An 84,167-nucleotide genomic window follows, 5' to 3' on the forward strand; every position below is an offset into this window, starting at 1 on the left:
GGACGAAGCGGTCCCCAGGGCGCCGATCGCGGGTCGGCCGGCCGCCGCCGCCGCGGGAGTCGTCGGGGCGATCGGCGCCGGGGCGGCCCTCAAAGGGTCGACGGCCATAGGGGCTGCCGCCGGCTCGATCGGGGCCACCTGAGCGCTCGCCACCCCGCTCACCGCCCCTCTCAACGCCACGATCCCGATCGAAGGGGGGCCTGTCACGGCTGTAGCCCTCTCCGGGGCGGCGGGGGCGGGCGGAGCCGGAACCGCGGCTGACGGGGCGCCCGCCGGCACCGGAGCCGAGACGCCGGGGGGTCCGGTCAGCGCCGGGGTCGGAGCGGCGGTCAGGACGACGGTCGGGGCGACGGTCGCCGCGGCGGTCAGGGGAGGGACTCATGGGCTGGCGGATGGGGAACGGGGTTCGGTCTTCTCGAGATGGTCCAGCAGCTCAGCCAGCCGTCTGGGGTCCTGCAGAAAAAGCCATCCCAGCATCGTCTCAAATCCCGTGGCCTGCCCATAGGCCTGGGGCGCGCCGCGGCGGGGACCCCGCCCGGCCTGGTTGCGGCCGCGCAGGACCAGGCGGCGTTCCGCTTCGCTGAGCAGGGGATCCAGTCGCCGCAAGGCCTCGGCCTGGGCTTCGGCCTGCACTTCCGCCACCACCGCTCGGTGCAGATCGGCGGCCCGGGCCGGCTGGCGGCAGTGGCGCAGCCGCTGGTGCAGTTCCCAGACCGCATCCCCCAGCCAGGCCAGCTGGGCCGTGGCGAGTTCCGTTGATGGTGCCTGGGGGGGCACGGAGGCCATCCAGTGGCCGGGCCCCTCAGGCGGGGGCGAGGCTGCCAAGGGCGGACTCCAGATCGGGTTGCAGGTGCAGGAAGGCTTCCAGGCGCACCAGCTTGACCGTCTGGACGACCCGGGCGTTGCCGACGACGATGAACTGGCGGGAGCTGTCGTTGAACAGTTTGGCCAGCTGCACCAGGGCGCCGAGTCCGGAGGAGTCGATGAAATCGATCCGGCTCAGGTCGATGACCACCGGGAGGGTCTCTCCCTTGTGGCGGTCCGTGATGAATTCGGTGAACTGCTTGTCGGAATAGGCGTCCAGCTGCCCCGTGAAACTGAACAGCAGGCACGCATCCCGCCGTTCGCTGCCCCCTCTCAGGGAGACGGTCAGTCGCTGCAGGTCGGTGATGGCCCCAGTCCTCAAGGAGTTGAACGCGCCGAACTGTAGAGACCCCGATCCAGAATGCGGGAACCGCAACGAAACGTGCCGATTCAGCGACGTTCCGCCATCAACGCCACGAACCGGGCGAAGTGGTGGTCGGCGTCGTGGGGACCGGGGCTGGCCTCCGGGTGGTACTGGACACCGAAGACAGGCTGGTGACGCAGGGCCAGGGCCGCCACGGTGCGGTCGTTGAGGTTGAGGTGGGTGATCCGCACCCGCTCGGCCGGCAGGGAGGCCGCATCGAGGGCGAAGCCGTGGTTCTGGCTGGTGATCTCCACCGAACCGGGCGAGCCGCAGGGGTGGTTGAGGCCGCGGTGGCCGTAGCCGAGCTTGAAGCTGCGGCCCCCCAGGGCCAGGCCGAGGATCTGGTGGCCCAGGCAGATGCCGAAGACAGGCAGCTGGGGCTGCAGAAGCAGGTCCCTGGCCAGGGCGATCCCTTCGGCCACGGCGGCCGGGTCGCCGGGGCCGTTGGAGAGGAACACCCCCTCCGGCTCCAGGGCCAGCACCTGCTCCAGGGTGGCGTCCGCCGGCAGCACGGTGACCGCACAGCCATGGGCCACCAGGCGCTCGAGGATGGCGCGCTTGATGCCGAAATCGATCGCCACCACCCGGTAGGGACGGTCGGGAGAGGCCTGGAGCCTGGCGTCGAAGGCGGCCGCGCAGCTGCGGTCCCAGGTGTAGGGCTCCCGGGTGCTCACCTGGGCGGCCAGGTTGAGTCCGTCCATCGAGGGGGCGGCCCGCACCCGCTGCAGCAGCGCGGCTGGGTCGGTGCCGTCGCTGGCGATGGCGCCGTTGAGGGCGCCGCCTTCCCGCAGGTGGCGCACCAGGGCCCGGGTGTCGACGCCACGGATGCCCACCACCCCCTGGCGGACAAGCCAGTGGTCGAGGGTCTCCTGGCAGCGCCAGCTGCTGGGCCGGGGGGCGAGCTGGCGCAGGATGCAGCCGCGGGCGTGGGCGTGGTCGGCCTCCAGGTCCTCGCCGTTGACGCCGGTGTTGCCGAGTTCCGGGTAGGTGAAGGTGATCAGCTGGCCGGCGTAGCTCGGATCGGTGAGCACCTCCTGGTAGCCGGTCATGCCGGTGTTGAACACCACCTCGCCGCAGACGCTGCCGCGGGCGCCGCAGGCCAGCCCCCGCAGCACGGTGCCATCGGCCAGAACGAGCACGGCCGGCGTGTCGCCGTCGCTGCGGGGGGTCTCGGGGGCCGCCTGTGGGGTGTCCAGGGGGGCGTCGGCAGGAATCCCGATCATCCTTCAGAACCCGCCAGGGCGCCGCGCAGCGCCTCCAGCCTGGCCCAGGCGCTGCCGTCGCCCAGGGCCTGGCGGGCCCGTTCCAGACCCGCGGCGATGGACGGCTCCAGCCCGGCGGCCCAGAGCACCAGGGCGGCGTTCAGGGCCACCACATCGGCCTGGGCCCGGGTGCCGCCGCCCTGCAGGACCGCCTCGAGGATGGCGCGGTTGGCGGCCACATCCCCGCCCCTGAGGGCCTCCAGATCCGCCGGGGCCAGCCCCAGCGCCGCGGGGTCGAGCCAGTCGCTGCGCACCTCACCGTCCTCCAGCAGCCGCAGCTCGCTGGGACCCGAGAGGGTGGCCTCATCGAGGCCGCCGTGGCCGTGGACGACGACGGCGCGCCGCTGGCCGAGCCGGCGCAGGGCGTCGGCCATCGGATCGAGCAGGTCGGGGCGGGCCACCCCGAGCACCTGGGCCTCGGGCGTCAGTGGATTGACCAGCGGTCCGAGCAGATTGAACACGGTGCGCACGCCGAGGGTGCGGCGCAGGGGGGCCATGCCCACCAGGGCGGGATGCCAGCCCGGGGCGAACAGGAAGGTGACGCCGGTGCGCGGCAGGGCCTCCACCACCGTGGCCAGGGGAGCCCGCAGGTCCAGGCCGAGGGCCTCGAGCACGTCGGCCGACCCGACCCGGCCGCTGGCGCTGCGGTTGCCGTGCTTGGCCACATGGGCACCGCAGGCGGCGGCCGTGAAGGCCACGGCGGTGGAGATGTTGAAGCTGTCGGCGCCGGCCCCGCCCGTGCCGCAGGTGTCGATCAGCTCCAGCGGCGGCCGCTCGCCCGGCAGGGGACAGGCCTGCCGCAGGACGGCGGCCATCGCCGCCAGTTCCTCGCCGCTGGTGCCCTTGGCCCGCAGGGCGGCCAGCAGGCCTCCGGTGAGCACCGGATCGATGCTCCCGTCCAGCCAGCCCCGCATCAGGGCGGCGGCCTGCTCGGCCTGGAGATCCCGGCCGTTGAGGAGCTGCTCCAGCAGCTGGGGCCAGGTGGGGGAGGCGGACATCACCGAACGCTGAAGCATCAGCGGCAACTTACGGGAGTCCGGCCAGCGACAGGAACGGGGGACAGGAGCGCAAGAAAAAAGCCCGGGTGCAGAGCACGCCGGGCCGGGTGATGGGGACGCCACCACTATCGCCCGAAGTGGGCCGTTCTGACCAACGGGGTCCAACCGTCCCGCCGCCGCCCCTCAGCCGGCGTCGTCGGAGGAGGTGTCGAAGCCCGAGCCCACCGCTTCGGCCACCGGTGCGGCACCGGGCCGGAAGCCTGCCGCCCAGATGGCCCGGGTGCGGGCGTGGAGCGTGCCGACTTCCAGACCCCAGAGCCGCAGGACCCGCTCGAGGTCGTCGCGGATGTCGGCGGCTCCGGGGAAGCCCGCGTAGCGCATCTGCAGCCGGGCCGCATCCACCAGGTGGCCGTCCTCAGGCCGCTCCACCGCCAGCAGCCGGTCGACCGTCTCCCGGTCGATGGCATGGAGGGGATGGTTCTGGTCGTCCATGGCCCGGGCGGCCCGGGGGCCAGGGGAGTGATGCCTAGGTTAGGGACCCCCTTGCCCCGCCTTCCTGCATGGCTGCCCTGCGGCTGGATCTGATCGGGCGGTACCTCCGGCCCCACAGACGCACGGTGCTGGTGGGGGCCGCCGCCCTGGTGGTGGTGAACCTGCTGGGGGTGGCGATTCCGCTGGTGGTGCGGCAGTCGATCAACGAGCTCAAGCCCGGCTTCGTGCTGGCGGACGTGCTCGGCGTGGCCGGACTGATCATCGTGATGGCCACGGTGATGGGGGCCACCCGGCTCTATTCCCGGATGCTGGTGTTCGGCGTGGGCCGCCAGGTGGAGGCGAGCCTCAAGGAGCGGATCTTCGACCACGTGCTCACCCAGGACCCGGGCTGGGTGCAGACCACCGGCAGCGGCGAGGTGATCAGCCGGGCCACCAGTGATGTGGAGAACATCCGGCGGCTGCTGGGCTTCGCCCTGCTCAGCCTCACCAACACGGTGCTGGCCTATGCCCTCACCCTGCCGGCGATGCTGGCGATCGACCCGCTGCTGAGCCTGGCGGCGGTCTCCCTCTATCCCGGCATGCTGATGGTGGTGCGCCTGTTCGGCGGCCGCATGATGAAGCAGCAGCGGCGCCAGCAGGAGGTGCTGGCCAACCTCAGCGACCTGGTCCAGGAGGACCTCAGCGGCATCGGCGCCATCAAGATCTACGGCCAGGAGGCCACCGAGGAGAAGGCCTTCGCCGACCTCAACAAGGTCTACCTGGACGCCCAGCTCTCCCTGGCGCGCACCCGCAGCACCCTGTTTCCGATGCTCGAGGGGATCGCCTCCCTGAGCCTGCTGCTGCTGCTGGCCCTGGGCAGCGGCCAGCTGGAGAGCGGTCGGCTCAGCATCGGCGATCTGGTGGCCCTGATCCTGTTCGTGGAGCGCCTGGTCTTCCCGACGGCCCTGCTGGGATTCACCCTCAACACCTTCCAGACCGGTCAGGTGAGCCTGGAGCGGGTGGAGTCCCTGCTCAGCCATCCCCCCGCCATCGTCTCCCCCGCCGATCCCCTGCCCCCGGCCCGGCCGGCGCTCGGGGCCGTCGTGGCCCGGGGGCTCACGGTTCGCTACCCGGGGGCCGGGCAACCGTCCCTCGAGAACCTCAGCTTCACGATCCACCCGGGGGAGCTGGTGGCGGTGGTGGGTCCGGTGGGCTGCGGCAAGACCACCCTGGCCCGGGCCCTGGGGCGGATGGTGGAGGTGCCGCCCGACCAGCTGTTCCTCGACGGCGTCGACGTGACGCGGCTGCGGCTGAGCGACCTGCGCCGGCAGGTGGCCCTGGTGCCCCAGGAGGGTTACCTGTTCACCGCGAGCCTGGCCGACAACCTGCGCTACGGCGACCCGGAGGCCGGCATGGACCGGGTCGAGGAGGCCGCCCGCCAGGCACGCCTGGAGGGGGACATCAAGGGCTTCCCCGACGGCTACCGCACCCTGGTGGGGGAGCGGGGTATCACCCTCAGCGGCGGCCAGCGCCAGCGCACCGCCCTGGGGCGGGCCCTGCTGGTGGACGCCCCCCTGCTGGTGCTCGACGACGCCCTGGCCAGCGTCGACAACACCACCGCCGCGGGCATCCTGCGCTCGGTGCGCGAGGAGCAGCGGCGCACGGTGGTGATGATCAGCCACCAGCTCTCGGCGGCGGCGGCCTGCGACCGGATCCTGGTGCTGGAGGCGGGCCACCTGGTGCAGGAAGGCCACCACAACGACCTGCTGCAGCAGGAGGGCACCTACCGCCGGCTCTGGGACCGGGAGGAGGCCGTCCGCCAGCTCCAGGCCGCCTGAGGCGGTTTCTAACAGTTGTTGAGCAGCCCGCATCCAGGGCGCCGGCTGGGCTTATCTGGAAACGCCGTGGTTTCCCCAACGCCTGCCACGCCGTCCCCATGGCCCCCACCCCGTCGTTCCTCAGCCAGCAGCCGTACAACATCCGCTGCACCCTGACCTTCGGTGACATCTACGGCCAGGTGCTGGTCTGGATGGCGGTGATCTTCGTGAGCCTGGCGGCGGGTCTGGCCCTGATGGGGGCGAGCAGGCCCCTGTTCGCCCTGGTGGGGGTGGGGCTGATCCTGGTGCTGTCGCTGCCCTTCCTGCTGTTCGCCTTCATCACCACCCTGCTGAACCACATCGCCCTGGTGCCGCAGCAGGACCAGCAGGGCGCTGCCTAGGCTGGTTTCCCCGCAAAAACCCCCTTGTTCGGCCTCTTCAGCAGCCCTGCGAGCGACACCAGCCCAGCCGGCAGCGGCAGCCTGCATGCGGTTCTCGGCACCCCCCTGACGGCCCCGCCGGCGGCGGGCCAGGCGGAGGCCCAGTTCGGCTGCGGCTGTTTCTGGGGGGCGGAAAAGGGCTTCTGGCGGCTTCCCGGGGTGGTCAGCACCGCCGTGGGATACGCGGGCGGCCAGCTCGCCTCCCCCACCTACGAGCAGGTCTGCAGCGGCCGCAGCGGCCATGCCGAAGTGGTGCGGGTGGTCTGGGACACCGCCCGGGTCTCCTTCGCCGACCTGCTCAAGCTGTTCTGGGAGTGCCACGACCCCACCCAGGGCAACCGCCAGGGCAACGACCGGGGCAGCCAGTACCGCTCGGCCATCTACGTCGACGACCCGGCACTGCTCGCCCTGGCCGAAGCCAGCCGCGGTGCTTACCAGGCCGCCCTCGCGGCCGCCGGCGGAGGCACCATCACCACGGAGATCGCCAGCGGCCAGCGCTTCCACTTCGCCGAGCCTTACCACCAGCAATACCTGGCCAAGCCCGGCAGCCGGCCCTACTGCTCCGCCCAGCCCACCGGGATTCCCCTGGGCGACTTCCCCGGTGCCACCTACCTCCTTCCCGCCCGCGTGTGGGAAAGCTATGACTGGGCCATCCCCCATTGCGTCCTTCGCGGCGACAATGCGCCGATCGCCCTCGCCTGACCGGTTCCGCCATGGCCGCCCCCCCGCTGCTCGCGCTCGGACTCCTGCCGCTGCTGGCGATGCAGTCCCCGTGGTGGGAGAACTACGACATCCGCGAACGGTTCCTCTGCGGTGACCGTTTCTCGGTGGTCCTGGAGCGCAACGCGTCCCAGGCGTCCCTGATCGCCGGCCGCACCCGCGCCACCCTGTTCCGGGAGGCGTCCGACGCGCCGGGCCTGCGCTATCAGAACGAGTCCCTGCGGGTGATCCTGCGGGGCGATGAACTCACCCTCGAGCAGCTGCCCACCAAACGGGTCTGCGTGCGCAGCGAACAGGTATGAAGCCCCTCTCCGATCGGGTCGTGATCGTGGCCCTGATCGCCGCGGTGGGGATCTGTTTCGCCCTGGCCTTCTGGACCGTGCGCCTGAACCCCTCCGGCGAGCCTCCGCTGCAGTGGCGCCAGGGGGGCCCCAGTGCCCTGCTGCCGGGAGCCCCGGCGCCGGCCTTCCTTTCGTGAGAGACCCCGCCGAGGAGCAGGAGCAGCCGAAGCGCCAGTTGCATCCGCTGCCCAGGGGCCTGGTGGAGCTCTACGGGCTGCTGGCGGTGCTGTTCGTCCTGGTGCCCGAATGGATGGCCGGTGGGGCCCTGAAGGGCTTCCCGGAGGGGCGTGAAGGCTCCGAGCTGCCCCTGCCGTCGATGGCCTGGCAGCGGCTGCCGGAACTGCAGCTGGCCTCGATGGGGCTGGCGGAACTGCGGCTGCTGGCCCGTCGCGAGCGGCTGCGGGGGTACACCACCATGGGTCGCCAGCGGCTCACGAACCGCCTGATGCGACGGCTCTCCAGGCGGCGCGGGACCCCCAGGACGCTGTGATAGCTTCATTCCGCCGGGGCGTAGCGCAGCTTGGTAGCGCACCACTTTGGGGTAGTGGGGGTCGTGGGTTCAAATCCCGCCGCTCCGATTCAGCCGGTCCTCCGAACGTTCGCCTCCCGCGAACACCGGTGGTTTTCCTTCCCGTCAGCTGATCCTGTCAGCTGATTTTTTTTGCCCATCTCCAGTGTCCCGGGGCCTCGCCGGGCCTCAGCGCAGGCGGGTGAGCACGTTGAAGCGCACCAGCCAGAGGTTGACCCGGCGCCGCAGCCGGGGGGGCACCTCCTGGACCAGCTGGAACAGCTCCTGGGAGGCCAGCCGACGCAGGGCCCGCACATCGACCCGCCAGAGGGCTTCCGCCTCCCGGATCAGCCGGGCCCAGGTGCGGGCCGTCTGCCAGCGGCGCACACTCTGCTGGGCGGGGTCAACGCCATCCACGGAGCCGATCGGCGGCCGGGTGACCATGACTCCGACGCCGAAGAACACTCCAAGGGTGGGGAGGCTGGGCTGGAGCGCCCAGGATCCCCGGTTCTGCTTAAAGCATCGAAACAAAAACGGAAGATTCCCGGCCCAACGGCCGCCGGCCTCAGGCGCTGTGGGCCAGCCCCTCGGCGGCGATCGGATCCGCCACGAGCTGGACGGGGAAGGGCAGCGCCTCCGCTTCACGCCGGCTCAACCGGCGGCTCCAGGCCCGCGGCACCGCCTCGTTCCAGCGGAAACCGGCCTCCCTGGCCCGGTGGCGCTCGGCGTAGGGAAGGTCCGCCCGGTAAAGGCTGCGGGGCTCCAGGGCGGTCAGCAGCAGCGCCTCCAGATCGACGCAGCGCTCGAACACCTGGGCCAGGTAGATGCAGTCGGTGAGGGCCCGGTGGGCGGCCCACACCGGCACCCCGTAGGCCAGGGCCAGATCACGGACCGAGGGGGCACTGCGCAGCTGGCGCTCGGCCGGCCAGCGGATGTCCTCCATCGAGCAGATCCAGGGGCGATCCAGGGACGGCAGGGGCCCCAGACCGAACCACTGGCGATCGAAGGCGGCGTTGTGGGCCACCAGGGCGTCACAGGCGGCAACCATCGCCAGGAAACAGTCCAGGGCCTCCTGCCGGGGCTGCTCCAGCCGGGTCACGGCGGCGGGAATGCCATTGATGGCCTCGGCGGCGTTGGCCGGGCAGGGCAGCAGGAAGGACACCTGGGAAAGCACCGCCCTGTGGGGCACGTGGAACAGGATCGCCCCCACTTCGATGCACTGCCCCTGGAGGGTGGAGAGGCCGGTGGTCTCCGTGTCCAGGATCAGCAGGGTCTCGGGCCCCCGCGGCAGGGCCCGCTGGGGACGCCCTGCGCAGGCGGGAAGGGAGATGGGCACCGGGCGAGGCGGTTCGATGGGGGTCTGGAGGGCCGATGGGGCCGATCGCTCTGACGGTGGCGCGGGGGGCGGCACCGGGGCAGCCGCAGGCGCTGAGGCAGCCGCGGGCTCCGGGGCGGCCAGGCCCAGCAGGTCGTTCTGCTGCCAGAGACCGGGTTGCTCCTGCATCGGCGTCATGCGCTCGCTGATCCATGGTCGCAAGTCGGGCAAGGTCCCATCGCCCCCATCCCCCCGACCCGGTGCCCGTCCTCGCCGGTGCCGGCTTCCTAGGGTTGGCGGATCCTGCCTGCGTCCCCCGCTCCGTGGCCCCAGCCCTCGCCCCCGGCGACACCGCCCCCCTGATCGCCCTCCCCGACCAGGACGGCAGCGAACGCCGCAGCGACCGGCTGGAGGGCAAGGCCCTGGTGCTGTTCTTCTATCCCAAGGACGAGACCCCCGGCTGCACCATGGAGGCCTGCGCCTTCCGGGACAGCTACGCCGACCTGCAGGCGCTCGGGGCCGAGGTGTGGGGCGTGAGCGGCGACGATGCCGCCAGCCACCGGCGCTTCGCCAACCGCCACCGGCTTCCCTTCCCGCTGCTGGTGGATGGGGGCAACCGGCTGCGCAAGGCCTTCGGTGTGCCCAGCGTGCTGGGGCTGCTGCCCGGCCGGGTCACCTACGTCATCGACGGCACGGGGGTGATCCGCCACGTGTTCAACAACCTGCTGGACGGGCCGGCTCACCGGCGCGAGGCCCTCGACGCCCTGCGCGGCCTCCAGGCCTCCTGAGGCCGCTCGCGATCCAGCACGGGGGGAGAGGACGATGACGGCGTGGCGACAGCAGGGAGAGCTCTGGCGGCTGGAGCCCACGGGCCGGCCCCGGGGGCTGATCGAGTTCATCGGCGGCAGCTACCTGGCGGCCTCCCCCCAGCTGAGCTATCGCCGCTGTCTCGAGGCCCTGGCGGCCCGGGGCTGGCGCATCCACGCCTGGAGCTACGTGCCCGGCTTCGACCACCAGGCCCAGGCCAACGCCGCCTGGCGGCTGTTCCGCCAGCAGCGGGAACGGGAGCTGGAGCCGCTGGCCCCCGGCGGGCCCGCTTCCCCCCTGATCCGGCTGGGCCACAGCCTCGGCTGCAAGCTGCATCTGCTCGCCCCCGACGGCGGCCGCCGCTGCGATGGCCTGGTGGCGCTCAGCTTCAACAACTTCTCGGCCGAGCGCTCGATCCCCTTCCTGGCGGAGCTGGGCCAGCAGTTCCGCTTCCGCAGCGAGTTCAGCCCCTCCCCGGAGGACACCCTGCGGCAGATCGGCAGCAGCTACAGCCAGCCCCGCAACCTGGTGGTGCGCTTCAGCCGCGACACCATCGACCAGAGCGGCCGGCTGATCGGCGTGCTGCAGGCCAGGGCCGGCGATGCCTCCAGCCTGCTGGAGCTGCCGGGGGACCACCTCACCCCGGCCAGCGGCGGCCTGCGCAAGCAGTTCCTGGGGGAGTGGGCCGATGATCCGGCCCGCCAGCGGTCCATGGAGCGGCTGGCCGAGCAGATCAGTGCCTGGTCCGGGACGGCCTGAGGCCACCCGGCCAGGCCTGCGCCCTCACACCCTCAGGGCATCGAGCACGGAACGGTCCTCCAGGGTGGAGGTGTCGCCGCTGACGTCCTCCCCCGCCGCCAGGGAGCGCAGGATGCGCCGCATGATCTTGCCGCTGCGGGTCTTGGGCAGGGCATCGGTGAAGCGGATCACGTCCGGCCGGGCGATCGGGCCGATCTCCAGCCCCACGTGGCGGCGCAGCTCGGCCTCCAGGGCCGCATCGCCATCCACACCCACATCGAGGGTGACGAAGGCGACGATCCCCTCCCCCTTGAGCTCGTCGGGCCGGCCCACCACCGCCGCCTCCGCCACCGAGGGGTGGCTCACCAGGGCCGATTCGATCTCCATCGTGCCCAGCCGGTGGCCGGAGACGTTGATCACGTCATCAACCCGGCCCATCACCCAGAAGTAGCCGTCGGCGTCGCGGCGGGCGCCGTCGCCCGCGAAGTAGAGCCAGCTGCCGTCGGCGGGGCGGATGTGCTCCCAGTAGCTGCGCCGGAAACGCTCCGGGTCGCCGTGGACGGTGCGCATCATGCCCGGCCAGGGCCGCCGCACCGCCAGATAGCCCCCCTGCCCCGTCGGCACGCTGTTGCCCTCAAGATCCACCACGTCGGCGGCGATGCCCGGCAGGGGCAGAGTGGCGGAGCCGGGCTTGGTGGGGGTGGCCCCGGGCAGGGGGCTGATCATCACCCCACCGGTCTCCGTCTGCCACCAGGTGTCCACCACGGGGCAACGGTCGCCGCCGATGACATCCCGGTACCACATCCAGGCCTCCGGATTGATCGGCTCACCGACGGTGCCGAGGATCCGCAGGCTGCCCATGTCGTACTGGTCGGGCACCGAACGGCCGCTCTTCATGAAGGCCCGGATCGCGGTGGGGGCGGTGTAGAAGATCGTCACCCTGTGTTTCTGGATCACCTCCCAGAAGGCCCCGGGCTTGGAGGGGCGCGGCGCCCCCTCGTACATCAGCGTGGTGGCGCCGTTGGAGAGGGGCCCGTAGACGATGTAGCTGTGGCCCGTGATCCAGCCCACATCGGCGGTGCACCAGTGGATGTCGTCCTCACGGATGTCGAAGATCCACTGGAAGGTGAGGTGGGCCCAGAGGTTGTAGCCGGCGGTGGTGTGCACCACCCCCTTGGGCTTGCCGGTGGAGCCGGAGGTGTAGAGCACGAACAGCCGGTCCTCGCTGGCCATGGGCTCGGCCGGGCAGTCGGCGCTCTGGCCGTCCACCAGCTCGTGCCACCAGACATCGCGGCCGGCCTCGAAGCCGGTGGCCTCGCCGGTGCGCCGCACCACCAGCACATGCTCGACGCTGGGGCACCCCTCCGCCAGGGCCTGGTCCACGGCGGGCTTGAGCGCCACGGCCTTGTCCTTGCGGAAGCCACCGTCAGCGGTGATCACCAGCTTCACCTGGCCATCGATCAGGCGGTCGCGCAGGGCCTCGGCCGAGAAGCCACCGAACACCACCGAGTGGGGGGCACCGATGCGGGCGCAGGCGAGCATGGCGATGGCCGCCTCCGGCACCATCGGCATGTAGAGGGCCACCAGATCGCCCTTGCCGACGCCGAGGGCCTTGAGGGCGTTGGCAGCGCGGCAGACCTCGGCGTGCAGCTCGCGGTAGGTGAAGGAGCGGCCGTCGCCCGGCTCCCCCTCCCAGATCAGGGCCGTCTTGTCGGCGCGGGGGCCGTCGAGATGGCGATCCAGGCAGTTGTAGGAAAGATTCGTTGTGCCCCCCTCGAACCAGCGGGCGAACGGGGGGTTGCTCCAGTCCAGCACCGTGTCGAAGGGCTCGAACCAGTGCAGCTCCCGGCGGGCCGCCTCGCCCCAGAAGCCGTCCGGATCGGCCGCGGCTTGGGCCGCCAGGGCGTCGTAGGCCGCCATCGAGCCGATGCGGGCCTCGGCGGCCAGCGCCGGCGGCGGGGCGAACTGCCGCTCTTCCTGGAGCACCGACTCGATGGTGGGCGAGGAGTCCTGGGTCATGGCAAGGCCTGCCGGGCAGGCTGGGGCATGGTGCATTCAACCGCAGCCGGGCCACGCTGGAGGACTCCGCCCCCCTCCCATGCCCGCCTGGCTGACGATCCTGCTGGTGATGGGGCTGGTGATCGCCGTCCTCACCCCGAGCCGCCAGCAGTTCGCCTGGTTCCTGCGGCTGCGGCGCCCCCGCTGGCTCACCTTCGAGCGCTGGATCCCGCTGATCTGGTCGCTGATCTACCTCTGCTTCTACGCCTCGGCCCTGCTGCGCTGGGGAGCCGGGGGGGCGGCGGCGCCGCTGGCCATGGCCGCCTACCTGGTGCTGCTCGTCCTGGTGCAGAGCTACACGCTGCTGATCTGCCGCACGCGCCGAGTGGCCTGGGGAACGGCGGCGGGCCTGGCCGGCTGGATCTGGGGGCTGGCCCTGACCCTGGCGACGCTGACCATTTCCCCGACAGCCGCTCTGCTGCTGGTTCCGTTCCTGCTCTGGAGCCCGATCGGCACGTTCGTCACCTGGCGGATGCAGCGGCTGAACCGCTGAACACGTCGCGCCCAGGAGCGCCTGGCCGGGCGATCAGGGCTGCTCATCCCTGCTTGGCAAGATCGGCCGGCGGCGTTAGCCAGGGAACGACCCCACGGGACTGGAGCGGAAGGCCATGGAGGAGCAGCCGATCACGCCCCATGCCGGCCCGACGCTCGACGCCGACGGCAACCTCACCTACGTGGGGGACGACGGTCGCCGCTACGTGGTGGGTCTGCCGCCGGACATCGATGAGGACAACGTCGAGAAGGTGATGACCCTGCTGCGGGGCGGCACGGCCCTGTTCCAGCAGATCGAGGGGCTCTGCCAGCGCTGGATCAGCGAGGTGAGCGGCAGCGAACTCGATGAGCGGGCCGCCCTGGTGCTGCTGCTCACCACCCTGGAGACCGCCCTGGAGGATCGCTACCCCGAGACCGATCCGTCCTGATGCAGGCTGGTGGGATGCCCCAGCGACCCGCCGCCTGCCTGTTCGATCTCGACGGTCTGCTGCTGGACACCGAGCCCGCCCATGCCCAGGCCTGGCAGGCGGCGCCCAGCCGCTTCGGTCGCCCCCTCGATGACGCCGAACTGCTCAGCCTGCGCGGCCGCCGACGCCTGGACTGCGCCGGCCAGGTGCTCCAGTGGATCGCCGCCGCGGGCGGGCCCCGCCTGAGCGAGGAGGAGCTGCTGGCGGTGCGCCAGCCCATCGCCGAGGCCCTGCTGGCCTCCGCCCCGGCCATGCCCGGTGCCGAGGCCCTGGTGCGGCGCTGCCGGGCCCTGGACATCCCGATGGCGCTGGCCACCAGCAGTGCCCGCCCGGCGGTGGCGATCAAGGTGGCCCCCCACCCCTGGATGGCCCTGATCGACGTCAGGGTCCATGGCGACGATCCGGAGCTGGGGGACGGCAAGCCCGCCCCGGATGCCTTCCTGCTGGCGGCCCGGCGCCTCGGTGTGGCAGCGACCGCCTGCTGGGCGTTCGAGGACTCCAGCGCCGGTGTGGCCGCCGCCCTGGGGGCCGGCTGCCGGGTGCACGTGCTGCCGCCGCCGGGGGTGAGCTGCCGGGCCTATCCCGAGGGGGTCATCTGCCTGAACTCGCTGGAGGAGGTCCGGCTGGATCCCTAGGGCCGGATCAGTAGAGGCGGCTGAGGACGAATTCCGGCAGGGCCCGCAGGGCGCTGCGGGGCTCGGAGGGGGGCAGCCAATCAATCGCCTCGTGGGCCTCGCGGGCGAAGCCTTCGGCCAGGGCCCGGGAACGGCCGATGGCCTCGCAGCCGCGCACCATCGCCAGGGCCTGGTCGAGGTCGCCGGCCTCGCAGAATTCGCGCTCGATCAGCCCCGCCAGGGCGGGCCGCTCCTCGAGCGCATAGAGCACCGGAGCGGTGAGGTAGCCGGAGGCCAGGTCGCTGGCGGCGGGCTTGCCGAGCTGCTGGTCGCTGGCGGTGAAATCGAGGATGTCGTCGACCACCTGGAAGGCCAGGCCCAGCTGGCGCCCGAAGCGGTAGAGGGCATCCAGGCGCGGCTCGCTCAGGCCGGTGAGCACCCCGGCCGCCCGGGCGCTGTTGGCGATCAGGGAGGCGGTCTTGCAGTAGCTCTTCTCGAGGTAGGTCTCGAAGCTCTGGCCCGTGTCGTAACGGAACAGGCCCTGGCGCACCTCGCCATCGGCGAGGTCCATGATCACGCGCGAGAGCAGCTTGACGACATCGAGGTCGTCGAGGTTGGCGAGGTGCCAGCTGGCCTGGGCGAAGAGGAAATCACCGGCCAGCACCGCCACGCGGTGGTTGAAGCGGCTGTGCACCGTGGCCACCCCCCGGCGGGTGGCGGCCCCGTCGACCACGTCGTCGTGGACGAGGGAGGCGGTGTGGATCATCTCGGTGATCTCCGCCAGCCGCCGGTGGCGGGGGCTGAGCCCACCGTCGGGAGCGATGGCCCGCGACAGCAGCAGCACGATGCCCGGCCGCAGCCGCTTGCCGCCGGCCGCGAACAGGTGCTCGGCGGCCGCCTGCAGAATCGGATGGCCGGCGCCGATCAGGCTGCGCAGGTCGGCCAGCAGGGCATCGAGGTCGGACTCCACCGGCTGGAGCAACTCTGCAACCGTCGCCACGTCACCTCCACGATGAAAGGATCCTAGGGGCCGTGCCTCAATAGGCGCGGGTGGGCGACTGGAGGCTGACGCTGCGCACCGCCGGCCGGCTGCCAAGCCAGGCGGCGGCCGCGCTGGCAAAGGCGTCGGCGGGGCCGGTGACACAGAAGCGGGTGCGCTGCAGGGGCGGCCGCACCGACTCCCCCGCCTGGTCCACCTCGGGGGAATCCCCCAGGCTGGCCAGCAGCGGTCCGAGGCGCTGGGCGGCCGCCAGGGCCGGGTCCACCAGCTGCACGTCGGGGGGCAGCAGCTCGGCCAGCAGCGCCCGCAGCAGCGGGTAGTGGGTGCAGCCGAGCACGATCGTGTCCACGTTCGCCGCCAGCAGCGGGGCCAGGTAGCCGGTGGCGGCGGCACGCAGCTCCGGAGCCTGCAGGTCGCCCGCCTCGATCAGGGGCACGAAGGCGGGGCAGCCCACCTCCAGCACCCGGGCCGAGGGGCGGCAGGCCTGGATCGAGCGCCGGTAGGCACCGCTGGCGGCGGTGGCCGGGGTGGCCAGAACCCCGACGTGATCGCTGGTCAGCTCGCTGGCCAGGCTGTCGATCAGCCCCACCACCGGCACGCCCGCTTCCGCCACCGCCACGTCGAGGGCCAGAGCGTTGGAGGTGTTGCAGGCCATCACCAGCACCCCCACCCCCTGGAGCCGCAGCCAGTGCACCACCTCCGAGGCGATCGCACGGATCTCCTCCTTCGAGCGCTGGCCGTAGGGGACCCGGGCCGTGTCGCCCAGGTAGAGGCAGGGGGAGTGGGGGTAGAGGGCATGGACCTGGCGCAGCACCGTGAGGCCCCCCAGGCCGCTGTCGAACAGGCCGACGAGGAGGCTCAAGAGGCCCCCTGGAGAAAGTCGAGGATGCCGGCGCTGATCGCCACGGCCATCCGGCGCCGGAACCCGGGATCGGCCAGGCGCGGGGCGTCGATGCGTCCGGTGACGAAGCCCATCTCCGCGAGGGCCGCCGGCATCACCGTGCGGCGGATCACGAAGAACCGCCCCGGTCGGGCGCCGCGGTCGGGCGTGCCCGGCGAGATCGCCATGATCCGGGACTGGATCGCCTGGGCCAGCCGCTGGGAGCTGCCCGACTGGAAATAGAACGTCTCGACGCCGTTCACATCGGGGCGGGCCATGCTCAGGGCGTTGGCGTGGATGCTGACGAACACGTCGGCATTGCTGCTGTTGGCCAGCGACACCCGCGGCGGCAGGTCGACGTCCACTTCCGAGGTGCGGGTCAGGAGCACCTGCACCCCCCGGGCCTGGAGCAGCTGGGCCACCTGCAGGCTCACGTCCAGCACCACATCGGTCTCCCGCAGTCCGCCAATCCCCACGGCCCCCGGATCGGGGCCGCCGTGGCCAGGGTCGATCACCACCCGGAAGCGGCCCCGGGGCACCACCGGCAGCCCGTCAGGGGAGATGGGGCGGCCGGAGGTGGCCCGGCCGCTGCTGCCGAAGCCTGAGGGGCGGGAGGCGGTCCAGCTGGAGGTGGGCGCCTCCATGTCGCCCTCGCCGACGTTGCGGGTGAAGCCGCTCAGGGGCAGGCCGGTGAGGGAGAGGCGCCAGCGGTCGCGGGATGTGCCCACCAGGCGCAGCTGACGGGGATCGAGGCGGGTGCCGGGCCTGAATTCCAGCACCAGCCGCGTGGTGCCGGGATCGGGCCGGCCGATGCGCACCTCCCGCACCAGGCCGCCGACGGGGACCGAGCGGCTGCGCTGGGGGGCACCCGGCAGATCCACCCACACCCGGGGCCCGGTGACACCGGAGCCCTCCTCGTAGAAGGCCTGCAGCCGCACCCCCGGGGAGGTGCGCAGCTCCAGCACCCCCTCCCGGCTCAGGCGCCAGGCGGACAGGGCACTCGCCGCCCTGGCCGGAAGGGCCCCAAGCACCAGGGGCAGGGTCAGCAACCAGGCGAATCGCGCCGCACGCACTCCCATCACCACTCAGAACAACGCCGGATGGCGGTGCTGGAGGCTCGGCATCTGGGCACGGACCCTGGCCTCGTGGGCCATGTCGACCGGGGCCATCGCCAGGCCCGGCTCCACGCCGGCATCCGCCATCACGGTGCCCCAGGGGTCGATCACCAGGGCATGGCCGTGGGTCTGGCGGCGGCCGTAGTGGAGGCCCGTCTGGGCGGGGGCGAGCACGTAGGCGGTGTTCTCGATGGCCCGGGCCTGGAGCAGCACCTGCCAGTGGTCCTTGCCGGTGTAGGCGGTGAAGGCCGCCGGGATCATCAGCAGCTGGGCCCCGGAACCGGCCAGCTGGCGGTAGAGCTCGGGGAAGCGCACGTCGTAACAGATCGAGAGGCCGACCCGGCACAGGCCCGGCACGTCGACCACCGGCGGCGGCTCGTGGCCGGGCTGCACCGTGGCCGACTCCCGGTAGGTGATGCCGTCCGGCAGGTCCACATCGAAGAGGTGGATCTTGTCGTAGCGGGCCAGGAGCTGGCCCTCCCGGCCCACCAGCTCGGCGCGGTTGAAGGTCTGGCCCTCGCCGGCCGGCACCGGGAAGCCGCCCCCCAGCAGGGTGACCTGGTAGCGGCGCGCCATCGTGACCAGGAAGCGGCTGCAGCGCTCGGCCAGGATCGGTGCCAGCTCCAGCCGGCGGGCGTCATCGCCCATGAAGGCGAAGTTCTCCGGCAGGCCGACCAGGTCGGCGCCGCGGCGGGCGGCCAGCTCGATCAGCTCCTCGGCCGCCGAGAAATTGGCGTCCGGGTCCGGCGTGCTGGTGAGTTGCAGGGCCGCCGCCAGAAAACTGCTCACCGCCGGACCGCTCCAAGACCGGCGAATCGTAAGGGACCCGCCAAGGGGGGCAAGGAGAGCTTCAGCTGGCCCTCAGCACCCCGGGTTCGGCCTGGATCGGCACGATCTCCAGGCTGTCGACGGCGGCGCAGCAGGCGAAGTCGGCGTCGTGGTTGCCCAGCCCGATCAGGCGCTGGCCATGGCTGGCGCTGCGCAGGCAGGTCTCGGTGTCATGGCGCCACTGCTGCCAGAGGGCGAGGGCGGCCAGCATCTCGTCGTTGGCGCAGCGGACCCCCATGTGGGGCGCCACCGCCTGCTCGATGGCCGCCGAGGCCACCGCCCCCGCCGCCAGGCTGTCCTCGAGGGAATAGTCCCCCTCCCAGCCGCTGCCCACGATCCAGACCCGCAGGGCCTGGCGTTCGATCAGCCGCCGGGCCACGGCGGTGCGGTTGGGCAGGCAGGCGGTGAGCAGCAGGGGCACGTCCCGGACCCGGTCGAGGGAACGGGTGCCATTGGTGGTGCTGAGGAAGATGCGCTTGCTCTCCACCCGCTCCCGGGTCACCGCCAGGGGGGAGTTGCCCAGGTCGTAGCCCTCCACGCGCTTACCGCCGCGTTCACCGGCCCGCAGCCGCCGGGCGGCCGGCCAGTCGGCGGCGGCGGCTTCGAGGCTGCCGAGGTCGGCGAAGGCCTGGATCGCCTCGGCCCCGTTCTCCAGGGCCCAGGCGATCGTGGTGGTGGCCCGCAGCACGTCGATGACCACGGCGGCGTCCGGGCCGTCCTCTTCGGGGGGCAGCAGGGGGGGAACCGCTTCGGAGGTGTGGAAATAGGAGAGCAGCACGGAACGCGATCGTCACGGGGGTGCGTCACAGTAGGCAGCAGCTCGACGGCGCAGGACGACGTGGCGGGGGTGGTGGCAGACGGGATCGGCAAAGCCCTGGGCCGGCAGCGCAATCTGCGCGATTTCATGGGCCTGCTGGAAAGGCGCGGCCAGCTGCGGCGCATCACGGCGCCGGTGGATCCGGACCTGGAACTGGCGGCGATCGCCGACCGGGTGCTGGCCATGGGCGGCCCGGCCCTGCTGTTCGAGAACGTCATCGGCTCCCCCATGCCGGTGGCGGTGAACCTGATGGGCACCGTGGAACGGGTGCTCTGGAGCATGGGCATGGAGCGGCCCGAGGAGCTCGAGGCCCTCGGCGAGAAGCTGGCCCTGCTGCAGCAGCCCCGGCCCCCCAAGGGCCTCAAGGAGGTGATGAAGTTCGGCGGGGTGTTCTGGGACCTGGTGCGGGCCCGGCCCGACCTCGACCTCACCCCCCCCTGCCACCAGCAGGTGCTGAAGGGCGAGCAGGTGAACCTCGATCAGCTGCCCCTGCTGCGCCCCTGGCCGGGGGACGCGGGCGGGGTGATCACCCTCGGGCTGGTGATCACCAAGGACCCGGAGACCGGGGTCCCGAACGTCGGCGTCTACCGGCTGCAGCGCCAGTCGATCAACACGGCCACCGTCCACTGGCTGAGCGTGCGGGGCGGGGCCCGGCACCTGCGCAAGGCGGCGGCCCTGGGCCGCAAGCTCGAGGTGGCGGTGGCGATCGGCGTCCATCCGCTGCTGGTGATGGCGGCGGCCACGCCGATTCCGGTGCAGCTGAGCGAATGGCTGTTCGCCGGCCTCTACGCCGGCGAGGGGGTGCGGCTGGCCCGCTGCAAGACCCTCGATCTGGAGGTGCCCTCCCACAGCGAGGTGGTGCTGGAGGGCACGATCACGCCCGGGGAGGTGCTCCCGGACGGCCCCTGCGGCGACCACATGGGCTTCTACGGCGGCGAGGAGGACTCGCCCCTGGTGCGCTTCCACTGCGTCACGCAGCGCCGTGACCCCATCTTCCTGACCACCTTCAGCGGCCGCCCGCCGAAGGAGGAGGCGATGCTGGCGATCGCCCTGAACCGCATCTACACGCCGATCCTGCGCCAGCAGATCCCGGAGATCGTCGATTTCTTCCTGCCGATGGAGGGCCTCAGCTACAAGCTGGCGGTGATCGCCATCGACAAGGCCTATCCGGGCCAGGCCAAGCGGGCGGCCATGGCCTTCTGGAGCGCCCTGCCCCAGTTCACCTACACCAAGTTCGTGGTGGTGGTCGACAAGTCGATCGCGATCCGCGACCCGCGCCAGGTGATCTGGGCGATCAGCGCCCAGGTGGATCCCCAGCGGGACTTGTTCGTGCTGGAGGACACCCCCTTCGACTCGCTCGACTTCGCCAGCGAGCGGCTGGGGCTGGGCGGCCGGCTCGCCATCGACGCCACCACCAAGATCGGCCCGGAGAAACGGCACGACTGGGGCCAGGCCCTGGGCCGGGATGCCGCCCTGGAGGCCCGGGTGGATCGCCGCTGGAGCGAGCTGGGCCTCGACGATCTGGGCCGGGGCGAGCCCGATCCCGCCCTGTTCGGCTACACCCTGGAGCACGTGCTGGAGCGCCTCGCGGCCGGCCGCTGATGCTGCGCCGCAGCGGCATCTACGCCCTCAAGGCCCTGCTGGAGCTGGCCCTGGATCCGCCGCGCTGGCAGTCGGTGAGCGCCCTGGCCGAGGCCCAGGACCTGCCCGGCCCGATGCTGGAGCAGCTGATGCTCAAACTGCGCCGGGCCGCCCTGGTGGAGGCCCGCCGGGGCCGGCAGGGGGGCTACCGGCTGCGGCGTCCGCCCGCGGAGGTGCCCCTGGCGGCGATCCTGGCGGCAGTGGAGGCCCCGGCCGGCAGCCTGATCGCCCTGGGTGAAGGGGAGGAGGACCCCCGCCCCAGCGACCGGGTGACCCGGGTGCTCAACCGCCGGCTGGTGCAGGCCCTGGAGCGGGAACTGGACCAGCTCACCCTGGAGGACCTGCTCTTCGACCTGCGCAGTGCCAGGGCCGCCTTCAGCGAGTCGGGTGGCCTGCTGCTGGGCTGAGGCCGGCCACACCGATGAACATGACGGCCAGGTCCTGGTCGAAGCCCACCTGGAAACCGCCGGTGCGGCGGTAGTGGATCAGCCGGCCGAGGGTGCGCAGCGGACCGCGGCCGAACAGGTCCATGCCCCGCATCGTGATGGCGCTGAAGCCGCTGGCCTCCAGCCAGCGCCGCAGCTCCGCCGGGGGCACGAACCGCCGCCAGTCGTGGACGCCGGCAGGGATCAGCCGCAACAGCGTCTCCAGCAGCCAGATCATGGTGAGCCTGGAGCGGAAGGTGCGGTTGATGGTGTCGAAGCAGACCGTTCCTCCGGGGGTGAGCACCCTGGCGATCTCGGCGATCACCGCCTCGGGCCAATCCACATGCTCCAGCACATCGACGCAGACCACCACATCGAAGCTGCCGGCGGCGAAGGGAAGCTCTTCGGCGATACCCACCTGATAGGCGATCTCCAGACCCGAGGTGGCCGCATGGCTGCGGGCCGCCGCGATGCAGGGGGCGGAGCGGTCGATGCCCGTGACAAGGGCGCCCCGACGGGCCAGGAATTCGCAGGTGTAGCCACCGCCGCAACCCACATCCAGAACCCGCAGATTCCGCCAGTCGGAAACGAACTGATCGAAGAAGAGAAAGCGAAGCGGATTGAGTTGGCTGAGGGGAAAGATCGTCGCCGACTCTTCCCACCAGCAGGCCGCCTGCTGATCGTAGAATGCAAGATTGTTGCGCAGCAAGGTGACGGCAAGGTCGGTCTCGATCATTATCCCGACCCTCAACGAAGCCGGCCATCTTGGGCGCACCCTGCAGCAGCTGGAGGTCCTCGATCCGGCGGCCGCCGAAGTGATCGTGGTGGATGGCGGCAGCACCGACGCCACCCTGGCCAGGGCCCACGTGCACGGCTGCCGCGTGATCCGTTCGCGACGGCCGGGGCGGGCGGTGCAGATGAACCAAGGGGCGGCGGCGGCCCGCGGCGAGATCCTCTGCTTCCTCCATGCCGACACCCTGGTCCCCTCGGATCTGGTGCAGCTGGTGAGGGCCACCCTGGCCGACCCGACCATCAGCGGCGGCGGCTTCCTGGCCCTGATGCGGGGCGGTGACCGCACCCGCTGGGGCGTGAGCCTGCACAACGCCCTCAAGACCCACTACGCGGCCCTGCTGTTCCGGCCCCACCGCTATCTGCTGAACGGCTTCCGGGTCCTGTTCGGCGACCAGGCGATGTTCTGCCGCCGCAGCGACTTCGTGCGCTGCGGCGGCTTCGACGAGCGCCTGCCGATCATGGAGGACGCCGATCTCTGCACCCGGCTGGGCCGGCTGGGCCGCATCCGGCAGCTCAACCGGGTGGTGGAGACCTCCGACCGCCGGGTGGCGCGCTGGGGCTCCTGGAAAGCCACCGGCATTTACCTGGCGATCGGCCTGCTCTGGGGCCTGGGGGTGCCGGCAGCGCGGCTGAAGCGCATGTACGGCGAGATCCGGGATTGAGGCTCAGCGTCTGGCGGCCGGTGACTGACGCTCAGCCGTTGAGGGCCCAGTCGTAGGGGAGCCAGGCGATGCGGACGTCGGCCGGCAGATCCAGGTCCGGCCGGTGGCGGCCCACGTAGGCGGCGATCGAGGGGGCCTCCGCCAGGAAGTCCCGGCGATACCACTGGAAGATCCGGCTGCAGTGCAGGGTGCGGCGGGCCGGTTCGAAGCGCAGCTTCAGCGGGTTTCCCAGGAACCGGCGGGCGTCCTCTTCCAGCTGCGCCGCGATCCGCTCGGGGCGATAGGCCTCCGGCCGCAGCAGGGGGCAGCCCCTGGCGGCGCAGACCAGGGCGAAATGGAGGCGGGGGTCAGCGAAGCGGGGCCGCAGCAGGCCGTGCTCGATCCGATCGAGGCTGAGGGACTGCCCCTGCAGGGTGATCACCGGCCGGGAGAAGAAGGCCAGGAACGCCGGCCAGTTGGGCACCCCGGCGACGCTGGGGCGGATCGAGGCCAGCGGCAAGCGGGCCAGCACCTGGCGGATCACCAGGGCGTTGTAGAGGTTGATCCAGAGGGCGAACGCCTCGGGCCCGGCGCCGGGATCCGGATCGAAGGGGCGCTGCGCCGCCAGCCAGCCCTCCAGCTCCTCCGCGCCCTGCCGTTGCCAGGCGGCGTAATCCACCCGGCCCTCCCCATCGACATGGCGGCGCAGCAGGCCATCCCAGACGGCGACGTCGATCATGGGGCGACCCGTTCGGGCCCCATCGTTCCACGGCCTTGCCCGGGGGCTGGTGATCCGCACCCGAACGGTCGGGGAGGGGATTCCTAGGCTGAAGCGATGGCTCCCGCCCCCTCCCTCCCTGATCCCACCGGCCCCCTGCTGGAGGAGATCCTGGTGCCGCTGCTGCAGGACTACGCCGAGTCCTTCGATCGCGGCCTTCTGCTGCTCGACCACTGCCCGGAGACGGTGCTGTCCCTGGCCGACCAGCACCAGCTGCGGGTGCGGCTCGACGAAGCGCGCCGGTCCCTGGCGGCGGCGCGGGCCCTGCGGGCCGCCGCCCCCAGCCCCATGGGCCTGGCCATGGAGACGATCACCCCCTGGCACCGGCTGGTGGTGGAGGTCTGGAGCCTGTCGGCCAGGCTGCGGGCCGTCGGCATCCGCCCCTGACTGAGGGCCCTGGCTGAGGACCCTGGCCGTGGGCCCTGAACCGGCCGCTCCATAGGATCGCTCCAGTTGGCGCCTCCGCTGTTGTCCTCCTCCGTGAGCGTCGATGTCAGCGCAGCCGCGTTGCCGGAGCAACTGCTTCTGAGCGCCGGCGGCAGCCTGCGGGGCCACGTGACGGTGCCCGGCGACAAATCGATCTCCCACCGCTCGCTCCTGTTCGGGGCCATCGCCGAGGGCACCACCCGCATCGAGGGGCTGCTGCCCGCCGAGGACCCCCTGAGCACCGCCGCCTGCCTGCGGGCCATGGGCGTCACGGTCTCGCCCATCGCTGACGGCCAGGTGGTGACCGTCGAGGGGGTGGGCCTGGACGGGCTGCGGGAGCCCGCCGACGTGCTCGACTGCGGCAATTCCGGCACCACCATGCGGCTGATGCTGGGGTTGCTGGCCGGCCGGGCGGGGCGCCACTTCGTGCTCACAGGCGATGCCTCCCTACGCTCGAGGCCGATGCGCCGGGTGGGAGCCCCCCTGGCCCAGATGGGCGCCCGGATCCAGGGACGCGAGGACGGCAACCTGGCCCCCCTGGCGGTGCTGGGGCAGACCCTGCACGGCAGCGTCATCGGCACGCCGGTGGCCTCGGCCCAGGTCAAGAGCGCCCTGCTCCTGGCCGCCCTGACGGCGAACGGGCCCACCACCGTGATCGAGCCGGCCCCCACCCGCGACCACAGCGAGCGGATGCTTCGGGCCTTCGGCGCCGACCTGGAGGTGGATGGCGACGGGGGACGGTTCATCACCGTGCGACCCGGACCCGCCCTGCAAGGCCAGACCGTGGTGGTGCCCGGCGACATCAGCTCCGCCGCGTTCTGGCTGGTGGCGGCGGCGATCACCCCGGGGGCCGAGCTCACGGTCGAGAACGTGGGGCTCAACCCCAGCCGCACCGGCATTCTCGATGTGCTGGCCGAAATGGGCGCCCGGATCACGGTGCTCAACAGCCGTGACGTGGCCGGCGAGCCGGTGGGGGATCTGCACGTCCAGCACGGTCCGCTGCGGGCCTTCCGCATCGAAGAGCCGATGATCCCCCGCCTGGTGGATGAGATCCCCGTGCTGGCGGTGGCGGCCTGCTGTGCCGAAGGGGTGAGCCGCATCAGCGGCGCGGCGGAACTGCGGGTGAAGGAGACCGACCGCCTGGCGGTGATGGCCCGCCAGCTGACGGCGATGGGGGCCCGGCTCGAGGAGCACGCCGATGGCCTCAGCATCGAAGGCCCCACGCCGCTGCACGGGGCGGAGGTGGACAGCGAGACGGATCACCGGGTGGCGATGAGCCTGGCGGTGGCCTCCCTGGTGGCCCGGGGCGACACCCGCCTGGGGCGGGCGGAGGCGGCCGCCGTCTCCTACCCCGGCTTCTGGGATGACCTGGCCCGCCTGCGGCACTGAGTCGGCAGAGCCGGAACCGGGTCCCGAGCTGCTGCCCCGGCGGGGGCGCGACGGCAGCTTCAGTCTCTACAGCCGCGGCTGCGACGAGGGCTTCCACAGTGCCGCCGGCGCCCTGCGCGAGGCCAACGAGAAGTTCGTGGTCCCGGCGGCGCTGGAGCGCTTCGCCCCGGGCCGGGAGCTGGTGGTGGCGGAGGTGGCCGTCGGCACCGGCACCAACACCGCCGCCCTGCTCGCCGCCGCCACCGCCGCCGGCCTGGAACTGGACTGGTGGGGCCTGGACCTGGACCAGCGGCCCCTGGCCCTGGCCCTGGCGGACGCCGGCTTCCGGGGCCAGTGGCCCGCCGCGGTGATCGGCCGGCTGGAGGAGCTCAGCGGCGGCGACCGCCTGCGGCTTGGCGATGCCCGCCACCGGCTGCCGGAGCTGCTGGACACGCTGGCGGGTCGCTGCGACCTGGTGCTGCTGGATGCCTTCTCCCCGCTGCGCTGCCCCCAGCTCTGGAGCGTGGAGTTCCTGGGGCGGCTGGTGCGACTGCTGCGGCCCGACGGCCGGCTGCTCACCTACAGCTCCGCAGCGGCGGTGCGCCGCACTCTGCAGGATCTGGGCCTGCAGCTGGGAGCGATCCGGCCGCCCGCCGACGAGCCGGAACGCTGGAGCGCCGGGACGGCGGCCAGCTTCACGCCCGTGCCCGCCCATCCATCCCTGCGCCCCCTGGAGCCGTTCGAACGGGAGCACCTGGCCAGCCGCGCCGGCGTGCCCTACCGGGACCCCACCACCACCGACACCGCCGCCGCGATCCTGGAGCGGCGCCGCCGGGAGCAGGAGCGGAGCGACGCCCCTCCGGCCCGGCTGCCGCGACGCCAGGGCCCCGGCGGACTGGGCCACGCCGAAGGGCACCGGTAGATTCCGGCGCAGTCACCCCGCCGCCGCCGATGCTCGCCGTTGCCGTTCTGGCCGCCGGGAAAGGGACCCGCATGAAGAGTGCCCTGCCGAAGGTGCTCCAGCCCCTGGCCGGCGCCACCCTGGTGGAGCGGGTGCTGGGCAGCTGCCACCGGCTCGCCCCCGACCGCCAGCTGCTGGTGGTGGGGCACCAGGCCGATCGGGTGGAGCGCACCCTCGCCGGCATCGAGGGCCTGGAGTTCGTGCTGCAACAGCCCCAGAACGGCACAGGCCATGCGGTGCAGCAGCTGCTCGGGCCACTGGAAGGCTTCGAGGGCGAGCTGCTGGTGCTCAACGGCGACGTGCCGCTGCTGCGGCCGGAGACCCTGGAATCCCTGCTCTCCACCCACCGGACCAGTGGCGCCGCCGTGACCCTGCTCACCGCCCGGCTGGCGGACCCCAGCGGCTACGGCCGGGTCTTCGCCGACGCGGCGGGCCAGGTGAGCGGCATCGTGGAGCATCGCGACTGCAATGCCGAGCAGCTCGCCAACACCCTCACCAATGCGGGGATCTACTGCTTCGACTGGGCCCGGCTGGCCACCGTGCTGCCCAGCCTGAGCACCGACAACGACCAGGGCGAGCTCTATCTCACGGACACCGTGGCCCTGCTGCGGCCAGCCATGCACATGGAGGTGGGTGACCCGGACGAGGTGGCCGGCATCAACGACCGCCAGCAGCTGGCCCACTGCGAGGCGGCGCTGCAGGACCGGCTGCGCCGCCACTGGATGGCGGAGGGGGTGAGCTTCACCGATCCCGCCAGCTGCACCCTGTCCGAGCACACCCGCTTCGGCCGCGACGTGCTGGTGGAGCCCCAGTGCCACTTCCGTGGGGCCAGCAGCATCGGCGACGGCTGCCGCATCGGCCCCGGCTGCCTGATCGAGAACAGCCAGCTGGGCTCCGGGGTGGAGGTGATCCATTCGGTGCTGCGCGACAGCCACGTGGAACCCGGCTGCGCGATCGGCCCCTTCGCCCAGCTGCGGGCCGGCAGCCACCTGGGCGCCGACTGCCGCATCGGCAACTTCGTGGAGGTGAAGAACAGCCGGCTGGGGGAGGGCTGCAAGGCCAACCACCTCAGCTACCTGGGCGATGCCGACCTGGGCACCGAAGTGAATATCGGGGCCGGCACGATCACCGCCAACTTCGACGGGGTGCGCAAGCACCGCACCGTGATCGGCAGCGGCAGCAAGACCGGGGCCAATTCGGTGCTGGTGGCGCCGATCACCCTCGGGGCGGGGGTGACGGTGGGGGCCGGCTCCACCCTCACCAAGGACGTGCCCGCCGGGGCCCTGGCCCTGGGCCGGGCCCGCCAGCTGGTGAAGGAGAACTGGACCCCGCTGGCGCCGCGCCAGCAGCAGGGCGTGGCGGGCTGAATCGAAAATTTCAGGCCTAATCTTGGCCCCAGAATCACCTCGCAGCCATGGCCGTCAACCCCGTCATCTGGTTCGAGCTCTACGTCGACGACATGGCCCGGGCCCGGGCCTTCTACGAAGCCGTGTTCGAGGTCACCCTGGAATCCATGGGTGATACGGGCATGGAGTACTACGCCTTCCCGATGCAGGACGACAAGGTGGGGGCCGGCGGGGCCCTGGCCAAGATGGAGGGCATGGCCCCGGGCGGTGGTGGTGGCACCTTGATCTATTTCCACTGCGACGACTGCGCCGTGGAGGAGAGCCGGGTGGCGGGCGCCGGCGGCACCGTGATCAAGCCGAAGATGTCGATCGGCGCCTACGGCTTCATGAGCCTGGTGCTCGACACCGAAGGCAACACGATCGGGCTCCACTCCCAGGCGTGAGCGCCTCGGCCCCGGCACCACGCTTCCGCTGGTGGCACGGCGCCGCGATCCTGTTGGCCGCCAATGCCGTCAGTTTCTGGCCAGCGGGCGTGCTGGGTGACGCCGCCTTCTACACCAGCTTCCGCCTGCCCCCCTACGCCCCGCCCGACTGGCTGTTCGCGCCCCTGTGGCTGGTGCTGAACATCACCTCCCTGGTGGCCCTGGCGCGGGTGGCCAACCTCCATCCGGAGGACGGTGCCGGCCGGCTCCAGGGGGACACGGCCGGCCGGCGCCGGGGGCTGGTGCTGGTCTCGGAAGCGGTGGGCTGGCTGCTGTTCGCCGTGTTCACCACGTTCTTCTTCTGGCTGCACAGCCCGGTGCTGGCGGCCGCGGACACGGTGGCGGGCCTGCTGGTGGCGGTGGTGAGCGTGGCGGCGGCGGCCAGCCTGGATCGCCCCGCCGCCGGACTGATCGGCCTGCGGCTGCTGTGGCTGCTGCTGGCCAGTGCCGTGGCGGTGAGCGTGGCCCTGCACAACCCCGACCCGTTCCTGTCAGCCGCCCCGGCGCCAGGTGTGGAAGCGCTCCAGTAGGGCCAGGGTGCGCTGGGGGGCGTGGGCCTTCTTCCAGCTCCCGGCGACGTACTTGTTGGCTTCGGCCAGGGTGGGATAGGCGTGCATCGTGCCCAGCACCTTGCCCAGGCCGAGGTTCCAGCGCATCGCCAGCACGAATTCGGCCAGCAGCTCCCCGGCCTGCTCCGCCACGATCGTCACCCCCAGGATCCGGTCCCTGCCGGGCACGGTGAGCACTTTCACGAAGCCGGTCTCGGCCGATTCGACGATGGCCCGATCCAGCTCGGCCAGGGGGAATCGGGTGACCTCGAAGGCCACCCCCCGGGCTGTGGCCTCGGTTTCGTTGAGCCCCACCCGGGCCACCTCCGGGTCGGTGAAGGTGGTGCGCGGGATGACGCGGCCGTCGACGGCGAAGCGCACCGGATCGAACAACCCGTTCACGGCCGCATACCAGGCCTGATGGGCCGCCGTGTGGGTGAACTGCCAGGGACCGGCGGCGTCGCCGGCGGCATGGATGTTGGGGTAGAGGGTCTGGAGATAGGCGTCGGTGTCGATGGTGCGGCCAGTGGGGATGCCCAGGGCCTCGAGGCCGTGGCCCTCCAGCCGGGCCTGGCGGCCCACGGCGCAGAGCAGCTCGTCCGCCTCGAGCAGCAGGGAGGCGCCGCCCACTGCCACCTGCACCTGCACGCCACCGGAGGCGCCGGGCCCCACCCGCTCCACCCGGCAACCGGTGTGGACCCGCACGCCGTGTCGCTCCAGCACCTCGCGCAGCAGCGCCCCAACCTCGGGATCCTCCCGGGGCAGCAGGCGGTCGTTGCGCTGCAGCAAGGTCACCGGCAGCCCCAGCTGGGCCAGGGCCTGGGCCAGTTCGCAGCCCACCGGGCCGCCCCCCAGCACCACCAGGCTGGGTTTCTGGGAGGGGTGCCCGGCCAGGGCGTCCCAGAGGGTCTCGCTGGTGAGCACCCGCACGGTGTCGATGCCGGGCAGGGCCGGGATCACCGGCGCGGCGCCGGTGGCCAGCACGATGGCGCGGGCCGTGAGCACGGTCTCGCTGCCATCGGCGGCGGTGATCGCCACCGCCCAGGGGCTGATCAGGCGGGCCTGGCCAAGGCGCACGTCCACCCCGAGGGCGGTGTAGCGCTCGACGCTGTCGTGGGGGGCAACGGCCGCCACCTTCTGGCGCACCCGCTCCAGCACCCGGCGCAGCTCCACCCGGGGCTCCTGGGGGGTCAGGCCATAGCGGTCGGCGTGGCGCAAGCGGGCGGCGAGGCGGGCGGAGCTGATCAGGGCCTTACTGGGCACGCAACCGGTGTTGAGGCAGTCCCCGCCCATGCGGTCCCGCTCCACCAGGGTCACCTTCGCCCGCACGGTGGCGGCGATGTAGGCGGTGACCAGGCCCGCCGCACCGGCACCGATCACGATCAGGTTGCGGTCGAAGTGGCGGGGGCGGGGCCAGGGGCGGTAGAGGCGCCAGAGACGCCAGCGACCCAGCAGCAGCTTCACGATCCAGGGCAGCAGTCCCAGCAGGGCGAAGGAGGCCAGCAGGGCCGGCGAGAGGAGGCCGCCCAGGCTGGTGAGCTGGCCCAGCTGGGTGCCGGCATTCACGTACACGAGGGTGGCCGGCAGCATGCCCAGCTGGGAGACGAGCGCGAAGGGCAGCAGGGGCATGGGGGTGAGGCCCATCAGCAGATTGACGAGCACAAAGGGAACCACCGGCACCAGCCGCAGGCTGAGCAGATAGGCGGTGCCGTCGCGGCGGACGCCCTCCTCGATCGGCCCCAGGCGCTGGCCGAACCGGCGCCGCACCGGCTCCCGCAGCAGGGTGCGGGCCAGCAGGCAGGCCGCCGTGGCCCCCAGGGTGGAGCCGATCGACACCAGCACCGTGCCCTGGAGCAGGCCGAAGATGGCGCCCCCCGCCAGGGTGAGCACGGTGGCGCCGGGCAGGGACAGCCCCGTCACCAGCACGTAGACGGCCACGAAGGCGACGGCGCTGGCCAGCGGAGCGGCCTGACGCCAGGCCAGCAGCTGCTCGCGGGAGGCCTGCAGCGCGGCGAGATCCAGCCGGTGCTGCCAGCCCTGGCTGAAGAAGAAGCCCACCCCAGCCAGCAACAGGGCGATCGCCAGGAGGCGCCCTATGGGTGCGCCGGTGGGCTTCTCCTTGGCTGGGGAGCTCATGGCTGGCCCTCTTGGGGCTCTAACGGTGGTGGGCGCTGGATCACCGGCGCCGCGGCGGCCAGGATCGCGGCCCGGTCGCCGTTCAGGGGGGGATAGATGCGCTGGCCGTTGATCAGCCGCTTGGTGCGCTTGGCCGCCTCCCCTGTCGCGACGACCCGGCGCTCCCAGCCTTCGGTGTAGAGGGCCCCCCAGGGACCCAGATCGAGGATGGTGGTGTACCAGTCGATCCGCAGCGGCAACAGCGGCAGCCCCAGCAGATCGCAGACCGCGTTGTGGCCGGCGAACCGGCCCATGGGACGGCCGTGCTGACAGGACATGACCGTGGTGTGGCCGTCCTCCAGGGCGAGGCGTGCGCTGTCGCCGGCGGCGAACACGCCGCTCAGCCCCTCGACCCGCAGATCGGCATTGACCGGCAGCCGGCCAAGGGCATCGGTGGGCACACCACAGACGGCGGTGAGCGGACTGGCGCGCATGCCGGCACACCAGACCACCGTCCGGGTGGCGATGACCTCGCCGGAATCGAAGCGGATCTCCGACCCATCGAGGCCGTCCACCCGCACACCGAGGCGGCACTCCACCCCCAGGGCCGCCAGGGCCTCCTCGATCACGGGCCGCGCCCCATCCCCCATGTCGGAGCCCACCCGGGGGTTGTGGTCCACCAGCACCACCCGCCCCGGCCCCGCCAGGCCGGCACGCTCCCGGACGGCCTGGAGCCGGGCCGGCAGCTCGCAGGCGGTCTCGATCCCCGTCAGACCCGCGCCCACCACCACGGCCGTGAACCGACCGGGGCCGTCGGAGTGCTCCGCCAGGGCCTCCAGGTGCCCCGCCAGCCGGGAAGCGCCGCCGTAGGTGTCGACATCGAAGCCATGGGTGGCCAGGCCGGGGACCTGGGGCCGGCGCAGCTCACTGCCGAGGGCGAAGACCAGCCGGTCGTAGGCCAGCACCTGCGGACCGGCCGCGGTGTGCACGGCCACCGTCCGGCCCGTCGGATCGATGTCGCCGACCTCCCCCTCCAGCCAGCGGACGCCGGCGGGCGCGAGCACCGTCTCCAGGGGCACCCTCAGGGGCGCCAGATCGGGCTCGTAGTTGCGCACGCGGATGGCGTGGAAGGCGTCGCGGTTGACGAGCAGCACCTCAACGGCGGCGGGGCCGAGGCCGAGCCGATCGAGCTGGCGGGCGGCGGCCAGGGCACTCCAGAGCCCGGCAAAGCCACCTCCGAGCACCAGGATCCTCTGGGCTCCCATCAGGTCGTTCCGGCAAGGGGCGCAGGCGTCACCGGGAGCGGATCAACCGGAGCTCAGGCTATCGAGGGCCCGGGCCTGAAGGCGGGCGGCAAGAGACGTCTCCCGGGCGACCTGCCTCTGGTTTTGGCCCAGGCCGGAGGGTTGCCGCCCGGGTGCCGGGACGGTCGGGGGCTGCCGCTCCGTGGAGCCGGGGTAATGAGGGACTGGAAAGAGATGGAAATGAGTCGCGAAATAATGAGGAGAGAAGGTAGCGCTCCTGCTGGAGATGTCAGGGGATGGTTTCCGTCTTCACCGGATCATTTAAGGTGCATAGGTTGAACAGGCTCAAACGAGAAGGACAGGAAATTGAAGACACACTTTATCGTCACGATGCAGAATTTACGTCGACATCTGCATCGCTTTTTCAGTATCGGAACGGCATGGATCGTTGCGGCCGGGCTTCTTTTTCTCGCCCCCGTCTTCAACCCAGCTTCCGCCCTTGCCGATGACACGGGCAACTGGTATCTGGATGACGGCTCGGGGCACCAGCTGGGGGCCGTCCTGTTCGAGCGCTCGGACATCAACGCACCCTCCGGTCTGCGGCTGCGGCTGAACGCGGAAACGGCCGGGCTGAAGCTGGATCACGTCCGTCCCATGGTGATGAGCGACGGCGGCCAACAGGCCTGGAGCCTCGACAACCGCAGCCAGGAACTTCTGGGCGCCGCCAACGGGGCCATCCCGGTGGGCTCCTCCCAGTACGACGCCGGCTGCCTCGATCCGATCCCTGCCGACGGCATGGCGATGCGGATCACCGTGCCCAGCTCCGCCGGTGACCTGACCTTCGCCCTGGCCCCCGGCCAGGTCCAGACCATCCACTCCCTGTCGCAAGCCTGCGCCAACTAGGACCCCGGCGGTCCCACGGCTCTCTGCCCCGGTTCCCCTGCGAAGGGGGCCCGGGGTACGGCCTGTTCAGGACTTGAGGGCGGCGCGGCAGATGCGGTGCGCCGCTTCCCGCCCCCCGAACAGGTTGCGGGCCGCGGGTCCCAGCTGCAGCGCGGAGAGTCCCCCCATCACGTGCACCCGGGTACCGGGCCAGCGCAGGTCGCCGCTGAGCACGGGCCAGTCCTCGACCAGCGCCAGGGGACGCTGTTGCTGCAGCTGGCGCAGCAACGGGTGGTGGCTCACCCCCAGGCTGTGGCCGGTGGCCAGCCAGAGGCGGTCGGCCCGGTGCTGGCTGCCATCGCGGCAGTGCAGTTGCCACTGGCCCTGGCGCCAACGGGCCGAGGCGATCTGACAGCCCTCGTTCAGCTGCAGCGCTCCGGCGGCCTGCGCCTGTTGCAGCCGGCAGGCCAGCTCGGGGGTGATCGAGCCGCCGTCGCGGGCCGCCAGAACCTGCTGACGGCGGCGGTGCCAGCAGGGTTCCGCCCGGAAGTCCTTGAGATACCGGGGCCCCAGCCAGCCCGGGTCGGCATCGAAGGGCTTGCGGCGCAGCATCCTCCGGCAGAACAGGCTGACCCGGGCGTCCCGCCGGATGGCCCCCAGGGCCAGATGGGCGCTGGTCAGGCCGCCGCCGACGATCACCAGATGCTGGCCCGCCAGACCCCGGCAGGCGCCGAGGTCGAGGCTCTGGCTGTGCTGCAGGGCGTCGGCCGGGTAGGGGCCCTCGATGGCCCTGACCCAGTCCGGCAGCACCGGCGCCTCGGCCCCTGTGGCGATGACCAGCCGCTGGGGGGCCAGAACCGAACCATCGCTCAGATCCAGCTCCAGGGCGTCGTCCCCGCCGGGAGCGAGCCGGATCCGCTCGACCGCCACGGCCTGCACCCGGTCAGCCAGCTGGAAGTCGGCCACGACGCTGCGGCAGAAATCGGCGAACAGCTCCGTGTGGGGAAGGCCGTAGGGACCCTCAAGCTCAGCCCCGCGCTGGCGCTCCTGGGCGAAACGGCGCAGGGCGTGGGGATTGGGATGGGGATGGTGGGGGGAGGGGGAGCGCAGCCATGGAATCTCGTAGCGGCGCATCTGGGTGTTCCAGCGCTCCAGCCAGGTGCCACTGGGGTCGAGCACCCGCAGCCGTCGGCGCCACTGGGGCCGCTTCTGCAGCAGCAGACAGCAGAGGGTGAGGGCCTGGGGACCGGACCCGGCGACCACCAGCTCAGCCACGGCGGTCGCGGGCGGCCCGCGCCAGCGGAGACAGGGGCCCCGGCGGGGAGGTCAGGCGGTGACGGGGAATGGTGGGATGGCACGGAATGACAACCATTCTCACACCCTTGCTCCCCGTGACGCCCCGCCCGGCGCGTCAGGCAGGGGCACAGGCGCGAATTCGGTGGCCGAGGCGACAGCTTCGGTGCGTAAGCGGCCTCAAGAATGAGAATGACTTTCATTCTTGACTTCATGGGCAGCACCGGCAGCGTCAGCGCCTGGGAAGAGGCTCTCCTCGTGGCGATGATCCAGTACCCCGTCCCCGTGATCAAAAGCCCCGCGGACATCCAGACCCAGGTGGATCAGATCTGCAAGGCGGTCGCCACCACCAAGGCCGGCTACCCCGATCTCGACCTGGTCGTGTTCCCTGAGTACTCCACCCAGGGACTGAACACCGCCATCTGGACCTACGACGAGATGCTGCTGCGCATCGACTCCCCCGAAATCGACCGCTTCCGCGAGGCCTGCCGGAACAACGACGTCTGGGGGGTCTTCTCGCTGATGGAGCAGAACGACGACCCCAGCCTGCCGCCCTTCAACACGGGCATCATCATCAATTCCCAGGGTGAGATTGCCCTGCACTACCGCAAACTGCAGCCCTGGGTGCCGATCGAACCCTGGTCGCCGGGCAACTACGGCATGCCGGTCTGCGAGGGCCCCAAGGGTTCCAGGCTGGCGGTCTGCATCTGCCATGACGGCATGTTCCCCGAACTGGCGCGGGAGGCCGCCTACAAGGGGGCCAATGTCTACATCCGCATCTCCGGCTATTCCACCCAGGTCAACGACCAGTGGATCTGGACCAACCGCACCAACGCCTGGCAGAACCTGATGTACACCATCTCGGTCAATCTGGCCGGGTATGACGGCGTCTTTTACTACTTCGGGGAAGGCACCGTCTGCAATTACGACGGCAACGTGCTGCAACAGGGCCACAGAAACCCGTGGGAGATCGTCACCGCCGAGCTGTTCCCCCGCCTGGTGGACAAGGCACGGGAGAACTGGGCTCTGGAGAACAACATCTTCAACCTGGGCTGCCGCGCCTATGTGGGCAAACCCGGTGGGGAGAAGGAGAACTACCTCACCTGGGTCAGGGATCTGGCCAACGGCTGCTACAAGCTCCCCTGGGACGAGAAGATCAGGATCCGGGACGGCTGGAAGTACTACCCGGAGGGCGTCAAGCTGGGGCCCATCAGCCAGGCCGGTCTGCCCGGCTGACGCGGCCCCGGTCGGCCATGGCGGAGGAGCCTCAGCCCCCTGCCGCCACCAGCCCCGAGTGCCGGATCAGGGCCTCCGGGCTGGGGGGCCGGCCCCGGAAGGTCTCGAACACCTCGCCGGGGTGGCGGCTGCCGCCGAGGCTGAGCACCGTCTCGCGGAAGCGGCGGCCGGTGGCCTGGATCGCCGCCTCGTTCTCCAGCCCCACCTCCTCGAAGGCGCTGAAGGCATCGGCGCTGAGCACCTCGGCCCACTTGTAGGAGTAGTAGCCGGCGGAATAGCCGCCGGCGAAGATGTGGCCGAAGGAGCAGAGGAAGGCGTCCTCCTCGATCGGCTCCAGCACCGTGGTGGTGACGGCGATCTCCCGGCGCAGCTGCTCCGGGGTCCGGCCGCACTCCGGCGTCCACTGGCTGTGGAGCCGCAGGTCGGTGAGGGCGAAGTGCACCTGGCGCAGGGTGGCGGCACCGCCCATGAAGGTGCGGGCGGCCTGGAGCTTGGCGAACTCCGCCTCCGGCAGCGGTTCGCCGCTCTGCCAGTGGCGGGCCATGCCCATCAGGGTGGCGTGGTCGTAGCACCAGTTCTCCATGAACTGGCTGGGCAGTTCCACCGCATCCCATTCCACGTTGTTGATGCCGGCCGCCTGGGGGCGCTCCACCGTCGTGAGCATGTGCTGGAGGCCATGGCCGAACTCGTGGAATAGGGTCTCCACCTCCTCGAAGGTCATCAGGCTGGGGGTCTCACCCACCGGCGGGCTCTGGTTGCAGACCAGATAGGCCACGGGCAGCACGGGCGCACCGGCGGCGTCCACCGAGCGCACCAGGCATTCATCCATCCAGGCGCCGCCGCGCTTGCTGCCGGGGCGGCTGTAGGGATCCAGGTAGAAGGCCGCTAGGGGCTCGCCGCTGCCGGCGTCATCGACGCGGAAGAAGCGCACGTCCGGATGCCAGACGGGCGCCTCCCCATCGGCGGGGTGGATGCGGATGCCGAACAGGCGGTCGCAGAGCCCGAACAGCCCATCGAGCACCCGGGGCAGGGGGAACCAGGGCCGCAGGGCCTCGCTGTCGAGATCGAAGGCCTCCTGGCGCCGCACCTCCGCCCAGAAACTGACATCCCAGGGCTTGAGATCCGCCGCCTCGGCCGCCCCCTCGCGGGCCGCACAGGCGCGCAACGCCTCCAGTTCCTGGAGGGCCACCGGATAGGCGGCGGTGCGCAGGTCCTCCAGCAGGGCCTCCACGTCCGCCACCGAACCCGCCATCTTCGCGGCCAGGCTCACTTCGGCCCAGGACCCGTAGCCCAGGCGCTGGGCCTGCTCCCGCCGCAGGGTGAGGATCCGCTCGATCGCCGGCCAGTTGCCGTCGGTCTTGCCCGAAGCCCGGCTCACGTGGGCCTTGTAGGCGATCTCCCGCAGGTCGCGGCGACGGCTGTACTTCAGGAACGGGCCGAAGCGGGGCATGTCGAGCCCCAGCAGCCAGGGGCCCTCGGCCGCCGTGGCCTCGCCATCGCCGGCGTCGCGGGCGGCCTGGGCCAGCTGCTCCTTGAGGCTCTCGGGCAACCCCTCCACCTCGGCCGGATCGCTGAGCCGCAGGGTCCAGGCGTTGGTGGCATCGAGCACCCGGTTGCCGAACGCGGTGGCCAGCTCCGCCAGCTCCTGGCTGGCGGCGTTGAAGGCCTCCTGGGCCTCGCCCTCCAGGCCCACGCCCCGCAGCTCCATGTCGCGCAGTTCCGCCGTCAGGATGCGCTCCTGGGTGGGATCGAGTCCGCCCTGGGCCTGGAGGCTGCGCAGCGCCTCGAACAGCACCCGGCTCTGGCCGGCCCGGTTGCCGAAGGCCACCACCGCCGCCTGCTGGCTGGCATGGGCCTCCCGCAGTTCCGGGCTGTTGCAGACGCCGTTGAGGTGGCTGACCACCCCCCAGCTCCAGCGCAGCCGCTCCCCGAGCCGGTGCAGGGGATCCATCACCTCCGCCCAGGCCAGGTTCCGGCCCGCCGCCGCCGCCGCCAGATCCGCCTCCAGCCGATCGAGCTCCGCCTGGAGCGTGCTCAGCAGCGCCGGGATGTGGGCCACCACCTGGTCGGGGGTGATGGCCTCGAAGCGGGGCAGGCCCTCGCCGGCCAGCAGGGCGGGGGGGCTCTGGAGGGTGGTGGTCATCGCCGGGCTGCCGCTTCGATGGAAGACCCCATTTCAGCCCACCCGGGCGCCGGACGGCGGCTCAGCCCAGGGCGGCCATCCGTCCCATGGCCACGGCGCCATGGCTGGCCAATTCGGCCGCCAGGCCGTTGGTGCTGGCTTCGTAGAGATCGATCGCCACCCGCGGCCAGAAGCCGATCACCAGGGTGGGCACCAGCAGGGTGAGACCGATCAGCAGCTCCCGGGGCTTCATGTCACCCACCACCGCCAGGGCCGGGATCCTTGGACCGAAGAACACCCGGCGGCAGAGGGACAGCAGATAGACCGGGGTGAGCACCAGGCCGATGGCGGCCAGCACGATGGTGATCACCCGGAAGCCGACCGTGAAGCCGTCGTAGGAGGTGACCCCGAGGAACACGGTGATCTCACTGATGAAGCCGCTCATCCCGGGCAGGGCCAGGGAGGCCATGGAGCTGGCCAGGAAGAAGGCGAAGGTGATCGGCAGCACCTTGGCCAGACCGCCCATGTTGGGGATCGAGAGGGTCTCGGTGCGCTCGTAGAAGACGCCGGTGACGAAGAACATCGCCGCGGCGATGAGCCCGTGGCTGATCATCTGCAGCATGGCGCCGCTCATCCCCAGGGCATCGACGGCGCCGATGCCCAGCAGCACGAAGCCCATGTGGCTGACGGAACTGCAGGCGATGCGGCGCTTGACGTTGTCCTGGGCGAAGGCGTTGAGGGCCCCGTAGATGATGTTGATGATCCCCAGAACGATCAGGGCCGGGGCCAGCCGCAGGTGCACCTCCGGCAGCATCTGGACGTTGAAACGCAGCAGGGCGTAGCCCCCCATCTTGAGCAGCACCCCCGCCAGCAGCATCGACACCGGCGCATTCGCCTCGCCGTGGGCATCGGGCAGCCAGGTGTGCAGCGGGAACATCGGCAGCTTGACCCCGAAACCGACCAGGAAGCCCAGGTAACAGAGCAGGCCGAAGGTTCCGCCGGGGGAACGGGCCGCCAGTTCGCTGAGGTTGAGGGTGAAGGTGTCGCCGGAGAGGGCCAGCGCCAGGCCGCTGATCAGGATCAGCAGGGAGGCGGTGGCCGTGTAGAGGATGAACTTGGTGGCGGCGTACTGGCGCTGCTTGCCGCCCCAGATGGCGATCAGCAGGTAGACGGGCACCAGCTCCAGTTCCCAGGCCAGGAAGAACAGCAGGAAGTCCTGGGAGAGGAACACCAGGCTCTGGGCCGTGGCCTGCACGAGAAGCAGGGCGAAGTAGAGGCGGGTCTTGAGGCGGATGTTCCAGCTGGCCGCCACCGAGAGCAGGGTGACCAGGCCGCTGAGCACCACCAGGGGGGCGGAGAGACCATCGGCGGCGAGGGACCATTCCAGGCCGAGGGCCGGCACCCAGGCCACGCGCTCCACCAGCTGCAGGCCGCCGAGGCTGGCGTCGTAATGGCGGGCGAAGACCCAGAGAATCAGGGCCAGATCCACGCCGAGCACCCCCAGGGCCAGGGTGCGGGGAAGGCGGGGGTCGCTGCCGTCACCGGGCAGCAGGGGCATCACCAGGGCGGCGGTGGCGGGCAGCAGCACGATCAGGCTGAGCCACGGAAAACCCGCCTCGGTGAGTCCGGAAGGTAGGGAAGAGGACGCGAGCGAAAGAGGCAGGCTGGCGTCCATCACTGTGGGGTGCTCCAGGCAGGAAGTATGACGGCAGACGCTGCCGCTTCGGGACGATGTCCCCGGGCGGCAGAGCCTATCAACTGGGTAGTTCTACTCACCGAGAACGGTCTGTGGGTGGCTCCCCTCCGGCAGGGTGGCCCAGGTGCTGCCGCCCTCCTGGAGTCCCAGCACGGCGCTGTGGCTGCTCACCCCTTCCCCCAGCCAGGCGTGGGTCATGGCCTCCCCCACCGCCGCCGCCCGCTCCTCCGGGGCCAGGGCCAGCAGACTGGGCCCGGCGCCGCTGATCACGCAGCCCCAGGCCCCGGCCTCCATGGCGGCCTCCCGCACGGCCCTCCCCCCCTGGATCAGTCCCCAGCGGTAGGGCTCGTGGATGCGGTCGTGCATGCCATCGGCGATCAGATCGCCGTTGCCCGTGCGCAGCCCCTGCAGCAGCAGGGTGAGGGCCCCCAGGTTCATCACGGCGTCGCTGATCGGGATGCTGCGCGGCATGGCGCGGCGCGCCTCGCTCGTGCTCAGCCGGATGGTGGGGATGGCCACCACGGCCTTCACGGCCGGGTTCCACTCGCAGCGCACCACCCGCCAGCGGTGGGAGGCGGCCCGCGCCGTCAGGCACAGCCCGCCGAGCAGGGAGGGAACCACGTTGTCGGGATGGCCCTCGATGTCGATGGCCAGTTCCAGCAGCTTCTCGCGGCTGAGGGGCTCCCCCACCAGGGCATTGGCGCCGATCAGGCCCGCCACGATGGCGGTGGCGCTGCTGCCCAGACCCCGGGCGGGGGGCACCGCCAGCTGCACCCGCGCCTCCAGGGCCACCGCCTCCACCCCCACCTCGCGCCAGACCCGCTGGGCCGAGCGGTAGACGAGGTTGTCGGGGCCGCCGCGCAGGTGGGCCCCCTCGGGACCCTCAATGATCAGCTCGAACCGCTCACCACCCCCCTCGATCACCCGCAGCTCGAAGCGGTTGCCGAGATCCAGGGCGGCGCCGAGGCAATCGAAACCCGGGCCGATGTTGGCGGTGGTGGCGGGTACCGCCACCACCACCCCCTGGCCGATCTGGGGCCGGACCATAAACAACCTGTCGTTGGGCTCAGTGTTGCAGCCGACTCAGCCCAGCAGCATCCGGGCCCGGCAGGCGGCGCTGAAGGTGCCGACCCCAGGATCCACCACGGCGGTGATGGGCATCGGCTCCAGGGTGGAGCGCAGCCGGCCCTTGTTCAGAAACGGGCCCTGGAAGGCTTCGGAGCGCAAGCCGTCCAGCAGCTTGGCGGCCGTGCCCCCCGCCAGCCAGAGTCCGCCGCGGCTCAGACAGGCCAGGGCGAGATCGCCGCAGACACTGCCATAGGCACCCAGCCAGAGCTCCAGGGCCCGAGCCGCCAGGGGATCCCTGGCGGCGGCGGCGAGGGCCACCGCCGCCGGCAGGTCGGCCCGGTCCGGCCCATCGCCGGCCTCGCTCCAGAGCCGGGCAGGGCCGCTGAGGGGGTGGTCGCCGCCGGGGTGGTGCCGGTCGAGCAGCCAGCGGGCCACGTGCCCCAGACCGGTGCCGCTCACCACCCGCTCGATCGAGATCCGCTCCAGGGCCAGATCGGCCCTGAGCCACTGCTTCAGGTCCCATTCCGCCGCGGAACGGGGGGCGAACTCCCCGTGGGCCGCTTCGCTGGGGATGGCCCGCAGGCCCGCGGCGGTGGGCAGGCCCATGGCCACCCCCAGGCCGGTGCCGGCCCCCAGCACCAGCAGAGGCGCCTGGGGATCCCGCTGGCCCTCGCGCACGGGAGCCGTCTGGGCCGCATCGAGATGGGGCAGGCCGTAGATCAGCACGGCGAAATCGTTGACCAGCTCCACCAGCGGCAGCCCGCAGCTGCGGGCCAGGCCGGCGCTGTCGAGCACCCAGGGAAGGTTGGTGAGCCGGGCCCGCCCCCCCTCCACCGGACCGGCCACCGCGAAGCAGGCGGCGGCCGGAACACCGCCGGCCACCGGCCCGGCGACGGCCAGGAAGTGGCGCACCATCGGGGCCAGGTCCTGCCAGTCCGCCGAGGCGAACCGCTCCTCCAGCACCAGCTCGGGCCGCTCCCCACCTGGCCGCCAGAGGCTGAGCAGGGTCTTGGTGCCACCGATGTCGCCCGCCAGCAGGAGGCTCATGCCAGGGCCAGGGTGGCCAGCCGGCCAGCGTTGGCCGTGGCGGCGGCGGCCACCAGGGCGTCCGCGGCCACGCTGCCCAGATCCCCCTGGCGGCGGCTGCGCAGGCTGACCGTGCGGGTTTCGGCTTCCCGGGCACCGATCACCCCCAGCACCGGGATCTTCATCTGCTCGCCGTTGCGGATCAGCTTGCCGAGCCGATCCCCGCTGTGGTCGATGCCGGCGCGGATGCCGGAGGCCGCCAGCAGGCCCCGGAGTTCTTCGGCCCAGGGGAGGGCCTCATCGGTGACGGGCAGCAGCCGCACCTGCTCGGGGGCGAGCCAGAAGGGGAAATCGCCGGCGTAGTTCTCCACCATCACGCCGAAGAAGCGCTCCAGGGAGCCGAAGATGGCGCGGTGGATCATGATCGGCCGGCAGCGGCTGCCGTCGGCGGCCACGTAGTTCAGATCGAAGCGTTCCGGCAGGTTGAAATCGAGCTGGATCGTGGAGCACTGCCACAGCCGGCCGATCGCATCCTCGATCTTGAGGTCGATCTTCGGCCCGTAGAAGGCGCCGCCCCCCTCGTCCACCTTGTAGGCCCAGCCCTTGCGCTCCAGGGCCTCCACCAGGCCGGCGGTGGCGAGCTCCCACACCGCGTCCTCGCCGATCGACTTCTCGGGGCGGGTGGAGAGATGGATCTCGTAACTGCGGAAATCGAAGGTGGAGAGGATGCGCTCGGTGAGGTTGAGCACCCGCAGGATCTCATCGGAGATCTGCTCCGGCAGGCAGAAGACGTGGGCGTCGTCCTGGGTGAAGCCGCGCACCCGCATCAGCCCGTGCATCACCCCGGGCCGCTCGTAGCGGTAGACGGTGCCGAGCTCGGCCCAGCGGATCGGCAGCTCCCGGTAGGAGCGCAGCCGGCTGGCGAAGGTGAGCACGTGGAACGGGCAGTTCATCGGCTTGAGCTGGTACTGCCGCTCGTCCACCGCCATGGGCCCGAACATGCTCTCGCTGTAGAAGTCGAGGTGGCCCGAGGTCTTCCAGAGGCTCAGGTCGGCCACGTGGGGGGTGTAGAGGAGCTCGTAGCCGTCCTCGAAGTGGGCCGCGCGCCAGAAGTCCTCGATCAGCAGCCGCATGCGGGCACCGCGGGGGTGCCAGAACACCAGACCGGCGCCGGCCTCCTCCTCGATCGAGAACAGGTCCAGGTCGGTGCCCAGCCGTCGGTGGTCACGGCGCAGGGCCTCCTCCTTGCGCCGCTTGTGCTCCGCCAGCTGCTCGGGCGTTTCCCAGGCGGTGCCGTAGATGCGCTGCAGCTGGGCGCGCTTCTCATCACCCCGCCAGTAGGCCCCGGCCACGCTTTCGAGGGCGAAGGCCTTGGGGTTGAGCTCGCCGGTGTTGGCCACATGGGGACCGGCGCAGAGGTCCCACCACTGGTCGCCCAGGGTGTAGAGGGTGATCGGCTCGCTGAGCCCCTCCAGGATCTCCAGCTTGTAGGGCTCGTTCTGGGCCCGGATCCGCCGCTCCGCCTCCTCGCGGCTGACTTCGATGCGCTCCAGGGGAAGCTTGCGGGCAATGATCTTGCCCATCTCCTTCTGGATGGCCTTGAGATCAGCCTCGGTGAAGGGGTCCGGGTTGTCGAAGTCGTAGTAGAAGCCGCTCTCGGTCCAGGGACCGATGGTGACCTGGGCCCCTGGGAAGAGCTTCTGCACCGCCATGGCGAGCACGTGGCTCATCGAATGGCGGATGCGCAGCAGCTGGGGGCTTTCGCTCGTCTTCGGCAGCACGATGGCGGCAGCCTCGGTGGCGACACCACTGGAGGCGGCGGGGCTGGAGGCCGGTGGCACCGGTGAAGGGGGCGCGGACGTCATGGAGGCAACCTGTTGAAGGCATGGTATCCAGGCCCACCGATGGCCCCCCGGCCAGCGCCGGTACCGGGGGTCGGTACCGGGGGCCGGTGCGACCGTCGATCGGCCCTAAGTTGGAGGGGCTGAGCACTCTGATGGCCGCCCGACCCACGCCAGGACCCGTCCAGAGCGCAGTGCAGCGGCCAGCTCCCGTTGTCCCGGAGGGATCGGGGCTGAACCGGGCGGCCGAACGGCGCAGCGTCGCCCTCAGCTACCTGCTGTGGTGCACCTGCCTGGTGGGGCTGTGCGGCCTGCCGCGCTTCTACAACCGCAAGCCCCTGAGCGGCACCCTCTGGCTGCTCACCTTCGGCCTCTGCGGCATCGGCCAGCTGCTGGATCTGGTGCTGCTGCCCGACATGGTGCGCCAGGCCAACCAGTCGCTGCTGCTGGAGGAGGCCCTGGCGGGCCGCGAGACGGCGTCCTACCCGCCGATCGAACGCCAGCTGCTCCAGCTCGCCCGCCGCACCGGCAAGGCCGGCTTCACCCTCAACGACGCCCTGCTGGAGCTCCAGCTGCCCCCCCAGGCCAACAGCAGTGTGGTCAGCGCCGAGATCGAGCGGCTGCTGCTCAACCACCTGCTGGACGTGGGCAACGACGAACGGGGCCGGGTGGTCTACCGGGAACCGTGAGGCCGATCAGGCACTGGTGAGGCGCCGCTGCCGCTCCAGTTCCCGGTCGTAGAAGCGTTGCAGCTCGGTGCGGCACTTCACCGGCTGGCCGTAGTGGCTGTCGCCCGCCAGGTTCGGCAGGGAGGCCCATTCCGGTGCCAGCCGTGCCAGCATCTCGGGCGTCAGGCCCTGGCGGTCGAAGCTCCCCAGGGCACCGCGCTGCTGGATCAGATGCAGGGCGGCCTGGTCCTGGCTGGCGGGGCCGAAGTCCCGGAGTCCGAGGCGTTCAGCCGCCCGATCCCAGGTGGTGGGCAGGAACTGGTAGGCACCGGCGGCGGCACTGGCATAGCCGCGCCGCACCACGGTGTCGGGGTGACGGCTGAGGTCGCCGAAGCGGTCCCCGCCGAAGAGCACCCGGTAGCCGTCGTCGCTGCCGCCCAGCCAGGTGCCTTCGGCGTAGCGGATCGTGTTGAGCAGGGCGCGCCGCTCGGGGGTGATCCCGTAGGGGCCGGGGGCGCTCGCCACCACCGGCCGGGCGGCGGGCTGGGGGGCGGGACGGACCACCTGTGGGGGGACGGGGGCGGCCGGGCGTTGCACCATCGGCAGCATCAGGAGCAGCACCAGGGTGAGGGGGCCACGCTGGAGCGGCTTCGGCGGCGACGGGAGGGGGCGACGCAAGGGCAAGCGGTCGTCAGGGATCCATGACCCTGCTCAGGCCCGGGCCCTGGACGCGAGACCCCGTCGCCCGTACTGGACAGACCGGGGCCCGGTGTGCTTGCGAACCCCCTCCAGAAGGCGGGCTTTCAGGAAATATTCAGTCGGGAGCAGGGGGGCGCGGGAAACCGGCGGCCGCTGACCGCCCCCACCGGGCAACAGGCAGGTGCCGGTACACCCACAGCAAACGATCAGCTGTCGTGATCAATACATAACGATTGATTCACGCTTTTACCGGGCCCCTTGCCGCCAGAACCGCCCCCCGGTTCAATCCTGAGCCAGGAAACCGAGGGCGCTGCGGACCCGCTGCAGGGTCGCAGCGGCCACGCCCGAAGCCCGCTCCCGCCCGTCCCTGAGCACCGACTCGAGGTGGCCAGGGTCGCTGCGCAACTCCGTGTAGCGCTGCTGCAGGGGCCGCAGGGCCTCCACCGCGGCATCCGCCAGCAGGGGTTTGAAGGCCCCCCAGCCCATGGCGGCGCAGTCCGCCGCCGCCCGCTCGCGGCCCACGCCGGAGAGCAGGGCATAGAGGCTGAGCAGGTTGTCGGCCTCCGGCCGCTCCGGGTTGCCGAACTCCAGGCCCATGACCGGGTCGGTCTTGGCCCGCTTGATCTTGCGGGTGATGAGCTCGGGCGGGTCCAGCAGGGTGATGCGGGAGCCCTCGTTGGGGTCGCTCTTGCTCATCTTGCTGCTGCCGTCGGTGAGGCTCATCACCCGGGCCCCCTCCTTCAGGATCAGGGGCTCGGGCACCTTGAGGACGGGGTGCTCAGGATCCGGGGCGTAGCGGGCGTTGATGCGCTGCTGGGCGATGTCGCGGGCCAGCTCCAGGTGCTGCTTCTGGTCTTCCCCCACCGGCACCCGATCGGCGTCATAGAGAAGGATGTCCGCGGCCATCAGCACCGGGTAATCCAGCAGGCCAGCCGAGACGTTGTCGCCCTGCTTGAGCGCCTTCTCCTTGAACTGGATCATGCGCTCCAGCCAGTTGAGCGGCGTGACGCAGTTGAGCAGCCAGCAGAGCTCGCTGTGCTGGCTGACGTGGCTCTGAACGAACACCGTCGAACGCTGCGGATCGATGCCGCAGGCCAGGTACAGGGCCGCCGTGGTGAGGGTGTCCTCGGCCAGGCGCTTCGGATCGTGGGGCACGGTGATCGCGTGCAGGTCGACCACGCAGAAGAAGGTCTCGTGGCTGTCCTGCAGGGCCACCCAGTTGCGGATCGCCCCCAGCCAGTTGCCCAGGTGCAGGGCCCCGGTGGGCTGCACGCCGGACAGCACCCGGGGCCGCGCCGTCCTGGCGCCGGTGTCGCTCACGCTTCCGGAGTGGCGTCGCCCTCGGTGTCGGCGGAGGCCGTCGCCCCCTCAGCCGCCTCAGGGGCGGCCTCCGCGGCCTCGGCGGAATCAACGTCCTGGGCTTCAGCCTCGGCCTCGGCCTCCGGCGCTTCAGCCGGGGCTTCGGCTTCGATCACCGCCACCGGGGCAGCGGGCCGGCTGGGCCGGGCGAAGGGGTCGATCCGGGCACCGCCGTGGCCGCCACGGCCCACCTGGCGGGGCTGGCCATCGCCACCGCCCCGTCGGGGCTCACCCCCCCGGGGAGCGGGGACGCGGGATCCCGCCTGGGCCCGGTGCTCGGCCACCAGGGCCTCGAGCTGTCCCTTCTCCAGCTGGTCGGCGAGGGTGCGGAGGGCAAAACCCAGCACCGCGACGGTGGAGCGCAGGCCGAAGGCCTCCTGCAGGGCGCGGGCGGCCTGCATCTCGTTGTCGCTGAGGCGGATGCGGAAGCCGCCGGGCTCCCGGTTCGGCCCCGAACGGCCGCCCCGCTCGGGGGCATCCCCGCGGCCGGAGCCCACGGGATGAGGGGTGTTGGTGTCGTCCGCCATGGCCGCAGCCCGCAATCAGGGGCAAGTGTCGCGCATCGACGTCCGGCCGGCGGCGACGTCAGGACCCAGCCACAGCAGCCGGTGCCTGCCCAGGCGGGCGCTGCCGTCCCGCCGGGCCAGCACCAGCAGCGGCACGGGCCGGGGCCCGCCGGCGGCGAAGCGCAGCCGGTACTGCTGGAGCAGGTCCAGGTAGGTCTCGAGCGTCCAGCCCTGGGTGCCCCGCTCCTGGGCGGCCCAGAACTTCCGCAGCGCCTCCCGGCAGGCCTCCGCCCCGAAGTCCTCCCAGCAGAGCCGCTCGGCCTCCCAGGCCGGACGACCGGCGGCCACCAGCTCCCGGTAGCGCCGCAGCTCGGGGGCCTCCTGGCTGCAGTCCGGCGGCAGGCGGCTGGCCAGGTGTTCCACCGGGACCCGGCTCAGGCGCAGCCAGCAGCGCTCCAGCAGCAGCACCGGCAGGCCGCCGTGCCAGTGGTCGCTGCCCTCCAGTTCCTCCAGGGCGCGACGCAGCTCCTCCAGGTGGGGGTCCAGCAGGAACAGGCCGTCCAGCGTCGCAGCCGGGCCGGACGTCACAGCCTTGCCGTAACGGGCATCGGAAGACGGCACGGAGGGGACCCGGACGACAGAACGAATAATGCTGGGTCCAGCAGGGATCTGCAGGGACGGTGTCTTAAGGGAGGTGGACGCGGGGGTGTGAGCCCCGTCACTTCTGAGCTAGAGAGGCATCGCCGCCGGTACCCACCCGTGACGCCACCGGACCCCCTGCGCCCCGCCGCCCTGGCCTCCCTGCTGCCCGCCGGCTGGGGCAGGCAGGCCCTGTTGCTGGCCGGGGGGGTGATCGGGGGCGAACTGCTGCTGCGGGCGTTGCCCGGCGAAGGACTGGGTCTGGTGGGGATCGCCGGGGTGGCGGCGGGCTGGTGGTGGCTGGGCCGGCGGCCCGCCCGCCTGGCACCGCCCCGCTTGCCCGCCAGCTTCGACGCCTGGGTGCGGCGCTGCGAGGAGCTGCTGCTCCAGTTCGAGCATCTGAAGGGGGAGACGGCCGAGGGAGAGCCGGGCGAAGGCCAGATCCAGCGCCGCGCCGGCCTTGCCGCCCTGAGGGAGGAGGGGGCCCGGCCCGGTCTCCAGCTCGCCCTGGTGGGCTCCGTCGCTCCCGACGCCTCCTGGGCCCCTGCGCTGCAGCAGGCCCTGCGCGGCCGGCTGGCCCTGAGCCTGCGGTGGGGTGAGGCCCTGCCGGCGGTGAGCCGGGAGCGCCAGTGGCCGGAGGGCTTCGCCGCCGCCGATGTGGTGCTGTTCCACCTGGTGACCCCCCTGCGGGCCGCCGATCTGCGCTGGCTGGAGGCGGTGCCCAAGGTCCAGCCCCTGTGGCTGCTGGTGCAACCGGAGGCCCCCTGCGATCCGGCCGACCTGGCGGCCGAACTGGCCTCCCAGTGGCCCGGCGCCGCCGCTGACCGGCTGCTGCCGTGGGACGGCTGCCCCGAAGCCCTGACCGCCAGCCTGCAGCCCCTGGCCCGCTGGCTGGCGGCCGAGGGAGCGTCCCTGCGCCGGGCCACGCCCCTGCGGCGCATCGAGGCCCTGCACCGGTGCTGGCAGGCCGATCTGGAACGGCTGCGGCGGCAACGGCTGGTCCAGCTGCAGCAGCGCACCCAGTGGATCGTGGCGGCCGGCGTGTTCGCCGCGCCCCTGCCCTCCCTCGATCTGCTGGTGCTGGCGGCGGCCAACGGCCTGATGCTGCAGGAGATGGCCCGTCTCTGGGGCTGCCCCTGGAGCACCGAACAGCTCAAGGCCGCCGCGGTGGAACTGGGCAAGGCCTCCCTGCTGCTGGGGGTGGTGGAGTGGAGCAGCCAGGCCCTGATCGCCGCCGCGCGCCTCCACGGCGCCACCTGGCTGGTGGGCGGGGCGGTCCAGGCCCTGAGCGCGGCCTACCTGACCCGGGTGGTGAGCCATGCCATGGCCGATGTGCTGGCCCTCTCCGTCGGCGTCGAGGCTCCGGACCTCGAGCGGATCAAGCGGGAAGCCCCCCTGCTGGTGGCGCGGGCGGCCGAGGCGGAGAAGCTCGACTGGTCCGGTTTCCTGCAGCAGGCTCGGACCTGGATCAGCCAGCAGCTGACAACACCATCCCCGTCATCACTGGCCGCGCCATCCCTGCCGCCCGCGGTGTGACGCTGTTTTCATGACGTGCTTTCATGAAGTCTCTTCATGAATATTCATTGCGTATCGACCCGATTGCCTGAAGGATCGTTGCGCTCAGGTTCGGGATCCCAGGAGATTTCTTAGTGTGAACGCACCTCCCTTGTGGAGGTATCACTGCGTCTTCCTACCGTCTTACTTCCATGACCACTGCCATTCGCAGCGGCCGCTCGGAAAGCTGGGAAAGCTTCTGCGCCTGGGTCACCTCCACCAACAACCGCATCTACGTCGGTTGGTTCGGTGTGCTGATGATTCCCTGCCTCCTGGCCGCCGCCATCTGCTTCATCGTCGCCTTCATCGCGGCCCCCTCCGTCGACATCGACGGCATCCGTGAGCCCGTCGCCGGCTCCCTGATCCAGGGCAACAACATCATCTCCGGCGCCGTTGTTCCCTCCAGCAACGCCATCGGTCTGCACCTCTACCCGATCTGGGAAGCCGCCAGCCTTGACGAGTGGCTGTACAACGGTGGCCCCTACCAGCTGGTGGTCTTCCACTTCCTGATCGGCATCTCGGCCTACATGGGCCGCCAGTGGGAGCTCTCCTACCGGCTCGGCATGCGCCCCTGGATCTGCGTCGCCTACTCCGCCCCCCTCTCGGCGGCCTTCGCGGTGTTCCTGATCTACCCCTTTGGTCAGGGTTCCTTCTCCGACGGCATGCCCCTCGGCATCAGCGGCACCTTCAACTTCATGCTGGTGTTCCAGGCTGAGCACAACATCCTGATGCACCCCTTCCACATGCTGGGTGTGGCGGGTGTGTTCGGTGGCTCCCTGTTCTCCGCCATGCATGGTTCGCTCGTCACCAGCTCCCTGGTGCGTGAGACCACCGAGACCGAGTCCCAGAACTACGGCTACAAGTTCGGCCAGGAGGAAGAGACCTACAACATCGTGGCTGCCCACGGTTACTTCGGTCGCCTGATCTTCCAGTACGCCTCGTTCAACAACAGCCGCAGCCTCCACTTCTTCCTGGCCGCCTGGCCCGTGGTCGGCATCTGGTTCACCGCCCTGGGCGTGAGCACGATGGCCTTCAACCTGAACGGCTTCAACTTCAACCAGTCCATCCTTGATGGCCAGGGCCGGGTGATCAACACCTGGGCCGACGTGCTCAACCGTGCCGGCCTCGGCATGGAAGTGATGCACGAGCGCAACGCCCACAACTTCCCCCTCGATCTGGCCACCGTGCAGTCCGTTCCCGTGGCCCTGCAGGCCCCGGCGATCGGCTGATTCCCTCGGCACCCGCGATCGGCTGCGTCCCGCGGGGCGCTCGCCGATCCACCCCTGCCCCCCCCAGCCCCCTCTGTCCCCTGCGGACGCCGAGGGGGCTTTTCCTTGGCGGCCATCCGGCCGTGGCTGGGCCGCGGCGGCGGCCAGAATGTACACTCCAAGCTTTCTGTTCGCCAGCGGCCGCCATGCCCCAGCACCGCCGTGACGGCCAGGGCCACCCCGAAGGCCCCCGGTTCCGCCTGAAGCAGGCCCTGGTGGCCGCCGCCCTGGTGGTTCCGCTGCTGGCCGGCGGCTGCGCCCCCGGGCCCGAGGCCGGCGGCAAGGCCCCCGGCACCGGAGACACCGCCGGGGCCAGCGGCAGCGCAGGGGCGAAGGACGGGCGCCCCCTGGTGCTCACCACCTTCACGATCCTGGCGGACATGGCCCGCCAGGTGGCCGGCGAGCGGGTGCGGGTGGAATCGATCACCCGGCTGGGGGCCGAGATCCACGGCTACGAGCCCACCCCCAGCGATCTCAAGCGGGCCTCGGGGGCCCAGATGGTGCTGGAGAACGGCTTCGGGCTGGAACGCTGGGCCCAGCGCTTCTACGCCGGTCTCCCCGAGGTGCCCCACGTGACCCTCACCGAGGGCATCACGCCCCTGCCGATCGCCGGCGACGCCTACCAGGGCAAGCCCAACCCCCACGCCTGGATGTCCCCCCGGCTGGCCAAGGTCTATGTGGAAAACATCCGCCGCGCCCTGACCCGGCTCGACCCCGCCGGGGCCGCCACCTTCCAGCGCAATGCCAAGCGCTACAGCGCCGAGCTGGACGCCCTCGACCGGGAGCTGCGGACCTCCCTGGCCCGGATCCCCCCCGGCCAGCGGGTGCTGGCCACCTGTGAGGGGGCCTTCTCCTACCTCGCCCGCGACTACGGCCTCACCGAGGCCTACCTGTGGCCGGTGAACGCCGAATCCCAGGTCACCCCCCAGCGGATGGCCCGCCTGATCGCCCTGGTGAAGGAGCGCCGGGTGCCGGCGGTGTTCTGCGAGAGCACGGTCAGCGCCGAGCCCCAGAAGCAGGTGGCGAAGCAGTCGGGGGCCCGCTTCGGCGGCGTGTTCCACGTGGATTCGCTCTCCCTGCCGGACGGCCCGGCCCCCAATCTCCTGGAGCTGCAGCGTCATAACGTGGAGACCCTGCAAGCGGGTCTGGCGGGGAGCTGAACCGATGCCCTCTCGCCCCACCCCCTTCCCCGGCAGCGAGCGGATCGCCGTCCGCAACCTCTGCGTCGATTACCACGGGGTGGTGGCCGTCCATGAGGCCTCCCTGCATCTCGATGCCGGCACCATCTGCGCCCTGGTGGGGATGAACGGGGCCGGCAAATCCACCCTGTTCAAGGCCCTGATGGGCTTCGTGCGCCCCTCGGCCGGCAGCATCGCCATCAATGGCCTGCCCCTGCGGCAGGCGCGCCGGGCCCGGGCGGTGGCCTACGTCCCCCAGACCGAGAGCGTCGACTGGAACTTCCCGGTCAACGTCCATGAGGTGGTGATGATGGGCCGCTACGGGGCCATGAATCTGCTGCGCATCCCCCGTCCGATCGACCGGCAGGCGGTGAAGGAGGCGCTGGAGCGGGTGGACCTGTGGCCGCTGCGCCACCGCCAGATCGGAGCCCTCTCCGGCGGCCAGCGCAAGCGGGCCTTCCTGGCGCGGGCCCTGGCCCAGGGCGCCTCGGTGATGCTGCTGGATGAGCCCTTCAACGGCGTCGACATCCGCACCGAGAAACTGATGATCGAGCTGTTCGAGCAGTTCCGCCGCGAGGGGCGCACCCTGATGATCTCCACCCACGACCTGGCCCACGTCACCAGCTTCTGCGACCAGGTGGTGCTGATCAACAAGACCGTGCTCGCCTACGGCGAGACCTCCTCGGTGTTCACCAGCGAGAACCTGGCCCTCACCTTCGGCGGCCTGCGGCTGGAGGGCGACCCGACCACCGCCGTCGAGCCCGAGCCGCCGCAGGCGCCATGACGGCCGTGCTCACCTGGCTGATCGAACCGCTCCAGCAGGAGTTCATGGTGCGGGCCCTGCTGGTCAGCATGCTCGTCTCCTGTGTCTGCGGCCTGCTCTCCTGCTACATGACGCTCAAGGGCTGGGCCCTGATGGGGGATGCGGTGTCCCATGCGGTGATGCCGGGCGTGGTGATCGCCTACGCCCTGAACCTGCCCTTCGCGGTGGGGGCCTTCGTCTTCGGGGTCGGCTCGGTGGCCCTGATCGGCTACATCAAGCAGATGACCCGGATCAAGGAGGACACGGTGATCGGGCTGGTGTTCACCGGCTTCTTCGCCCTCGGCCTGACGCTGATCTCCAAGGTGCGAAGCAGCATCGACCTCTCCCACATCCTGTTCGGCAACGTGCTGGGCATCAGCTCCTCCGACATCCTCCAGACGGTGGTGATCAGCGTGCTGGTGCTCTCGGTGCTGCTGGTGCTGCGCAAGGACTTTCTGCTGTTCTGCTTCGATCCCACCCACGCCCGCTCCATCGGCCTTCACACCGGCGTGCTGCACTACCTGCTGCTGTCGATGCTGTCCCTGGCGGCCGTGGCGGGCCTGCAGACGGTGGGCATCATCCTCGTGGTGGCGATGCTGGTCACACCGGGCGCCACCGCCTACCTGCTCACCGACCGCTTCGACCGCATGGTGTGGCTCTCGATCCTCTCGGCGGTGATCTCCAGCGTGGCCGGCATCTACTGGAGCTACTGGATGGATGCCTCCACCGCCGGCTGCATCGTGCTGGTGCAGACGCTGCTGTTCCTGGTGTGCTTCCTGCTGGCGCCGCGCCATGGCCTGCTGGCCCAGCGGCGCCGCTCGCCGCGGGCCTCCCGCTTCCCATCCGCGTGAGCGCGTCCGCCAGCGGCGCCGCCCCGGTCTCGCCCGCGGACCAGCGCTGGCCCTGGTGGCCGCTGCTGCCCCTCTACCCCTACGGCCGCCGCCGCACCCTGGTGCGGGAGCTGGTGGCCGGACGGCTCTGGAGCTTCGAGCAGCTGCAGGGGGTCTGGTATGTGGCGGTGCCGATCCGCATGCTGGTGCTCCGGGTGCGGGAGGGGCTGCTGCTCTATGCCCCGGTGGCCCCCACCGCCGAGGTGCGCTCCCATCTGCGGGACCTGGAGGAGCGCCACGGCCCGGTGTGCACCATCGTCCTGCCCACCGCTTCAGGGCTGGAGCACAAGCTGCCGGTGCCGGCCATGGCCCGGGCTTTCCCTCGAGCCCAGGTATGGGTCACGCCGCGGCAGTGGAGTTTCCCCCTGGCGCTGCCGCCCGCCTGGCTGGGGTTCCCCGCCGCCCGCACCCGGGTGCTGCTCAGCGACGGGGTACCCCATGGCGACCAGCTCGACTGGCTGCCCCTGGGCCCCCTGGACCTGGGGCTGGGCACCTTCCTGGAGATCGCCTGCTTCGATCGGGCCAGCGGCAGCCTGCTGCTCACCGATGCCCTGGTGGCGATTCCGCCGGAGCCGCCGGCGGTGTTCGATCTCGATCCCACGCCACTGCTGTTCCATGCCCGCGAGCGGGGGGATGAGCCGCTGCAGGACGATCCCGAGCGACGCCTCCGGGGCTGGTGGCGGCTGGTGCTGTTCGCCACCTACCTGCGCCCCCGTCCCCTGGAGGTGCCGCCCCTGGGCGAGGTGCTGCGCCGCTGCCTGGCACCGGGGTGTCGCGACGCCCGGGCCCACTTCGGCTTCTACCCGTTCCGGTGGCTGCCCGGCTGGCAGGCCGACTTCCAGGCCCTGGCGCCGGGGGGCCGCAGCACCCTGCAGGTGGCGGCCGTGCTGGAGCGGCTGGTGTTCCCGCGCCAGCGGGCCGCCCTGGTGGCCTGGATCCGGCTTCTGGCGGGCCTGAAGGACCTGCGCTGGGTGGTTCCGGCCCACCATGACGCCCCCGTGGCCAGTTCGCCCCAGGAGCTGGCGGCCCTGGCCGATCGGATCGAAGCGGACGACTGGGCCCCCGATCAGGGAGCCTGGGAAACCCTCGCCGGAATCGACAACACCCTGGTGCGGCTGGGGCTGGTGCCGGGGGAAGGGGAGCGCTGAGGCCTGGAGGGGGCGCTGAGGGCTAGAGCTCGAGTTCGCCGGGGTCTGCGTCGAGGCCCCCCTCGAAGCCACCGCTGCCGAGCATGGCCGACTCCAGCTCCATGCGCTGCTCCATCTGGCGCAGGAAGTAACCGGTCATCATGGCCGAGGCCAGCAGGCCCGCGAGGTTGTCGCGGCTGGCCTGGATCTTCACCTCGAACTGCTCACCGGGAAGCATGCCCAGCAGGCCCTGGACGTTGTGGCGGATGATGTCCTGGATGTCGCCGGTGGCCGAGCGCGCCACCCTCTGGAGCACATCCGGGGACTGTTCCTGCAGGTACTGAATCAGCGAATTGTCGCTGATCGCCTCGTTGTCGGCGGTCAGGAACTCCGGGTTGAACATGTGCCCTCCGGTGTGCGCTGTAACACGACGTGCACCCTAACGCAGTCTTTCAAGCGGCTTCCCCAGCGTCGGGAGTGGAGAACCCAACCGGACCGAACCGGGCCAGGGGCCAGTAGCGCCAGATGGCGGTGCCGATCAGGTCGCTCTCCGGCAGGGGGCCCCAGAGGTGGGAATCCAGGCTGGCATTGCGGTTGTCCCCCAGCACCAGCACCTGCCCAGGCGGAACCACGAAGGGCTCCAGGGCGTAGTCCATCGGCTCCCGGGCCCAGTCCGGCTCGGCGGGGAGGCCGTTGCGCCAGAGGCGGCCTCCCTTGACCTCCACCCGATCGCCGGCCACCGCCACCACCCGCTTGATCAGGGCCGCGCCGGGGTCGTAGCCCGCCTGCTGCAGGGCGGCCGGCGGATGGAAGACGACGATGCGGCCCGTCCGCACCCCCGACCCGAAGCGGGGGCTCAGCTTCTCCACCAGGACCCGGTCCTGGAGCTGCAGGGTGGGCAGCATCGAGCCCGACGGGATCCAGCGTGGCTCCACCACCGTCCAGCGCAGCAGCAGGGCCACCAGCACCCACAGCAGCAGCCGGAACAGCTGCTGCAGCAGGCCCCTTGCCGCACCCTGGGGGGCGGAAGGCGGCGTGGGCGGGGCGATGGCGGGGCCGCTGCCCATGGGGAAACCGTCCGTGAGGATGATTCCCCCATCCTGAACACCGGAGCGTCCCCCTTGGCCGGGTCCGCCACATCACTGGCCAATGTGCAGGCGGCTGTGGCGCTCCTCAACGCGCTGCGCCGGGGCGGCCTGGCCCACGGGGTGCTCTGCCCCGGCAGCCGTTCGGCCCCCCTGGCGGTGGCGGCCGCCCTGCTGGAGCCCGGGGGCCTGCAACTGCACACCGCCATCGACGAGCGTTCCGCCGCCTTCTTCGCCCTCGGCCTGGGCAGGGCCAGCGGCCAGCCAGCGGCCGTGATCACGACCTCGGGCAGCGCCGTGGCCAACCTGCTGCCCGCCGCCGTGGAGGCCGACTTCGGCTCGATCCCCCTGCTGCTGCTCACGGCCGACCGACCGGCGCGGCTCAAGGGCTGCGGCGCCAACCAGAGCGTCAACCAGGAGGTGTTCCTGGTGGGCAGCTGCCGCTGGCTGGGCGAGGGCGACCCGGAGGGGCTGGCCGCCATGGCCCCCGCGGAACTGGACGCCCTGGCCCGCCAGGCCTTGGCCGCCGCCCGGGGCGATGGGGCCGGCCGCTGCGCCGGCCCGGTGCACCTCAACCTGCCCTTCGACGAACCCCTGCATGCGGACGGCACGGATCTGACCCGGCTGGCCGCCGCACTGGCCGAAGCGCTGCCGCCGCCCCCGTCGGCTGGCCCCGCAGCCACCACGACCCCCCCGGCGCCCGCCGTGCCCCAGGCCTCTCCCGACACCGGCCTGGACCCGGACCGCCCCGGTGTCGTGGTGGCCGGCCCCTGGCGCGGGGCCCCGGCGGCCTGGCCGGCCCACGTGGAAGCCCTGCGGCGCTGGCAGCGGCGCAGCGGCTGGCCGGTGCTGGCCGATGCCCTCTCGGGCCTGCGGGGCCTGCCGGATCTGGAGACGGTGACGGCCTACGACCTGATCCTCTCGGAGGGCGCCGGCGGCGAGGTGGCGGCGCCGGCGGGTGCGCTGCAGGTGCTGCGCCTGGGCCCCCTGCCGGCCAGCCGGCGTCTGCAGCGCTGGCTGGCGGCCCAGGGGGGGCCCCAGGTGCTGGTGAGCGAAGGGGACGGGCGCCGGCTCGATCCCCTCGGGGTGGTGCGGGGTCAGGCGAGCGCCGGGCTGACGGCCTGGGTGGCGGGGCAGACGCCGCCGACCGGGGCGGGCGATCCATCGGAAGCATCACTGGCGCTGGCGGGCCGCTGGCGGCGGGCGGAGGCGGCGGTGCAGGCCCTGCTGGAGCGCGAGCTGGCCGGGGAGCAGGGGGAGCCGGCCCTGGCCCGGCGGTTGAGCCGGCTGCTGCCGGCGGGGCTGCCCGTGCTGCTGGCCAACAGCAGTCCGGTGCGGGACTGGGAGAGCTTCGCCGACCCGGCCGCCCCAGCCCGGCCGATGCATGGTTTCCGGGGGGCCTCCGGCATCGACGGCACCCTCTCGAGCGCCTGCGGCCTGGCCGAAGCCCTCGGCGCCCTGGTGCTGGTGAGCGGCGATCTGGCCCTGCTGCACGATGCCAACGGCTGGCTGTGGCGCCCGCAGCTGCGGGGGCGGCTCACCATCGTGCTGATCGACAACGGCGGCGGCGGCATCTTCGAGCAGCTGCCCATCCGCACCCAGCCGGCGGCGGCGATGGATTTCGAGCGCCTGTTCGCCATGCCCCAGCCGGTGGACCCGCTGGCGCTGGCGGCGGTGCACGGGGTCCCCGGCCGGCGGCTGGAGTGCCTGGATGCCCTGGAGGACGCCCTGGCCTGGGCCCTGGCCCAGCCTTTGGCCCTGCTGGTGCTGACCACCGACCGACGCCGGGATGCGGCCCTGCGGCAGCGGCTGCGCACAATGGCCGCAGATCTGGCCGACCCCCTGGCCACCGGGCCGATCCCCTCCCCATGACCCCCGTTCCCCCCGCCCCGCCGCACTGGACCAGCGCCGGCACCTACAGCGATATCCGCTTCGAGACCAGCGGCGACGGGATCGCCCGGATCAGCATCAACCGGCCCGAGAAGCGCAACGCCTTCCGCCCCCTCACCGTGCAGGAGCTCTGCGATGCCTTCAACCGGGTGCGGGACGACCCCTCCATCGGTGTGGTGCTGTTCACCGGCGAGGGGCCGGCCGCCGACGGCGTCTGGGCCTTCTGCGCCGGCGGTGACCAGAGCGTGCGCGGCGACGGCGGCTATCTCGACGATTCGGGCCTGCCGCGGCTCAATGTGCTCGATCTGCAGCGGATCATCCGCAGCCTGCCCAAGGTGGTGATCGCCCTGGTGGCGGGTTACGCCATCGGCGGCGGCCAGGTGCTGCACCTGCTCTGCGACCTGAGCCTGGCGGCCGAGAACGCCGTCTTCGGCCAGACCGGGCCGCGGGTGGGAAGTTTCGACGGTGGCTTCGGCGCCGGCTACCTGGCCCGGGTGGTGGGCCAGCGCAAGGCCCGGGAGATCTGGTTCCTCTGCCGCCGCTACGACGCCCACGAGGCCCTGGCCATGGGGCTGGTGAACGCGGTGGTGCCCCTGGAGGAGCTGGAGCGCCAGGGGGTGGCCTGGGCGCGGGAGGTGCTGCAGCACAGCCCCACGGCGATCCGCTGCCTGAAGGCCGCCTTCAACGCCGAGACCGACGGGCTGGCGGGCATCCAGGAGCTGGCGGGCCAGGCCACCCACCTCTTCTATCGGACCAGCGAAGGCCAGGAGGGGCGCAATGCCTTCCTGGAGAAACGGGACCCGGACTTTTCCGAGGCGCCCTGGCTGCCCTGAGGGCCCTGGCTGCCCTGATGGGGCCCCGGTCCATACTGCCTTCCCTGGCAGCGACGACCGGTGTCCTCCTATCCGATCCCGGACAACGAAGCCGAACGGCAGGCGGCGCTGGACGACCAGTACATCCTCGATACGGAACCCGGGGAGGATTTCAACCGCATCACCCGCCTGGCCAGCCAGATGCTGGGGGTTCCGATCGCCCTGATCTCCCTGGTGGATCGCCAGCGGCAGTGGTTTCTCTCCCGGGTGGGCCTGGAGCCGAGTGAAACGCCGCGGGAGCTGGCCTTCTGTGCGCACACCATCTGCTCCGATGACGTCATGGTCGTCAGTGATGCGACCGCCGATGACCGCTTCAGGGACAATCCCCTCGTGACGGGGGACCCCCATATCCGCTTCTATGCGGGCGTCCCGCTGCAGACCCGCTCCGGCTTCAATGTGGGGACCCTGTGCGTGATCAGCCCCCAACCGAGGCAGCTTGCCGGCACGGAGCAACAGCTGCTGCAGGATCTGGCCGGCATGGTGACGCAGTATCTGGAATCGCGGCGCAACAGCTATCTCTGTCCGCTTACGGGGCTCCAGAACCGACGCCCCTTCCAGGAGGCGGGGCAGAGGGAGTGCCAGCGGGCTCGCCAGAGCGGCGATGCGCTCACCCTGCTGATCTTCGGACTCGATGATTTCCCTGGCTTCTGCGCCCGGTTCGGAGCTCCGCAGGGGGATCGGCTGCTCCAGGAGATGGCCGCCCGGCTGCTGAACCAGGTGGGGGAGAGCGCCCTTCTGGGCCGGGTGACCGCCGACGAATTCGCCATGCTGCGCCCAGGCCTCGACGGCCAGGAGGGGGTGGCCCTGGCGGAGCAGATCCGGGCCGCCCTGGCCCTCGATGGCTGGCTGGTGGAGGGCGTCCGCCATCCGCTGGCCATTAGCTGCGGTGTCGCCTCGCTGGGCGATGACGACAGCGGCTTCAAGGACCTGTTCCGGCGGGCCGAGGCGGCCCTGAGCCAGGCCAGGTTGTCGGGAACGACGCCGGCCTAGGGCGGGCCTCCCCGATCAGCGGGCCTGGACGGCCGCATAGGCCCGTGAGAGGGCGCCCTGCAGCGTTTCCACCCGGATCGGCTTGCCGATGAAGTCATCCATGCCACTGGCCAGCGCCTGGGCGCGGTCGCTCTCGCGGATGTTGGCGGTGACCGCCACGATCCAGGGACGGGCCCCACGGTCGCCCTGCTCCCGGATCCGTCGCGTGGCGTCGAATCCATCGAGTTTCGGCATTCGCAGATCCATCAGGATGATGTCCGGGTCGAGGCTGCGCTGCTGCTCCAGGGCCTCCTCCCCATCGCAGGCCACACTGACGCCGTAGCCGAGCCGTTGCAGCATCAGCTCGCAGACGCGGGCGTTGACGCGATTGTCCTCGGCCAGGAGGATCCGCAGCGGATGGCTGTCGGCGAAGCTCGCCTCTGCCGGCTCCGGCTCCGCGGGAACCGTCACCGGCAGGCTGACCGTGAACAGGCAACCCTGGCCCGGTTCGCTCTCCACCTCAATCACGCCCCCCATGGCGACCACCAGGTGGTGGCAGATGGCCAGGCCCAGGCCGGTGCCGCCATGGGGACGGGTGCTGGAGCCATCCGCCTGGGTGAAGGGCTGGAAGAGCGTCTCCCGGGAGGAGAGGCTGATCCCGGGCCCGGTATCCCGGACACGGAAGAGAACGGGCCGCCGGCCATCGGGCTGGAGGTCCTCCACGCCAACGGCCACGGCCACCTGGCCGTGCACCGTGAACCTGACCGCATTGCCCACCAGATTCACGAGGATCTGCCGCAGGTGCAGGGGATCGGAGGTCACGACATCGGGAACGTGGGCATCGAAGCTGAGCGTGATGGCCAGCCCCTTCGACTGGGCCTGCTGGCGGAACAGGTGCACGACCTCCTCCACCAGGGGACGGAGCCGGCAAGGGGCTGCATCGATCACCAGCGCACCACTGTCGATGGCGGAGAAATCGAGCAGCTGGTTGAGCAGGAGCAGCAGCGACTCGCCGGAGTTGCGAACCGTCTGCAGGCACTCTTTCTGGTGGGGTGTGAGGCCGGTGCTCAGCAGGATGTCGGTGAGTCCGATCACACCATTGAGCGGCGTGCGCAGCTCGTGGCCCATGGTGGCCAGGAAGGTGCTCTTGGCCAGGTTGGCCTGCTCCGATTCCTGGGCCGCACGGCGGGCCAGATCGCGGGCCTCCAGGCTCACCTCCAGGGCCCGCTCCGAGGAGCGCAGCGAACGCCAGTGAAGCAAACCCGCCAGGGCGGACAGGAGGGCACTGCCGGTGAGCGAAAGGGCCAGGCTGAGGCGCAGGGGGAACAGCTGCTGGTTGAGGGTGGCCATCGACAGATCGACACCCACCAGACCCACTGTCCTGCCGGCCCCGTCACGGAAGGGAGCGAAGCTGCTCAGGAACGTGCCCCACTGATCGGTGTAGGGAACGGCACTCACCTTGGCCTTGCCGTAGCGGGCGGCCGCACGGGCGGCCGGGGGAGCATCGCCGTACCGCTCTCCGATCACCAAGGGGCTCACATCGTCCCCCTGATTCTTGATGTAGAAGGTGCTGTCGAGAACGAAGCGGAGATCCTGTGGTTGCCCCCTGAGGGTGTAGGCGTAAAAGACATCCGGCACCGACCGCCTGAGGCGGAGCAGGGGCCCGGTGGCCTGGCGATAGGCAGCGCTGCCGATCTGATCCGGGCGGGTGATCCGCTCATGCAGATCGCCATCCATCTCCGACGCCGTGACCACGGCCAGATCCCGTAATCGCTCCTGAATGTTCGCCTGGAGGCTGCCTTCGGCGGCCCGGTAGGTGACGACCAGGGCCGTGCTGGAGATGGCCATGATTCCCAGGCTCAGCAGGCAGGAATCGCGGACCATTCGGCGCCTTGGCGCGGGAATGCCCTCCGGTAGCGTCACGCCCAAGGCCTCCACACTCTCCACCCTACGGCTTCGCAACCCGGCGCCACTCCTGGAAACGATCCAGGGCGGCGCAGAGATCCACGAAACGCAGGGGCTTGGAGAGGAAGTCGTTCATTCCGGCGGCTTCACACTCCTGGCGATGGGAGCTGAAGGAATAGGCCGTCAAGGCGATGATGTACACATCCGCATAACCCTCGCTACGTAGTTGTCGGGCCGCAGAGATGCCATCCAGACGGGGCATCTCCACATCCATGACCAGCAGATCGAAGGGCTCACTTCGGAGGCTCTGGAGTACGGCGTCGCCGTCACCCACCAGCTGGGCCGACAGGTTCAGCCGGGCCAGCATCAGCTCCAGCACGCGCTGGTTGACGCGGTTGTCGTCGGCCACCAGGATCCTCAGCCCAGGATCAAAACCCTGAGGAGAGCCGCTCTGGACAGGCTTCTGCTGGCTCTTCGAGGCCACCGCGAAGGGCAGGCGGACCGAGAAACAGCTGCCCTTGCCGAGGCTGGATTCCACCGAGATCTCACCGCCCATCAGTTGGCAGAGCCGGGAACAGATGGCCAGGCCGAGCCCGGCACTCTGGCGGGTCTGCTCCGGATCGGCGTGCCCGACGAACTCCTCGAAGATGAACGGCAGGGCGGCGGCGGAAATGCCGATGCCGGTGTCGGAGACACGCAACAACAGGCCGACCGCATCCGCCGCCGTCCGGGTCGCCTCGACGAAAAGCCGGATCTCCCCATGGTTGGTGTATTTGCAGGCATTTCCCAGCAGGTTGAAGAGGATCTGACGCAGCTTGAGATCATCACCGATCAACCATTGAGGCACTTCCGTCGACAGGCTGAGCCGCAGATCAAGCTGCCGAATGGAAGCCTGATGCTGAAAAAGGTTCAGCACGTCATCGAGCAGATGATGGAGATCAAAGGTTCTGGGGTTCAACGCCAGACGACCGGTCTCGATCTGGGAGATATCGAGAATGTCGTTGACCAGATTCAACAGATAGTCGCCGCTCTCATGGATGGTCTGGATCATCTCCCTGTGGCGTCCCTCCATCGGGCTGGCCAGCAGCAGGTCGCTCATCCCGATCACGGCGTTGAGCGGGGTACGGATCTCATGGCTCATCGTGGCCAGAAACCGTGTCTTCGACTGACTGGCCGCGAGGGCTTCATCCCGGGCCTGGCGCAGCTCAAGGGTTCGCTGGGCCACCTGCTGCTCCAGCTGATCGCGCGCGTCAATCAGCCTGTCCTGGGCCTGGACGATCGCACTCTGATCCCGGAACGTGAAGACAAGCGAGGGCTTGCTCGGGACGTTGACGGTGGCCCACGACACCTCGATGACCCGCCGGGGTGGGGCGCTGGTGAGCTCCCAGGTGGTGGTGCCCTCGGGAGCCTGCGTCCAGAAGGGCTGGCAGGCCTGGGGCTCGGCCGTGGCCTGGGGTTGGCTGTCGGGAAGGATCCCGCTCAGGGAGCGGCCCAGGCACTGCAGGCGTGGGAGACCCACGAAGCGATCGAAGGAGGCATTGGTCCACTCGACGATTCCATCGAGATCGGTGAAGGCGAGAGCTTCTTCGACCGCCCCGAGAGCCGCCTCCAGCCGGCCGAGGGTGGTGCGCAATTGGGCGACGAGCTCCAGATCGGCCATCCCGGACTCAGCTCAGCGGGCGCAGGGTCGCCGCAAAGACCCAGCCATCCCCGCGCCGTTCGGCGACGATGAAGTGCTCTGAATTGATGGCGCGCTGGTCCTTGCAGATCGTCATCAACTCCAGGGGATGGTTGAGGATCTGGGATTCACCAACGATCTGAAAGCGTGAGAATCCCAGGTGGTGGGCGTCGCGGAAAGAGTCGGGAAGAATCATGGAGAGGGACTGTCCCTCCAGATCCTTCAAGGTCCATCCATAGGTGGATTCAAACAGGTCGTTGATCTCCACGATGCACCCGTCACGGTCGGCGGCAACGAAGGGCAGGGACTTCTGGCGGAGCTCTTCAATCGTGACCATGGCCAGCGCCGCACACATCACCGGGTGATTCACAAACCTTAGCGCCGCATCCCGGAAGCCGCTCCGGCTCGATCAGGACCTGGACATGGCCACCCCCAGGCTGGACAAACCAGGAAGCCAGCCAGCCGCAACTCGCCCCGGGCCGGGCCGTCCGATGGCGGAAGCCCCAATCCTGCGGGAATGGTAAGATCAACGAGATTTGAGATTCCATGTGTGGATGATCTCTCCATCCTGAACCCTTCAGGTTTGCTTGATGCCCAGAGTGGCGCCGAACTGCGATCATCCATCGGCTCTCTTCTGAACGAAAAGACAGGAGACATCCTGATTGACTTTCAGGGCATCGACTTCATGGACAGCAGTGGCTTCGGAGCCCTGGTTTCTGTGCTCAAACGGGTCAGGGAGCACGGAAAGCAGCTGTATCTGTGCAGTCTCACCAGCCAGGTGCGGATCGTTCTGGAGCTCACCGGCACCGAGAAGGTCTTCACCATCTTCCCGGATCGGGAGGCCTGCGTCTCGGCCCTGTCACAGAAGCCGATCGCCTGACGTTCTCAGGAAAGAATCGCTCGGATCGCCGAATAATCATCGGTGAACGGGGCGTTGGCCGTGATGTCGTGGATCTGGGAGAGCAGCCGCTCGAGCCCATCGTCGTCCGACAGCAGCCCCCGGCACTGCTCCGCCAGCTGCATGAATTCCTGCAGGGTTCCCATCACCCCATCGGGCCTCGGGACTTCGTAGAGCCCATCGCTGTAGACGAGCAGACAGCCCCCATCTCCAACCTCCAGACTCTCGTTGGCATAGGTGGACTCCTCGAACAGACCCACCGCCATGCCCTGGCCCCTGAGCCACAGGCTGGGAAAAGCGCCAGTGCGGCTCCAGAGCAGGGCAGGGGGGTGACCGGCGCTGGCGTAGCGCAGGGTCCTGCTGGAGAGCTGATACACCCCGTACCAGATGGTGAGGTAGCGGCCCTGATGGCGCTCCATCTGGAAACCGCTGTTGAGGGACTGCAGCACCGCGGCCGGATCCCGCAGATCGACGGGCAGGGAGCGCGAGCGCAGCTGGTTGTGGACGGAAATGGAGGGGAACGCCGCCGCCAGCCCGTGGCCGGAGGCATCGGCGAGATACAGGACGAAATGATCCGCATCCAGCCAGAAGAAGTCGAAGGAATCCCCACCCAGCTCATGGGAGGGCTCGAAGCGTGCCTCCACCCTGACGGCACCGGTCATGGCCTCGGGAAACAGGGAGCGCACGTAACTGGCCGCCTCTTCCAGCTCCTGATCGAGCCGGGCCTTCTGCTGCCGCAGCTCCTCGGCCAGATCCTTGAGGCGCTCGTTGGCCTGGTGCAGGCGGATGCCGGAACGGACCCGCGCCAGCAGCTCCTCGGGGTCCACCGGCTTGCTGAGGAAGTCATCGGCGCCGCAGTCAAGCCCGAGGACGCGGTCCTCCACCCGGGAACGGGACGTGAGCAGGATGAAATGGGCCGACTGCAGGGAAGGGTCGGCCTTGCAGGCCCGGCAGACCTCCAGGCCATCCATGCCGTCCATCAGCCAGTCGCAGAGGATCAGCGTGGGCGGACAGAGGCGTGCCTGCTCGAGGGCGGCTTCGCCGGAGTCCACCATCACGACCCGGTAGCCCTTGGCGCTCAGCCGGGCCTGGAGCAGGCGGGAATGGATGCGATCGTCATCGACGAGCAGGATCGTGGTCAGGGCACCGCTGCTGTCCATCGGGGGAGGATCAGGGGGCCGTGGGGCGTCGCTGCCGCAACGCCTCGGTGACCCGGCCAGCCTCGACGAGCAGCTGGTCGATTCTGAGCTGGGGCCACGCCTCCGGATCGGAACGCAGGGACTCCTCGACCGCTCCGCACAGGCCGGCCAGGCCCAGCGCGCCAAGGCTGGCACTGGGGGAGCGCAGGGAGTGGGCGGCAGCGATCATGGCCGGCGGGTCGTGGTACTGGTGGGCCATCACGACGGCCGACACCAGGCTTGTCGCGTCTTCGAGATACAGATCGATGAGTTCCTGGAGCAGCGGCTCGGCCCCATCACCGAGTGACTGCTCAAGCTCCCCCCAGGCGCCGGCGTCGATCGGGTCATCCCCGGCCGCCCCTGGCGGGGCTTCAGGTTGGTCGGGGGGGGTGTAGTGCTCCAAGGCGTAGGTGAGCTGGGCTGGCACGATCGGCTTGGCCAGGAAGTCGTCCATGCCGGCCTCGAAGCAGGCCTGACGATCCTCCGGACGGCCATGGGCTGTCATCGCGATGATCCAGGGTTGCACAAACGGAGCCGGCAGCCGCCGGATGGCCCTGGTGGTGGCATAGCCGTCCAGCTCCGGCATCTGCACATCCATGAAGACGACGTCAAAGGGGGTTGCCTGCAGGGCCGCGAGGGCCTCCGGGCCGGAAGCCACGGCATCGGCCCGGTAACCAAGGCGCTGCAGTAACAGCAGGGCCAGCTGCCGGTTCACGGGGACGTCATCGACGACGAGCAACCGCAGCGGCAGCCGATCGGCGAGCCGATGGGGGCCACCTTCCGGGGCGGGTTGGTGGGATGGCGTTGGGGGAACGGACAGCCGCCGCTCCGCTGGGCTCTGCAGTTGCTGCAGCAGGGCCCGGCGAAGCTGGCCGAGGCGCACGGGCTTGGTGAGCAGCACGGGCGGGGTCACTGGGAGAGACGCCAGCTCCGTGACCTTGCACCGGTCGGCCAGGACGATCCAGGGACGCATCCGCAGCAGGGGATCCTGCAGGAAGGACGGAGGCGATGGGTCCCCGTCGCAGGCGAGCAGACGCCCATCGATCACCACGGCAGCATGGCCGGCATCAGCGATCACGGCGGGGGCGACCCGCATGGGGATCTGACAGAGATCGGGAGCGATCACCGACAGGCCCATCCAGCCCAGCTGCTTCTGGAGAAGGGCACGGAGGGCGGGATTGGCGATCAGCAGCAGAACCGAAGCCGCGTGCGGGGCTGGAATCGGCAGGAGCTCCGGGGTGATGCTCGCTGTGGAGGTCGGGTCGAGCGTCAACAGCACGGTGAAGGTGAACACACTGCCGACCCCTTCCTCGCTGGCCAGGCCGATCGCTCCCCCCATCAACTCGCACAGACGGCGGGTGATCGCCAGCCCAAGGCCCGTGCCGCCGTAGCGCCGGGCCGTGGAGGGATCGGCCTGGCGAAAGGGTTCGAACAACTGGGGAATAAGGTCGGGCGACACGCCGATGCCGGTGTCACGGATCTGACAGGTGAACAGGCAGGGAGTTGGCTCGCCGGCCACAGCCGCCTGGGGCTCCGCCGTCAGGGTGACGACGATCTCACCCTGGGAGGTGAATTTGACGGCATTGCTCAGGAGATTCCAGAGGATCTGGCGGAGGCGGGTGAGATCACCGATGACGGCCGTGGGCAAGCTGGGGTCGATGTCCAGGATCAGTTCCACCTCCCTGTCCTGCAGACGCGACACACTCAGGTCCAGGGCCTCTTCGATGCAGATGCGCAGGTCGAAGCGCTGCTCATCCAGCTGCATGGCACCGGATTCGATCTTCGAGAAATCAAGGATGTCGTTGATGATCGTGAGCAGGGAATCGGTGCTGCTGTTGATGATCTCGACATATTCCCGATCCACGGCGTCAAGCTGCGAGTCCTGAAGCAGCCCTGCCATGCCGATGATGGCGTTCATCGGCGTTCTGATCTCATGGCTCATCGTGGCCAGGAACGTGTCCTTGGCGGCATTGGCGGCTTCAGCGGCCTGCCGGGCGGCTTCCAGCTCCGTATTGAGGGCTGAGAGGCGCTGTGTTGACTCCCGCAACTCCGCCCGCTGCGTCGTCAGAATGTCGTTGAGCTGCTGGCTTTCCGTGAGCGCCACATTCCTGGCCTGGAGCAGGAACAGGAAGTCAACCAGGGAATCATGCAGGGGAAAATCATTGATCTTCAGCCCGAGGGACTTCAAGTCCTCCAGTTGCAGCAAGCAGGGGGTACCGACGAACAGCAGCTGCTCCGTCTGATCAAGACAACAGATCTGGCCCTTCAGCTGCAACGGAATCCGGTCGGACTTGAGGATCACATGCCGATCGGTACACTCACTCAGACTGGGGAAATCCATCGGCACATCCGGCCTCATCAGCTGGAAGTGATCGTCGAGGGACTGCCCCAACAGATCCGGTTCAGGAAGGATGCGACGAAGGACGGAGCCAGCCGAACGGATGGTCAGGGCACGGTCAACGACGAGATGAAAGGGGAACAGGGGATCAAACAGATGGTCTGGCAACGGCACGGACGTCACCATCAGAAACGACACGTCGTCATTCGTGCCTCATGCCGCCTTCGGGAAGCACAGGGTCTGTTGGCGAAGCAAGGCGAACCTGGAAGAGGTCTGTGGCATCACCCTGGTCACGGGAGGCGATCTGGTCGACCGCCAGAGGTGTGCGGAAACGCTTGCCGAGGCCATGCAGCAGGCCAGTCACCATGGGGGCCAGGCCTCTCCGCTTGGAGCGGTACTCCAGTTGCATGGATGCGTCGGCGTGGTGCTCGCAACGGAAGGAGGGCGGTTGCAGCTCAGGGAAGGCCAGGGCGGCCCGGGCGTGGAGATTGTCGAGGTGATCCAGGAATTCCGGCAGGGTTTCACCCGTGCTCTCTAGAAGCTGCTCATAACCTTCCGTGGCGGTGTAGGTGATCCAGTACTCACCAAATGCCTGCATGATCTGATCACCCGAGAGGCCAAGTTCCTCGGTGGCCGCCGCCACCAGTCGATGGGTCACGTCGTCGGGATAGGCCTGGTAGGTGGAGAAGAAATCCAGATCCAGGAGATCAGCCGGCTCCTTGATGCGCTGCCAGGTGTCCTCCCCATGGTGGGTGGTGACCATCTGCTGGATGGCCCGGTTGACCAGCCCGTACATCGTTGAACAGCCAGATGAAGTGAATCTAGCCCGGTGGGGCTGGCGGTATCCCTTCAGGTGTTGCCAGGTAACTGATCAAGGCACCACTGGAAATCGCGGCGAACCTGCTCGCGGACAGGCTCGTGGGCGAACAGGCGCCCACGGGTGGCAAGGATGGCCGGCAAGGTCGACGGGGGATCGAGGCTGGCCAGGTCACAACCAGGCAGATCAAGCCGCCGGCAGAGGTCCCTGCCCTTGTTGGAGTAGTGGAGATGGTACGGAACCCGTCCAGCAGCCAGTGACAGAACCGCGGTGTGAAAGCGCACGGCGATCACGATGTCCACCAGGGAAAACAGGGCCATGGCAAGCTGCCAACTCGGCACTTCCGGCTGTTCGACAAACGGATTGAGGACGGCTGTGCCGGGGGCTCGGGCCTGGATGGCGGCGGCCACCTCAAGGTCATTGTCAGAGCCGTAGGCACCGGATTGGATCAGGATGACGGGCCTGAGTCCAGCAGCGTAGAGTTCAACACTGAGCTGGGCCATCCTGGCGACGAAAGCATCATTGTCGTGGCCGTACATGCTGTCAAAACCACGCACAGAGAGCACGGCGGCCTGGGCAGGATCAATCGCCAGACGTTCAAGAGATTGCCGCGCCGCTGTCTCCGCAAGGGGAGAACTCTCCAGGACGAAGGCGATGTCGAAAGACAACCTGGCGGGCACCCCAGCAGCACAGAGCCGCTGGTGACTTTCCGCATCCCTCACACAGACAGCCGCCAGACGCTTGAAGTAGCGCTGCAGCAGGAAGAAGCTGAGGCCGTGGCAGGAGCGAGGAATCGACTGGCCGAACAGAAACGTGTGCCGGGCGCTATGCCTCAGTTCGGCAAGGTTCATGAGGAACGCCTTGGTGACGAACCATTCACGAGAATTGTTGAAGATATCGCCGCCAACGCTGATGTAGGCCTCACAATTCCTGGGCCGTTCAGGCAGGAAAGTGACGCCCAGGGTGGGATCAGGCCGCTCATCCTGAACGCAGCCCACCAGATCCACACCGGGCAGGAGCTTTCGAAACGCGCTGTAGATGGCTGCATCCCCCAGATTCAGGGTGCTGTAGGCGTTGATCAGGCCAATGCGCACGGGAGATTACAGAAGAAAGAGACAGTTCTGGTAACGGTGCGTGAACGGCTGGCGCGTTGTGCATGCTTCCAGAGCGCTTCCAGATGGCTTCCAGAGTGAAGCGATAGCATGAAAGCCTGTGCCATCGTATCAGCACAGCACAGAGCCGAATCAGCACAGACCGCCTGCAAGGGAGGGCTGGACAGGCGAAAGGATAGGGAAGGCTACAGATCCGAGCGAATGGGAGAATCCTGGCCGCCAGGATCATAGCGGTGCGGAGCCTGGCCACACGGCAGACTCATTGAGAACGCAAGAGTCGCCGCAGCTTGCCCTTCACCATCTCCAAAGTTGGAACGGAACGGACAAACTTACGATAGGCGGCACCGATGCCCATGAGCTTCACCGGACGTTGGCCAGAGAATGCGGTCCGATCCAGGAGAGCAAACCATCGGTCCTGGAAGTTCGCGGAGTAATCAGCATGCCAGGGCTTGACTTTTCCTAGGAAATGGATGATTCCATCTGAAAAGCCGATATCCGCCTTGCCTTTCGACGTGTTCCACTTCGGATCAAGAACCAACCAGTCATCCGCCAGAACGATATTGAGGGCGTCTTGATCCATCTGATCAAGCAAGTCGTAGTTGTCTTGGGCAATTGTCAAAGCCTTCAATTGAATATGACGTTCTCGCCAGGCGTCCAGATCCATGACAATAACCCCTGAGTTAAAGTATTGCTGAGGATTATCCAGCTTCAGCTTTTCGCGAAGGCGCTGTTGCTGCTGCGGGGTGTCGATACCACCGTCAATCACACATGCACTCGATTTCCCTTGCAGATCGAGTAGCTGCAAGCCATTCAGATCCGAGCAGACGATAAGATCCGTATCCAAGTAGATACAGCGGGACACATCAGCCAAATACTCGGGAATGAAGAAGCGTGCATATGGGGATTTGCTCTTGACGAGCAGCGTGCTTCGAAGGTTATCGACCTGCCCAAGGTCGAAGTCTATAAACTTGATGGTGCCAAGGTTAGCAGTTTGCCAGGAGGCAAAGAGCTTCTGCTTATCTTCAGGGGATAGATCAACGCTGATGACATAAACGTTGAGGGTGGTACTGCAGGCTTCCAACGCGGACCGGACAGTAACTGCAGCACCCCAAAGATAATTCGCGGTGGCAACAATCACAATATTGACCATTGTGCCTCAAGCGTCCTTCACGCTGAAGTTTAGCTCAGGGCCATGAATCAGCAGCGTTGCCCTGGCCAATTGGCCGTATGGCCCGACATGACATCAGGGATTGCTGAACAGTGTCTTTTGGGGTGTTGCCCGTTCCCGGCCCCGTTCAGTTAAGCAATGGCGTCCCGTAGAGATGATCCTGTCGGCATGCCAGCGACGGGGAGAGATCGGACATCCGGAAGCTGTGGAGGTCGCTCGCAAGCTGAAGGGACTAGGGCGAAGCCGAGCAAAGCGCGGGCAACCTGGACCCATCACGCGGATGGATCCGCGTGCAGCCACCGAGGCCTGCTGTTGCAGACGGTGGCGGACCGATCCCCAATCCAGGATGAGGGGAAACAGTGCCACGAACCAGGGGGTGCCGAACCAGCTGCTCAGGTGGAAGTCCAGGCCTCCCTGGTACAAAACTCTCAGGTGGTAGGTTTCTGATCACTGCTGATGCAGCCTGATGGGCCTGGATGACGAACTGATGCTTGCGCTCATCGGATCAGGCTGAACATCCCAGCATGAAGCCTCGTCCCGAAATCCTGCAGATCAAGGCCGTTGACCGACAGCGCCGCCAAGGGATGGGCGGATGCACATTCAGGAGACCCTGCCTGCTTGGGATGGGAATCAACAAGCGATGGAATGGAAGCCTTTCAATCCTGCGCAGCGAACAACCCACTGGCTCACCGACTAGGGATACGCTAAGGTTGATTCGACAAGCCAATCGGGGAAACTGTTCCGAATCGACACAGATGTCGAAGTTCCTATGCTGGCTGCTTGGGCTGGCCTGCTGTATTGGCACAGTCGGTACAGCTCAGGCTTTACCGATCTCACCCGGTGATCGAGTCAAGGTGACCATTCCTGAGGGTGAAGAATTCAGTGGAATCTTTGAAATCAATCTGAACGGAGAACTTGAGCTTCCCTATCTCAAGGGAATCTCAGCCGTCGGCCTGGAACCTGAACAGCTGCAGAAGCGTGTCTCTCAAGCCCTTGTGCAACAGGGCTTCTTTCAACCATCCTTCCTCAGGGTCAGCCTGAGCGTCGTCCAGTGGGCACCGGTTCCCGTCTTCGTGATCGGATCCGCTTTTCAGCCTGGTCGCGTGTTGATCAACGAGTTGAGTGATGTCGAACAGACGCAGACTCCTGTTCAACTCTCTGGGCAGGCCCCGCTCAACCGTATGCTCACCACGGCTCTGCGTCGTGCTGGAGGCGTGACTCCCACCGCCGATGTCACCGCCGTGGAGTTGAAACGAGGATCACGAAGGCAAGTGTTAGACCTCTCCGGTGCCTTCACGGGGGTACCATTTAAGGACATCCCGCTGATTGCCGGTGATCAAGTGATTGTTCCAGACACGGGTAGCGTGAACCCACTGATCGTTCGCCCGTCGCACATCACTCCCGCTGAGGTTGAAATCAATATCTCCAATCTTACTGTTCCTGCGGCGGGGAACTCTGTTGCCGGTATTGGCTCTCAGGCCAGGAACTTTCCCTATGGCTCACGCCTGTCCCATGCCGTCATCTCGGCGAACTGTGCAGGTGGAACCATGGTCACCAATGCGCGACGCAAAGCCATCCTGGTGCGAACAGAAAGAGCCTCGGGCAAGACGACGGTCTACGAACGGGGAGTAGAAGATCTTCTTCGTGCCTCGACGGACAACGCCAACAACCCCTACCTCATGGCGGACGATGGTGTGGCCTGTTATGACTCCAAGATGACAAACTTCCAGGCCGTACTTAGTATCTTTACCCAGTTCCTGAATCCCGCCGTTTTGATTTATGATCGAAGCATTCCCTAAGTTAGAGTGAAAGAAGCTCCACCCATCATCAGACGCCTGAAGCCGAAGGTGCAGGCCGTGCAAGAACCCTTGGGCAAGGCGACGCGGCTGTTTGCTGAGCAGTTTCGAAACATCCCGGGGTTGAAGGCTCCGGATCCGAAGGGTTGGTGGAAAAAGCTGAGTCGCACGGACAAGCTTCGCTGGAGTCGTTATCTTTTCGTTTCCACATGTACGAATGGTCTGATCTGGGGATCCAGCATTCTTTATCTCTTGCTGGCGAAGCCCGTCTACACCAGTTCATGGGCTTTGATTTTACCTGGAAGCGCTAACGCTGTGAATCTAAGCCTGCCTGAGATTGGTCAAGCTACGGCATCAAATGAATCTCTTGGCTTGGCAACATTTGATCCCCGAGCCAACTATGAATTCATCTTCGTTAGCGAGCAGGTATTGGCAAGGGCTGCCAAGCTTGCCAATATTCCAAAAGCGGACTTCGACAAGCCGCGCATTAAGAATATTGATAATACAACGCTGATGCAGATTGATACCACCGGTCCATCGCCTGAAGATGCTCGCAAGCGTGCCAATGCATTGCATGACGCCATGGTAGAGCGTCTCAATGAGCTGCGTGTCAGCGAGATCGAACAACGGCAAGGTCCAGCACAGAAGATTCTTCTGGAAACGCAGCAGAAGCTTGAGAATGCCCAAAAGCAAGTGTCTGCATACAAGCGCCAGTCGGGCCTCACATCGACAGAACAGGTGGAGATTCTGTCGGCTAATATTGAACAACTACGCAAGCAAAGGGCCGAACTTGCTGCTCAGCAATCGCAGGCTGAAAGTCGACTGCAGAAATTGAGTCGTAGCCTGGGGCTGTCTCCATCCGAGGCCACAGATGCGTTCAAGTTGCAGGTGGATCAGATCTTCCAGCAGAACTTAAAAGACTACAGTGAGGCCACATCTATACTCAAGGTTCAACAATCGAAGTTCGGCCGAAATAATCCTCGAATTCTCAAAGAGATCAAGCGGCAAGAGGCGGCAATGCAAGCCTTGAATCAGCGTGCCACTCTCTTGCTTGGTCAGCCTGTATCCGCCCAGACACTTTCACGACTTGCCTTGACGGGTGCAAGTTCGGGGCGCGAGTCTCTCTTTCAGAATCTGGTGAATTACCAATCAGATGCGAGTGGCGCCGCATCACAAGTTCGTAAGCTTGATCAACAGATCAGCTCTTTGGAGAACCGGCTTAGGCTGATGTCCCAGAGGCAGTCGTCGTTGGAGAATCTGAAGCGAAACGAGCAGATCGCAGAAGCCGTGTTTGCCTCCACACTGGCCAAACTGGATCTTGGTCAGGCGAACATCTTTGCAGCGTTCCCGTTGATTCAGATTGCTGTGGAGCCATCGCTGCCGGAAAAGGCGACGTCACCAAAACGGTCATTGGTTCTTGCTGGCTCAGCCTTTGGTTCCATTCTGACGACGACCGGTCTCTGGATTCTTTGGATCCGCAAGCCCTGGATCAAGCGGCTCGGCCGTTGGGTTTCAACCTAGCCAGGAGACTTCTTTGGGACTCAAGACGCTTCTTTCCAAGGCCTTTCATTCTGAGGATGATCTTCAGCCGAGAAACGTGCCAGAGCGTCTTCTGTGGTGGTCGATTCTCTGCACGTACCCCATCTGGCTGGTCGGTGGGCTGTATGTGGTGGGATCTGTTCTGTGCTGGCTACTTCTGGGTTGTCTGCTGATCAAGATCCTGGCCCGCATGGATCACCCAGAGGAGAATGAAGAGATTTCGATTTCTCCAGTGATCTGGCTTTGGATTATCGGAATGATCGTCATGGAAGTTGCCTTGATTGCAGGCCATGTGAATTTCAACCTCGGTACGGGGGCGATCATCAAGTCCACCATTGGCTGGGCCAAGGGCTGGGCAGCCTTGGCCCTATACCCGCTAGCCGGAGCCCTGCCGATTCGCAGCAGCATCATCACCCGTGCCATTTGCATCGTCGGGCTGCATACGCTGCTCATCATGCCTTTTCTGATGCTGACCCCCAATCTGGGGCTTCCAGAGGTCCTCTACGTCTCGCCACTGAGGGCCGTCGGTGGTCCGGGGAATGAGTTCTTTGATGTTCCTCTCTACGAAATTGATGGCAGCACAGGTGATCTTCGCTGGCGTCTCTTTGCACCGTGGGGGCCAGCCCTTGGTTTTGTGGGCAACATCAACTTCATGATTTGCCTCCTGGAAAAGGACAAGAAATGGAAACTGCTCGGGATCGCTGGTTCGATCGTCATGTGCTTTGTCTGCAAGTCCCGTTTGGCCCAGCTCTGCATCATCCTGATCCCGTCCGTGACGTTCGTGGTTTCCAGACTCCGCAAACCGGTCATGCTGATATCACTAGGGGTGGTCTCCTATCTGGGCGGGATCTTTGCCACGACCATTCTGACCGCCATCAATGACTACTGGGAAGGTTTCAAAGGGGCTCGGGCTGGCTCGACCCGTGTTCGCTTTGCGTTGAAGCGAATTGCCTTCCACCGCTGGGAGACTGAGGCTCCGATCTGGGGGCATGGTGTTGTGGAAGGCGGCCCCCATCTGGTGGAGTACATGGCCATCGGCTCCCATCACACCTGGGCCGGGGTTCTTTTCGTGAAGGGCATCGTGGGATTCTTCGCTATTGCGGTGCCGATGCTGGCAACGGGTGTGGATCTGCTGCGCCGCGCGGCCAGTCCCCACTATCAACTTGGCTCTGCGGGCCTGGGAATCATCATTCTCCTCTTCATGTACACGTTTGGTGAGAATCTTGAAATCCTCGTCTATCTTTTCTGGCCGGGTATGGTGATCATGGGAATGGCTCTGCAGGAGAAGAAAAACACTCCCCAGCCAGAGCTGCAGCCCGTGTTGTGATGCAGGCCAGAACGAACTGCAGTCAGATGCCCGGATGCCATGATGAGCCAACAGAAGCTCCAGCGTGGGGTTGACCGTTCATGCGCCTGCTCAGCAACCTGAAACGGTTCATCCCGAAGGATCGATTCATCCGCAACATCGGCTGGATGGGTGTGGGGGAGGTGGGCATCCGAGTCTCGCGACTCGTGGCCACGGTTCTGCTGGCCAGGCTGCTGAGCCCCAGGGACTATGGCCTGGCGGCCATCGTGCTGACCTCCGGCGAACTTGTAAAAGTCTTCACACGCAACGGCATCGGCGACAAGATCGTGCAGGCCGATGCGGATGAGGTCAGCGAGATCTGTCAGACGGCATGGAGTCTGAACTGGCTGATCGGATTCAGCCTGTTTCTTATCCAAGTCATTGGTTCGACTGTCATTGCCAAGGTCTACAACGACAACGCGCTGATCGTGCCGATCATCGTGGTGAGTTTCAGCTATCTGATCTATCCACTCTCCATGGTCCAGTCGGCCCTGGTGCGTCGCAAGAATCGGCTGAAGTTCTACAGCATGACCAACCTCGCAGCCGTCGCCAGCGAAAACCTGATGACGGGGATCTTTGCGCTGCTGGGGATGGGCATGTGGGCGATTGTGCTTCCCAGGTTGCTGGTGGCTCCCGTCTGGGTCGCGATGATGCTGCGCTTCGAGCCATGGCGACCCGCGATGACGTTCACGCTCAAGCGCTGGAAGTCCGTGCTGCAATTCGGCAGTCGCATCCTTGGGGTGGAGATGCTCAACACCTTCCGGGAGAATGTGGACTATCTCCTGATCGGCCGCTTCATCGGTGTCAAGGCGCTTGGGGTGTACTACTTCGCCTTCAACGCCGGACTCGGTCTCAGCCTGAGCGTGATCAATGCCTTGTCGGTCTCGCTCTACTCCGACTTCTGTGACGTTCGCAGCCAACCCGCCGTACTCAAGGAGCGTTTCCGCAAGAACCTGCTCACCATCACCAAGGTGATCGTGCCCGTGGTGGCCCTGCAGTGCAGCCTTGCCCCTCTCTATGTGCCGATCGTCTTCGGCCGGCAATGGGTGTCGGAGGGGGCGGTTCCGATTCTCATGCTGATCTGCCTGTCGGCCCTGTCCAGGCCTTTCGCCAACGCCTCGGCGATGCTGTTCCGAGCCGTGGGCTTGCCCCAAGTGGATCTCCTCTGGAACCTGGCCTTCACGGTGGCACTCACCGTGGCCATTCTGATCGGCACGACATGGGGATCCCTGGGCGTCGCCGCCGCCGTCGCAGCGGCCCATCTCACGCTGCAACCGATCTACCTGATGCTGGGGCAACGGCTGCTGCGAAGGATCCAGATCGCTCAGCCCGCTGGCCTGTGACTGGGGCCCCGCCCGAGGCGAGGTTATGGTGTTGGAAGCCTTCAAGCCTCGCGACTCCCTCCACCGGTCCGGAGCACGTCCATGGCGCTCCGGCTGCCATCAGAACCAAGCCTGACGTCCGTCCGCCCGATCCGCTCGTGAAGATCTACGCCATTTGCCTGATCAAGAATGAGGGCGATGTGATTGCGGATTGTCTGCATCATGCACTGACGTTCTGCGATCGGATCTTTGTTCTTGATAACGGCAGCACGGATGGTACCTGGGAAACCGTCAATGACCTTGCAGGGCAGTATCCAGCGATCGTGATTGAGGAACAGCTCCTTATTCCATTCCGTGATGGTATGCGCTCCATCGTCTACAACAAATACAACCACGAACTGACGGATCAGGATTGGTGGCTGCGGCTGGATGGGGATGAATTCCTTGAAGGGAACCCCAGAGAGGTGCTGGCCAAGGCGAATCGTGAAAGGGCCGACTTCGTGACGGCCTGGAATCTTCAGTTCTATTTCACGGATACGGATTACAAGAACTGGGCGGCCGAGCAGCTGGAACCCAGCCGACCCATCACCGAACGGCGCCGCTACTACTCCGCCAACTGGCGGGAGTACCGCTTCTTCCGCAACCAGCCCGATCAGCCGTGGAACGAAGCGGTGGCGCCCCAGTGGCCCGATGGACTCACCAAAGCCTGTTCGCAGCGCCTCTACAACCGCCACTACCCCTACCGCACGCCTGACCAGATCAAGGAGAAGCTCCAGGCCCGTTTCGGCCACGAACAGTTTCGCCATATCAACTCCATCGACTGGACATCCAAGGTGCTGCCTGCGCGCCAGCTGAACCACTTCCAGGAGGGTCAGCCACCAACCATCAACCAGTTCGATTACTACGCCAAACGCCTGCGGATGATCCGGATCACCCTGATGGGGCGTTTCAGGGCCATCCTGCGTCGGCTTCTGGGCGGCCACCGCTCCAGCCATACCTCGTAGGGGGGTCGATGGCGCAGACCGAACAACCCGAAACGTCCGCGGCCGGTGCGGCCCCAGCAGGACAGCACACGCCGGCCATTTCCGTGGTGGTTCCGATCTACAACGCCGCGCCGCACATCGAGCAAACCCTGCGCTCCGTGCAGAACCAGAGCCTGAGCAACTGGGAACTGATCGCCGTTGATGACGGCTCCACCGACGACAGCTTCGCCATCGTGTCCCGCCTGTTCGGGGACGATCCCCGGGTGCACCTGGTGAGCCAGCCCAACGCGGGCGTCTCGATGGCCCGCAATCGCGGGGTGGCGCGCAGCCGTGCGCCCCTGATCGCCTTCCTCGATGCCGATGACCTCTGGCATCCCGACAAACTGGGCCTGCATGTGGCCTACCACGCCGACCATCCAGATGTCGGCGTGAGTTTCGCCCGCGTCGCGTTCCTCTCCCCTGAGGGGGCGCCCACGGGCCTGCTGGCGGCCCTGCCCCGGGAATCGCATCGGCCGGTGGACTTTCTCTGTGAGAACCCCACCAACACCACGTCGAACTGGGTGCTGCGGCGGCAGGTGTTCGACGCGGTGGGCGGATTCGTCACCGACATGAGTTATTCGGAGGATCTGGAATGGCTGCTGCGGGTGGCCTGCGATGGCCGCTGGCAGATCGCCGGCTTGCCCCAGGTGCTCACCTACTACCGCACCTCGACCGGCGGACTCTCCTCGAGCCTGCAGCGCATGGAGCGGGGCTGGCTGCGGCTGATCACCGAAGCCCGTCGCTATGCGCCGGAGCTGGTGGCGCGCCACTTCGCCACGGCCCAGGCCATCCACCTGCGCTACCTGGCCCGGCGCTCCCTGCGGCTGGGAGGGGCGCCCGCCATCGGCACCGATTTCATGCTGCGCTCCCTGCGCTCCGACTGGCGGATCCTGCTGCAGGAGCCGCGCCGTACCGTGCTCACGGCCCTGGCCGTCTTCGCCCGACAGCTGCTGGCCCCCTTCCGCCGCCCCAGTGGCCCCCGCGACGGGGCACGGCCATGATGGCTCTCGCCAACGCCCCGCTGCCTGTGAGGCCACTCCCATGAGCCGATCCCCCCTGGTCTCGGTGGTGATGCCGCTCTACAACTCCGCCGCCACGGTGAGGGAAAGCCTGGAATCCGTTCTCAGCCAGACCTACCCCAACCTGGAGATCCTGGTGGTGAACGACGGCTCCACCGATGACGGGGTGGCGATCTGCCAGGGGTACCAGGACGGGCGCATTCGGGTGGTGCATCAGCAGAACCGGGGCCTGGCCGGAGCGCGCAACACCGGCATCCGGCAGGCCAAGGGGGAGTTCCTGGGATTTCTGGACAGCGATGATCTGTGGCTGCCCACCAAGGTGGAGCGCCATGTGGCCCATCTGCAGGCGCGGCCGGAGGTGGGTGTCAGCTTTTCCCGCTCCGGATTCATCGATGAGGACTCCAGGCCGATCGGGATCTACCAGATGCCGAGGCTGCAGGACATCACGCCGGAGATCGTCTTCTGCCGCAATCCGATCGGCAATGGCTCCGCGGTCGTCATCCGCCGCGAGGTCTTCGCTGCCATTCGCTTCACCGCCAATCTCTATGGCACCGAGGAAGACTTCTTCTTCGACGACAGCTTCCGTCAGTCCGAAGACATCGAGTGCTGGTTGCGGATCGCCCTCCAGACCCACTGGCGCATCGAGGGGATCCCCGAGGCCCTGACGCTTTACCGCATCAGCGACGGCGGACTCTCGGCCAACCTGATGAAGCAGTACGCCACCTGGGAGCGGGTTCTGCTCAAGACCGAAACCACCAACCCCGATTTCATCGCCCAGTGGGGCTCCAGGGCCCGGGCCTATCAGCTGCGTTACCTGGCGCGCCGGGCCACCCGCCAGCGGGATGGCGCCCTGGCCGTGCGCCTGCTGCACCAATCCCTGGCCACCGACTGGAGGGTGCTGGTGGAGGAACCACGGCGCACCCTGATCACCCTGGTGGCGGCCTATCTGCTGCTGGTGTTGCCGGAGGGTCCCTATCGCTGGCTGGAGGGCCGGATGCTGCGCTCCACCGGCGCCAGCCAGAAGCGGCGCATGCAGGGGGAACTGGGACGATGAAGATCCTGCTGGTCTGTTCTTCGGGGGGGCATTTCAAGGCCCTGCAGCAACTGGTCGACTTCTGGGGGCGCCATCCCCATCTCTGGATCACCTTCCGCACGCCGACCACCGAAACGGCGCTGGCCGGGGAGCCGGTGCAATGGGCCCACAGCCCCACCAACCGCAACCTTCCGAATCTGCTGCGCAACCTGGGGCTGGCACTGCAGGTGATCCGCAGCCAGCGGCCGGACGTGATCGTTTCGACCGGTGCCGGCGTGGCCGTCCCCTTTCTTCTGCTCGGTAAGCTGTTCGGATGCAAGACCGTGTTCATCGAGTCCGTGACCCGCATCGAGACCCTGAGCCTCTCGGCGCGGCTCGTTCGACCGTTTCTTGACATCCTCTACGTGCACTGGCCCCAGCTGCAGCGTCGCTATCCCCGCGCCGAACTTGTCCAGGACAAGGTGACACCATGATCCTGGTGAGCGTGGGAACGGAACAGTTCCCGTTCAACCGGCTGATGCAGTGGATGGAGCTGCTGATCCAGCAGGAGCTCATCGATGAGGAGATCGTTGTTCAATACGGCACCTGTACCTTTCTCCCCAGCGGCACCACCGTGTACCGGTTGCTGAAGGAGGACTCCTTTCGGGCCCTGGTGGAAAAGGCTCGGATCGTGATTGCCCATTGCGGGGAAGGAACGGTCCTGTTGCTCGATGAACTGGAGCAGCCCTTCATTCTGGTGCCCCGCAGCGTCCGCTACCAGGAACATGTCGACGATCACCAGGTGGAACTCGCCCTGGCCCTGAAGCAGATGGGTGTGCCGATCGCCTGGAGTCCAGGGGATCTCGTGCGCTTTCTCGGTGCCCCGTTCAAGACCTCGATCAGCGACGTGACCGACAGCTCCGCCCAGTCCCTCTGCCGGAGTCTCCACTCCCACTTTCCCGAGCCATGAGCGGCGGCCCGTCTTCCCAGGATTCGTTCGTCAGGACCGTGCGCAACGGTGTCCTGATCCTGCAGCTGCCGCCCCGGCTCACCGTGGCCGAAGCCGTGGCGTTCCGCTCCGGTTTCGGGGGCTGGCTGGCGGAGGTGCAGGACCTGCGGCAGGTGATCCTGGATTTCGGGCGCACGGCCATCATCGACAGCAGCGGCATCGGTGCCCTGGTGGGCGCCATCAAGGCGGCCCAGGAGCGCGCGGTTCCCCTGGCGGCCTGGAGCCTGAACCGTCAGGTGTTCCTGGCCCTGCAGATGACGGGACTGGAGAAGGTCCTGCCGGTCACGGCCCATTCCGAGGGGCTGTTGCCCCAGCTGTCCCATACGGAAGACCAGCGGCCACCGCTCACCCACCCCTCGGTGCGCTCCGCCGTCAAGCGAGGCATGGATGTCTGCGGCGCCCTGGTGGGGCTGGGGGTCACGGCGGTGCTGTTCCTGCCCATCGCCCTGGCCATCCGTCTCGACAGCCCGGGGCCGATCCTGTTCCGGCAGGTGCGCTGCGGCTGGATGGGCCGCCATTTCCGGATCTGGAAGTTCCGCTCGATGGTCACCGATGCCGAACGTCTGAAGGACAGTGTGGTGAACCAGGCCCAGGGGGCCTTCTTCAAGAATGACAATGACCCCAGGATCACCCGCGTGGGCCGGATCCTGCGCAAGACCAGCCTGGATGAACTGCCCCAGTTCTGGAACGTGCTGATCGGCGACATGAGCCTGATCGGCACACGGCCCGCCACCCCGGACGAAGTGCGCCGCTACGCCATCCCCAGCTGGCAGCGGTTCGATGTGCGGCCTGGTCTGAGTGGCGAATGGCAGGTGAGCGGCCGCTCTTCGATCCGGGATTTCGAAGATGTGATCCGGCTGGATCTGCGCTACCAGCAGAACTGGAGCCTGGGATATGACCTCAAGCTGATCGTCCGCACCTTTCTTGTGCTGTTCAGCAAGAACTCAGGGGCGGCATGAACCTGCCCCAGGCCTCAGAATCCGATCGGCCCCTCAGCCAGCTCGCCGTCAACAGTGATCTCGATGAGATCGAGACGGTGCTCCGCTGGTTCGAGCAGCTGGCTGATCCCGCCGTGCCGTCGGAGCTCTGGATGCAGGCCCAGCTGGGCCTGGTCGAGGGGTTCACCAACGCGGTCCGCCATGCCCACGCCGATCTGGACACGCCGCCGCCGGTCCAGCTGTCGGTGCAAGTGAGCAGCCAGCGGTTCTGCGTGCAGATCCTCGACCAGGGTGCCCCCTTCGACTTCGAGGCCGCCCTGGCCACCGTGGAGAAGGCCGTGGAAACCAGCGATCACGATCCCCTCGCCAGGGAGGCCCACTGGGGCCTCGTGATGTTGCTGAAACTGCGCAGCGCCTACGGATGGACGATCAGCCAACGGCGTATCGACGCAGCGACCAACTGTCTGTCCCTGTGCCACCCCCTCAGCGCGGATGGGGGGACAGGAAGGTCATCGTGAAGTACTCGGGATGGCAACGGGCTGGCTGAAAGATCGACCAGCGCGTCCACAGATGCAGGTAGTGGTTCGTCCCGTTCGGCCCCCGTCCCCAGCCATGGGCGACGGACTGGCCCCAGACGATGCTGTTCGCTTCCAGGGCCTTTCTTCGCTCCGGAGGGAGTGAGCTCAGATCTCCCCGGTAGAGAATTCTCCGGCCCCGGTAGAAGAAGGCGGGTTCGGTGTCCGAGTCCTTGTGGTGCTCATCGACCAGGAACCACACCTTCTTGCTCTTCTGGAGCATCCAGAAGCTGCGCGAACAGCGGGGAGGGACGGTGTCGTTCTTGTAGCTGTAGAGCAGGCCGTGGTGATGGTCCGGAGCCGCAAGGGCTGGGGTGACGATCTCCAGACCCATGAACAGAAGGGCAGACGTGCTGACGGCGAATCGGTGCAACCGTGACGCTTGGACCGATTGCCGCAATCCAGGCTGCAACCGGGTTCACCGTTGGACTTGGGGGGAGGACTTTAGACCGAGGACTGGCGTGTTCCGGGACGGCCCCGGACCGTGGCTGCGTTCAGCTCGCTAACCTCAGACCAGAAGTCTGATCCCGGCTGACCGCACCGTGAACCGCCAAGCCATCCTGCCCCTGGCTCTGGCCCTGTTCAGCTGTCTGGCCGGATGGTGGGTGGAGCCCGCCCTGGCCGCCGCCCCCGGCACCGACCCGACGGCGATCGGCCCTGAACCTGCAGCGACGACGGTGGAGCCCGCCTTCCCCCCGCTGCAGCTGATCCTGGACCGCCGGAGCCGGCTGCTGAAGGTGATGGAGGGGGACCGGGAACGGCGCCGCTTCCGGGTCGGGGTGGGCATGCCCGGCTGGGAGACGCCGGTGGGTTCCTTCAGCGTGATCGAGAAGACCGCCTACCCGATCTGGGAACATCCCGCCAAGGGCGTGCGCATTCCCCCCGGCCCCACCAATCCCCTAGGTTCCCGCTGGATCGGCTTCCATCGCGACTGCAAGGGCCGGCGTGGCTTCAACGGCCAGGAGCACCTGGAGGTGAAGGGGTGCGTGACCTCCGGGTTCCACGGCACGCCGAATCGCGACAGTGTCGGCGGTGCCGTCTCCCATGGCTGTGTGCGGCTGTTCGATGAGGACGTCAGGGAGCTGTTCGAGATGGTGCAGGTCGGCACACCGGTGACGGTGCTGCCCTGAGCCCGCTGCCTGTGGCCGCCGGAGCGCTCCGTGGCAGCCCGTAGAGTTCCAGGCGCACCAGCGATCGAGCACGGATGAGGGTTCTGTTTGCCGCTGCGGAGTGCGCTCCGATGATCAAGGTGGGGGGCATGGGCGACGTGGTCGGCTCCCTGCCACCGGCCCTGGCGGCATTGGGGCACGACGTCCGGATCATCATGCCGGGCTACGGAAAACTGTGGAGTCGGCTGGAGATTCCGGCCGAACCGATGTGGCGTGGCCACGCGATGGGCACCGATTTCGCCATCTACGAAACCCGCCACCCCACCAGCGGTCTGACCATCTATCTGGTGGGCCATCCGGTGTTCGATCCCGAGCGCATCTATGGCGGTGAAGATGAGGACTGGCGCTTCACCTTCTTTGCCAACGCCACAGCCGAATTCGCCTGGAACGGCGGCTGGAAGCCCCAGGTTCTCCATTGCCACGACTGGCACACGGGAATGATCCCGGTGTGGATGCATCAGGACCCGGAGATCAGCACGGTGTTCACCATCCACAACCTCCGCTACCAGGGCCCCTGGCGCTGGAAGCTGGACCGCATGACCTGGTGCCCCTGGTACATGCAGGGCGACCACACCATGGCGGCGGCCCTGCTCTATGCCGACCGGGTGAATGCGGTCTCGCCCACCTATGCGATGGAGATCCGCACGCCCGAGTATGGCGAGCGGATCGACGGCCTGCTCAACTTCATCAGCGGCAAGCTGCGCGGCATCCTCAACGGCATCGACACCGAGGACTGGAATCCCGCCACCGACACCACCCTGCCGGCCCCCTTCTCCTCAGGCGACCTCAGCGGCCGCAGCGCCAGCAAGAGGCTGCTGCAGGAACGGATGGGCCTCAACGTCAACCCCCGCTCCTACCTGATGGGGATGGTGAGCCGGCTGGTGGACCAGAAGGGCGTCGACCTGCTGCTGCAGGTCGCCGACCGGGTGCTGGCCTACAGCGACAGCCAGTTCGTGGTGCTGGGCACCGGTGATCGGGGCTACGAGTCGGGCCTGTGGCAGATGGCGGCCCGCCACCCCGGCCGCTTCTCCGTGTTCCTCACCTACGACGACGCCCTGTCGCGGCTGATCTATGCCGGCAGCGACGCCTTCCTGATGCCGAGCCGCTTCGAGCCCTGCGGCATCAGCCAGATGCTGGCGATGCGCTACGGCTCGATCCCGGTGGTGCGCCGTGTCGGCGGCCTGGTGGACACCGTCCCCCCCAACGACCCCACCGCCGGCACCGGCACCGGCTACGGCTTCGATCGCTACGAAGCGATCGACTTCTACACGACGATCGTGCGCTCCTGGGAGGCCTACCGCAACGAGCCCAGCTGGCAGGAGCTGCAGCGGCGGGCCATGACCACCGACTTCAGCTGGAACCGCTCCGCCCTGGAGTACGACGCCATGTACCGGGAGGTCTGCGGGGTCAAGGAGCCCACCCCCGACGCGGCCCAGGTGGAGCGCTTCTCCCAGGGTCAGGGGGCGGATCCGAGCCTGCTGCACGACGACTCCCGGCCGGAGGGGTCCCCCAAGGAGCCGCCGCCGCCCCAGCGTCCCCGCAACCCCCTGGCCCTGCTGCGCCGCCGCAACGACTCCTGAGCCAGCTCCCCGTGCCCGGCGTCCATGGCTGATCCGGTTCCGCCACCCTCCGATCTGCCGGCGCCCTACGCGAGCCCCTGGGGCCGGCTTGCCCAGGCGCTGCTGGCCGTGCTGGCTTCCCTGCGCCTGAAGCTGCGCGAACTCTGGCGCCGCAATGGTGAGGGGGACCTGTCGGTGCCAGGGTTCTGGCCGCAGGGGCTGGCCCCGGTGTTCTGGCCCCTGCTGCTGGCGGCCCTGCTGGCCCTACTCCTGGCCCTGGCGGGTCAGGCCCGGCGCGGGCTGAACCTCCGGGCTGCCCCGGCCGGCGGTGCCGCGGCTCCCGTCGCGGCTCCAGCGCCAACGGCACCAGCGGCGTCCGTCTCGGCTCCATCCGCCTCCGCACCCGCGCCTGTAC

General features: G+C 68.8%; 84 protein-coding genes, 1 tRNA gene and 2 pseudogenes. 48 read left to right on the plus strand and 39 right to left on the minus strand.

Annotation, left to right across the window (positions count from 1 at the left end; all coding sequences use genetic code 11):
• From CJZ86_RS16785 to CJZ86_RS10465, 6 genes and pseudogenes are all read right to left on the minus strand, one after another.
• Positions 1-382, minus strand: a pseudogene (locus CJZ86_RS16785) (hypothetical protein); the annotation flags it as partial.
• The gene (locus tag CJZ86_RS10445) at positions 379-786 is read right to left on the minus strand and encodes a Mini-ribonuclease 3 (RefSeq protein ID WP_094585890.1); all 408 of its coding nucleotides are present in this window, start codon (positions 784-786) and stop codon (positions 379-381) included. The gene CJZ86_RS10445 and the pseudogene CJZ86_RS16785, both read right to left, overlap by 4 nt.
• 16 nt (positions 787-802) lie before the next feature.
• Positions 803-1,186 carry an STAS domain-containing protein gene (locus CJZ86_RS10450; RefSeq protein WP_094585891.1) on the minus strand — a complete coding sequence of 128 codons (384 nt, stop codon included), beginning with the start codon at positions 1,184-1,186 and terminating at the stop codon, positions 803-805.
• A 68-nt stretch (positions 1,187-1,254) separates the two neighbouring features.
• On the minus strand, positions 1,255-2,451 hold the full coding sequence (gene carA / locus CJZ86_RS10455; protein ID WP_233133968.1) for a glutamine-hydrolyzing carbamoyl-phosphate synthase small subunit: 1,197 nt from the start codon (positions 2,449-2,451) through the stop codon (positions 1,255-1,257).
• Entirely contained in the window at positions 2,448-3,488 is a 1,041-nt protein-coding gene (trpD, locus tag CJZ86_RS10460) for an anthranilate phosphoribosyltransferase (RefSeq protein ID WP_198960119.1), read from the minus strand. Before trpD ends, carA begins: the two co-directional genes overlap by 4 nt.
• Positions 3,489-3,671: 183 nt before the next feature.
• A complete protein-coding gene (locus CJZ86_RS10465) occupies positions 3,672-3,980 on the minus strand; it encodes a DUF3288 family protein (RefSeq protein WP_094585892.1) in 309 nt (102 codons plus the stop codon).
• 68 nt (positions 3,981-4,048) lie between these two features.
• Here CJZ86_RS10465 and CJZ86_RS10470 point away from each other — a divergent pair, with 68 nt between their 5' ends.
• The 7 genes from CJZ86_RS10470 to CJZ86_RS10500 all read left to right on the plus strand — a co-directional run bounded on the left by CJZ86_RS10470 (position 4,049) and on the right by CJZ86_RS10500 (position 7,855).
• Positions 4,049-5,797, plus strand: coding sequence for an ABC transporter ATP-binding protein (locus CJZ86_RS10470; protein WP_094585893.1), 1,749 nt, complete (start codon positions 4,049-4,051; stop codon positions 5,795-5,797).
• A gap of 98 nt (positions 5,798-5,895) precedes the next feature.
• Complete coding sequence (locus tag CJZ86_RS10475) at positions 5,896-6,177, plus strand: hypothetical protein (protein ID WP_094585894.1); 282 nt, start codon at positions 5,896-5,898, stop codon at positions 6,175-6,177.
• A 24-nt stretch (positions 6,178-6,201) separates the two neighbouring features.
• Entirely contained in the window at positions 6,202-6,918 is a 717-nt protein-coding gene (msrA, locus tag CJZ86_RS10480; protein ID WP_094585895.1) for a peptide-methionine (S)-S-oxide reductase MsrA, read from the plus strand.
• Between the two features lie 11 nt (positions 6,919-6,929).
• Positions 6,930-7,238 (plus strand): hypothetical protein, encoded by a 309-nt coding sequence (locus tag CJZ86_RS10485; RefSeq protein ID WP_094585896.1) that lies wholly within the window; start codon positions 6,930-6,932, stop codon positions 7,236-7,238.
• On the plus strand, positions 7,235-7,414 hold the full coding sequence (locus tag CJZ86_RS10490; RefSeq protein WP_094585897.1) for a hypothetical protein: 180 nt from the start codon (positions 7,235-7,237) through the stop codon (positions 7,412-7,414). Before CJZ86_RS10485 ends, CJZ86_RS10490 begins: the two co-directional genes overlap by 4 nt.
• Positions 7,411-7,767: a hypothetical protein gene (locus tag CJZ86_RS10495; RefSeq protein WP_094585898.1), complete on the plus strand. Its 357-nt coding sequence runs from the start codon at positions 7,411-7,413 to the stop codon at positions 7,765-7,767. The genes CJZ86_RS10490 and CJZ86_RS10495 overlap by 4 nt, the downstream gene beginning before the upstream one ends.
• A 14-nt stretch (positions 7,768-7,781) precedes the next feature.
• Positions 7,782-7,855: transfer RNA gene (locus CJZ86_RS10500), tRNA-Pro, on the plus strand.
• A gap of 119 nt (positions 7,856-7,974) precedes the next feature.
• Here CJZ86_RS10500 and CJZ86_RS10505 read toward each other — a convergent pair.
• Both CJZ86_RS10505 and CJZ86_RS10510 read right to left on the minus strand, forming a co-directional pair.
• Positions 7,975-8,229, minus strand: coding sequence for a hypothetical protein (locus CJZ86_RS10505; RefSeq protein WP_094585899.1), 255 nt, complete (start codon positions 8,227-8,229; stop codon positions 7,975-7,977).
• Between the two features lie 121 nt (positions 8,230-8,350).
• Positions 8,351-9,289, minus strand: coding sequence for a 3'-5' exonuclease (locus tag CJZ86_RS10510; protein ID WP_094585900.1), 939 nt, complete (start codon positions 9,287-9,289; stop codon positions 8,351-8,353).
• Between the two features lie 134 nt (positions 9,290-9,423).
• On the opposite strand from CJZ86_RS10510, the gene CJZ86_RS10515 reads away from it, so the two are divergent.
• Together CJZ86_RS10515 and CJZ86_RS10520 are read left to right on the plus strand one after the other, a co-directional pair.
• Positions 9,424-9,888 carry a peroxiredoxin gene (locus CJZ86_RS10515; protein ID WP_094585901.1) on the plus strand — a complete coding sequence of 155 codons (465 nt, stop codon included), beginning with the start codon at positions 9,424-9,426 and terminating at the stop codon, positions 9,886-9,888.
• A 34-nt stretch (positions 9,889-9,922) separates the two neighbouring features.
• Positions 9,923-10,666 (plus strand): DUF1350 family protein, encoded by a 744-nt coding sequence (locus CJZ86_RS10520; protein WP_094585902.1) that lies wholly within the window; start codon positions 9,923-9,925, stop codon positions 10,664-10,666.
• A 24-nt stretch (positions 10,667-10,690) separates the two neighbouring features.
• Here the strand turns inward: CJZ86_RS10520 and acs are convergent, their stop codons facing one another.
• The gene (gene acs, locus CJZ86_RS10525) at positions 10,691-12,664 is read right to left on the minus strand and encodes an acetate--CoA ligase (RefSeq protein WP_094585903.1); all 1,974 of its coding nucleotides are present in this window, start codon (positions 12,662-12,664) and stop codon (positions 10,691-10,693) included.
• A gap of 79 nt (positions 12,665-12,743) precedes the next feature.
• Here acs and CJZ86_RS10530 point away from each other — a divergent pair, with 79 nt between their 5' ends.
• The 3 genes from CJZ86_RS10530 (at position 12,744) to CJZ86_RS10540 (ending at position 14,297) form a co-directional block, all read left to right on the plus strand.
• The gene (locus tag CJZ86_RS10530) at positions 12,744-13,196 is read left to right on the plus strand and encodes a TspO/MBR family protein (RefSeq protein ID WP_094585904.1); all 453 of its coding nucleotides are present in this window, start codon (positions 12,744-12,746) and stop codon (positions 13,194-13,196) included.
• A 115-nt stretch (positions 13,197-13,311) separates the two neighbouring features.
• The gene (locus CJZ86_RS10535) at positions 13,312-13,623 is read left to right on the plus strand and encodes a hypothetical protein (RefSeq protein WP_094585905.1); all 312 of its coding nucleotides are present in this window, start codon (positions 13,312-13,314) and stop codon (positions 13,621-13,623) included.
• 14 nt (positions 13,624-13,637) lie between these two features.
• Entirely contained in the window at positions 13,638-14,297 is a 660-nt protein-coding gene (locus tag CJZ86_RS10540; RefSeq protein WP_094585963.1) for an HAD family hydrolase, read from the plus strand.
• Positions 14,298-14,304: 7 nt separating this feature from the next.
• On the opposite strand, the gene sds is transcribed toward CJZ86_RS10540, so the two are convergent.
• The 5 genes from sds to CJZ86_RS10565 all read right to left on the minus strand — a co-directional run bounded on the left by sds (position 14,305) and on the right by CJZ86_RS10565 (position 18,877).
• Positions 14,305-15,276: a solanesyl diphosphate synthase gene (sds, locus tag CJZ86_RS10545; RefSeq protein ID WP_094585906.1), complete on the minus strand. Its 972-nt coding sequence runs from the start codon at positions 15,274-15,276 to the stop codon at positions 14,305-14,307.
• A gap of 37 nt (positions 15,277-15,313) precedes the next feature.
• Entirely contained in the window at positions 15,314-16,138 is an 825-nt protein-coding gene (murI, locus tag CJZ86_RS10550; protein ID WP_094585907.1) for a glutamate racemase, read from the minus strand.
• Positions 16,135-17,235 carry an N-acetylmuramoyl-L-alanine amidase gene (locus CJZ86_RS10555; protein ID WP_094585964.1) on the minus strand — a complete coding sequence of 367 codons (1,101 nt, stop codon included), beginning with the start codon at positions 17,233-17,235 and terminating at the stop codon, positions 16,135-16,137. The genes murI and CJZ86_RS10555 overlap by 4 nt, the downstream gene beginning before the upstream one ends.
• A gap of 6 nt (positions 17,236-17,241) precedes the next feature.
• Positions 17,242-18,060 (minus strand): carbon-nitrogen hydrolase family protein, encoded by an 819-nt coding sequence (locus CJZ86_RS10560; RefSeq protein ID WP_094585908.1) that lies wholly within the window; start codon positions 18,058-18,060, stop codon positions 17,242-17,244.
• Positions 18,061-18,121: 61 nt separating this feature from the next.
• Entirely contained in the window at positions 18,122-18,877 is a 756-nt protein-coding gene (locus CJZ86_RS10565; RefSeq protein ID WP_094585909.1) for a 2-phosphosulfolactate phosphatase family protein, read from the minus strand.
• 126 nt (positions 18,878-19,003) lie between these two features.
• On the opposite strand from CJZ86_RS10565, the gene CJZ86_RS10570 reads away from it, so the two are divergent.
• Positions 19,004-20,518 (plus strand): UbiD family decarboxylase, encoded by a 1,515-nt coding sequence (locus CJZ86_RS10570; protein ID WP_094585965.1) that lies wholly within the window; start codon positions 19,004-19,006, stop codon positions 20,516-20,518.
• Positions 20,518-20,964, plus strand: a complete 447-nt coding sequence (locus tag CJZ86_RS10575; RefSeq protein WP_094585910.1) for an RrF2 family transcriptional regulator — start codon at positions 20,518-20,520, stop codon at positions 20,962-20,964. Before CJZ86_RS10570 ends, CJZ86_RS10575 begins: the two co-directional genes overlap by 1 nt.
• Here CJZ86_RS10575 and ubiG read toward each other — a convergent pair.
• Positions 20,933-21,718: a bifunctional 2-polyprenyl-6-hydroxyphenol methylase/3-demethylubiquinol 3-O-methyltransferase UbiG gene (gene ubiG / locus CJZ86_RS10580; RefSeq protein ID WP_233133969.1), complete on the minus strand. Its 786-nt coding sequence runs from the start codon at positions 21,716-21,718 to the stop codon at positions 20,933-20,935. The two genes, CJZ86_RS10575 and ubiG, sit on opposite strands and share 32 nt — an antisense overlap.
• Here ubiG and CJZ86_RS10585 point away from each other — a divergent pair.
• Positions 21,693-22,436 (plus strand): TIGR04283 family arsenosugar biosynthesis glycosyltransferase, encoded by a 744-nt coding sequence (locus CJZ86_RS10585; RefSeq protein ID WP_094585912.1) that lies wholly within the window; start codon positions 21,693-21,695, stop codon positions 22,434-22,436. The genes ubiG and CJZ86_RS10585 overlap by 26 nt on opposite strands.
• Before the next feature lie 31 nt (positions 22,437-22,467).
• On the opposite strand, the gene CJZ86_RS10590 is transcribed toward CJZ86_RS10585, so the two are convergent.
• On the minus strand, positions 22,468-23,154 hold the full coding sequence (locus tag CJZ86_RS10590; RefSeq protein WP_094585913.1) for a DUF547 domain-containing protein: 687 nt from the start codon (positions 23,152-23,154) through the stop codon (positions 22,468-22,470).
• 96 nt (positions 23,155-23,250) lie between these two features.
• Here CJZ86_RS10590 and CJZ86_RS10595 point away from each other — a divergent pair, with 96 nt between their 5' ends.
• From CJZ86_RS10595 to CJZ86_RS10620, 6 genes are all read left to right on the plus strand, one after another.
• Positions 23,251-23,580 carry a DUF2605 family protein gene (locus CJZ86_RS10595; protein ID WP_094585914.1) on the plus strand — a complete coding sequence of 110 codons (330 nt, stop codon included), beginning with the start codon at positions 23,251-23,253 and terminating at the stop codon, positions 23,578-23,580.
• Positions 23,581-23,700: 120 nt separating this feature from the next.
• Positions 23,701-25,008, plus strand: a complete 1,308-nt coding sequence (aroA, locus tag CJZ86_RS10600) for a 3-phosphoshikimate 1-carboxyvinyltransferase (protein WP_094585915.1) — start codon at positions 23,701-23,703, stop codon at positions 25,006-25,008.
• Positions 24,983-25,909, plus strand: coding sequence for an MnmC family methyltransferase (locus CJZ86_RS10605; RefSeq protein WP_094585916.1), 927 nt, complete (start codon positions 24,983-24,985; stop codon positions 25,907-25,909). The genes aroA and CJZ86_RS10605 overlap by 26 nt, the downstream gene beginning before the upstream one ends.
• A gap of 29 nt (positions 25,910-25,938) precedes the next feature.
• A complete protein-coding gene (glmU, locus tag CJZ86_RS10610; RefSeq protein WP_094585917.1) occupies positions 25,939-27,315 on the plus strand; it encodes a bifunctional UDP-N-acetylglucosamine diphosphorylase/glucosamine-1-phosphate N-acetyltransferase GlmU in 1,377 nt (458 codons plus the stop codon).
• A gap of 47 nt (positions 27,316-27,362) precedes the next feature.
• Positions 27,363-27,737 (plus strand): VOC family protein, encoded by a 375-nt coding sequence (locus CJZ86_RS10615; protein ID WP_094585918.1) that lies wholly within the window; start codon positions 27,363-27,365, stop codon positions 27,735-27,737.
• A complete protein-coding gene (locus tag CJZ86_RS10620; RefSeq protein ID WP_094585919.1) occupies positions 27,734-28,306 on the plus strand; it encodes a tryptophan-rich sensory protein in 573 nt (190 codons plus the stop codon). The genes CJZ86_RS10615 and CJZ86_RS10620 overlap by 4 nt, the downstream gene beginning before the upstream one ends.
• Here the strand turns inward: CJZ86_RS10620 and CJZ86_RS10625 are convergent.
• Both CJZ86_RS10625 and CJZ86_RS10630 read right to left on the minus strand, forming a co-directional pair.
• Positions 28,268-30,460 (minus strand): dihydrolipoyl dehydrogenase family protein, encoded by a 2,193-nt coding sequence (locus CJZ86_RS10625; RefSeq protein WP_198960120.1) that lies wholly within the window; start codon positions 30,458-30,460, stop codon positions 28,268-28,270. The two genes, CJZ86_RS10620 and CJZ86_RS10625, sit on opposite strands and share 39 nt — an antisense overlap.
• Positions 30,457-31,704, minus strand: a complete 1,248-nt coding sequence (locus CJZ86_RS10630) for an NAD(P)/FAD-dependent oxidoreductase (RefSeq protein WP_094585920.1) — start codon at positions 31,702-31,704, stop codon at positions 30,457-30,459. Before CJZ86_RS10630 ends, CJZ86_RS10625 begins: the two co-directional genes overlap by 4 nt.
• A gap of 369 nt (positions 31,705-32,073) precedes the next feature.
• Between CJZ86_RS10630 and CJZ86_RS10635 the strand changes: the two genes are divergently transcribed.
• Positions 32,074-32,586: a hypothetical protein gene (locus tag CJZ86_RS10635; protein ID WP_094585921.1), complete on the plus strand. Its 513-nt coding sequence runs from the start codon at positions 32,074-32,076 to the stop codon at positions 32,584-32,586.
• Positions 32,587-32,652: 66 nt separating this feature from the next.
• Here CJZ86_RS10635 and CJZ86_RS10640 read toward each other — a convergent pair whose 3' ends face one another.
• Positions 32,653-33,840 (minus strand): FAD/NAD(P)-binding protein, encoded by a 1,188-nt coding sequence (locus tag CJZ86_RS10640; RefSeq protein WP_094585922.1) that lies wholly within the window; start codon positions 33,838-33,840, stop codon positions 32,653-32,655.
• A 210-nt stretch (positions 33,841-34,050) separates the two neighbouring features.
• Between CJZ86_RS10640 and CJZ86_RS10645 the strand changes: the two genes are divergently transcribed.
• Positions 34,051-35,094, plus strand: coding sequence for a formamidase (locus CJZ86_RS10645; protein WP_233133970.1), 1,044 nt, complete (start codon positions 34,051-34,053; stop codon positions 35,092-35,094).
• Positions 35,095-35,125: 31 nt separating this feature from the next.
• Here CJZ86_RS10645 and CJZ86_RS10650 read toward each other — a convergent pair whose 3' ends face one another.
• The 5 genes from CJZ86_RS10650 to thrS all read right to left on the minus strand — a co-directional run bounded on the left by CJZ86_RS10650 (position 35,126) and on the right by thrS (position 42,871).
• A complete protein-coding gene (locus CJZ86_RS10650; protein ID WP_094585924.1) occupies positions 35,126-37,237 on the minus strand; it encodes a M3 family metallopeptidase in 2,112 nt (703 codons plus the stop codon).
• A gap of 61 nt (positions 37,238-37,298) precedes the next feature.
• Positions 37,299-38,891, minus strand: a complete 1,593-nt coding sequence (locus tag CJZ86_RS10655; RefSeq protein WP_094585925.1) for an NAD(P)H-quinone oxidoreductase subunit 4 — start codon at positions 38,889-38,891, stop codon at positions 37,299-37,301.
• A 93-nt stretch (positions 38,892-38,984) separates the two neighbouring features.
• A complete protein-coding gene (gene thrB / locus CJZ86_RS10660; RefSeq protein ID WP_094585926.1) occupies positions 38,985-39,959 on the minus strand; it encodes a homoserine kinase in 975 nt (324 codons plus the stop codon).
• Between the two features lie 36 nt (positions 39,960-39,995).
• A complete protein-coding gene (locus CJZ86_RS10665) occupies positions 39,996-41,027 on the minus strand; it encodes a glucokinase (RefSeq protein ID WP_094585927.1) in 1,032 nt (343 codons plus the stop codon).
• Positions 41,024-42,871 (minus strand): threonine--tRNA ligase, encoded by a 1,848-nt coding sequence (gene thrS, locus CJZ86_RS10670; RefSeq protein ID WP_233133971.1) that lies wholly within the window; start codon positions 42,869-42,871, stop codon positions 41,024-41,026. Before thrS ends, CJZ86_RS10665 begins: the two co-directional genes overlap by 4 nt.
• Positions 42,872-43,002: 131 nt before the next feature.
• On the opposite strand from thrS, the gene CJZ86_RS10675 reads away from it, so the two are divergent.
• The gene (locus CJZ86_RS10675) at positions 43,003-43,536 is read left to right on the plus strand and encodes a TM2 domain-containing protein (RefSeq protein ID WP_233133972.1); all 534 of its coding nucleotides are present in this window, start codon (positions 43,003-43,005) and stop codon (positions 43,534-43,536) included.
• A 6-nt stretch (positions 43,537-43,542) separates the two neighbouring features.
• On the opposite strand, the gene CJZ86_RS10680 is transcribed toward CJZ86_RS10675, so the two are convergent.
• The 4 genes from CJZ86_RS10680 to CJZ86_RS10695 all read right to left on the minus strand — a co-directional run bounded on the left by CJZ86_RS10680 (position 43,543) and on the right by CJZ86_RS10695 (position 46,700).
• Positions 43,543-44,193: a glycoside hydrolase family 24 protein gene (locus tag CJZ86_RS10680; protein ID WP_094585929.1), complete on the minus strand. Its 651-nt coding sequence runs from the start codon at positions 44,191-44,193 to the stop codon at positions 43,543-43,545.
• Positions 44,194-44,496: 303 nt separating this feature from the next.
• On the minus strand, positions 44,497-45,534 hold the full coding sequence (gene trpS / locus CJZ86_RS10685) for a tryptophan--tRNA ligase (protein ID WP_094585930.1): 1,038 nt from the start codon (positions 45,532-45,534) through the stop codon (positions 44,497-44,499).
• On the minus strand, positions 45,531-46,100 hold the full coding sequence (locus CJZ86_RS10690) for a DUF8668 family protein (RefSeq protein WP_094585931.1): 570 nt from the start codon (positions 46,098-46,100) through the stop codon (positions 45,531-45,533). Before CJZ86_RS10690 ends, trpS begins: the two co-directional genes overlap by 4 nt.
• Before the next feature lie 15 nt (positions 46,101-46,115).
• Positions 46,116-46,700: a hypothetical protein gene (locus tag CJZ86_RS10695; protein WP_233133973.1), complete on the minus strand. Its 585-nt coding sequence runs from the start codon at positions 46,698-46,700 to the stop codon at positions 46,116-46,118.
• A gap of 138 nt (positions 46,701-46,838) precedes the next feature.
• On the opposite strand from CJZ86_RS10695, the gene CJZ86_RS10700 reads away from it, so the two are divergent.
• The 6 genes from CJZ86_RS10700 to CJZ86_RS10725 all read left to right on the plus strand — a co-directional run bounded on the left by CJZ86_RS10700 (position 46,839) and on the right by CJZ86_RS10725 (position 53,558).
• On the plus strand, positions 46,839-48,254 hold the full coding sequence (locus tag CJZ86_RS10700; RefSeq protein ID WP_233133974.1) for a YcjF family protein: 1,416 nt from the start codon (positions 46,839-46,841) through the stop codon (positions 48,252-48,254).
• 170 nt (positions 48,255-48,424) lie between these two features.
• A complete protein-coding gene (gene psbA, locus CJZ86_RS10705) occupies positions 48,425-49,501 on the plus strand; it encodes a photosystem II q(b) protein (protein ID WP_094585933.1) in 1,077 nt (358 codons plus the stop codon).
• A gap of 185 nt (positions 49,502-49,686) precedes the next feature.
• Positions 49,687-50,700 (plus strand): metal ABC transporter substrate-binding protein, encoded by a 1,014-nt coding sequence (locus CJZ86_RS10710; RefSeq protein WP_094585934.1) that lies wholly within the window; start codon positions 49,687-49,689, stop codon positions 50,698-50,700.
• A 4-nt stretch (positions 50,701-50,704) separates the two neighbouring features.
• On the plus strand, positions 50,705-51,502 hold the full coding sequence (locus CJZ86_RS10715) for a metal ABC transporter ATP-binding protein (RefSeq protein ID WP_094585935.1): 798 nt from the start codon (positions 50,705-50,707) through the stop codon (positions 51,500-51,502).
• The gene (locus tag CJZ86_RS10720; RefSeq protein WP_094585936.1) at positions 51,499-52,371 is read left to right on the plus strand and encodes a metal ABC transporter permease; all 873 of its coding nucleotides are present in this window, start codon (positions 51,499-51,501) and stop codon (positions 52,369-52,371) included. The genes CJZ86_RS10715 and CJZ86_RS10720 overlap by 4 nt, the downstream gene beginning before the upstream one ends.
• A complete protein-coding gene (locus tag CJZ86_RS10725; RefSeq protein ID WP_094585937.1) occupies positions 52,368-53,558 on the plus strand; it encodes a DUF4336 domain-containing protein in 1,191 nt (396 codons plus the stop codon). The genes CJZ86_RS10720 and CJZ86_RS10725 overlap by 4 nt, the downstream gene beginning before the upstream one ends.
• Positions 53,559-53,580: 22 nt before the next feature.
• Here CJZ86_RS10725 and CJZ86_RS10730 read toward each other — a convergent pair whose 3' ends face one another.
• On the minus strand, positions 53,581-53,940 hold the full coding sequence (locus CJZ86_RS10730; protein ID WP_094585938.1) for a DUF760 domain-containing protein: 360 nt from the start codon (positions 53,938-53,940) through the stop codon (positions 53,581-53,583).
• Between the two features lie 49 nt (positions 53,941-53,989).
• On the minus strand, positions 53,990-54,604 hold the full coding sequence (gene lepB, locus CJZ86_RS10735) for a signal peptidase I (protein ID WP_233133975.1): 615 nt from the start codon (positions 54,602-54,604) through the stop codon (positions 53,990-53,992).
• A 54-nt stretch (positions 54,605-54,658) separates the two neighbouring features.
• Between lepB and menD the strand changes: the two genes are divergently transcribed.
• Genes menD through CJZ86_RS10750 form a run of 3 tightly spaced genes read left to right on the plus strand, consistent with a single transcriptional unit; the run spans position 54,659 to position 58,374 of the window.
• On the plus strand, positions 54,659-56,494 hold the full coding sequence (menD, locus tag CJZ86_RS10740; protein ID WP_198960121.1) for a 2-succinyl-5-enolpyruvyl-6-hydroxy-3-cyclohexene-1-carboxylic-acid synthase: 1,836 nt from the start codon (positions 54,659-54,661) through the stop codon (positions 56,492-56,494).
• Positions 56,491-57,345, plus strand: a complete 855-nt coding sequence (gene menB, locus CJZ86_RS10745; protein WP_094585939.1) for a 1,4-dihydroxy-2-naphthoyl-CoA synthase — start codon at positions 56,491-56,493, stop codon at positions 57,343-57,345. Before menD ends, menB begins: the two co-directional genes overlap by 4 nt.
• Positions 57,346-57,405: 60 nt before the next feature.
• Positions 57,406-58,374 carry a sensor domain-containing diguanylate cyclase gene (locus CJZ86_RS10750; protein ID WP_094585940.1) on the plus strand — a complete coding sequence of 323 codons (969 nt, stop codon included), beginning with the start codon at positions 57,406-57,408 and terminating at the stop codon, positions 58,372-58,374.
• Between the two features lie 15 nt (positions 58,375-58,389).
• Here the strand turns inward: CJZ86_RS10750 and CJZ86_RS10755 are convergent, their stop codons facing one another.
• The 3 genes from CJZ86_RS10755 to CJZ86_RS10765 form a co-directional block, all read right to left on the minus strand.
• A complete protein-coding gene (locus tag CJZ86_RS10755) occupies positions 58,390-60,237 on the minus strand; it encodes an ATP-binding protein (RefSeq protein ID WP_094585941.1) in 1,848 nt (615 codons plus the stop codon).
• Positions 60,238-60,301: 64 nt separating this feature from the next.
• The gene (locus tag CJZ86_RS10760; protein WP_094585942.1) at positions 60,302-61,918 is read right to left on the minus strand and encodes an ATP-binding protein; all 1,617 of its coding nucleotides are present in this window, start codon (positions 61,916-61,918) and stop codon (positions 60,302-60,304) included.
• A gap of 7 nt (positions 61,919-61,925) precedes the next feature.
• Positions 61,926-62,306, minus strand: a complete 381-nt coding sequence (locus tag CJZ86_RS10765) for a PAS domain S-box protein (protein ID WP_502690429.1) — start codon at positions 62,304-62,306, stop codon at positions 61,926-61,928.
• A 147-nt stretch (positions 62,307-62,453) separates the two neighbouring features.
• On the opposite strand from CJZ86_RS10765, the gene CJZ86_RS10770 reads away from it, so the two are divergent.
• Positions 62,454-62,816, plus strand: a complete 363-nt coding sequence (locus CJZ86_RS10770) for an STAS domain-containing protein (protein ID WP_094585943.1) — start codon at positions 62,454-62,456, stop codon at positions 62,814-62,816.
• 5 nt (positions 62,817-62,821) lie between these two features.
• On the opposite strand, the gene CJZ86_RS10775 is transcribed toward CJZ86_RS10770, so the two are convergent.
• The 5 genes from CJZ86_RS10775 to CJZ86_RS10795 form a co-directional block, all read right to left on the minus strand.
• Positions 62,822-63,994 (minus strand): PP2C family protein-serine/threonine phosphatase, encoded by a 1,173-nt coding sequence (locus tag CJZ86_RS10775; protein ID WP_094585944.1) that lies wholly within the window; start codon positions 63,992-63,994, stop codon positions 62,822-62,824.
• 10 nt (positions 63,995-64,004) lie between these two features.
• Positions 64,005-66,536, minus strand: coding sequence for an ATP-binding protein (locus CJZ86_RS10780; RefSeq protein ID WP_094585945.1), 2,532 nt, complete (start codon positions 66,534-66,536; stop codon positions 64,005-64,007).
• Between the two features lie 16 nt (positions 66,537-66,552).
• The gene (locus tag CJZ86_RS10785; protein ID WP_094585946.1) at positions 66,553-67,146 is read right to left on the minus strand and encodes a heme NO-binding domain-containing protein; all 594 of its coding nucleotides are present in this window, start codon (positions 67,144-67,146) and stop codon (positions 66,553-66,555) included.
• Between the two features lie 53 nt (positions 67,147-67,199).
• On the minus strand, positions 67,200-68,261 hold the full coding sequence (locus CJZ86_RS10790; RefSeq protein WP_233133977.1) for a polysaccharide pyruvyl transferase family protein: 1,062 nt from the start codon (positions 68,259-68,261) through the stop codon (positions 67,200-67,202).
• A gap of 277 nt (positions 68,262-68,538) precedes the next feature.
• On the minus strand, positions 68,539-69,429 hold the full coding sequence (locus CJZ86_RS10795) for a glycosyltransferase family 8 protein (RefSeq protein WP_094585947.1): 891 nt from the start codon (positions 69,427-69,429) through the stop codon (positions 68,539-68,541).
• 773 nt (positions 69,430-70,202) lie between these two features.
• Here CJZ86_RS10795 and CJZ86_RS10800 point away from each other — a divergent pair.
• From CJZ86_RS10800 to CJZ86_RS10850, 11 genes are all read left to right on the plus strand, one after another.
• Positions 70,203-71,246, plus strand: a complete 1,044-nt coding sequence (locus CJZ86_RS10800; RefSeq protein ID WP_094585948.1) for a polysaccharide biosynthesis/export family protein — start codon at positions 70,203-70,205, stop codon at positions 71,244-71,246.
• 48 nt (positions 71,247-71,294) lie between these two features.
• Positions 71,295-72,764, plus strand: a complete 1,470-nt coding sequence (locus CJZ86_RS10805) for a GumC family protein (RefSeq protein WP_233133979.1) — start codon at positions 71,295-71,297, stop codon at positions 72,762-72,764.
• Positions 72,765-72,777: 13 nt separating this feature from the next.
• Positions 72,778-74,109 (plus strand): capsular biosynthesis protein, encoded by a 1,332-nt coding sequence (locus tag CJZ86_RS10810; protein ID WP_094585949.1) that lies wholly within the window; start codon positions 72,778-72,780, stop codon positions 74,107-74,109.
• Positions 74,110-74,189: 80 nt separating this feature from the next.
• Positions 74,190-75,470, plus strand: a complete 1,281-nt coding sequence (locus tag CJZ86_RS10815) for a lipopolysaccharide biosynthesis protein (protein ID WP_094585950.1) — start codon at positions 74,190-74,192, stop codon at positions 75,468-75,470.
• Positions 75,471-75,607: 137 nt separating this feature from the next.
• Positions 75,608-76,453 carry a glycosyltransferase gene (locus CJZ86_RS10820; protein ID WP_158219551.1) on the plus strand — a complete coding sequence of 282 codons (846 nt, stop codon included), beginning with the start codon at positions 75,608-75,610 and terminating at the stop codon, positions 76,451-76,453.
• A gap of 83 nt (positions 76,454-76,536) precedes the next feature.
• A complete protein-coding gene (locus CJZ86_RS10825) occupies positions 76,537-77,472 on the plus strand; it encodes a glycosyltransferase family 2 protein (RefSeq protein WP_233133980.1) in 936 nt (311 codons plus the stop codon).
• 40 nt (positions 77,473-77,512) lie between these two features.
• Positions 77,513-78,544: a glycosyltransferase family 2 protein gene (locus CJZ86_RS10830; RefSeq protein WP_094585953.1), complete on the plus strand. Its 1,032-nt coding sequence runs from the start codon at positions 77,513-77,515 to the stop codon at positions 78,542-78,544.
• The gene (gene pssD, locus CJZ86_RS10835) at positions 78,541-78,996 is read left to right on the plus strand and encodes a PssD/Cps14F family polysaccharide biosynthesis glycosyltransferase (protein ID WP_094585954.1); all 456 of its coding nucleotides are present in this window, start codon (positions 78,541-78,543) and stop codon (positions 78,994-78,996) included. Before CJZ86_RS10830 ends, pssD begins: the two co-directional genes overlap by 4 nt.
• Positions 78,993-79,472, plus strand: coding sequence for a glycosyltransferase (locus CJZ86_RS10840; RefSeq protein WP_094585955.1), 480 nt, complete (start codon positions 78,993-78,995; stop codon positions 79,470-79,472). The genes pssD and CJZ86_RS10840 overlap by 4 nt, the downstream gene beginning before the upstream one ends.
• A complete protein-coding gene (locus CJZ86_RS10845) occupies positions 79,469-80,470 on the plus strand; it encodes a sugar transferase (protein WP_094585956.1) in 1,002 nt (333 codons plus the stop codon). The genes CJZ86_RS10840 and CJZ86_RS10845 overlap by 4 nt, the downstream gene beginning before the upstream one ends.
• Positions 80,467-80,967, plus strand: coding sequence for an ATP-binding protein (locus CJZ86_RS10850; protein WP_094585957.1), 501 nt, complete (start codon positions 80,467-80,469; stop codon positions 80,965-80,967). Before CJZ86_RS10845 ends, CJZ86_RS10850 begins: the two co-directional genes overlap by 4 nt.
• On the opposite strand, the gene CJZ86_RS10855 is transcribed toward CJZ86_RS10850, so the two are convergent.
• Positions 80,933-81,358, minus strand: a complete 426-nt coding sequence (locus CJZ86_RS10855) for a hypothetical protein (RefSeq protein ID WP_094585958.1) — start codon at positions 81,356-81,358, stop codon at positions 80,933-80,935. The genes CJZ86_RS10850 and CJZ86_RS10855 overlap by 35 nt on opposite strands.
• A gap of 208 nt (positions 81,359-81,566) precedes the next feature.
• On the opposite strand from CJZ86_RS10855, the gene CJZ86_RS10860 reads away from it, so the two are divergent.
• The 3 genes and pseudogenes from CJZ86_RS10860 to CJZ86_RS10870 all read left to right on the plus strand — a co-directional run.
• Complete coding sequence (locus CJZ86_RS10860; protein ID WP_094585959.1) at positions 81,567-82,154, plus strand: L,D-transpeptidase family protein; 588 nt, start codon at positions 81,567-81,569, stop codon at positions 82,152-82,154.
• A 74-nt stretch (positions 82,155-82,228) separates the two neighbouring features.
• A complete protein-coding gene (gene glgA / locus CJZ86_RS10865) occupies positions 82,229-83,773 on the plus strand; it encodes a glycogen synthase GlgA (protein WP_094585960.1) in 1,545 nt (514 codons plus the stop codon).
• Positions 83,774-83,797: 24 nt separating this feature from the next.
• A pseudogene (locus tag CJZ86_RS10870) lies at positions 83,798-84,167 on the plus strand (hypothetical protein); the annotation flags it as partial.

This window comes from Synechococcus sp. BO 8801 (assembly GCF_002252675.1).
Classification (GTDB): Bacteria; Cyanobacteriota; Cyanobacteriia; order PCC-6307; family Cyanobiaceae; genus Cyanobium.

Bases quoted from the DNA above. Each gene is read 5' to 3' on its own strand.
- CJZ86_RS10445 (WP_094585890.1), bottom strand. From the start codon at position 786: ATGGCCTCCGTGCCCCCCCAGGCACCATCAACGGAACTCGCCACGGCC.
- carA (WP_233133968.1), bottom strand. From the start codon at position 2,451: ATGATCGGGATTCCTGCCGACGCCCCCCTGGACACCCCACAGGCGGCC.
- trpD (WP_198960119.1), bottom strand. From the start codon at position 3,488: ATGTCCGCCTCCCCCACCTGGCCCCAGCTGCTGGAGCAGCTCCTCAAC.
- CJZ86_RS10465 (WP_094585892.1), bottom strand. From the start codon at position 3,980: ATGGACGACCAGAACCATCCCCTCCATGCCATCGACCGGGAGACGGTC.
- CJZ86_RS10470 (WP_094585893.1), top strand. From the start codon at position 4,049: ATGGCTGCCCTGCGGCTGGATCTGATCGGGCGGTACCTCCGGCCCCAC.
- CJZ86_RS10475 (WP_094585894.1), top strand. From the start codon at position 5,896: ATGGCCCCCACCCCGTCGTTCCTCAGCCAGCAGCCGTACAACATCCGC.
- CJZ86_RS10485 (WP_094585896.1), top strand. From the start codon at position 6,930: ATGGCCGCCCCCCCGCTGCTCGCGCTCGGACTCCTGCCGCTGCTGGCG.
- CJZ86_RS10490 (WP_094585897.1), top strand. From the start codon at position 7,235: ATGAAGCCCCTCTCCGATCGGGTCGTGATCGTGGCCCTGATCGCCGCG.
- CJZ86_RS10505 (WP_094585899.1), bottom strand. From the start codon at position 8,229: ATGGTCACCCGGCCGCCGATCGGCTCCGTGGATGGCGTTGACCCCGCC.
- CJZ86_RS10510 (WP_094585900.1), bottom strand. From the start codon at position 9,289: ATGCAGGAGCAACCCGGTCTCTGGCAGCAGAACGACCTGCTGGGCCTG.
- CJZ86_RS10520 (WP_094585902.1), top strand. From the start codon at position 9,923: ATGACGGCGTGGCGACAGCAGGGAGAGCTCTGGCGGCTGGAGCCCACG.
- acs (WP_094585903.1), bottom strand. From the start codon at position 12,664: ATGACCCAGGACTCCTCGCCCACCATCGAGTCGGTGCTCCAGGAAGAG.
- CJZ86_RS10530 (WP_094585904.1), top strand. From the start codon at position 12,744: ATGCCCGCCTGGCTGACGATCCTGCTGGTGATGGGGCTGGTGATCGCC.
- CJZ86_RS10535 (WP_094585905.1), top strand. From the start codon at position 13,312: ATGGAGGAGCAGCCGATCACGCCCCATGCCGGCCCGACGCTCGACGCC.
- CJZ86_RS10540 (WP_094585963.1), top strand. From the start codon at position 13,638: ATGCCCCAGCGACCCGCCGCCTGCCTGTTCGATCTCGACGGTCTGCTG.
- CJZ86_RS10555 (WP_094585964.1), bottom strand. From the start codon at position 17,235: ATGGGAGTGCGTGCGGCGCGATTCGCCTGGTTGCTGACCCTGCCCCTG.
- CJZ86_RS10570 (WP_094585965.1), top strand. From the start codon at position 19,004: ATGGGCCTGCTGGAAAGGCGCGGCCAGCTGCGGCGCATCACGGCGCCG.
- CJZ86_RS10575 (WP_094585910.1), top strand. From the start codon at position 20,518: ATGCTGCGCCGCAGCGGCATCTACGCCCTCAAGGCCCTGCTGGAGCTG.
- ubiG (WP_233133969.1), bottom strand. From the start codon at position 21,718: ATGATCGAGACCGACCTTGCCGTCACCTTGCTGCGCAACAATCTTGCA.
- CJZ86_RS10590 (WP_094585913.1), bottom strand. From the start codon at position 23,154: ATGATCGACGTCGCCGTCTGGGATGGCCTGCTGCGCCGCCATGTCGAT.
- CJZ86_RS10595 (WP_094585914.1), top strand. From the start codon at position 23,251: ATGGCTCCCGCCCCCTCCCTCCCTGATCCCACCGGCCCCCTGCTGGAG.
- CJZ86_RS10605 (WP_094585916.1), top strand. From the start codon at position 24,983: ATGACCTGGCCCGCCTGCGGCACTGAGTCGGCAGAGCCGGAACCGGGT.
- glmU (WP_094585917.1), top strand. From the start codon at position 25,939: ATGCTCGCCGTTGCCGTTCTGGCCGCCGGGAAAGGGACCCGCATGAAG.
- CJZ86_RS10615 (WP_094585918.1), top strand. From the start codon at position 27,363: ATGGCCGTCAACCCCGTCATCTGGTTCGAGCTCTACGTCGACGACATG.
- CJZ86_RS10625 (WP_198960120.1), bottom strand. From the start codon at position 30,460: ATGAGCTCCCCAGCCAAGGAGAAGCCCACCGGCGCACCCATAGGGCGC.
- CJZ86_RS10630 (WP_094585920.1), bottom strand. From the start codon at position 31,704: ATGGGAGCCCAGAGGATCCTGGTGCTCGGAGGTGGCTTTGCCGGGCTC.
- CJZ86_RS10635 (WP_094585921.1), top strand. From the start codon at position 32,074: ATGCAGAATTTACGTCGACATCTGCATCGCTTTTTCAGTATCGGAACG.
- CJZ86_RS10645 (WP_233133970.1), top strand. From the start codon at position 34,051: ATGACTTTCATTCTTGACTTCATGGGCAGCACCGGCAGCGTCAGCGCC.
- CJZ86_RS10650 (WP_094585924.1), bottom strand. From the start codon at position 37,237: ATGACCACCACCCTCCAGAGCCCCCCCGCCCTGCTGGCCGGCGAGGGC.
- CJZ86_RS10655 (WP_094585925.1), bottom strand. From the start codon at position 38,891: ATGGACGCCAGCCTGCCTCTTTCGCTCGCGTCCTCTTCCCTACCTTCC.
- thrB (WP_094585926.1), bottom strand. From the start codon at position 39,959: ATGGTCCGGCCCCAGATCGGCCAGGGGGTGGTGGTGGCGGTACCCGCC.
- CJZ86_RS10665 (WP_094585927.1), bottom strand. From the start codon at position 41,027: ATGAGCCTCCTGCTGGCGGGCGACATCGGTGGCACCAAGACCCTGCTC.
- thrS (WP_233133971.1), bottom strand. From the start codon at position 42,871: ATGACGTCCGCGCCCCCTTCACCGGTGCCACCGGCCTCCAGCCCCGCC.
- CJZ86_RS10675 (WP_233133972.1), top strand. From the start codon at position 43,003: ATGGCCGCCCGACCCACGCCAGGACCCGTCCAGAGCGCAGTGCAGCGG.
- CJZ86_RS10690 (WP_094585931.1), bottom strand. From the start codon at position 46,100: ATGGCGGACGACACCAACACCCCTCATCCCGTGGGCTCCGGCCGCGGG.
- psbA (WP_094585933.1), top strand. From the start codon at position 48,425: ATGACCACTGCCATTCGCAGCGGCCGCTCGGAAAGCTGGGAAAGCTTC.
- CJZ86_RS10710 (WP_094585934.1), top strand. From the start codon at position 49,687: ATGCCCCAGCACCGCCGTGACGGCCAGGGCCACCCCGAAGGCCCCCGG.
- CJZ86_RS10715 (WP_094585935.1), top strand. From the start codon at position 50,705: ATGCCCTCTCGCCCCACCCCCTTCCCCGGCAGCGAGCGGATCGCCGTC.
- CJZ86_RS10720 (WP_094585936.1), top strand. From the start codon at position 51,499: ATGACGGCCGTGCTCACCTGGCTGATCGAACCGCTCCAGCAGGAGTTC.
- CJZ86_RS10730 (WP_094585938.1), bottom strand. From the start codon at position 53,940: ATGTTCAACCCGGAGTTCCTGACCGCCGACAACGAGGCGATCAGCGAC.
- lepB (WP_233133975.1), bottom strand. From the start codon at position 54,604: ATGGGCAGCGGCCCCGCCATCGCCCCGCCCACGCCGCCTTCCGCCCCC.
- menB (WP_094585939.1), top strand. From the start codon at position 56,491: ATGACCCCCGTTCCCCCCGCCCCGCCGCACTGGACCAGCGCCGGCACC.
- CJZ86_RS10755 (WP_094585941.1), bottom strand. From the start codon at position 60,237: ATGGTCCGCGATTCCTGCCTGCTGAGCCTGGGAATCATGGCCATCTCC.
- CJZ86_RS10760 (WP_094585942.1), bottom strand. From the start codon at position 61,918: ATGGCCGATCTGGAGCTCGTCGCCCAATTGCGCACCACCCTCGGCCGG.
- CJZ86_RS10770 (WP_094585943.1), top strand. From the start codon at position 62,454: ATGGTAAGATCAACGAGATTTGAGATTCCATGTGTGGATGATCTCTCC.
- CJZ86_RS10775 (WP_094585944.1), bottom strand. From the start codon at position 63,994: ATGGACAGCAGCGGTGCCCTGACCACGATCCTGCTCGTCGATGACGAT.
- CJZ86_RS10780 (WP_094585945.1), bottom strand. From the start codon at position 66,536: ATGGTGACGTCCGTGCCGTTGCCAGACCATCTGTTTGATCCCCTGTTC.
- CJZ86_RS10785 (WP_094585946.1), bottom strand. From the start codon at position 67,146: ATGTACGGGCTGGTCAACCGGGCCATCCAGCAGATGGTCACCACCCAC.
- CJZ86_RS10795 (WP_094585947.1), bottom strand. From the start codon at position 69,429: ATGGTCAATATTGTGATTGTTGCCACCGCGAATTATCTTTGGGGTGCT.
- CJZ86_RS10800 (WP_094585948.1), top strand. From the start codon at position 70,203: ATGTCGAAGTTCCTATGCTGGCTGCTTGGGCTGGCCTGCTGTATTGGC.
- CJZ86_RS10815 (WP_094585950.1), top strand. From the start codon at position 74,190: ATGCGCCTGCTCAGCAACCTGAAACGGTTCATCCCGAAGGATCGATTC.
- CJZ86_RS10830 (WP_094585953.1), top strand. From the start codon at position 77,513: ATGAGCCGATCCCCCCTGGTCTCGGTGGTGATGCCGCTCTACAACTCC.
- pssD (WP_094585954.1), top strand. From the start codon at position 78,541: ATGAAGATCCTGCTGGTCTGTTCTTCGGGGGGGCATTTCAAGGCCCTG.
- CJZ86_RS10840 (WP_094585955.1), top strand. From the start codon at position 78,993: ATGATCCTGGTGAGCGTGGGAACGGAACAGTTCCCGTTCAACCGGCTG.
- CJZ86_RS10845 (WP_094585956.1), top strand. From the start codon at position 79,469: ATGAGCGGCGGCCCGTCTTCCCAGGATTCGTTCGTCAGGACCGTGCGC.
- CJZ86_RS10850 (WP_094585957.1), top strand. From the start codon at position 80,467: ATGAACCTGCCCCAGGCCTCAGAATCCGATCGGCCCCTCAGCCAGCTC.
- CJZ86_RS10855 (WP_094585958.1), bottom strand. From the start codon at position 81,358: ATGGGTCTGGAGATCGTCACCCCAGCCCTTGCGGCTCCGGACCATCAC.
- glgA (WP_094585960.1), top strand. From the start codon at position 82,229: ATGAGGGTTCTGTTTGCCGCTGCGGAGTGCGCTCCGATGATCAAGGTG.